Source organism: Actinomadura roseirufa, assembly GCF_900659635.1.
In the GTDB taxonomy this organism is placed as follows: domain Bacteria; phylum Actinomycetota; class Actinomycetes; order Streptosporangiales; family Streptosporangiaceae; genus Spirillospora; species Spirillospora roseirufa.
This window is the reverse complement of the sequence record NZ_CAACVB010000002.1, coordinates 1-102,566: the sequence shown is the minus strand read 5'-3', so window position 1 is coordinate 102,566 and position 102,566 is coordinate 1. Positions and strand designations below refer to the sequence as shown.

Genomic DNA, 102,566 nt, shown 5'->3' with positions numbered 1-102,566 from the left:
TCCTCCAGCGGCGTTCCGGGAGACGGGTCGGCAAGGCCGCCGAGGCGGCCGTGGCCGAGGCCGCCGGGCTGGCCCGCGACACCGGCCTCGCCCACCGCGAGGACCGCCTCGGCGCCGTGCTCGCGCGGATCGCCGCGATCGAGGGCGACGAGGCACGCCTGCGCGAGCCGACCGCGACGGCGCCCCAGGACGGCCCCGCCGACGGCGCGCTCGGCCTGCTCGACCTCGGCCTCGGCCGGTACGGCGACGCACTGCGCAGGCTGGAGAAGAGCGCGCAGGGTCCCCGCGCGTACGGCGCCGCAGCCATGCTGTCGGCCGCCGACCAGGTCGAGGCCGCGGCGCGCGCCGGTGAACCGGATCGAGCCCGTCCGGCCTACGAGCGGTTCCGCACCTGGGCGGAGGCAGGAGAGCAACCGTGGGCCCTCGCAGTGGCGGCACGCTGCGAAGCCCTACTGACCGACACCGAGGAACCCTACGTACGGGCCATTCGCCTACACGAGCGGGCGACGCGCCCCTTCGAACGGGCCCGCACCGAACTGCTCTATGGGGAGTGGCTGCGCAGAGCACGCCGACGGTCGGACGCACGAGCCCCGCTCCGCTCCGCTGTGGACATCTTCGAAAGCCTCCGCGCGGCCCCCTGGCTGGACCGCGCGCGCGCCGAACTCCGGGCCACGGGCGACTCCGCCCCCACGGCAGCCCCCACCGCACCCAACCTCGCCGACCGGCTCACTCCGCAAGAGCTCCAGGTGGTCAAGCTCGCCGCCGAGGGCACGAGCAGCCGGGACATCGCCGCCCAGCTCTTCCTCAGCCCCCGCACCGTCGAGTACCACCTCTACAAGGCGTATCCGAAGCTCGGCATCTCATCCCGACGCGAACTGTCCCGACTACCCCTCGAAGCAGCCACCACATGACGACACACGCCGCAGAACGCGCGCGCGCCTCTCTTCGCAGCCTCTCCGTCGGAGACGCACTGGGCTCCCAGTTCTTCGTCCCGGCGAACCGTCCCGCCTACGAAGCACAAACCCTTCCACCGGGCCCATGGCAGTGGACGGACGACACGGAGATGGCCGCGTCCATCTACGTAGTCCTGTCCACACACGGGACCATCGACCAAGACGCCCTTGCGTCGAGCTTCGCCGAGCACCACGACTTCGACCGCGGCTATGGGCCGTCCACAGGACGCCTGTTGCGCCTCGTAAGAGAAGGCGGAGACTGGCGTGTCCTCGCCAAGGAGCCGTTCGACGGCCTGGGCTCGTGGGGAAACGGCGCCGCCATGCGCGTCGCCCCTCTGGGCGCCTGGTTCGCCGGCGACCCCGCCGAAGCGGCCCGCCAGGCCGCGCTCTCCGCCGAGGTCACCCACCCCCACCCCGAGGGCATCGCCGGAGCGGTCGCCATCGCCGTCGCCGCGTCCCTCGCACCCGCCGCCCCGAGACCCGGCCCGTTCCTCGACGAGATCCTGCGGCACGTCCCGCCCGGCACGGTCCGCGAGGGCATCGCCGAGGCCCGCGGCCTGCTGCCCCTCGGCGACCCCGCGACCGCCGCCGCCGTCCTCGGCAACGGCCGCGACGTCGCCGCGCACGACACCGTCCCGCTCACCCTCTGGGCCGCCGCCCGGCACCTCGGCGCCCCCGAGGCCGCGTTCTGGACCACCGCAGCCGCGGGCGGGGACATCGACACGACCTGCGCCATCGTCGGCGGCGCCCCGGCCGCCTGGCTCGCCGAGACCGAGCCCCTTCCCCCCTGGGCTACGACACCGGCAGGTACCGGGCCAGGAACTCCTCGGTGAGACGCCAGGCCCGTTCCGCGGGCTCCGGCTGGTAGAACATGGGCGCCTTCCGGTTGTGGAAGGCGTGCCCGCCGTCCTCCTGGACGTGAATCTCCGTGCGATCCCGCCCCTTGACGGCCCGTTCGACGGCCGCCACGTCTTCCCTGGAGATGTACGGGTCCGACCCACCGAAGTGGAACTGTGCAGGAGCGCTGATGCCGTCAATCGCTCCTAGGGCACCGGGCACGCCCGCTCCGTAGAACGACACCATGGCGTCCACCTCGGCACGTGCCGCCAACAGAAACGCCAACGTCCCACCGAAGCAGAACCCGAGCACCCCCACGCGCCCCTCCACTTCCGGGAGGCCGCGCACATGGAGCAGAGCCGCTTCCAAGTCCGCTGGGCCCTTCTCCCAGTCGAACGCGGAGACCTTCGCCACGCCCTCGGGCAACGCCCGCTCGTCGTGCTTGACGGCCCAGTTCGGCTGGATCCGCCAGAACATGTCCGGAGCCGCGACCACGTACCCCAGACGAGTCAGGTCCCCGGCGACGGCCTCCATGTAGTCCCCGACCCCGAAGATTTCCTGGACCAGCAGGATCCCCGGCCCCGTCCCGCTCTCCGGCGTCCACACATGCAGGGCGAACTCACCGTCCGCCACGGTCACGTTCTCGATGCGCGTCATTTCACCCCATAATCGCGTACACGGCGCTGGCCTGGGCGACCACGGCCGAATCACCGTCCGCCACCAGCGTGACATCCGCGAACGCGAGCGTCCGGCCCAGTTTCGTGACCCGAACCGACACCAGCACGTCCCGTCCCACGACAGGCCGCTGGAAGGACGTGCTGAGCTGCACGGTCGTCATCGGCACGAACCCGCCCCGCGCGCCCGACACCGCGATGACCACCGCCGTGTCGGCGGCCGCCATCATCGCCTGGCCGGACAGCCCCCCGCCCTCGCGGGCCAGCCGGTCCGACCACGGCAACCGGAGCACCGCCGTGCCGTCCCCCACCTCCTCCACGGAGAGGCCCAGCTCCAGCACCCAGGGCGCGAAGTTCTCGCGCAGGATCTTCTCGCCGTCCGCAGGCTTCAGCGTCACACCGCCATGATGCACTCTGAAGACATGCACGAGGAGATCTTCCTGCCCGCCACGTATGCCTCGGGGATCCCCTACGACACCTTCAGGACACTGCGCGCCGAATCCCCCGTGACCTGGGTCCCGGAACCCGCCGTCGGGCCCTGGCCGGCCGGCCCCGGCTACTGGGCCGTCTTCCGCCACGCCGACGTCAAACACGTCCTGCGTTCCCCCGGCCTGTTCTCCTCCCACCTCGGCGCCACCCAGATCCGCGACCCCGACACCCCAGAGGACCTCGCGTCCGCCCGCGCGATGATGCTCAACCAGGACCCGCCCGGCCACTCCCGCCTGCGCCGGATCGTCGCCGCCGCCTTCACCCCACGCGCCGTCCGCGCCCTTGAGGACACCATCACGCGCCGCGCCCGCGCCCTCGTCGCCTCCGCCCTAGGCCGCGAGACCGACTTCGTGGAGGTCGCCGCCGACCTTCCCGTGTGGACCCTCGCCCACATCATGGGCGTCCCCGAATCCGACCGCCGCCTCCTGTACGACTGGGCGTCCCGCGTCATCGGCTACCAGGACGACGAGTACGCCGGCCTCTCCACCGCCGAGGCCGCCTCCCTGAGCCCCATGGCCCGGGACGCCCTGGAGCTCCGCCCCACCTCGTCCACCCACCCCGACGGCCGCCCCGTCAACCCTCGCTCCGCCCCGGCCCTCGCGGACATGTTCGCCTACGCCCACGCGCTCGCCACCGCCAAGCGGGCGTCCCCATCGGGCGACATCATGTCCCGCATGCTCGAAGGCGGCCTCACCACCGGCGAGTTCGAGCAGATGTTCTTCCTCTTCGCCGTCGCCGGCAACGAAACCCTCCGCAACGGCATCCCCGGCGGCCTCCTCACCCTCCTCGACCACCCCACCGAACTCGCCCGCCTCCGCGCCGCCCCGTCCCTCCTCCCGTCCGCCGTCGAGGAGATGCTCCGCTACTGGCCCCCCGTCATGGACTTCCGCCGCACCGCCACCACCGACCTCGTCCTCGCCGGACGGCCCGTCCGCGCCGGCCAGAAGGTCGTCGTCTACCACGCGTCCGCCAACCGGGACGAGACCGTCTTCCCCGACCCCGACCGCTTCGACATCACCCGCACCCCCAACGACCACGTCAGCTTCGGCTTCGGCCCCCACTTCTGCCTCGGCGCCCACCTCGCCCGCACCCAGATGCGCGCCCTCTTCCGCGAACTCCTCCCCCACCACCTCGAACGCACGGGCGCCCCCGTCCGGCTGGCCTCCAACTTCCAGAACGGCCTCAAACACCTCCCCCTCCGCATCGAACCGGTTGTGCGCAATGCACCCCATAACCCGCCAACCCGGGGCTAAGGTGTTCCCCGGTCGTTCAGCCTCTCGCTGGGGGCGGGTGACCACGGCGCCCCGGGGAGGCCTCCCCGGGGCGCCCCACGACACACCTCGCCACCCCACCCGGCCACCGGCGCCGGATCTGGGATGCATCAGCCCAGGACGGCCCTCTAGACTCGTGGCAGCCCCTGACGGGCGATTCCTCAGCTGTGGCACCCATGTACGATCAGGGTCAACCGGGACGGAGAGGAGAAACCGCAGGTCACAAGCAAGTTCCAAGGGTCGCTAGCTCAATTGGCAGAGCTCCGGACTTTTAATCCGTAGGTTGTGGGTTCGAGTCCCACGCGACCCACCCCGCTTGACCAGGGTAAACACAAAAAAGACCCGATATGCCCGCCGCCGGTTTCGCCCCGCTTCCTTCCCATGTCGGCTCGATGTTGGCTCGCGGACACAACCCGGGTCTGGTGGGCTGCTTTCCCGGTCCGCTTCGTCCGTCACCAGGGCGTCGTTACCGGCTGGCCGACGTCCAGGGCAGAACGTTTGGAAATCGCCGAGCACTGTGCTTGGCGCCCCTGGCGGCGTCACATGCGGTCCGTGAACAGTTGCTCACCTGCCTGACAAGCCGCCGAACTGACACCGCAGCGGTCAGCCGATGACGAATCAGGCGTGGCCGGTCTCCATGTCGTCGGGGTCGTCGGGGCGGTTCTTCAGGATCGGCAGGGTGGAGGGCGCGATGATGAGCGCGATCGTGCCCCTGTCCTGACCGATGGCGCCGATCCCGGCGCGGGATGGGGAGATGCAATGGCGCAAAAGGCCCGACGAGATTGGTGCCCGGAGAGCCGTAGGGCTTGGGGGATCGGGCAGCTCAAGTTCGTGACTTCACTGCCGCCGACCCGGGGCAGAAAATGGTGGGCGACATCACTTATATTCCGACGTGGGAGGGGTGGCTCTATCGGGCCCCGGTGATCGGCTGCCACACCAGGGCCGTGATCGGCTGGGCGATGGACGATGACTTCAAGACCCCGCTCGTCGAGAAGGCCATCGGCGTGGCCGCCCGGAACCACCGCCTCGCCGATCATGCGATCTTCCACTCCGACCGCGGCGGCAATGGCGGATTCAACTGGTCGTCGCAACACCTGAGAATTGGAGGTGTTGCTGGTGGGTGTGGGGAAGCGACAGCAGGCCGTCCGGTTGTACCGGGGGCAGATTCCGTCGCCGGGGCGGCCGAAGGACGGCCCGGCGACGGCCGGCCGCGGTGCCGAGGCCGTGAGAGACGCGATCACCACCCTGCCCGGGCGGCTACGCCGCTCACTCACCTGGGACCACGGCAAAGAGCCGGCCCAGCACGCCCACTCCGCATCGACACCGGCCTGCAGGTCTACTTCTCGCGATGGGACGCAGACGAACTCGCAGCCGTCACCCACGCACTCAACACCAGGCCCCGCAAAACACTCGGATAGAAGACACCCGCCAAAGCCCTGAACGAGCATCCACTATCGGTTCAGGAAACCGGTGTTGCGACGACCGGTTGAGCCCAAGACCGTCACGCCGGGATCTGTGGGGGCCGGAGGGGAAGCTCCTCCCGGCTACTCGACCGCCACGTTCCACGCCTAACACACCGCCCGCGATCACGACGTGACCAGCAGTTTCCTGACCGCAAGCGAAGGGGCTCAGCGCTTCATCCGTTCGGCGGCCAGATGGCGGGCCGGCACGGCGCAGCAGGAGCCGGCGCGCTCCACCGCCGACCGCGACGGCCGCCCAACTCCGCGCATCCACTCGAGGGGGCCGGCGTACCTGGCGGGTGGTGGCGGGGAACCGAGCTGCAGCGACCTCTTGACAGCAGGAGACGTGGCTCACATACTCCCCAGTGTGCAAAAACGCTTTTGCAACCTGTGAGCAGGAGGTTCTCATGAAGGTCCTAGCCATCAGTTCAAGTCCCCGCCGCGACGGCAACTCGTGGACGCTGGCCGAGGCCGCGGCCAAGGGGGCCCGTGAGGCCGGGCACGAGGTCGAGTCGGTCTATCTCGCCGACTTCGTCCGCGGGCTGCTGCGCGACTGCCGCACCTGCAGATTGAGCACCGGTGCCTGCGGCATCGATGATGGCTACGAGCGCCTGCTCATGGATCACGTGATGCCCGCGGACGGGCTCATCATCGCGACTCCCCTCTACTGGTACGGGATCAACGGAACCCTGAAGACCTTCTTCGACCGGCTGTTCTGCTACACCGCGGGCAGCTCTCCGGTCGGCGAGCAGGTCTCGGCGGCGCTGCCGGGCAAGCGGATCGCTGCGCTGATCGCGTGCGAGGAGAGCTACCGTGGCGCGACCCTCGGGGTCGAGGCCCAGCTCCAGGAAATGACGCGTTACCTGCGCCAGAGTCTCGTGGGCGTCGTCGTCGGCGTCGGCAATAGCCGGGGCGAGGTGGAGTCCGACCCCTCCCGTCCGCTGGACCGGGCCGCTGATCTCGGGCGCAGGATGTTCGAGATCTCAGTGACCGACTACCGGCTGGACACGGAGCGTTCCAACCGTGTGTGGGGATCGCCGGACTCGACGGGGTCGTGGAGCGATTCCTACTGACAGAGTCCGAGGACATTGGGCCTATTCGGGCGCACTGGCCGCTTCGCGTACGTGAAAAGGACCTTTTGCATCCCTGCCGGAGGCGATCAATGACGACGACCAACGACTATGGTTCCGGGACCGGCCAAAGGCCGGAGATTGACCGGAGCCGCGCCAACGAGCAAGCGCTGGAATTGCTCTTCACATCCGACCCCGTCCTCGTCGATGTGCTGCCGGCGCTCGAGGCGCTCCCCGGCATGACCAAAGAGACGATCTTGACCTCCGGCCCCCCGCTGGCCTGGGCCGAATATACCGGAGGTCAGCGCGCCGGGATCATTGGCGGCGTCCTTTATGAGGGTCTCGCCTCCGACCCTGCGGAGGCCGAGCGGCTCCTCGAACGGGGAGACGTACGGGTGGCCGGTTGTCATGATTTCGACTGCGTCGGCTCTCTCGCCGGGATCACTACCGCCTCAATGCCGGTCCTAGCCGTGAGGGACGCGACCTCGGGCAACCGGGGCCACTGCACCCTATTCGAGGGCGCCGCCCCGGACCGGCTCAATTACGGCGTGTACAACGACGGGGTCCGACAGAATCTGGAGTACCTCGCCGACGTGATCGGGCCTCTGCTCGGCGAGGTCGTTCGTTCGGTTCAGGGCGGCATCCGACTTCGTCCGATCATGGAGCGGGCGCTGCGTCAGGGCGACGAGCTGCACAGCCGGAACACGGCCGCGTCCGGGCTGTTCTTGAAGCGGATCCTGCCCGGACTCCTGGACCTGGACGGAGCTCGTGCCCGCACGCTGGTGTCCTATCTGACCAGTGACGACTACTTCTTCCTGCGTGCCTCGATGGCCGCGTCCAAGTCGATGGCAGACCGGATGTACGGCGCGGACGGTGCCTCGATCGTCACCGCCATGTCGTTCTCCTGCAAAGAGTTCGGCATCCGCGTCGCCGGGCTCGGAACGCGGTGGTTCCGCGGGCCGCTTCCTGAGATCGAGACGGCGCATTTCCTCCCTGGCCGGGGACGTGACGAGATCGAGCTCATGGGGGGCGAAAGCCTGATCACCGAGGTCTGCGGCCTTGGCGCCTTCGCTCAGGCGGCCGCGTTCCCGCTGCAGGCCTACCAGGGCGGGCCCGAGGTCATGATTCGCCGCAACCTGGACATGTACGAGATCACCGCTGGTGTGCACCCGTCGTTCTTGATCCCGTACTTCGGCTACCGCGGTACCCCCACGGGGATCGACATCGCGCGCGTCGTCGCCACGGGCATCGCGCCTGCCCTGGACGTCGGCATCGCCGGAAAGGGCGGCGGGCAGATCGGGGCGGGGTCGTTCCGTGCCCCTTTGCAGCCGTTCGCTGATGCTTGGGCCGCCTACCGGCGGCTCTTTTCCCACCCCTGACAGGAGGATCAGCATGGACACCGTTCATGACATCAATCCCGACCACGCCGAACTCGCCCGCGATCTGGCGGGACGCGGCGTCAAGTACGCGGTGGCGGCATGGATCGACGTGCTCGGCCGACCGAAGTCCAAGACCGTCCCGATCGACCACCTGCCCAACATGCTGGCGGGCTCCGAACGGTACACGCCACGCGGTATGGGCGGTATCGGGCACATGAATCCTATCGAGGAGGAAGTCGCTGGCATTCCCGACCCGGCGACCCTGCGGGTGTTGCCCTGGGACCGGCGGATCGCCTGGATGGTCGCTGACATGTCGCTCAGCGGCCGCGAGCCCTACGCGCTGTGCCCGCGCTCGATCTTGCGGAAGCAAGTGGACGCCGCCGCCGACATGGGTTACGTGGCCCAACTCGGCGTTGAGCCGGAATTCTACGTGTTCAAGCCGGAGTCGTTGGGGCCGGGCGCCGGGCGCCTGATCCCGATGACGCTCAGCGAGGAGATCAAGCCGTCGCCGGCCTACGACGTGGAGGCCTCTCTGGACTCGCTGCCATTTCTCGACCGCGTGTGCTCATACCTGGAGGAAATGGACTTCGGGCTCTTCAGTTTCGACGCGGAGGGCGGTGAGGGGCAGTACGAGTTCGACTTCGCCCACGGGCCGGTGATCGAGTCGGCGGATCGGATCACGCTCTTCCGCCTGGCGGTACGCCAAGCCGCCAAAGAATGCGGGCTGCTCGCAACCTTCATGCCGAAGCCGTACCCCGAAATGTGGGGATCCGGCGCCCACTTCAACATGAGCCTGGAGGACGAGTCCGGGCAGAACATGTTCCGCAGTGAAGAAGGAAACAACGGCTGGTCCAAGGAAGCTTACCAGTTCGTAGCCGGCGTCATGCACCATGCCCCCGCGCTCACCGCGCTCGCCAATCCGACCACCAACTCCTACCGCCGCCTCGTGGAGCGTCTGGCCGACGGCGAGATCTCCTGGGCCCCGACGAAGATCAGTTACGGCTACAACAACCGGTCCTGCATGATCCGCCTGCCCGCCAACCGGCCTGCGATCGAGAATCGGGCCGTCGACAGCTCCGCCAACACCTACCTGACCGCGGCGTACATGCTCGCCGCAGGCCTGGACGGTATCCGGCAGGGCATGGACCCCGGCCAGGCCAGGGACGACCTGTCCTACGCGGCCGAGGCGGACCGGCTGCCGCGCTCCCTGATCGACGCCGTCGAGGCATTCCAGCGGGATCCCCTGACGGCCGAGGTCTTCCACGAGCACTTCATCAGCGACTACGCCGAGATGAAGATCGGTGAATGGGAGCGCGCGAACCTGGAGGTAACCGACCGCGAACGTTCCACCTACCTGCTCAACCTATGACCAGTGTCGGAATTCTCGTCGCAAGAAGGCGGGAGTTCTACAAGGTCCACCGCTCCTACGTCGACTGTGTGCTCGCGGCCGGGGGAACACCCTTGCTCATCCCCACGTCCGTGATCGACGGCAGGCTGGCCGAGGCGGTCGAGCTCGTCGACGCCATGCTGGTCACCGGTGGCGGGGACATTCAGCCCGAACGCTATGGCGCCGCGGCGAGTACCACGCTCACCGAAGTCGACATGGAGCGGGACGAGGCCGAACTGCGTGCGTTCGCCCACGCCACAGCGCGTGGCCTGCGCGTTCTCGGCGTCTGCCGTGGCGCGCAACTCATGACCGTCGCGACCGGTGGCCGGCTTGTCCAGGATCTTCCCGCAGCCGGATTCGCCCCACATCTTGACACCCGTAACGACCAGGGTTATGCGGCCCTCCGTCATGGGATCAAAACCGAGTCCGGCAGTCTCATCGATCACCTTCTGCACGGTGTGGACACCGTCAATTCCCATCATCACCAGTCGATCGCCGACCCCGGGAATCTGCTGCGGGCGACCGCGTGGGCCCCCGACGGGGTGATCGAAGCGGTCGAGGGGCCGGGTCTCCTCGGTGTCCAGTGGCACCCGGAGACCGAACTCAGGACCGATCGCAGACACCTGCGCCTGTTCCGCTGGCTGGTGCAAGGAGAGCTTACGCAAGGAGAAAGGAATCCGGGTGATGGTCTCTGAAGTCGCCGAACCAGCTCGCCCAAACTCCTACGAGGACCGGCTCGGCAAAATCGAGCAGTGCGGGATCGAGTACATTCCCGAGAGCGCACGCAAGTCGGCGCCCCGGAACCTGTTCATGATCCTCTTCGGAGGCAGCCTCACCTTCAGCGTGATCATCATCGGCTGGTTCCCGATCAGCTTCGGGCTGGGGTTCTGGCAGGCGGCCACCGCCGTGGTCACCGGATCAGCCGTGGGCGCGGCGCTACTGGCGCCGATGGGGCTGATGGGGCCACGCACCGGGACCAACAACCCGGTCTCCAGTGGCGCGTTCTTCGGCGTCGCCGGACGGCTGATCGGCTCGCTGCTCGAAGCGACGGCCTCCCTCGCCTTCGCCGCGCTCAGCATCTGGACCGGCGGGGACGCCCTCGCCGGAGCCCTGACCGCCCTCTTCAAGTTCTCCGACACCACGGCACCGAGGTTGATCGCCTACGCCGTACTGAGCGTGATCGTCACGTTGGTGTCGGTACTCGGCCACGCCAACATGGTCGCCGCGCAGCGCTTCATGATCCCTACCGCCGGGCTGTGCCTGCTGATCGGGATACTCGTGTACGCGCCCGACTTCGATCCGTCCTACTCCGGCACCGGCACGTACGCGTTCGGTTCCGCAGTGGCCCCCTGGACGGCGTCAGCGCTGATCTGCGCGTCCACCGTGGCCTCCTACGGCGCCTACGCGGGCGACTGGACGCGGCATATCTCCCGCAAGCTGCACACCGACGGCTCGGTCATGCGGTCGCTGCTGTTCGGCGGGCTGTTCGGCATGGGCGGCCCGTTCATGTGGGGTACCTTCACGGCGGCCGCGGTCGTCGGGGGCGGCCACGTCGCTCCCGACACGCCTTACGTGCTCAGTCTGGTGGAACACACGCCGCTCTGGTTTGTGCCGGCGCTGATCTACCTGGGCTTGGCCGCGGGCACCTCCCAGGCCGTCATCAACACTTACGGGACCGGACTGGACACCTCCGCAATCATTCCGAAGCTCAACCGTGTCCAAGCCACCCTGATCGCGTGCATGCTGGCCACCGTGCTGGTCTACGCCGGGCACTTCATCTCAGCCGTGCCCGAGATCGTGAGTGTGTTCCTGCAACTCCTGGCCTGCTTCTCCATACCCTGGATCGTCATGGTGGTGATCGGACACCACCGCCGCCGCGGCTTCTACGACCCTGACGCGCTTCAGGTATTCAACCGAGGCGAGCGTGGAGGAATCTACTGGTTCTGGCACGGCTTCAACCCCTGCGGCATGACGGTCTGGATCACCGCGGCCGGCGGAGGACTGCTGTTCGCGAGCAACGCCTGGTACGTGGGGCCCGGCGCGGCGATATTCGGGAACACAGATCTCAGCTTCGTGGCCGCCGGGGTCGCCGCCGCCGTTCTCTACCCGTTGGCTGTCAAGATCCTCCCCGAGACGGACGAGGTCTACGGTCCCACTGACTGACGCCAACGCCGCCGTGTTCTCCCTCAAGTATTCTGGATGGGCGACTCAACCTCGGTCCAGCGTGGGGAGCATGGTGTCAGCCACAATTCATGACGTTGCGGCGACCGCCGGCGTCTCGATCACCACCGTCTCTCATGCCCTCAGCGGACGTGGACGCATCTCCGAGACCACCCGCCAGCGGGTGGTCTCGGTGGCGGCCGCCCTCGGCTACCAGGCCAGCACCCACGCGCAACAACTCGTAACACGCCGCAGCCGCATCCTGGCGATCCAGATCGCCAACTCGGTCGACTCGGTCGCCGGCGCCGCCCTGGTTCCCAACTCCGAGTACTTCCTCGAAGTGCTCAACGGCGCGGCGGAAGCGGCAGCGCAGGCCTCCTATGCGGTCCTCATGACACCGCCCAACGCCGATCCCGAAAGCCTCGACGCGTTCGCGATCGACGGCGCGATCCTGGTGGACCCCCGTGGCGACGAGCCATTTTTCCGCACGCACCGAGTCGGCGGCTTTCCATTGGTGACGACGGGACGGCCGATCGCAGTCCCCAAGAACGTCCCGGTCGTCGTTGACAACGACCTCGTCGCCGCGGCCGAACCGATGCTCACCCACCTGCACGACAACGGCTACCGCCGCCCTGCCATCATCACGACCGACACCTCACGGTCCTACACCTTCGACCTCGTCACCGGATACACACGCTGGACCGTCGCCCACGGACTGTCGCCCATGGTCGTCGAACTGGACGAACCTCCCACGCTCCAGGGGACGGCGCGCGCGCTCGGCGAGCTGCTGGATCGGCCCTTCCCTCCGGACGCGGTCCTCACGACCTCGGAGAATCTGGCCCTCGGTGTCCTGCACGAGGCTCAGAGCCGCGGCCTGGACGTCCCCGGCGACCTCGGCATTTGCAGCGCCGTCGACAGCGGGTCCCTGCAGCTCACATCCCCCCAGATCACTGGCCTGTTCGTCCACCCCCGCGAGGTGGGACGCAAGGCCGCGGAAGCGCTCATGGCCCTCATCGAGGATGCCGCAGAAACGCAGCACACGATCGAGATACCCGTCCGGCTCAACGCCCGCGCTTCCACTCAACGCGACCAGACCTTGTAACTCGAAGAGTTGAGCTTCCCCCACAGCACGGACATCTTTGATGTTGCCCCGGTTTCACGGACTTGGTGGTGAGGAGATCAGGTTCGGCGAGTGGGTGGTTTCGACCTCTATCGGGCTCATGTAGTCCAGAGCGGACTGGCGTCGGCGGCGGTTATAGAACCCTTCGATGTACTCGAAGATCGCGTTGGCGAGTTCGACGCGGGTGTGCCAGCGTCGCCGGTCGAGCAGCTCGGTCTGCATGCGCGCCCAGAACGACTCGGCCACGGCATTGTCGTACGGGTCGCCGATCGTGCCCAGGGAGGGCGGCAACCCTGCCCGCCGTGCGCGTTCGGTGAAGGCCCACGAGGTGAACTGGGTGCCGTGATCGGCGTGGATGATCCCATCGATGACGCGGCCGGCGGTGCCGCGGGAATCGATCGCCATTCCGAGCGCGGAGGTGGCCGGGTCGGCCCGTTGCCGCACATCGATGGCCCAGCCCACCACACGGCGGGAGCAGGTGTCCAGGACCACGCAGCAGTAGAGCTTGCCCTCGCGGGTGGGATGCTCGGTGATGCCGGTGACCCACAGCTGGTTCGGCTCGCCGCGGTGGAAGCCACGTTTCACCAGGTCGGTGACCGTCGCCGATGCGGGGACCCGCTTGGCTCTGCGCCGCAGCGGCAGCCCTGCCGGGCCGGCCCGCCGCATCAGCACCGCCACCGTCTCGCGGGACACGATCACGCCTTGCGCCTGGACCAGCTCGGCGCGCACTCGGGGTGATCCGTAGGGCTGCCCGTGATGCCCGGTGGACGGCCGTGATCTGGTCGGCCGGCCACGCCCGGCGGATCGCGCGGGCCGACGCAGGACGGATGCGGGCGTCGTAGAACCCCGACCGGGATACTCCCAGGGCCAGACAGGCTTGCTTGACCGGGATGCCCTCAACGGCTAGTTCTGCGACCAGAGCGAAGCGGGCTTTTGGGGGCACCACCTGCTCGATCGCCGCGGCGGCCTTGCGCCAGATCTTGACCTCGTTCTCCAGCTCGGCGATCCGCGCTCGAGCCCGAGCCAAAGCAGCGGACTCGGCCTCTGCGGGGCTGAGCGGCTTCACACCACGGTCGATCAGGTCCCGCCGTTTCCAGCGGTGCAGGCAGGACTCCGCGATGCCCAGCGACCCGGCCACGTCCCGCACCGATCGTCCCGACTCCAGCAGATCCAGGGCACGCCGACGAAACTCCGGCGGGTAAGGCTTGGCCACGAGAACGATCTCCTTCGCAAGATCGCCGGCCCCCTACCTCTCTCAACAACCGTGCCCGTCAAACGGGGGCAACATCACAGTGTCCGTGCCATGGGGGGAAGCTCAGTCGGTTACTCCTACTACGGCCCGGCCAACAACAACGGCAGCCTCGACTACCTGTGCGCCCAGGTCGGCGGAAGCGAAGGCGCCGTGCGTCAGACCGAATTCGTCACCTACGGCGACAACTGTTTCGGGACCTGAACACCGCCGCGACCTCAATGACGAAGGGCCCCTCACCGGGGTTGGGGCCAAATATCTGATCTGAATATTTGGCCCCAAAGTCCGGTATGGCTGATGCCAGTGGTCTCGACAATGCAGAACGTTCTTGCCAGTGACTGTCTGAAAGTAGACGTTGCCGTGGCGGGCGTTCTCGGCCGAGATCCGCAGGGGGCCGCCAGATCCGGTGGTGGAGGCGAAGGATCAGGCAGCGGTGCGTAGCGCCCGGTGCAGCAGATACGCGGCCGAGCCGATGGAGCCGGCGAGAACGACGAGCACGAGCGTGGCGGCCACGCCGGACGAGCTTCCGCTGCCCCCTTTCGCGAACAGGAGGTAGAAGATCGGGAACCCCAGCCCACCGGGGAACACCAGTGCGCCGATCAGCTTGTCGCGGAGCGTCCAGCGCGCGGACGCGCAGAGCAGCATCACCCCGACGAGCCAGCCAAGCCCGGGCAGCACGACGCCCCCGATCAGCAGCAGGCTGACCGTCACTATCGCGAAGCCGCCCGCACGGCGGGCCCCGGGCGGCGCCTGGCCAGGCGTTACCGGTTGCTCGCGCGCCGGCGACGCCTCTGACAGGCCGACGCAGGCCTCCTGGACGATCTCCTCCGGGGTGCCGAGACGGTCGAGAACGGTCCGTACGGCCGCCTCGTCTCGGTCGGGACTCTGCGCCAGCACGGTGGCGATGTGGTCCCTGATCTCCTCCACCAACTCCGTCCGGCGATCCGCGGGCAGGACTCGCGCCGCCGCCTCCAGACGGCCGACGTACTCCTCGATCAGCTCATCCGTTTCCGTCATCGCCCTCACGTCCCTTTCCGATGAAGTGCTCGACCGCGCCACTGAACCGCTCCCACTCGGCGGTGAAGCCCTCTAGCGCCTGGTGCCCCGCGGAGGTCAGCAGGTAGTAGCGTCGCGGCGGACCAGCGGTCGACTCCTGCCACACCGTCTCGACCAACCCCTGGCGCCGCAGCCGGGACAGTAGGGGATAGATGGTCCCTTCGCTGATGACCATGCCGTCCACATCGCCGAGCAGCCGCACGATCTCGACGCCGTAGCGCTGCTCGTGACGCAAAAGCGCCAGCACGCAGTACGGCAGCGCCCCCCTTCGCATCTGAGTCAAGAGGTTAGATGCGTCACTTGGTTCCATGCGTCACATAGTACCTGCCGAGGCATGGCCTGTCGATCGATCGGACGAAGCCAGCCCGAGACCGCCGGCCGACTTGAGTGCCCGCGGCTACCGCCCCAAGGCAGGACACCGGCCAAAGATCGCGCCCGCCCCTCCGTCGCCACGGGGCCGAGGGACGCGCCGCCCGAAAGCCAGCGGAAGACGATGACAAGCAGCGGTGGGCAGACCAACGCCGAGCTCGACAAACGGCTGAGGACGAGTGTTCGATCGGTGCAGCGCCGGTGACGAGCCCGGCAGGAGCACGGAGATCGGGCGTTGCGCTCGCAGGGCTCCCCGGGACGGCCCCAAGCTGGGCCCGCAGTTGCCGGCGGTGCTGGAACAGGAGCCGACTGAGGGCCCGCTCGCACACGGCCACAGCGATCGGACCCGGCCCTTTGCTGCTATGGAACCAGAACCGGAGTGTCGCCGGTCAGCAGGTAGTACGTGTGCAGGTCGCCGATCATGGCGTTATGAACGCGCTGCCCGACAGCTTGTAGACGAGCACCAGCAGGGTCTTCGGGTCGGTGGGCAGCGTCCGCAGGCTTGCGGGGTATCGGCCACGCCGACTCCGGCGCCGGACGCACCGTCGGATGCGACACGCCGTGCTTGCGCATCACCGGCCGGGGCGAGCCTGGATATGCGTCATCTACCGCTGCCGGCTCGACGACGTCCCCTACGACCCCGGCGGCCACGGGGTTACGGCACGCCAAGCAAGCGTTCACCCAAACTGCTGCACGAGGTTGACGCAGAGGGCATGCGGCAACGTAAGGGATCAAGATCGTCGTGACCAGGCACGATTCCTGTGTGTGATCGCCACTCCTTCCCCATGCCCCAAAAAATGGATATTTCCTGATCACGCGGACAACTCGCAAGCATGGAGCGGCGTCTTAGAGGGAAAGATTTCCTGTGATCGGGGAGTAACACCATGCGAACGACACGTGGCTTGCGCCGTGCGGCCGGAATCGGTGCTCTCGGGGCGTCCATGCTGCTCGCCGGGCAGACGGCAGCACTCGCGGACAACGTCAAGGCGAAGCCCGGCTGGTGCCAATACCAACTCTCGGACGTAACGCTCAAGCCGACCGACGCGGGGGCCGGGCACCGGTACGCCGACTTGAGGATCAAAAACAAGTCAAACGGCGTATGCGTCCTGAGCGCGGACGTGAAGCTGCAGCTGCGCGACGCCAAAGGCAAGGCGCTCCCCACCCGCGTCGTCCTGCCGCCGGGAAAGCCCAAGCGGGTGAAGCTGGAACCGGGCCAGACGGCCGTCATCAAGGTGGCCTGGGGCGTCGTACCCACCGGTGACGAGCCCGTCGATCGCCCATGTCAGCCCACGCCCGCGACACTGGACGTCGACCTCCCCGGCCAGGCCAAGCCCCAGCCCAAGTTCAACGTGGTCAAGTGGAAGGCCGGTCCGGTCTGCAACAAGGGCACCTTTAAGCTCTCGTCGATCACTGCATAGCCCGAAGCTCGGGGCGCGACGCGCCCCGAGCTTCCCGGCTACGGTTGACGGAGAAACCGGATACATGCCGCCCTACAGCCTGATACCGAACGCGCTGCACCGATATGAGAGCTTTGGGCCTTTAATCCGTAGTTGTGGCTTCGATTCCTACGCGACCCGCTTCCCCCTCCCACGTCTGCTCGATGTTGGCTCGCGGACACGACCCGGGTCCGATGGACCAATTCCCCGGTCCGCTTCGTCCGTCATCAGGTTTCGTGACCGGCTAGCCGACGCGGGAAGGCTTCTCCACTGCGCCGGGCGCCCTTGCGATGTCACTGCTTGCTAGCCGGTGGTGAGGTTGCCCAGCCGGAACAGGCCGGTGGGGTCGTCGGCGATGGTGAGGCCGAAGTGGATGCCCTGGCCTGGTTCGCGGATGGCGATCGCGTCGGGGACACCGTCGAAGAGAAGCAGCAGCGTGTCGGGGGCTGGGTGGGTGCTGCGGAGTTGGCTGAGGGGCCGGCCGTCGCGGGTTGCGGTGAGGTCGAGGTCGGGCCATGCCGGTAGGCGGGCGGAGTTGAGCAGGACGGCGGCTGCCGGGGGGCGGGTGCGGGTGGCACGGGTCGAGGCTTGCCGGAGGTAGGGGGCCAGGTCGGTGTCCGGGCTGGTGTGGACGTCGATGTCTGCGGCCCCGGCTTGCAGCGCAGTGATCCAGGCCGTGTCGATGCGGAACAGGCGCAGGGATTCCGCGGGCAGGAGTTCTCGGTCGGGGACTAGTGCGGGCAGGGGGAGGTCGCCCAGGAGAGCGAGTTCGTCGAGGCGGGCGGCGAGTGAGGGGCCGTACTGGTCGGCGAGGTCGGCGAGGTTCTTTTGGGCGCGGGCCGCTTCGGGGTCGGCCGGTGTCAGGTCGTGGCCTGCGGGTGGCACGGCGGAGGTGACCCCCAGGTCGGCTGCGCGGTTCGCGAGCCGCTCGCGGGCTTGGACGATCTGTGCGCAGTAGTCGGGGTCGGCGAGGGCGAGGGAGCGGCCCAGGGTCCACGCGGTGGCGTAGCTGACATCGAACAGGCCATGCTCGGCCTCGTAGATGAGGGCGTGATCGGCAGTGGTGTGATCGGCCTGCGGGGGGCCGGGGAGAGCGGGGGTGTCGGAAGGGGCCAGCGGGGTGAAGGGGCCGCGGTACCACGCATAGGTGGGCTCACCGGAGAGTGTGGAGAGCCGGACGGAAACATGGCCGCGCTCCCGCATCTCGCGCATGTCCTGGTCGGAGGGCTCCGCGGACGGGCCGGGGCTGGGGATCAGGGGATTGTCCAGCAGACGTGGCAGGTCGAAACCACCGTCGGGGTGGCAGATGAATGACCAGGACCGCAGGCTGGCCAGCCTGACCCGGGTAGTTCCGGCGGGCAGGTGGCCCAGGCTGAAGCCTTCCAGGGAGACCAGGTGCACCGCGTAGGAGCCGAGGGTGCGGGGGAAGCGGTTGGCGGTGACCACCGCGTACTCGCCGGAGGTGCGGATCTCTCCGTCGTGGCGCAGGACAGGAGCGGTGATGCCGCGCATGTGCGCGGCGTACCACCGCTCATCCTGGGCGGGGGCCACGGCTGTGAACACCGTGGCGGGCACGTCGATGGTCCGGCATCCGTCACCGGCGGGCACCTGCTTCAGGTCCGGCCCGATCGTGCCCGGCTCGGCCGGATGCAGAAGTTCGCCGACGGTGCGCGTCGCGGTCAGGCCCCTGGCAGCAGGATCATCGGGCAATTCGCCCTCCCCGAACACCAGCAGCGCCAGCCACGGCGCCCCGCCCGCTCCCGATCGGGACATGACGCGTTCCCACGGCAGGACGGTCCTGTCCAGCGTGATATGCGGAAGGACATGCGCATAGTTGCCCCCACCCGGGGGCGGATAGACGGACTGCACGGACGATTCATCGAGAACGAAGCCAACCGCGCGCGCCTGCTGACCAGCGTCATCACTCACCGGGGTCACGCTCCCTGGACGTCGGTATGACGACTGATCACCCACCAGCCGCCTCGATGTACCTCTCCACCGCGCAACCCCGCCATGCGTCCGAGAACGGAGAACGCACCAGCACCATCCGGCCACACTCCTATATCCGTCTGCCGCCCATAAACGGGCACAACTGGAGGAATCCGAGGACGCGCACCACGCTGCGTCCGATGCTCATCGGGCCCTTTTTGTGGCTTAGAAACGGTGAGGTGCATGTCTGAGGGGAAGCGAACCCCTTGCTCACGTGGGGAACCATGTCCGCCCTTCGCTCGCGCTGGAGCCACACCTACGAACGGTTCTTCCGGGCGGGAGAGTCCGGCGGTCGGGCCCACCTACGGGGGTTCGAGCATGATGATCTGCAGGAACGCACCTAATCCGGGTCGGCATGTCGTCGTACCGTCTGAGCGGCTATCTAGGCGATCATGCCTCCGCTCCCGTCGCTGCACTTGGTGGCCAGGTTCGGGCAGAACGAGTCCGCGCCCGTGGCAGGGATGCCTCTCACCTTGAGCCTGCCGTCGCCCTCTTGGCGATATCAACGTCTTCGGGGACGGATATCACCCTCATGGAACTGGCCCACTGGCGCAGGCGTATCCGGAATAGCGGCGTTGACCGACAGGCTCAACGGAAGCGTCAGATTGTTCGGATAAAACTTGGCGCGTTTCCTGTGAACCGAACAGGAATGCGAGGTTAACGGACGCGAAATGCACGGGCGATGCCAGCGGGAACACCGGGCGACGCGTAGCCGTGCCGGCTCGGGAGGCGGCCGCCGGGAACGTGGCCATGATCCACATGTGTTGGCAGAATTCAGGCGACCTCTGCGGCGGCCATCGCCCGCGAAGTGCGTGACATCCGCCACCGATCGGAGTGCCACGCCCGCAGCGCAGGTCCCAGGCATTACTCACGGAAAGTAACTCGATGTCGACCAGACGTTTCCGGAAGATCGCATGCGGGGTGAGCGCCGTGGCCTCGGCCGCCATGGTCTTAACGCTCACCACCGGCACCGCTCAGGCGGCCGCCGTTTCCCAGCACGACTATCAGTTCGGTCCCACCAGCGCTTATAAGCTGCGCGCCCTGTGGACGCCGCTCAGCAAGGGCACCCGGCCCGCCGTGCTCGTCGTCCACGGGGGAGGCTGGAGCAAGGGCCGTTACAACAGCCCCGACCCGGTCAAGGTCGCCACCTATCTCGCCGCCAAGGGCTTCCAGACCTTCACCGTCGACTACCGGCTCTCCCAGAACGCCAAATGGCCCGCCCAACGCGACGACGTCTCCCGCGCCGAAGCCTGGATCCGCGCCCGCGCCTCCTACTTCGACATCAACACCACCCGCATGTTCCTGGTCGGCGACTCCGCCGGCGGGCAGATCTCCACCAACCTGGGGACCTACCAGCGCGCCAACAAGCACTGGCGCGGCGTGGTCGCCTTCAGCCCCGTCGCCGACCCCCGCCTGGCCTACGACGACGGCAACACCCCCACCTCCGGCGCGGCTCAGCAGACTCTGCGGGATCAGGCACTCGCCGTCGCCGGTTGCACCACTCCCCACACCGGTACCTGCGCCACCAAGTTCACCGACATGGCCAGCAAGACCGCCGTCAACGCCTATGACGTCCCCATGAAGCTCTACATCGGCGCCACCGAATACGTCAGCCCCAAACACTCCACCGACCTGTGCGCCGCACTCAAGAACAGCAAGATCTCCTGTGCCGTCAAGACCGTCGCCGGCTCCGGACACGGCTTCGCCGGCAACTGGGACACCAATCGCTGGGACGTCGTCCTCTGGCTGCGCAGCCGCATTTAGAGCGACGCCCGCTGCGCCCGACGAGCACCTTTACAGGTCGAAGGACGGGATGCCGAGGGCTTGGGCGGCCGTGACGGCGATGTGGGAGAGGGTGGGGGCGTCCGGGAGCGTCGGCGATCTCGTGGGGAGTCCCGGCGCGTAATGGAGGACGGGGACGAACTCCCTGGTGTGGTAGGGGTGGCCGATCGTCGGGTCGTTGCCGTGGTCACCGGTGACGATCAGATGGTCGCCGGGGGCCATCAGCTCAAGGACGGATCCCAGCCCGGCGTCGACCTCCTCCAGAAGCGAGGCGTACCGTCGCGCGTCCTGCTGGTGTCCGGCCAGGTCGGTCTCCTGGACGTTCGCAACGACGAGCGCGTCGGACGCGCGTGTGAGGGCGGTGATGGTCTCCTTGAGCACCTCGGAGGTCTCGACGGCGGGGCGGTGCAGGGCTCCCGGCGAGACGAGGATGTCGGCGGCCTTGCCGACGAAGGTCACCGGGAAGCCCGCGGCGGCGGCGCGCGAGGGGAGCTGGCGGGTGTGGTCGATCTCGACGCCCAGGTGAGCGACGCGCAGGCCGTCGTGGACGTAGAAGCCAGAGGCGGGCGTGTCCAGGCCCGCCGTGCCGTCGGCGCCGGATCGGACGGAGCGCAGCAGCGGCTCGGGGCCGTGGCCGCCGACCGCGATCACCCGGACCGTCGGGGCGACGCCGCGCACCGTCCGGGCGATGCCGAGGATCGCCTCGAACGGCAGGTCGTCGAGACGGGCGCTGACGTTCCAGCTGAGCCCCGGGTCGGCTTCCAGGTTGTCGCCGACGACGGCGCACCCGTCCACGAGGAGGACGGGCCACTCGTCCAGGACGCGCGTCCGGTGACCGGCCGACCGCAGCGCGGACGCGACGGTGCCGATGTGGTCGGCGAACAGGGCCGGGGCCGTGCCGCTCATGTCGGTGCCCATCATCGTCTGGTGGCCGGCGAAGGTGTCCGCGCCGATATAGCCCAGGGCGGAACGCCCGGCGGACGCCCCGGGGAGGGTGGAGGAGCCGAGGCTCCGGTGCGCGTGCAGCAGTCCGAGGCCGAGGGCGGCGAGGACCGGAAGGCGCGGGGTGCCGCTCGCGGCGTCCAGGACGTGGCCGAGGGTGTGGGCGGCGGAGTCGCCGGGACGCGGGTTCGCGGCGTCGGGCATGGCGCCGATGCCGAGACCGTCGATGACCAGGATGGCGACGCGGCTCACCAGGGGCTCCCGTGGGCGTCGGTCAGGCCGAGGAGCCTGGGCCTGCCGGAGGCGACGCCCTGGAGTGCGCCGACCGCGCTGCGGGTCACGAAGATCTGCGTGCGGAAGGCGAGGACGACGGTGTCGCCGACCCGCGGCGGCCGCGCCGAGGACGGCGCGCCGAGCAGGCGGTAGTAGTCGATGTTCTCGGACGGCGCGGGTTCCACCGGCAGGGTGAACGGCTCACCGGTCGCGGGGAACACCAGTGCCCCGTCCGGACGGCCCCGGGGGTAGAAGCCGCCGCCGAAGATCGCGGGACGGCCGTCCGGAAGGATGTGCGCGATCTCGGAGACGTAGACCAGGGCGGGGATCTCGGGCTGGGTGAGGTCGGCGGCGTGCAGGGGCGTCGTCCCGGTGAGGGCGTGACCGGGCTCGCCGTGCGTGACGCCGTGGGCCGCGAGCAGTGGAATGCTCGCGGCGGCCGTCGCGCTGGGCGCGCTGATGGAGCGGACCGGTGACCCCGCCGCCGCGAGCCGGGACCGGGCGGTCTGCAGGGTCCGCAGGTTCGGGGTCGGGGTGATGGCGCCCTCCGGCCCGCTGTACAGCAGGCAGGGGAACGAGGTGAGGCCATCGAGGTGGACGGCGTCCAGGTCACCGACCTCGGCGGCGAACTTCTCGATGCCGGTCAGGGGGACGCCGCCTTCCTGCCCGGGGTAGATCTCGTCGGCCTCGGCCACGACGCGCGCCAGCAACGGCTGGGTGATGCCGAGGCGCGCCGCCGCGGCCGACACCGCGCGGGCCTGGTCGGCGCCGAAGACGGTGACGTGCTCGGGCCGCCACGCCAGCACCTCGTCCATGGCGTTGACCGGGATCTGGACCAGGTGGCCCACGTTGCCCAGCCGCACTCCGGCCCGCCGAAGGGCGCGGGCGCCGCGCAGGTCGATCGCGGCCGCGGTGGGGAGGTGCTCGGCGACCGTCCTGATCACGTGCGGGTTGCGGCCCACCTGCTTGAACACCGGCCACAGCCGGACGCCGTTGGCGTCGGCCACGGCGGCGAGCGCGGCGGCGTTGGCCGCGACGGCGTCCAGGTCGATGAGATAGGTGTCGGGCGGGACGCGCCCGGCGCGGTGGAGCCCGGCCGCGGCGTCCACGAGCCCGGGGTTGCGCGCCGTCGTCGCGGTCAGGAACACCGGACCTCCCCCAGCGCGCTGCTGAGGATCTTGATGACGAGGTCGGCCCCCGACCGCATCGGGTTGATCCGGATCGTCCAGTCGGCCAGTTCGGGGTCTCCGGCCAGGAAGGTCTCGGAGAGGCGGTAGAACAGCGGGGTGATCTCGTATCGGGAGTTGGCCCCGACCGGGTAGGAGGCCGCGCCGTACCGGGCGGCGGCCTCGATGACCCGGGGGGCGCACGGGGCGTCCAGCCGGACGAGCACGCACCGGTCCTGAGCGTTGGCGATGCGCACCTGCGCCACGCCGGGGACCTCACCGGCGGCGAGCCGTTCCGCGATCTCGGTGACGGTGGCGGACTGCACGGCCCACAGGACGGGGACGTGGGTGAGCGCGCGGAGGGCGTCGAGCGCCTGCGGTCCCTGCACCTGGCCGCCGCCCGAGTAGTTGTCGGCGTGGACGCGGTCGATGAGCTCCTCCGAGCCGACGACCAGTCCGACGCCTTCGGGACCGAGCAGCTTGAACAGCGACAGCGCCGCGGCCGCCGCCCCCATCTCGACGCCGGTGCGAGGCGTGCGGAACGCCGCGTAGTTGTCGTCGACCAACGCCTGCACGCCCAGTTCCGCGTACTGGGCGATCACTTCGGCCGGATCGTAGGAGTCCTCCGGTACCTGCCGCGAGTGCTGGATGTAGACGTGGGACGCCGCCGCCTTGGCGGGGGACGAGTTGAAGTCCGCCTCGATCAGTTCGAGGCCCATCGCCCGGAAGGCCGACGCGGTGGTCGCGTAGGCGGGCGCGGAGTGCACGATCAGGGCCTCGCCGTGGCCGAGGGCCGCGGTGAGCATCGCCCTGATCGCGCCGCTCCCGGCGCCCTGGACGAGGGCGGCGGCCGGGGCGCCGAAGAAGTCGGCGAGCGCGGCCTCCGCCCGGCGCGTGGCGTCCGGCCGTCCCCACCGCGGGGTGACGCCGACGTCGGGCGCGAACAACTGCCGTCCGTCGAAGTGGTCCGCCACGCATTCCAGCAGGCGGAACTGCCGGGCCATCGCCTCGTAGAGCGAGACGGTCGGCAACGGGTGGGTCGCGCGCAGCTCCGGCGCGGTCATCGAGCCTCCCCCGAGGTCAGGAACCGGATGGGATTGTCGTGCAGGATCATCCGCAGGGTGACGTCGTCGACCCCCGCCGCGGCCAGCCGCGGCACGAACGAATCGAAGACGACGCCGTAGCCGCCACCGCCGTTCGCCTTGAGGTAGCCGCCCCTGGAGACGTCGTTGCTGAGCAGCAGGCGCGCCGCGTGCCCGGCCTCGATCAGGTCCAGGGCCCGCCGTAGCCGCACCTCGTCGCTCTGGTAGGACGCCTTGCCGATCGTGTCGAAGGCGACGTACGCGCCGGCGGCGGCGAGCCGGCGGTGGGTCGCCGCGTCGTCCAGCAGGTCCTGGTGCCCGATGCTGATCCGGCCGGGCGCCAGACCTTCGGAGGTCAGGATGTCGAGCTGGACGAGCCCGCCCCGGCCCAGGTGCGCGTGGGTGGCCAGCGGCAGCCCCGTCCGGACGGCGGCCGCGGCCGCGGCGCGAAGGCAGCGCTCCTCGTCCGCCGACGGCTCCCCGCCCGTGCCGATCTCGCCGATCACGCCCGGCCGGACGCCGGTGCCGTCCAAGCCGTCCTCGATCTCGGTGAGCAGCCGCCGCGTCAGGTCGGCGGTGCTCGCCCCGGCGACATAGGACGGGTGGTGCGCCCCGTGGTAGAAGCCGGTCGCCGCCACCACCGCCACTCCGGACCGCTCGCTGATCCGGGCGAGCGCGGCGGCGTCCCGTCCCATGCCGAGGCCGGTCAGTTCCACCACGGCCGCCAGGCCGTGCGAGTGTCGCAGCGCGGCCAGCTCGGCGCCGACGGCCTTCTCGTCGTCGAGGACGGCGGCGGGATCCGGTGCCCGCCCGCGGGGCGTGCGCACGTCGACGCGCAGGTGCTCGTGGGCGAGCACCGGTCCCCGCGGTGCCGGGATCTCGCCGAGCACGGTCATCAGCTTCATGTCATCCCTTCAGCGGAGTGAACAGGTCGAGCCAGTGCAGGACGTTCAGGGCGATGCCCGCGACGACGACGGCCGCGGGGCCCGCGGCGAGCCGGACGACCGGCCGTCCGATCGACTCGTTCAGCAGGTAGAGCCCGCCGACGAGGGTGATCCCGAGACCGCCGCCCATCTTGGCGGCGGCCGCGATCGCGCCGAACAGGATGGCGATCTCCAGGGTCTTGCCGATCGCGTTGCGCAGGTGGTCGGAGGCGTCCCGGATCGACGGGAGCAGCGCCAGTCCCTTGCCGATGTAGGAGAGCGCCAGGATCTCCACCGTGAACAGCACGGCGCCGCCGGCCGCGGCCACCGGCACGTTGGGCGCCAGATAGGCCAGCGGGTAGACGAAGGAGAACCCGACGATCTGGAACGCGCCGCTGGCCAGCGCAGTCGTGGCGATGAGCGGCAGGAAGCCGAACGCGCGGTAGAAGTCGACCTGGGCCGCCTCCCCGTAGTCGCCCTTGGCCACCAGGAAGCTGGTCGCCTCGCCACCGCCGAAGACGTGCAGGTTGACCATCGCGGCGAGGGTGGCGCCGAGCAGCGCGAACCAGGGCAGATGCCGTCGTAGCCGCTCGGCGTTGGCGCCGAACAGCGACGCCACCGGGTCCGCGGCGGGCTTGCCGTCCGGCCTCTCCCGCACCGGGATCCGCGCGGCACCGGGCGCGTCCGCGGGCTTCGCCGGGGGCGAGACGGCGGCGGCGCGCCGGTCCCGGAGGTCCTTGTCCAGGGCGAAGCCGAGCAGCATCAGCACGCCCGCGGCCATGGCCAGCGCGCCGGGGAACTGCTCCGGCCAGACCTTCATGGAGAGCACGACGAAGGCGATCTCCACGACGAACGTGGCCGCCCCCCGCACCCGCCCGAACTGGCTCGCGATCGCGATCACCGGGAACAGCAGGAACAGGAACAGGATCGGCGTCGCCATCTCCTGCATCGCCGTGACGAAGTCCACCGGCAGGTCGTGCGCCGCGTTGTTGGCGCCCGACAGCCCGAAGACCACGACCGCGCCCCAGGCACCGCCCAGGATCGGCGCCAGCCACCGGCGCGGCGCGAAGATCCCGAGGATGTCGGTCGGCAGGAACAGCAGCCAGGGGTTCAGTACCCCGGTCGACAGCGCCATCGGGGCCCCGAGCCCGAAGACGAACCCCGCCGACAGGCCGAACGACACCGCGGTCATCTCGCCGCGCCTGGTGTTGCCCCGGACGAAGTCCAGCAGGAAGGGACGGACGCCGTCGTTGAAGACGGCGAGCGCCATGTTCGAGATCAGCGCGGTGAGCGCGCAGACGCCGATGACGGTGAGGCTCTGTGGCAGGGTGAAGTCGAGTTTGTCCACCGTCGCGACGGTGGTGAGGGCAAAGGGCATGGCTGCCTCCGGGGGAAACTGGTCAGGACGGGCCGATCACCCGTCGCGCCGGTCGTGGATGGCCGCGGCGAGGATCGGGACGACCTGGTCGATCTGGTCGATCGAGAAGCCGAAGGCGACCCTGCCCTCGGCGAGTGCGGCCGCCGCCTCGGCCGCGGTGGCCTGGCCTCGGCCGAAGGTGAAGCACCGGGCCGTACCGAGAAGCCCGACGAGCACACCCAGGGAGCCCCCGGCCCCGGTGTGGCACGTTCCGATGTAGTAGTCGGCCTGACCGGCCATCAGCCGCGTGGCCGCGTCCATGTCGTTGGTGACGACGACCTCGACGCCCCCGATCTCCTCCAGCCGCTCCGCCACGTCGGCCTTGCCGACGCCGCCCACCAGGATCTTCGTCATCGCCTCGCCTCTCGTTGTCCCAGCAGGGCCAGGTGCAGTGCCAGGAACCGGACCTCCTGGCCGGGCAGTCCGACGCCCAGCACCGACCGGGCCCGTTCCGCGAGCGCCGCCGCGCGCTCCAGCGCGTCCGGGTGACCGGCCAGTTCCGCCCGGACGGCGTCGTCCGCCTCGAACCCGGTCAGCGCTTCGCCGTCACGGGCGCGTTGCAGGGCCAGGAGCAGATGGCTCGTCAGCGTCCCGGCGCTCTCCTCGGTGACCTCGCCGCCCGCCGCGTCGAGCGCGTCCAGCTCGGTCCGTACGAAACGGCAGATCTCGGGTGCGACCTGGCCGGTCTTCTCGAAGGTCTCCAGCCGCTCGTCCAACAGCCGGTCCATGGGACGGCCTCCTCTCAGCGCGAATCAGTACGAAGGCAGCCGGTCGCCGGTCAGGACGGCCTGCTGCGTGCGGGTCACGAGCTCGGCCGAGAGGCGGTCGCGCACCACGTCCAGGGCGGACGAGGCGTCGGCGCGGGCGGCCAGGACCGCACTGGAGTTCCGGCCCGCGAGATCGGTCGACGTCACCTCGTCGAAGGGGATCGTCGTGACCTCCTCGTCGATGTGCTGGTGGATCTCATCGAGGTTCCACACCGTCGCGTCCACCTCGCCCCGCCGGAACAGCTCCCCGAGCTGCATGTACGACGTCTCGACGTACCGGACGGGCCGTTCGGCGAAGACGAGCCGGGTGAGCCGCTGCTGGTCGACGGAACTCGTGTCGACGGCCACCGCCAGCCCCGGATCGTCCAGCGACGCCCCCGCCCGCAGCAGCACCCCGTGCGCACCGACGAACGTGCGCGCTCCCAGGTCGGCGAGCTGGGCGATCGGGTAGTCCTCGCCGAACTCCTCGAACGCCAGCCGGGACACCACGATCAGGTCCGCCCGTCCGGCCAGCAGCGCGTCGAGCCGGACCTGCGCGCCCCGCATGAACGTCAGCGCGAACGGGATCTCGGCGTCCTCGAACGCCTCCCGCAGCCCGGTCGCCAGGCCCTCGTACCGGCGCGAGTACGGCAGCGGCATCGCCGCGAGCATCGTCCCGAGCCCGGCCAGCTGCCACAGTCCGGCCCGGTCGACGGCCCGCAGGTAGGTGCCGAGATGCCCGCGGGCCTCGGTCTGCACCGCGCCCGCGCTCTCCAGCAGCTGCAAGGCCGCCTGCACCGTGCCGTTGCCGACACCGAGCCGTTCGGCGTAGTCACGGATCCTCGGCAACCGCGAATCCGTGCGCTGATTGAGCAGTTCGGCCGCCAATTGCCGGGCGGTCATGCCGTTCCGCGTCAGGAACCGTGCGTCCAACATGGGCGGAACAATAACCAGGATCCTGTACAAGGGTCAATGGCCGGCACGAACCCGGCCGCGAGAAGGTCCGGAACCCCCGCGGCGCTCGGTGCCGGCGCACCCCGGGAACCCGAACCGCCCACAGCGCGCTCGTCCGTGCCGTGGGGGAAGCTCAGGCGCGTTCGCGGCGACGGTTTCGCATCGCCGCCACCGCGAAGCCGCCGGCAGCGCACGAGGTCACGCCGGTTTCCGTGATGACCGCCGCCGGTCATCACGTCGTGTCGCGGCGGGCCGCAGGGTCGGGTCGGTGCGGTGGTTCACCGTGATCGGTGGCATCCGGCGGCAGGATCCGGCGTCGGCCGGTACCCGCCTGCTCACCGGCATGCGCTCGGCCTCGTCCCCGCTGGTCACCCTCTCCAGGGCGAGATCAAACGGTCGAGGTCGTCCGCTGCTACGGGGCTAGCCGAAGCTCGCTACCGCGCAGCCGGTGTTCTGCCAGAACTCGTGGTCGTCGAGCAGTTCTTGGGGGACACCGGCCATTTCAAAGGAGTGTTCGGCGTTGCCGGGGGTGCGGACGACCGAGTACCCCAGTTCCACCATTCTTTGGGCGAGCTCCCCTTCGCCGAAGGCGTCACATTGAGCGAGGGTCTCTCCGTTGTACAGCGTGGCTTCGTCCGGCAGCGTCAAAGTTCCGGTTTCGTCCAGGACGGCGAACAGGAGGCTGTGGACGTGGAGCATCGGAGGAATCGCGCCGTTCGCCGCCGACAGCGTGCCGACGGCGTGCAGGACCAGTGACGCGACGAGCGATCGCGCCGGCCGAATGCCATTGATCACCGGATTGTCGGCGGTGAGCCGGGTGAGCATGCGGGCCGCGCAGTCCAGCACCGCCTCCTCGACGTCCGCGCGCGGGCCGGGCGCGAGCCGGCTCCAGAGGAGGGACAGGGAGTTCGGGGCCTTGAAAGTGAGGTCGAAGACCTCACCGGCGGGGATGATGGGCGCACCGGTGCGAACGTGGCGGCCGCTCAGCACCGCCGTCAGATCACGCGTGCGGACCGCCGTCCCCGCGCGCAGACCCGCTTTCCTCAGCGCTTCATCCGAGCCGTGCCACATCGAGTTGGCCCGAACGCCCGAGTCGGCGCCTTGCGGGGTGAAAGCCTGCGGCGAGAAAGACGGATCGAGCAGCCTGGCCGCGATGTCCGCGACCGTCGACATTTCCTCCGGCATGATTTCTCAAGATCCTCTCGACGAGGCGCCACGGCGACAGGTTTATCACATGCACACCTTCAATGGGATGCCTTCACAAACATCGCCATGAGCACCGGGATCGGCTATCGTCCAAGTGCTCACAAGGGGGGTCGAGTGGCTGGGAACGAAGACGGTGACGCGCACGACCTGGTCCTGGTTTGGCAGCGAGCCGACGGGCCCGGGGCGGTGGAGTTCGTCATCACGTCATCCAACGCGGAAGAACTGCTGTCACTGCTGGTCGACGAGGGTGTTTCCGCCGTCCCGCAGGCGCGGCGGGTCCGCGGCGCCGGTACCGATGTGCTCACGACCGTGGTCGCTACGGCCGGTAACGCCGCCGCCTGGGCCGCCACGGGGGTGGCGGTGCGGAAGTTCATCGACCGCCACAAGGGCAAGCGCATTCAGGTCGACGAGGACGGGCTGGCCGAAGCGGAGAACTATTCGGCTCGCGACATCGAACGGATCGTCCGGGCGTTGTCGGCCGTCGAGCGCGACGACAACGACGACAGCGGTGGGCAGAAGTAACGCGGGGTAGCGGGCTCGATGAACTCTTCTCAGATGGTCGCCGCCGTTCACGAGTCCGTCTTGATGGCCCTCCGGACGCGCCTGCACGAGAGTGCGGGCGTCCCGCGGCCCCAGCTGCACATGTTCACCGGGGATTCCGGCCTCTCCTACGCGGGCTGCGTGGTGGCCCGGGAATTCGATCGGGGCGATGACGCCGCGTGGGCCGTGCGCGGGCTCGGTCACCCGCCGTCCGCCCTTCCCGCCGACCGGGTCCTGATCGTATGGGAGCAGGCCGATCTCCTGATCTCGCTCGGCGCGCCGGACCTGGTGGAAGGGCGCGCGTTGATGTTCCTCGACGCCACAGTCGACGACTACAGCGTGACCCGATATCCGTTCGAGCCCAGGACCGGCCCGGGTTCGTCGTTCGACATTCGGTGGGGGGAACCGCACACCGCGGAGCGCCCGGCGCTACCGGGGCTGATCATCGAAGTGCTCGACATCTGGCGGGACTTCCTCCCGGACGACTTCGTGGCCACCGTGAAGGAACTGCAAGAGGGCGGCTACACCTATGTCCCGGCCGCCCGCAGCGACCCTCAGCCCAGTTCCGAGAACGTCCACCATATGGTCAGCGCGGCGCTGGCCTCGGGCGAGCCCGAAGCGGTCGAACGCGCGTTCCGGGCACTGCGCGAAGTATTGACCGCGATGCCGGAGCACGACCCGCGGCGCGGGTTGTACTTGGTCGACTTCAGCCTGGTCCTGCAATTGCGCTACGAGAACAGCGGCGACCTCGACGACGCACGGGAGGCGGTGCGCGCGGCCCGTGATGCCGCGCCGTTCCCTGACGGCGGGATGCCGGCCAAGCGACTCAACGTGCTGGGCACCGCCCTGCGGATCTGGTACGAGCAGACCGGCGAGCCCGCCGCGCTGAGCGAGGCGATCACCGTCGGCCGTCAGGCCGTGGACGTGATCCCGGACGGCGACCCGAACCACGGGACCTGCCTGGCCAACCTCGCCTGGGCGTTGCACGCGTCGTTCCTGGCCGACGGGTCCCCCGCAAGCCTGGCCGTGGCCCTGTCCGCGTCCCGCCGGGCGTTCGCCGCGCTCGACGCCCTCGACCCGCGTCGCGAGGTCGTCGCCATGTCCATGGGCGTCATGCTGTACAGCGAATACAGCCGGACCGGCGACCTCGCCGTGCTCAACGAGGCCGTCGAGCTGGGCCGGTCGGCGACCGCGGAAACGACCTCGTCCGGCTGGATGCTCGCCGCCAGGCTGACCAACCTTGGACGCACGCTGGAGGCCCGCTACTGGCGGACGGGCGAACTGGAATCGCTGCGCGAGGCCGGCCTCGCTCAGCGACGCGCCCTGGCGGTGGCGCCCCGCGACCACGCGGACCGCGCGCTCTACCAGCTGAACCTCTCCGGGATGTTGCGCGCCCTGTTCGACCGCACCGGCGACGAGGCCGCGCTCGACGAGGCGTACGCCGTGGCGCGGGACGCCGTCAAGGTCGTCCCGGCGGGGCACCCCTTCCGGATCAACCACCTGGCGAACCTCAGCCAGATTCACCACATGCGCTACGCGCTGACCTCGGACACGGCCGAGCTGGACGCGGCGGAGACCCTCCTGCGGGGGGCTCTCGCCGGAGTTTCCGCCGAGCACCCGGGTCGTCCCGCGGTGACGTCCGCCCTGGCTGAAGCCCTTCATCACAGAAGCTCCCACACGGCCGATCCCGGCCTTCTGGACGAGGCCGCCGGACTGGCCCGCGACGCGTTGAACTCCGTCGCCCGCGACCACCCGAATCGCGGTGCGTTCCTGCAGATCCTGGCGGAGATACACCGGACACGTCACGAAAGTCTCGGTGACCGAGCCGCACTGTCCGAGGCGATCGAGCTGTTCCGGGAGTCGGCGGCGGACCCGACATCATCGGTGCGGGGCCGCGTGGACGCCGCTCGCCGCTGGGGGGACATCGCGGCGGCCGACGGCCGGACCGAACTCGCCCTCGACGGCTACGCCACCGCCGTCGAGCTGCTGCCGCTGCTCGCCGCGCGGAGCCTCCACCGCCACGACTCCGAGCACTGGCTCGGCCAGTACGGGGGTCTGGCGAGCGACGCCGCCGCGCTGGCGGTGGAGATGAACGCTCCCGACCGGGCGCTGGAACTGCTCGAACTCGGCCGGACCGTGCTGATGGCGCAGGCGCTGGACATCCGAACCGACATGTCCGCGCTACGGGACCGGGATCCTCGGCTGGCGGACCGCTTCGAATGGCTCAGTACGTGGCTGGAGAAGGATGAGGGCGAACAGCCGAACGGCCGCCGGGAATTGGCCGACGAACTGGAGACGGTCATCGCCGCCGCCCGCGCGCTGCCGGGCATGGACCGTTTCCTGCTTCCGCCCAGGGCCGCGGAACTCTTCGTCCAAGCCGGCCAGGGCCCCATCGTCGTCGTCAACGTCAGCGCTTACCGCAGCGACGCGCTGATCCTCACCGGCAGCGGCCTCCGGCTGCGGTCATTGCCGCAGCTCACCCCCGCCACCGTCCGCGGACATGTGAACCGCTTCCTGACCGCGCTGGAGACCGACTGCAGATCCCCGTACCGCAGTGCGAAAGAACGCGGAGAGCGGGTCCTCTCGGAAACCCTGTCGTGGGTGTGGGAGAACATCTGCGTTCCCGTCCTCGACATCGTTGATCCCGCGCCCGACCAGCGAATGTGGTGGATTCCGACGGGCCTGCTCGGCTTTCTCCCACTGCACGCTGCCGGGGACGAGGCGACCGGCGAATCGATGCTCGTCCGAGCGGTCTGCTCCTATACGCCGTCCATTCGCGCGCTGGCCCATGCCCGGACGACGGCCAGCGGTGGGCCGTCCACTCGGACGCTCGTCGTCGGAATGCCGGAAACCCCCAATGCCTCCGCCCTTCCCGGGGCCTTCCGTGAATCCACTCTCGTCGCCGAACGGGCACCGGATCCGCACGTGCTCATCGGGCCGGAAGCCACCAGCGAAACCGTCACCGCCGCGCTCCAGCACAGTGCGTGGGCGCATTTCGCCTGCCATGCGGTCACCACCGCCAGCCCGTCCAACGGTCACCTCCGGCTCCACGACCATGAGCGGCGTCCGCTCACCGCGGCCGCCATCTCCCGCCTGCGCCTCGGCTCCGCAGCGCTGGCCTATCTCTCCGCCTGCGACAGCGCGGTTTCGACGACCGATCTGGCCGACGAGGTCGTCCACCTGGCGTCCGCCTTCCACCTGGCCGGATACCCCCAGGTCATCGGCACCCTCTGGGCCGTGGACGACGCCGCGGCCACCACGATCGCCGAGCTCGTCTACACCGGGCTCACCCACGGCCGCCCCGATCCCCGCCGCGCGCCCGCCGCACTCCGCGACGCCCTGAGCGGCATGCGCCGAAAGCACCCGCGGCAGCCCTCCCTCTGGGCGAGCCATATCCACATCGGCATCTGAATCAATCCGCGCTTCGGCTGACGCGCCGGCGGAAATGAAGGGAGAATTGATCTCGTGCCCGACATCACCTCAGAACTGCCACGTATCCTGATCGAGGCGAGCAAAGCTGAGCTTCACGCCACCGGAGCGATTCCCCGACCTCAGGTCCATATGCTCGCCGAGGACATGGAGCACTCCTACGTCGGGTTCGTGATCTGCCGAATGTTCTACCGCGGCCAGGACGCCGCCACCGCGATTGGCAACCTGGGCGCATTACCGTCGGTGATGAAGATGACCCGGCTCGTGATCCTGTGGGAGAACCTCGATCTCTTGACCGCGCTTGATCAGGTGACGGGCCTGGCCCCCAGGGCGCTGATGCTGCTCGACGCGCAATTCAACCGGCACACTCTGTACCGGCACCCCTTCGAAGCCGTCCCGACCGGACGGGTCGTGAACGGCGTGCCCACCATCAGCCTCCGCTGGGAGACTTCGCAGCGGACCCATGACGGGCCGCTTCCCGAACCGATCACCACTCTCCTCCGCACGTGGCGCGAGCTCCGCGAGGACGACATGCAAGAAACGGCGATAGCTCTCCAACGATCGGGCTACGAACTCAACTGGGCCACCCCCACCGGCTGAGCAACGATCGCCCGACCGTCTCAGCCCTGACCGAGTACGTCCATGAGAGGTCGTCTCAGACCTCCGAGCCCGGCGTTATGAGCCCTACTTCGTAGGCCAGGACGATCGCCTGGGCCCGGTCCCGTAGATTCAGCTTGCCCAGGATCCGGGTGACGTGCGTCTTCACGGTCGTCTCGCTGAGCTGCAGGGTCTGCGCGATCTCGGCGTTGTTCCGGCCCCGGGCCAGGACCGTCAAGACCTCCAGTTCCCGGGCCGTCAGCGCGGACAGATCCTCGGGGAGGGCAAAGGACCGGCGGTCCCGCCGGGCATAGCGCTGGATGAGCCGACGGGTGATCATCGGTGCGAGCAGGGCATCGCCGGTCCGCACCAGCCGCACCGCCGCGACCAGCTGTTCCGGCGACACGTCCTTGAGCAGGAACCCGCTCGCGCCCGCGGCCATCGCGGCGTACACGTACTGGTCGAGGTCGAAGGTCGTCAGGATGACGACGCGCGGGGCCGGGCCGTCGCGCCCGAGGATCCGGCGGGTCGCCTCCAGTCCGTCGAGCCGCGGCATCCGGATGTCCATCAGCACCACGTCCGGGCTCGTCCGGCGAACGAGTTCGAGCGCTTCCTCGCCGTCGCCGGCCTGACCGACGACCTCGATGCCGTCCGCGACCAGGATCATGGTGAAGCCGGTCCGCACCAGGGCCTGGTCGTCGGCGATGACGACCCGGAGGGCGTCGCTCATCCGGCGTCCGTCGGGATCTGGGCCTCCAGGCGGTAGCCGCCGCTCGGCAGGTGCTCGGTCTCCAAGGTTCCTCCGTAGATCCCGATGCGCTCTCGAAGCCCGACGAGGCCGTGCCCGCCTCCCATGCCGTCCACGCGGGTGCGCTGTATGTCCTCGGCGCCGTTCGCGTTGCCGGTGTTCGTGATGCGGAGCCGGACCGTCCCGGGAAGGTATTCGACCAGCACGGTGACCTGCGAGCCCGAGGCATGCTTCAGGGTGTTGGTGAGCGCCTCCTGAACCACCCGGTAGGCCGCGAGGTCGACACCCGGCGATAATGGCCTAACGGGCCCGTTGACCTGCAGTTCCACGGCCGCGCCGGTGTCGCGAACCCGGCCGACCATGTCCGCGACCTGATCGAGGCCGGGCCGAGGTGCGAGCACGGCCCCGCTCCCGCTCTCCTGACCCGCGCCGAGCGGCTCGGTCCGGGCTTCGTCGCCGTCCATCGTGAGCAGCCCCATGACGTGCCGCAGCTCGGTCATGGCGGCCCGGCCACCGCTCTCGACGGCGAGAAGTGCCTCCCGGGCCAGTTCCGGACGGCTGTCCATGACCTTGCGGGCGGCTCCGGCCTGGATCACGATCACGCTCACGTTGTGGGTGACGACGTCGTGAAGATCGCGGGCGATGCGTGCCCTCTCCTCCTCGGCGGCCCGCCGGGTGGCGAGTCGCTGCTGGAGTTCCAGGGCCCGGATCTGCTGTCTCCATGTGCGGATGGTGGCCGCCGCCAGCACCACCGGCACGAAGAATCCGACCATGAGAATGCCGGGACGAACCGACGTCAGACTGGACCGGTAGTCGGCCAGCAGCACCACGGTGCCGAGCAGGATGCTGCTGATCGCCGGCATCTGGTACGGACTGTGCATCGCTGCGCTGTAGGCGGCGATCACCGTGGCCACCACCAGGAATGTCGGATCCACCCCCGAGTCGTGACGGCCGAAGTGCACCACGAGCAGGACCAGCCAGAACGTGGTCAGTGGAACCCGCCGCCGGAACACGAGGGGTAGCGCGACCGCGAGACCGGTCACGATCCCCCAGGCCCGCCCCGAACTGGCGAGGGTGGCCGTGGAGTCGACCACTTCACCGTGGGCGCCCGCGCGAGCGGCGATCAGGGCGGCGACCAGGAAGGCCAGCCCGCCGTCCAGCAGGAGGGCGCGGCGGGTCACCGGCTTGGCGGGGCCGCCCGGGCGCCCCAAGGCGGCGACGTTCGCGCTCCATCGGCCAAGGACCTTGTGCACCTTGACAGTGTCGCAAGGGCGCCCGCCGGCACGCATCACCCGCCGTGACCACGTGGCCGGTCCGAGCGATGTACGCCTTGAGGATGACCCCGGACCGGCTTCCACATCGCGGACGACGCGGCGGCCGGTGCTCCGTTTCTAGCGTCGAGCCATGGAGAAGACGACCGGCTCCGAGGCCGGCCCCCTCATTTCGATCAGTCATCTGACAAAGCGGTACGAGGCCGGAGATCCAGCGCTGAGCGACCTCACCCTGGAAATTCGGCGCGGCGAGGCGCCGGCCGTGCTGGGGCCCTCCGGCAGCGGCAAGTCGACCCTGCTCAACATGATCGCGGGACTCGACAGGCCCGACGAGGGCACGGTGACCGTGGACGGCGTCCGTGTCGACCGGCTCGGTGAGGCCGGCTCCGCCAAGTACCGGCGGGCGACGATCGGCATGGTCTTCCAGTTCTTCAACCTGCTGGACGACCTGACCGTCCAGGACAACGTGCTGCTGCCCGCCCAACTGGCCGGCATGCCCCGGGCCAAGGCCCGCGAGCGCGCCCTCGAACTGCTGGCCGACCTCGGCATCGAGCAGTACCGGGGCACCTTCCCGGGACGCCTGTCCGGCGGCGAGCGCCAGCGCGTCGCTCTGGCTCGTGCGCTCATGAACCGGCCGCCCCTGATCCTGGCCGACGAGCCGACCGGTGCGCTGGATCGCGCATCCGCCGGCAGCGTCGTCCGGCTCATCCGTGAGCTCAACGAACGCGGGCAGACCATCCTGCTGGTCACTCACGACACCGGCCTCGCGGCGAGCTGCGCCACGCGCACGATCGAACTCGTGGACGGCCGGCTCGTCCGAGACGGCGCGGCGGTCACCCAATGACCGGGGGCCTCGGCACCATCGTGCGCGCGGGCGTCGGGCGCCGTCGCGTCCAGACCCTGGTCATGGGCCTCACGACCACGCTCGCGGTCACCGCGGCGGTACTGGCCGCCGGTCTCATCGTCGCTTCCGAAGGCCCGTTCGACCATGCGTTCAACCGGATGCGCGGCGCCCACCTGTCGGCGCGCTTCGACTCGTCGCAGATCACCCCGGCCCAAGTGTCCGCCACCGCGCGAGCCCGCCAGGTCACGACCGCCGCCGGTCCCTACCCGCTGGTGTCGGTCAAGCCGACCCCGGTGGACACCGATGGGGGTCTGCCACCCGGTATCCAGCTGGCGGACCTGACCGTTGTGGGTCGTCAACCCGGCGGCCCGGTCGACGACCTGACCCTCACCAAGGGGCGCTGGGCCACCAAGCCGGGCGAGATCGTCATGAGCGCCCACAACGAGCCCTTCGTCCTGGGCAACACCATGCGCTTTCCGGGTGTGCCGGGCGACCGGCTGTTCAAGGTCGTCGGCATCGCCCGTTCTGCCGGCGAGACAGCCGACGCCTGGGTCCCGCGGACGACGATCCCCTCGCTCACGGCCCCCGGCAGCCGGGCGGACTACCAGATGCTCTACCGGTTCGAGACGGCGTCGACCCACGCCCAGATGGACGCGGACCGGACCGCGATCGCCGCCCTGGCACCCGGGAGGTCACTGGTCGGAGTGCAGCCCTGGCTGAAAGTGCGGCTGGCCGCGACCCGTGTCTCGGCGACGTTCGCGCCCTTCATCGTGGCGTTCGGCATCCTCGGTCTCATCATGTCGATCCTTGTCATCGGGATCGTCGTGGGCGGCGCGGTGGCGGCCGGCACACGCCGCATCGGAATCCTCAAGTCGCTCGGATTCACGCCCGGTCAGGTGGTGCGGGCTCACCTGGGGCAGGCTCTCATCCCCGGTGGCGCGGGAACCCTGCTCGGTCTGGTCTTCGGAAACCTCGTGGCGATCCCTGTGCTGGGCGACACGGCAGAGGTGTACGGCGTCGGCCGAGCCGGCATCGCCCCATGGGTGGACGTCCTCGTCGCGGCCGTGGCCCTTCTCACCATCGCCGCCGGCGCCTGGGTTCCGGCTCGCCGAGCGGGGAACCTGCGCACCGTCGAGGCCATCACCATGGGCCGCACACCGAGTCGCGACCGGGGCCGCGTGGCCCGGCGGATGCTCGGGCGGCTCCCTCTCCCCCGCCCGCTGACGCTCGGCCTGGCCACCCCGTTCGCGCGTCCCGGTCGATCGGCGACGATGGCGGTCGCCGTGGCGGTCGGCACGATCGGCGCCACGTTCGGAATCGGTCTGGCGCTCTCCCTCAACGGCGTTCAGAGCGGCATCAACCTCCGATCTCCGGGTGACGTGGTGGTCGGCGACCCGACCTCGGCCGTGAACACCGAGAAGGTCGACGCCGCGATCACCCGGCAGCCGGGCACCGGGCAGTGGTTCAACAGCGCCGAGGCGAATCTCGGGGTGGCCGGCCTGGCCGGATCGACCACGGTGATCTCCTATCAGGGGGACTCCTCCTGGGCGTCGTGGCAGATGATCCGGGGACGCTGGTTCCACGGGACGGGCGAGGTCGTCACGGCGTCCGGTTTCCTGCGCGCGACCGGCACCCGCATCGGCGACAGCATCGCGCTCGTCAACGGATCCCGGTCATCGACCGTGAAGATCGTGGGGGAAGCCCTGGACGTCCGCCAGGAGGGCATGCTCATCGTGCTCGACCGGACGTCGATCGCCCCGCTACAGCCGCGGATAGACCCTCTCTCGTACCGGTTCAACGTCCGCCTGAAGCCGGGCGTCGACCGTGACGACTACATCGAGGCGGCGAACCGGGACCTGGAGCCGCTCGGCGTCTCGGCGACCCGCAACAGCAACAAGCTCAGCGACACCGTGGTCTCCATGGACGCTCTGGCCGGCGCCCTCACCGTTCTCCTGCTCTCCGTCGCCGGTCTCGGGGTGCTCAACACCGCCGTCCTCGACACTCGCGAACGAGTGCGCGATCTCGGAGTTCTCAAGGCGCTCGGCATGTCGCCGCGGCAGACGACGGCCATGGTCATCACGTCCGTGGCGGGTGTCGGTCTCATCGCCGGCGTGATCGGTGTTCCCATCGGCGTCGCCGTCCACGGTGTCGTCCTTCCGATCATGGGCCACGCCGCGGGAACCGACATTCCGGCCGTCGACGCGGCGGTCTACGACCTGCCGCTCGTGATCCCGCTGCTCCTGGGCGGACTGGTGATCGCGACCGCGGGCGCTCTGCTGCCCGCCGGGTGGGCGGCTCGCACCCGCACCGCCATCGCCCTCCGCACGGAGTGACCGCCTGAAGCCAGGGCGGCCGGGGTCGGCAATGCGGAATGTCGAGGGGAGGCTGAGCGCCGTGGAGCCGAACCTCTCTCCTCCGGCCGGAGCGCGGGAGGGGGATCGTCCTGCTCCGCCGCTTCGGCGTGGCGGCGGCTCGGGTGTCCGGAGCAGGTCATCGCCGGGACGGGCACATTACCTTCCCTTTACCTTCATCGAGTGACACCAACCTCACATTCCAGACTTCGGGTGCACCGTTCAGGCCGCACCACCCTGCGTCTCGGCGTTGCCGTGGTCACGGCCGCCGCGACTGTCGCCGCCCTGGTTCTCGTGCCGGGCACGGCCTCGGCGAGCCTGCCGGTGGAGCCCACTCTCACCATTAGCTCCCCCACCCGCGCCGCGAGCGCGGCCGCCGTCTGTGCGGGACTGGAGCGGTTGTCGGCGTGCCGGCCGCTGGCGCTGGTCGTGGAGCAGCGCACCACCAGCGGCCAGATCCTGGGCCACGCCGAGGTGAGCATTCAGCGGACCGAGACGCTGTCGGCGACCTCGCGGACCTGGCACCACAAGGTCGCGGTCAACGTCGTGGCCTCACGCGGGACGGTCCGGGGCCATGTCATCCAGGTGCGGCCCCTGTGCAAGGGCGGCTGCTCGCTGTCGCCGCGCTTGACCTCGTTCGGCCTGGTCGCGGGGACCAGGCGCACCTTCGACTTCACCGCCGGCCTGTCCGGATCGGCGACCAGGACCGCGGCGATCAAGGTGGAGTTCCGCGACCTGCAGGGCGGCTCCCGCACCGCCACCCCGCTGGGCGACGTCCGCTGCGACAGCGCGTCCTACCTGGGCGCCAAGGGCGGCTGCGTGCACCCCGCCGGGCTGGCGCTATGGACGCTCAAGCGCGCGGACCCCGCCGTGACCGCGGTCGCCTCGCACATCGCCACCGCCCAGGCGTCCCTGCCCGGCCATCCGGGCCAGTACGGGTACCGGCACCCTCTGCACCGCATCACCGACGCCGCGCAGATCGCCCGCAACCGCCGCACCGTCTGCCCGCCGAGCCTGCCCCGTCCGCCCGGCCAGACATGTGATGAGTATCCGTTCGCTTCCACGGCCGAGGGCGGCGACCCGCGCGGGTTCTCCCGCGCGATGGTCCCCGCCGCCCAGAACAGCGCCGCCGGCGGACGCTTGAGCGCCTTCCTCAAGGCCAATCGGATCATGGCCAAGGACGGCTACTACGTCGCCATCGGCTGACCCGCCGCACGGCACCGCGCCCGGCCGCGGCGACATGGGACGGCCGGGCGCGTCGCGGTGGTTACTTCAACGCGCCACGCGGTAGCGGAGGTAGACGACTCTTGAGCTGAAGGTGCGGGTCTCGACGAGTTCGAGATCCACCCGGCGCTCCTGCTGCGGGAAGAACGGGATGCCGCCGCCGACCAGCACCGGGTAGACCATGGTCCGGTACTCGTCGATCAGATCCGACGCGGCCGCCTCGGCGGCCAGAGTCGCACCGCCGATCGCGATGTCGCCCTCCCCCGGTTCGGCTCGCAACCGCTCGATCTCCTCGGCCAGGCCACCGGAGGCCAGGCGGGCATTGCCCTGAACCTCCGCCAGCGTGGTGGAGAACACCACTTTTGGCAGCGGGTTCCACAGCGCGGTCCATTCGAGCTCTGAGTCGTCGAGCGAACGATCCCGGTCGGCGGTCTCCCAGTACAACATCGTCTCGTACAGCCGTCGCCCCAGCAGGTGGACGCCGACCTCGCGTATCTCATCGATCCAGTAGCGGAAGACGTCCTCGCCGGGAACCTCCCAGTCAAAGCCGCCGTCCGGCCCGACGATGTAACCGTCAAGCGACATGCTCATCGAATAGGTGACACGGCGCATTAGACCTCCTCCTCGGCAATGGGTTCGACAGTACGACCGGTCAAACGCCGCCTGAAGCACCTTTGCCTCCTGTCGGCTTACTCCTTGGCGCGCGGAGATAAGCGCAGAGCCGCAGAGCCGTCAGACTGGGCGAGTTCGATTCGGTTCTTGTGCCTTTGGGGGTTTGATGCGTACAGGCGTCGTGGTCACCGCCCGCCCAGGTGTGGAGGACCTCGCCGTGCGGGCCGAGGAGTTGGGCTTGCACAGCTTCTGGGTCAACGACACCCCGATGGTCCACGGTGACCCCTTCATCGCCCTGGGATTGTGCGCGAAGGCCACCAGCCGCATCAGGCTCGGCATCGGCGTGACCTCACCGGCGCTGCGCTCGGCCCCGGCCGCGGCCGCCGGGTTCGCCGGCCTCAATGCCCTGGCCCCGGGCCGGATCATCTGCGGAGTCGGCACGGGAAACACCGCCCGGCGCACCCTGGGCATGCGGCCGGCCACGGCGGGCACGCTGGAGAGCTTCACCGCCGCACTGCAAGACCTGTGCGCCGGACGCTCGACCGAGTACCGCGAGGGCGACCGGGGCGGCGACATCCGGTTCCTGCACGCCGGGGCTCACGTGAACACCACCGACCCGATCGAGTTCGTCGTGGCCGCGCTGGGACCGAAGGCCGCCGCCGTCGCCGGCCGCCGTGGCGCCGGCCTCATCTCCTTCGGCCTGCTGGACCCCGCCGCGTGGCAGGCGTTGCACGACGTCCGCCGCACGCCCGGCGTCCCCGACTCCCCGGCGAACTCCTACGTGGTCACCGCACTGCACATACTCGACGACGGCGAGGACCCGCACCGCGACGCGGCCCGGGACGCGACGGGCCACCTCGTCCTGTCGCTGCTGGCCTTCGCCGCCGACACCGCCGCCGACACGCCCGCCTTCGTCGAGCAACTCGGCCCCGCCGAACGCGAGGCGGTGCAGCGGCTCCTCGACCGGCGTGGCACCACCGCCACCGCGCCGGACAGGCACACCAAGCTCTACCCCAACTACCTCGGACGCATCGCACCCCAGGACCGGGACCTGGTCCTGCCCTCGCTGATGAACACCCTGGCCCTCGTCGGCACCCGCGCCGAACTCCTCGCCCGCATCAGCACTCTGGAACAGGCCGGCGTTGACGAACTCCTCATCCAGCCGGTGATAGACCCACCCACCGAGATGGCCCGGCTCGCGGAACTCCTCACCTGACTGCCGAGGGTCACCGTGTCCGCGCGCTCACCCGCACTCCCGGCAAGGCCGCCCTGCCCGACGGCGTCGAGGTCGTTCAGGCCGACCTGACCGTCCCCCGGACGCTCCCCGCCGCGCTGGACGGGGTGACCGCCGTCTTCCTCGCCCTGCCCTACGGCATGGATACCACCGCCCTGATCTAGGCGGCCACCAAGGCCGGTGTGCAGCGGATCGTGTTCCTGTCCTCGGGCGCCGTCATCGACGGCGCCGACGAGCAGCCCGACGTCCTTGCGGGCCGCCCGCTACCGTCGAGGACCTCGACCCCGAACCGACCAAGAAGCAGATGGCCCAAGTTCATGGACGGCGAGTTCCTCGACGCACTGTTCGCCCTGATGGCCAAGGCCGACTTCTCCTGACCACGGCCCGTGGGGTGGCACGGGCTGAGCGCTGTCCGGCCGCTTCGGGGTGGACCGCCACGGCGGCGGGACGGTCCACCGGCGGGAGTTCGAAGCCGCGGTGCGGCGTGGCACCGGTCCCTTCGAGCCCTGAGCGGGTCAGAGAGAGGGTGCCGCGAGTTCGTAGGCGAGGAGTTGGCCCCGGATTCCGTCGACTTCGCGTCCGGTGACACGCTGAAGTGCCCGCTGTGCCTCGATGGCCCTTTTCAGCCCCTCGGTATCCGCTCCTGGCTGGGTGGCTCTCAGAGCATTCCAGGCGATCGTCCAGTCGGCGAAGTCGGCCATGTGCGAGCTGATGTCGATGCCGCCGATGAAGCGGAATCCCGCGGCGTCGGCGGCCTGATGATATTCCTCGACGGACCCCACATCGGTGTGATGGGTCGCGTCGAAGGTATTCTTCCACCCCGGTTCGGCACCGAGGAATACGTCCTCGATCAGAACGTGGCCGCCGGGCCGGAGCATCGAGCTCAGCATGGAGAACCAGCGGTGGCGGTCGAAGAAGCACGACGCCTCCAGCGCCACGACGGCGTCGTACCGGCCGGGGTCCGCCGCGAATGTGTGGATGTCGCTGCAGTGGGGGTGCACCAGCTCGGCCACCTCGGCTTGGGCGGCGAAGGTGTTGATCAGCGGGATGTGCTCGGCGACGTTGGTCACCGAAGTGACGTCGGCGCCGAAGTTCTGGGCCAGCCAGATGCTCGTGCCGCCCAGCCCGCACCCCGCGTCGAGGACGCGTCCCGACAGGTCGGCGAAGGAACGCCAGTGATCCGTCGCGAATTTCAGCATTTTCTCCTGAAAGGCGTTCATACTGTCGCGGAGCTCGTCCAAAGTGGCCTCGGGCGGCACGCCGGGCTTCTCGATGTAACCGTTGTGGAAGTGAACCCGGGGCCCCGGCCCGAATCTTTCGATGATCGCATCGGTTCTACTGCGGTAGTACTCCTTGGCCAGGTCAGCCATCACGTCTCCCGAGAATGGCGTGCGCTAATCGAAGATGGCCATTGTCGTCCCAGATCGCCACCCTTTCACCACAGTGATCAAATCAGCGCCGACAAGGCGAATCAACACATGGAGGCGGGGAGAGGCAAACGCTGGCCTCACGTGGCCACCGATCCGGCCGCCGCCGATCTCCGAGATCTTCGCCCGGCGGCGAGGAGACATCGGGAATGACGACAAGAAGATTGACGACCTGCGGTCGTACGATTTGGATCGATGCGGAGCCGCCCATCTGCCATCGTCGCGGGCCGACCTCTGTGGGCAGGCTTCAGGTGTTCAGGAGGAGTGCGCAGCGGATGACGCCCAGGTGACTGTAGGCCTGGGGGTGGTTGCCGAGACCCCGTTCGGTCAGTGGGTCGTACTGCTCCGGGAGCAGGCCGGTGGGACCGGCGGTGTTGAGCATCTGGGTGAACAGTTCTTCGGCGTCGTCGCGGCGGCCGGTGCGGAGGTATGCCTCGATCAGCCAGGCCGTGCACAGGTGGAAGCCGCCCTCTCGGCCCGGCAGTCCGTCGTCCCAGCGGTAGCGGTAGACGACCGGACCGCTGCGCAGCTCGGCTTCGACTCTTTCGACGGTGGCCAGGAACCTGGGGTCGTCGGGGTCGAGCAGGCCGGACAGCCCGACCCACAGGGACGAGGCGTCCAGGTCGGAGTGGCCGTAGGCGACGGTGTAGGCGTTCACCTCGGGATGCCAGCCGTATTCGATGACGTCGGAGGCGATCTGGTCGCGGAGCCGTCGCCACTCGGGACGGTCATGGCCGCGATGCCGTGCCGCGATGTGGAGTGCGCGGTCCACCGCCAGCCAGCACATCACCTTGGAGTAGACGTGGTGGCGCCGGGGCAGCCGGGCCTCCCACAGCCCGTGGTCGGGCTCGCGCCAGCGTCGCCGGACGGCCTGGACCGCGGCCTCGACGATGGCGAACTCCTCGTCCCCGATGCCGCCGCGGGCGTCGGCCACGGCGGCGATCAGGTCGGTCACGGGGCCGAAGATGTCGAGTTGCAGCTGGCGATCGGCGAGGTTCCCGACGCGGACGGGCCGGGAGCCGGCATAGCCGGGCAGGGTCTCGATGACCGCTTCGGGGCCCAGGTGCCGGCCGTCCAGGGTGTAGAGGGGGTGCAGGCGTTCGGGGTGGCCGCCGGTGGCCGCGATCAGGTCGCCGGTCCAGCGCAGCAGGTCCTCGGCCTCGTGGAGGCTGCCGAGGTCGGCCAGGGTGCGGGCCGTCATCGCGGCGTCGCGCAGCCAGCAGTACCGGTAGTCCCAGTTCCGGACGCCTCCGATCTCCTCGGGAAGGGACGTCGTGGCGGCGGCCAGGATCGCTCCGGTCGGCGCGTGGCACAGACCGCGCAGGGTCAGGGCGCTGCGCAGGACGTCGGCGCGCGCGAAGGTCGGCAGGCGCAGCCCGGCGGCCCAGTCCCGCCATGGCCGTTCGGCCCGCGTCCGGCGGCTCTCGATGTCGACCGGCGGATGATGGAGATCATGTTCGCCCAGGCGCAGTTCGAGGGTGACGGCGCCGCCGCACGCCGCGAGGTCGACGACGGCGCGCGCGGTGTCGTGGCCGTCCTCATCGGGCCGGACGATCCAGTCGACCTGCGGTGAGTAGAGGGCGGCGCGTTCACCGGCACCGGCCACCAGCAGCCCGTTGGGGTGGGGCACGAGCTGGACGTCGATCTGGCCGAATTCCGGGCGCGGGGCGAATTCCACCTGGGCCGTGCCCGTACCGGACAGCACCCGCACAAGGGTGGTGGTGCCCGTCACGTCCGTGTGACCGGCCGGATCGTCCGGGACGTCCGACTCCAGCCAGTCGGTGACGGTCAGTCCGGGCCACCGGGTCTCAAGGGTCATCGTGGCGGTCCGGTAGCGCTGGCCCAGGGGCAGGCCACCGCGGTGGGGGCCGGTGGTCAGGCGTCCGGCGGCGGCGCCCCCGATCAGGTGCCCGAACAAGCTGGGCGAGTCGGGCCGGGGATGGCACAGCCAGGTGACGGTGGCGTCGGGGGCGAGGAGCGCGACCGTGCGCCGGTCGGACAGCAGGGAGTGACGTTCGATGGGGACGGCCGGCTCTCCGTGCAGCCACCGGCGGCGGGTTCGCTCCAGCAGCCCCAGCGCGACGACCGCCGTGGCGTCGGGCTCGCCGGTGGCGCCGGTGGTGTCGATGCCGAGGTCCGGGCCGTTCAGCCGCGCGAACACCTCCGCGTCGGCGTGGCCGTCGCCGATGAACAGCACCGCCCCGGCGGAGGTCTGGGCGCGCAGGGCGTCGAGGGCGCCGCCGGTGTCCGTGTAGATCAGCGCGGGTCCGAGGGTGTGCTCGACGCCGTGGCCGGCGATGAGGTGCACCTCGGCGGGCAGCCGCGACAGCGTGGCCAGTTCGCCCAGCGGACGGCCGGACATCACGGCGACCGAGGTGTCCGGCAGCGCCGCGAGGAGCCGCAGGGTCGCGACGGCCTCGGGGGACGCGACGGCCTGGCCCCGATCGGTGCCGGGCGGGCTGAGGACGCCGTCATAGGCGCAGGCCACCAGCAGCCGGGGGACGCGGGCTATGCGACGCACGGCAGCCGCCAGTTCGGGGTCGCGCGGGCCGTCCTCGACCGCGATCGGCTCCCGCGGGGACGGGTGGTGGGGACCCCTCGGGTCCAAGGTTGCGCTCATGCGGCGCTGCCTCCGGATGGTGTCATGCGAGATGGGTGCGGGGCGAAGGGGGGACGAGGCGCCTCTCGGGGCCTCCACGGGCCGGGCCCGTTACTTGACGGCCCCTTGCAGCAGTGCCTTGACGAAGTTGCGCTGGAACACCAGGAAGATCACCAGCGAGGGCAGAATGATCAGCAGTGATCCGGCGCAGAGCAGGACGATGTCGGTGCCGTACTGGCCCTGGAAGGCGCCGAGTCCCCCGGCGACCGTGCGCTTCGCCGGGTCGTCGACGAGGACGAGCGGCAGCAGGTACTGGTTCCAGGTGGCGAGGAAGAACAGGACCGACAGCGCGGACAGGGCGGGGGTGGCCAGCGGCAGGTGGACGCGGCGGAAGATCTGCCAGGTGCCGGCGCCGTCGATCTTCGCCGCCTCGGTGAGCGCCGTCTCGGCGCCGAGGAAGTGGGCCCGCATCCAGAAGACGCCGAACGGCATCAGCAGCCCGATGAGCGGCAGGACGATCGCCGGCCGCGTCCCCAGCAGGCCCATGCTCCGGAGGTCGTAGTAGAGCGGGGTGATGAGCGCCTCGACCGGCAGGGTCAGGCCGACGATCAATACGGTGTAGATCGCCTTTCCGCCGGGCACTTTCAGCTGGGCGAGCGCATAGCCCGCGGCGGTGGCCATCGCGACCGTGGCCGGGACGACGCCCAGCACGATCAGCGCGCTGGAACGGAACAGGGCGAGGAGGTTCGCCGAGTTCCACGCGTCGAGGAAGTTGCGCCAGTGCGGGTGGGCCGGCCAGCTGAGTCCCTGCGGGGGGCTGCCCGGTTCCGCGAGGGCGGTGGTGAACATGCTGAGCAGCGGCACGATCGCGAACAGCATCAGCGCGAGCAGGATGCCGGTGCGGGTGACGCGCTGCGCGGTGGACGTCCTCACTTCTCCCTCCCCAGGCGCTGGATCGGCCAGATGACGACGAGGACCAGGACGGCCAGGAACACCGCCAGCGCGGACGCCTGGCCGACGTGCTGCTGGAGGAAGGTGAGCCGGTAGATCTCCACGCCGGGGACCATCGTCTGGTAGCCGGGTCCTCCCTGGGTCGAGATCTGGATCACGTCGAAGCTGGCCAGGGCGGCGATCATGGTGAAGGTGGTGCAGACGACGAGTTCCCGACGCAGTCCGGGCAGCGTCACGGCGAGGAACTCGCGGAGCCGTCCCGCGCCGTCCAGCCGGGCGGCCTCGTACAGGGACGGGTCGATCTTGCCGATGCCGGCGAGCATCAGCACCGTGCAGAAGCCGAGCATCACCCAGACGCCGATCACGCCGACGGCGGGGAGGGCGAACGTGAAGTCGCCGAGCCAGTCCCGCGTGTGCGCGCCGAGGCCGAACGCCCGCAGGATCTGGTTGACGAGCCCGTCCGAGGAGTACATCCACGTCCAGGCGATGCCGGCCGCGACGAGCGGCAGCACCTGGGGGACGAAGAGGACCACCCGGGCGACGGTGTTGAACGGGCCCGGCCTGAGCTCCCGGATGAGCGTCGCCGCGACCAGGCCGAGTCCGACCGGCAGCACCGTATAGAACACGATCAGGACGAAGGCGTGCTCGACGGACCGCAGAAGCTCCGCCTGGGTGACGAGCGCCTTCCAGTTGTCCAGCCCCGCGGGCGTGGCGGTGCCGACGCCGTCCCAGTCGTAGAAGGAGTACTGCACCGACTGGAACAGCGGGTACAGCACGAACACCGCGTACATTCCGAACGCCGGTGCCACCCAGAGCAGCGCGCTCCATCGCCGGGCCCCGGCTCGCCGGGGACGCCGGCCCGGTTCGCCGGGCACGGGGCGTTCGCCGGGGGTCGTCGTGCTCGGCGGGACCGACGTGGTCGAGGTCCGGCGCGTCCCGGGCGGATTGGAGATCGTCGGCATTGCGCCTCCTGATAGGACCGAACCGAATCGCCGGGTGCCTCAGCGCCCGAGATCGCGCTCATAGTCGCCCTGGACCTTGGCCGCGAACGCCGTCGGCGACGTCTTGCCGCTGAGCAGCAGCTGCGTCTGCGGCAGCAGGGTGTTCACGTTGATCGACGCGGTGGCGTCGGCCATGAACCCCACCAGCCCGTCGCTCTTGAGCAGGGACTGGAACGCCGTGACGGTCGCGGCGACGGCCGATCCGGCCGGTGCGGCCGGGACGGCGGCGTTCACCGGCCCCGCCGGGACGAGACCGCCCAGGGTCACCGTGTCCTGCCGGGCTCGCGGGTCGGTCTGGACGAAGTCGAGGAATGCGGCGGCGACGTCGGCGTGGGACGACTTCGCCGGGATCCCGAGGTTGGCGGCGGCGGTCATCGCCCAGGAGGAACCACCGGCCTCGCCGGGCGGGAACAAGAAGAAGCCGACCTTGCCCTGACCGGCCTTGTCCAGCCCGGGAGCCTGCCAGTTCCCGCTGGGGAAGAAGACGGACTTGCCCTTGAGGAACTCGGCGGGCGCCCGGGTCTGGTCGATGGTGTTCACGTCGGCCGGCAGGTAACCGTCCTGTGCCCAGCGGCGCAGCGTGGTGGCGGCCGACACCATGGCCGGAGTGTTGATGTTCGCGCCGGGCTTGGCGAAGTTCCAGTCCTGGACGGCCCGCGCCTTGGCCGCATCGTCCATCAGCAGGTTCTGCAACGGGTACACGGTTCCCCCGTCCTTGCCGTTGATCATGATCGGCTGCAGCCCGGCGTCCTTGGCCTTGGCGAGGAGCCCCTCGAACTCGGCGACGGTCGCCGGTGGCCGCGACATCCCGATCCGTTGCGCGAGCGTCTTGTCGTAGTAGACGCCGGTGAGGCCGAAGCCCGGACCGGCGCCGTACAGCGACCCCGTTCCGCGCTGTTTGCCGTCGGCCGCGACACGGGTCGAGGCGAACTGCGATTGGGGCCAGCCGTCCCAGCCGTAGACCTTCGCGTAGGGGTCGAGATTCGTCAGGAGGCGATTGTTGACCAGGTTGCCGAACTGCGGGACCCGGACCAGGTCGGGCACGTTGCCGCCGGTGAGGACATGCGCGATGTTGGTGGTCAGCGCACCGTAGTCCTGGCTGGTCACCTTGACGGTGACGTTGTCGTGCTCGGCGTGGAACAGCTTGCCGAGCGCCGTGAAGAACGGCACGTCCGTGCCGCTGGTGACGAGCAGCGTCAGCGTGACGGGCTTGGCACCGATGTCGGTGTTGACCGGCTTCGCCGGCCTGTCCGCCTCGGACGTCGCGCTCGGCGCGCACGCGGACACGAGCAGCGCTCCGGCCGCCGTGACGGCGGCGATCCGGCCTGCTCTGCGGGGGTGGGTCAGTGATCTCACGGGAGTTCCCTTCGCGGGCTAGACGGGGTCCACCAGGTGTCGGAAGGCGCGGCGCAGGGCGTCCCCGGCGACGCCGACGGCGTGCCGCGCGTCGGACATCACGCTGAGCATCTCGAAGAAGCCGTGGATCTGGCCGGCGTACTCGCGCAGCTCGGCGGGCACGCCCTCGGCCCGCAGCCGGCCGGCGTAGTCCTCGGCCTCGCCGCGGAGAAAGTCGTGTTCGGCGGTGATGATCGTCGCGGGGGCGACGCCGGCCAAGGACGACGCGTGCAGCGGCGACGCGTACGGGGAGGCGCGCAGCGCCGGATCGGGGACGTAGGTCTCCCAGATGTGCTCCAGACGCCGGTAGGTGTCGGGGCCGAAGCCGGGCCGACCGGCGAAGCGGGCGTACCGCCGCCTGAACGCGATCTTGTAATCGGTGTCCGGCGTGCTGTCGAGCACGGGGTACACGAGCAGCTGAGCCGCGATCTCGACCCCGCCGTCGCGCGCTTTGAGCGCCGCCGCGGCCGCGAGGTTGCCCCCCGAGCTGTCCCCGCCGACGGCGACGCCGTCGAAGGCGCGCCGCGCCCACTCGACGGCGGTCCAGACGTCGTCGAGCCCGGCGGGAAACGGGTGCTCGGGCGCGAGCCGGTAGTCGACGGAGAGCACGGCGCACCCGCCCTTGTTCGCCAGGGCGCGGGCGACGCCGTCGGCGGTGTCCAGGTCACCGTGGATCCAGCCGCCCCCGTGGGCCCAGACGAGCACCGCCCGCTCCGTACCGGTGGGCCGGTACAGCCGGGCCGCGACGCCGTCCGCGTCGATCGCCTCGACGGACACCACGGGTTGCGGCACGCCCGTCACCGCCAGGACCCGTTCCCGGGTGTCGGCGCGCACGGCGGCGATGTCGGCGGTCCAGGGGTCGGGCGACGGCGTGGATCGCTCCAAGAAGGCGCGCACCTGCTCGTGGGGCCGCGGCGGCACATCGGCATCGTGGACGTCCGAACGCTTCTGCCCGACCTCTGCACTCACGCGATCAACCTCATCCGCCTCGGCCCAGTACCGACTGATTGTTCAGTCTGTTCGCGGAAGGTTACTGAGTACTCAGTCGGTTGTCTATACTCGAGGCGACCTTTCGTCAGCGCGAGGGAGAACGAACCGTGCCCACCCCCAGGTCCAAGACGTCGTCGGCCAAGGGCATCGAGACCCGGGAGCGCATCGTCGAGGTCGCCGTGCGGTTCATCGCGCGCAACGGAGCGCGGGGCACGAGTCTCAGCGACATCGCGACCGAGGCCGGGGTGTCGCAGACCGGGCTGCTGTATCACTTCGGCAGCAAGGAGGCGCTGCTCAACGCGGTGCTCGATCGCTACGTGGCGTTCACCGAGCAGTGGCTGTGGGGCGACGATCCCGACCCCGGCCTCAAGATCGTGTGGATCATCGCGCGGCACATGGCCGACTGGCCGAGCCGTCCGCGCGACGACAGCGTGTACAGCCTGATCGGCCTGAACACGGTGGTGCTCGCGGAGAACGTCGGCAAGGACACCGACCTCCACCCCCGCCTGGCCGAGGGCTATCGGACGACGATCGACCGCGTCGCGGCCACGCTGCGGTCCGCCCAGGAGCGGGGCGAGATGCGCGACGACGTGGACCCGCGGCTGAAGGCCATGGAGATCATCGCGTTCTGCTACGGCCTGGAGGCGGCGTGGCTGGTCAACCCGACGATCCCGGTCGCCGGCGCCGCCGTCCAATGGGCGGAGCAGCAGACCGCGCTCCTGACCCCCGAGTCCGCCGACCCCGCTCCACGCTAAGCGCGTTCTAGCCGGACCGGGTCCTCACTGTGCGCTCACTCGCGTCGATGCGGCTGGAACTTTACAGACCTGTCTGTTAAGTTCCAGCCATGATCGAATCGGCTCGTGCGGCCAGGAGCCGTGAGCGGCTCATCGATACCGCGGCCAAGCTCTTCTACGCGGAGGGCATCACCGCCACGGGCGTCGACACCCTCGTCGCCCGCTCCGGGGTGTCCAAGCCGACGCTCTACGCGAGGTTCGGGTCCAAGGGCGCGCTCGTCACGGCGGTCCTGGAAGAGATCCATGTCCGTCGGCGGGCGGAGCTGGAGCGGCACCTGGACGACCAGGACGGGCCCCGTGCGCGGATCCTGGCGGTGTTCGACTGGTTGCAGCGCTTCCACCGGCGGGACGGCGATCGAGGCTGCCCGTTCCTCAACGCCGCCGCGGAACTGTGCGACGCCGAGGACCCGGCCAGGGAGGTCGTCGTGCGCCACAAGCGCTGGCTGCGCGAGGTGCTGACGGCGCAGGCGCGGGACGCGGGCGCCGACGATCCCGGCGAACTCGGGCACGCGCTGCTGTTGCTGCTGGACGGGGCGAACGCGCGGATGGCCGTGGAGGGAGACCGGGACGCCGCCGCGCTCGCCCGCCGGACGGCCGAGCGGCTCCTCGACGCGGCGGGGGCATGACCCGCGAGCGGCGATCCGTACCGGGCACGGTCAAAGGCTGATCCAGTGAAAGGGACGTTGTGGTGTTCTCATGGTCGGCGATGGAACTGGCGCAGGCGATCCGGGCACGGGAGGTGTCCAGCCGCGAGGCGGTCGAGAGCGCGCTAGGCCGGATCGAGGCGGTCAACCGCGACCTGAACGCGATCCGGGTGGTGCTGGCGGAGGAGGCCCTGGCCGCCGCTGACGACGCGGACCGCCGGCTGGCCGCCGGCGAGGAGGTCGGGCCGCTGCACGGCGTGCCGTTCACGGTCAAGGAGAACCTCGACCTGGCCGGCAGCGCCACCACCCGTGGTCTCGCGGGGCTCGGCCAGGCCATCGCGTCGGCCGACGCGCCGATCGTGGCCGGTGTGCGAGCGGCGGGCGCGATCCCCATCGGCCGCACGAACATGTCCGAGGCCGGGTTCCGGTACCACACGTCCAGCTGGATCGGCGGCGACACCGTCAACCCCTGGGACCGCGGCCGTACTCCCGGCGGGTCCAGCGGCGGCGACGCGGTGGCGCTCATCAGCGGAATGACCCCGCTCGGGATCGCCAACGACCTCGGCGGCTCGCTGCGGTTCCCCGCGCAGTGCTGTGGCGTCGCCTCGCTCAAACCCACCTTCGGGCGGATCGCGGCGCACACGGAGGGAGCGCCGGAACTGCCGATGAGCATGCAGCTGCTGCAGGCGAACGGGCCGATGGCGCGCAGGGTGGCGGATCTGCGTCCGGCGTTCGCCGCGGCCTGCCTGCCGGACCTGCGCGACCCGTGGCAGGTGCCGGTCCCGCTGACCGGGCCCCCGCTCACGGGCCCCATCGGTGTCGCGGTCACTCTGTGGGACGGCGTCGACCCGCAGGTGGCCTCGGGTGTACGACGCGCCGCGCAGGTCCTCGCCGGGGCCGGGTACGCCGTCCAGGAGAACGAGCCGCCGGAGGTGGACCGCGCCGCGGAGCTGTGGAACACCCTGGCCGTCACAGAGTTCAGGTGGGCGTGGCCACGACTGGGCCCACTGGCCTCGGAGGAACTGCGGACCGTCGTCGAGGACGGCTATTTCCACCTGTTCCCCGCACCTGACCCCGTCGCGCACGGCATGGCATACGGCGCCCGCAAGACCATCGCGGCGCAATGGGCCCATTTCCAGGACGAGAGCCCCCTGATCCTGGCACCGGTCTCCGCGCAGCCGCCGTTCCCCGTCGGCTGGGACCTCAAGGCACCCGGCACCACCGAGGAAATGGTCGCCGCCATGCGCATGACCCTGCCGGTCAACGTGCTCGGACTGCCCGCGGTGACGGTTCCGGTCGGCGTCCAGGACGGCCTGCCCCAGGCCGTCCAGATCATCGGGCCGCGGTTCCGGGAGGACCTGTGCCTCGACGCCGCCGAGACCATCGAGGCCGCCATCGGCATCCATGAGAACCCGCTCTACCGTCAGCTGCTGGGCGCGTAGGACCCCCTCCCTCCGGTTCGTGCGACCGCCATCGAAGTGCTTCGGGTTCGATGGCGGTCGCCGAGACCGATCCGGACGGAGTGGCCAGGAGCCTGCTCGCGGGCACGGGCCGGGCCTGGTCGGGGCGCGCCCCCGTCCGAGGGCCGGGTCGTCAGCCGGCCGCGTTCTCCAGGGCCACGACGATGCCGAGCAGGCCGTCGTCGAAGCCGAGCCGTCCGACGACCTGGACTCCCGATGCCGCGGTGGCGGCTCCCGGGGCCGGGAGCGCGACGACCGGGTGCCCGGTGTGGTTGAACAGCGAGGTGAACGAGATGAGCGCGGAGGTGACATCGACGAGTTGCGAGTCGACCGTCAGCTCACGGGCGGTGGTCGAGGGCACCGGCACGGGCAGGGTCGGCATGACGAGCGCGTCGACGCCCGCCAGTGCCGCGTCGACTCGCGCCGCGAGATCGCCTCGCGCCTGACGGGCACGGAAGTAGTCGACGCCGCTGATGTTCTCCGCCAGCCCGACGACCATCTGCAGCACCTCTCCGCATCGGTCCAGGTGCGGGTTGAACTCGTGGTGGTAGGCGGCCAGCTCCACCGGCACGATGGTGTGGTGGATCGCGCGAACGGTGTCGACCGAGGGGAGCTCGACCGGCACCGTCTGAACGTCGAGGTCATGCAGCCTGCTCAGGAACGCGGCGAACGACGCCTGCACCTCGGCGTCGGCGATGCCGACGAGCTTGTGGGGGACGCCCAGGGTCAGTCCGCCGAGGTTCTGCGGGCGGTGCTCGGATCCGCCCGCGAGGACGCGGTGGACGATCGCCGCGTCCTCGGCGGTGCGCGCGGTCACCCCCACATGGTCGAGTGACGCCGCCATCGGGATGACGCCCTCGGTGTCGAGGACTCCCCTGGAGGGCTTGTGGCCCACGACGCCGCAGCAGGCCGCGGGGATCCGGATGCTGCCGCCGGTGTCGGTGCCGATCGAGACCGGGCACAGGCCCGCCGCCACCGCCACGGCCGACCCGCCGCTCGAGCCGCCCGCGATCCGTCCGGGATCGATCGGGTTGACCGCCGGTGCGCCCACCGTGCTGAGGGCGTACTCGTCACAGGAGTTGATCCCCACGATCACCGCGCCGGCCCGCCGAAGCTGGTCCACCACGGCGGAGTCCGCCGACGCGACCTGCCCTTTCAGCGTCGGCGAGCCGGCTCCGAGGGGCATGCCGCGCACGGCCAGGACGTCCTTCACGCCGACCGGGACGCCGTCGAGGGGGCCGCGGGCCGCGCCCCGGGCGAACCGCTCCGCCGAGGCGCGCGCCTCGGCACGAGCCGACTCGGGCGCGACGTGCTCGAAGGCGCGCAGCCGGCCGTTGTCGCGATCGATGCGCGCCAGCACTTCCTCGAGGAAGCCGACGGGCGACACGGTGCCCGCCGCGAAGGCGGAGGCGAGGTCGGTCAGGGACGGGGCCGTGGGTAGCGCAGAGATCGTCATCATCGTTTCTTTCTTTGTGTACGCGCCGCGAGACGCACGCCGCGGCGGAGGAATCAGGCTCGCTTCAGGACGGGAGACGTCTCGTGCAGCAGGAGCAGCGCCGGGACGATCAGGCAGAACGGCAGGGACATCGCGGTGGGCATGCCGAAGAGCGCCGCGAGCGGCCCGAGCGCGACGAGCACCAGCGGCGAGAGCGCCGCGCCCGCGACGCCGAGGGCCACCGACCTGGCCGACGGCTGCAGGCAGACGCCGCCCACCGCCAGGCACACCAGAAGCCCGTTCAGCCCGACCAGGCCGAAGTGCGTGAGGAACCCGTCGACCCCCATGACCTGAGCGCTCGCCACGGCGGTCACCGACCCCAGGACCGCGAGCGCCGCCAGCAGCCTGGAGCACAGCGCCAGGCCCAGCAGGACCAGCAGGCCGCTGACGGTGCCGGGCAGGAAGAACAGCTGACCGGCGCCGTGGACGACGGACTCGGCGATGCCCCTCACCAGGTCGACCTCACCGCCGCCCGGTGCCAGCCGCAGGGTGCTGTCGGCGGCCGTCGCGGCTCGCCCGGTGTTGGCGTGACCGACGAGGGGACCGGCATGCCCGCGCTCGACCGAGACGAGCGCGGCGACGAGCCCGATCACGACCAGGTTGAACGGCAGCGTGAGGGGCCTGACGCCCCAGACCTCCGTCATCACCCGGAGGAGCACCGCCATGAGCGGGGCGGTGAGCGCGGCGGCGACCGCGACCAGCGCCAGGGCGGCGAGGTTCCACTCCGGGGCCAGGAACGTTCCGAGCCCGGCGCCGGCGATCGCCCCGTTGTAGCCGAAGACCCCCACCCGGCAGGCGTCGCAGTCCAGGCGGAGGAACTTGGCCGCGGCCGTCGCGGCGAGCACGCCCACCGTGACCGTCACGCCCAGCCAGGCCGACGCGACGGCCACCGTGGCGAGCAGGACCGCCCCGGTCAGCGGGTTGCTGGTGAAGACCACCATGCTCACACCGCGCAGCGCGGAGTCGGCGAAGGCGGCGACGGGACTGGCGTCCAGCCGGGCGCGGAACCGGGGCATGTCGCCGGTGACCGCCTCCTTGACGTAGGAGAGGACGTTGTCGTGATCGGTTGTCGGCAGGGCGGCGGGAGCGGGCTGCGCCTGGGTCGCCGAGGCGGCCGCGGGGGCGGCCACCGGCGGAGCGGTCGTGTCGCTGGACTCTGTCTTCTTCATGAGGGCCTTCCTGACGACGGGTTGCCTGTGGACGCCAGAGGAGGGTGGCCCGACGCTGGACCTACCGAGATGAGGCGAGGAATCACGACTGTGATGTAGAATGTTCTTGCAAGCAAGACTAGTCTTTTTTTGTGACGTCTGCTACAACGCGGCGTCCCTACTCCGGGCCGGTGCCCGCGACGGGCGGCGCGTGCAGAAGCTGTGCCTCTCCGGAACCGTAGGAGTAGTCGACCGGGGCGTTCTCGACGAGCGCGATCGACACGTCCTCCGCGCGGACGCCCGGGATGGCCGCGAGGTTCTCGCCGATCGCTCGGTACAGCGCCACCTTGAGTTCATCGCTGCGCCCCTTGATCAGTGTGATGTGGATGAAGATCACGTCTTGGCGGGCGATTCCGAGGTACTCCGGGTCTGCGATCAAGTGCTCGACCGGGTGCTGGGAGAGAATGTGGAACCGGTCGCCCTCCGGGACGCCGATCGCGTCCACGAACGCCCGGTGCACCCCGTCGGAGATCGCCCTGAGGTCCTCGGGCGACCGGTTCACGCTGACGTCGATCCTGACCACCGGCATGGTGGTTCCTCCTTCTGTCGCTCCCCCCGCTCAGCGCGAGGGCGGCCGCCGCGACGGCGTGTCGATGGTGGGTGGACGAAGTCCACGGCGCCGACTCTGCGGCCGTGACGGTGGCGTTCACAACCGGCCGGGCATCGGCTTTGACCCACGACAGACCGGTATTGCCACAGGACAAACGGCCTGCGACCAGGCGGTTCGGCGTCGCTACCTTGCTCTTCATGACAACTCTGATCGGGCACTTCATCGACGGCCGGCCCGCGCCCGGCGGCTCCGGCCGGGTCGCGGCGGTGTACAACCCCGCCACCGGTGAGCGGACTGGCTCGGTGAGCCTGGCGTCGGAGAGCGAGACGAGGGACGCGATCGCCGTGGCGGCGAGGGCCGCCGAGAGCTGGCGGCGTTCCACGCTCTCCCGCCGGGCCGCGGTCCTTTTCGCCTTCCGGGAGCTTCTGCACGACAACATCGACGAGCTGGCGGCCATCGTCACCGCCGAGCACGGCAAGGTGCTCGCGGACGCGGTCGGCGAGATCCAGCGCGGTCTTGAGAACGTGGAGTTCGCCAGCGGCGTCCCGCACCTTTTGAAGGGGTCGTTCTCGGAGCAGGCCGGCACCGGCGTCGACGTCTACAGCATCCGCCAGCCGCTGGGCGTCGTCGCGGGGATCACGCCCTTCAACTTCCCGGTGATGGTGCCGCTGTGGATGTGCGCGAACGCCATCGCGTGCGGCAACGCCTTCATCCTCAAGCCGAGCGAGAAGGACCCGTCCGCCTCGCTGTTCCTCGCCGACCTCTGGACGAGGGCGGGCCTGCCCGCCGGTGTCTTCACCGTCCTCCAGGGCGACAAGGAAGCGGTCGACGTCCTCCTCACCCACCCGGAGGTGGCCGCGGTCAGCTTCGTCGGCTCGACCCCGATCGCCAAGCGGGTCTATGAGACCGGAACGGCGCACGGCAAGCGGGTGCAGGCGCTCGGCGGCGCCAAGAACCACGCCGTCGTCCTGCCGGACGCCGATGTCGGCATGGCCGCCGACGCGATCATCTCCGCCGCCTACGGCGCGGCCGGAGAGCGCTGCATGGCGCTGTCGGTCGCCGTCGCCGTCGGGGACGTCGGCGACCGCCTGGTCGAGGCCATCGCCGACCGGCTCCCCAAGCTCACGATCGGCGACGGAACCGACCCGAACGTCGACATGGGGCCCCTGATCACCGCTGAGCACCGCGACCGCGTCGCCGCCTACGTCGGGGAGGGGGCGAGCTCCGGCGCGCACGTCGTCGTCGACGGCCGTGAGGCCGACCTTCCCGGCAACGGGTTCTTCCTGGGCACGACGCTGCTGGACCACGTGCGCCCGGACATGAGCGTCTACCGCGACGAGATCTTCGGGCCGGTGCTCGGTGTCGTCCGCGTGGACGACTACCAGGCCGCCATCGAACTGGTGAACTCCAACCCGTTCGCCAACGGGACGACCATCTTCACCAGGGACGGCGGGGCCGCGCGCCAGTACCAGTTCGACGTCCAGGTCGGCATGGTCGGCATCAACGTCCCCATCCCCGTGCCAGTGTCCTACTACTCCTTCGGCGGGTGGAAGGCCTCGCTGTTCGGAGACACGCACATGTACGGTCCCGAGGGCATCAACTTCTACACCAGGGGCAAGGTCGTGACGTCCCGGTGGCCCGACCCCGGCACGTCGACGATCGATCTCGGGTTCCCGAGGACGCGCTGAGGACGTGGCAGCCGATCCGGTCGGGCCACGTGGGCGGCTCCCCCCTTCCAGCCCGGGTGGCCCGACCGTGGCGACCCGTCCGGTACCGTGCGCGATTCACCCGAGACCTTGGGTGACCCGTGCGATGCGACGGTCGGGCGCGGGCTAGCCGCGGCCGAGGTCGTAGCGCGAGGCGGCGGCGATCTGGCGGGCGAGCGCGGCGTGCCCGTTCGCGACGAGTCCCGCGGTCACCCGGATGTACGCCTGAGGCTCCGCGAGCGTCATGAACGCCGAACCCGCGCTGACGCCGATACCGGCGCCGTCGAGCCAGGCCACGGCCGCGCTTTCGTCGGCGACCGGCACCCAGACGTTGAGCCCGTCCCGCCCGGCGACCGGTACGCCCAGCGCCGACAGTTCCCTCGTCAGCGTCGCTCGGCGCCGGTCGTACTCCGCTCCGGCCCGGCGCAGCGCCGCGCCGGTGGCCTCGTCCCGGAGCATCGCGTCGAGCAGGCGCTGCAGGAGGCGGCTGGTCCACCCCTGCCCGAGCCGCCGTCGCGCGCCCAGTGCCGACACGACGTCCTCGCTGCCGCCGACCGCCGCGATGCGCAGCTCCGGGCCGTAGCCCTTGGCGAAGCCGCGGATGTGGACGGTCCGGTGCGGCAGCCACGACCCCAAGGTGACCGGCGGTTCCGGATAGAGCCCGTACATCGGGTCCTCCTCGACGACCAGCGCGCGGCTCTCGGCCAGGAGGCGGGCCAGCTCCGCGGCCCGGCCCGGGGTGGTGCTGACACCGGTCGGGCAGTGCGCGCGCGCTTGGAGGACGACCATCGAGACGGGCTGCCGCAACGCCTCCTTCAGGGCGGCCGGGTCCGGGCCGTCCTCGTCCAGCGGAACTCCGACGGTGCTCACCCCGAGCGTGTCGAGCATGTCGATGACCGGCGGAGAGGTCGGATGCTCCACGACGACCCTGTCGCCCGGGGCGAGGAAGCAGCGAAAGACCGAGTCCAGGGCGTCCAGGCTGCCGTGGGTCAAGGTCAGCGCCGCCACGTCGTACGGCCAGTCGGCGCGGATGCGCTCGGCCAGGCCCGGGAGCACCGGGTCGTCGAGGCAGCTCGACGGCGCGCCGAGGTCCCACAGGCCCGTCCCGGCCGGGAGCGACGGCAGCAGGGCGCCGTCGGGCAGGCCGGTGGACAGGTCGAGACGCACGTGCGCCCCGGCCGACAGGGCCTGCCGGTATCGAGGCTGGTCGGCCCGCGAGTCCCGGACGGTGGTGCCGCGCCGGCCATCGGTGCGAAGCAGCCCCCATCGGCAGAGAAGCGCCCACGCCGAGGAGACGGTCGTGGGTGACAGCACCAGCTCACGTGCCACCACGCGTATCGGCGGCAGCCGGGAGCCGGGCCGCAGGGCCCCGTCGGCGACGGCGTCGGCCACCGCCGAGGCCAGGGCCCGCGCGGTCGAGCCGTCGAGCCGCTGTTCAAGCGCGGACAGGACGGCGATGACCTCGCCGTCGCGTCGCGGCGGCCCGCCCCGACCCGCGTCGCGGGACGGGGCGGCCGCCTTCGTACACGTCGGCGGGGCCGCCCTGCGGACGACGGCGCCCGGGGTGAACGACCGCTCTGATCTCATGACCGTGTCCCCGTCGTCTCTCGGTGGCGTCGGCGCATCCGGTCGAGCCCGAGGATGCCCACGGCTCCAGTCAACGCCAGACCGGCGGCCAATGCGACACCACCGTCGACATTGAGAGATGAGTCCTGCGCCTCACCGGGGTCGACCACGCCCACCAGGAGGGCGAACCCGATCGCGGACCCCACATAGCGGGCGGTGTTGTTGATGCCCGAGCCCATCGCGGCGTACGCCGCGGGAACACTGTCGATGGCGAGGCGGGGAAGGGCGGCGTTGACCAGCCCGCTGCCCACACCGGTGACGGCCAGGCCGGGAACGGTCCACTCCCAGGCGCCGGAGCCCAGCGTCCCGATCAGTGCGGCCAGCCCCGCCGCGCAGGCGGCCAAGCCGAGGATCAGCTGCCGGGCGGCGCCCACGGCGCGGAGCCTGCTCATGCACAGAGCCGCCACGGCCGACGTCGCCGACCAGGCCAGCAGCACCAGAGCCGCCGACAGCGGGGTCATCGCCAGTTCCGACTGCAGGAGTGCCGGCAGATAGCTCGTCAGCGCGATGACCGACATGCCCGTGACGAGCGCGCCGGACGTCGCGACCAGAAGAGTCCGGTTGCGCAGAAGATGCAAGGCCAGCAGCGGCTTCGTCGTCCGGCGCTGCCGGACGACGAAGCCGACGAGGCACACGGCGCTGACACCGGCGGGAACGAGCACGAGCGGCCCGGTCCCGCCGTTGCGAGTCTCGGTCAGCGCCGTCATCGCCGCGAGCAGGGCCACCGTCCACACCGCCGCGCCCAGGACGTCGGCGCCGGGCCTGGCGTCCGCGCGCGACTCGCGCAGGCCGCGCGCACCGGCCACCGCGAGACCGGCGGAGAAGAGGGCGATGAGCCAGTAGCACGCGTTCCACCGCCACGCGGAGACCGCGCCCGCGACCACGGGGCCCGCGGCGATCCCGGCGCCCACCATCACGCCCCACAGCCCGGTCGCCCGCACGCGACCCTGACCCGCCGGGTAGGCCTGCGCGATGAGACCGAGCGTCGTCGCGATGACCGCCGCCCCGGCCGCCCCCTGGACGATGCGGGAGACGACGAAGGTCACGAGGTCCCCCGCCAGAGCGCTGACCACGGTCGCCGGGACGAGCGTGGCCATCCCGGCGACGAAGAGCCGCCTGCGCCCGTGGTCGTCGGCGAGACGCCCCGCCACCAGCAGGAACGCGGCCAACCCCAGCGGCATGCCGTTCAACGCCCACACCTGGCCGGTGCTGTCCCCGTCCAGGGCGACCATGGTGGCCGGCAAGGTGGTCATCGGCGCCGTGTAGTCGACCAGGATCAGGAAGGTCGCGGCGCACACGATCGGAAGGGTCGCGTGCCCGGCGTCGGTGACACGAAGACCTGGCGGGCCGGCGAGGCCGGCGCGCCGTGATGGGCGTGACATGGGCGGTCCAATCTTTCAGCGCCGGGGACGGCTCGGGGGCGGCTCCGGTGACCGGTTCGCTCGGACGGCTGCTCGTCGCGCCGGCTACCCGGCCCAGACCTGCTGGCCGCCGACCCAGGTGGAGAGCACCCGGGTCTCCCCGATCCGCTCGGGGGCCGCCGTGATGTCGGTGTCGAGGACGACGAAGTCGGCGAGCTGGCCCGGGACGAGCCGGCCCTTGCGGCCCGACTCGCCGGTGGCGTGGGCGGATCCGCGGGTGTAGATCGCCAGTGCGTCCCGCACGTCGATGCGCTGGTCGCCGCCCAGAAGGTTGCCGTTCACGGTGGTCCGCGTCGTCATCGACTGCATCGCGACCAAGGGCGACGGCGGGGTCACCGGGTAGTCGGACGACCCGGCCACGGGGATGCCCTCCTCAAGGAAGGAGCGGTGCGGGAGAGTCCTCTCCGCTTGTTCGAGACCGTAGAAGCGGGTCACCTGGTCGCCGTACTGCCGCATCAAGCCGCCGAACGGCACGGGCGTCACCCCGGCCGCGCGGATGCGTCCCATCAGCTCCCGGTCGGCCATGCTGGCGTGCTCGATGCGGTGGTTGATGCGCCTCTGATGCGGGTGCTTGCGCTGGGCCGCCTCGACGGCGTCCAGAACCTTCTGGATGGCCAGGTCGCCGTTGGCGTGCACGCAGATCCGGTCTCCCGCCGCGTGCACGCGTTCCACCAGGTCGTCGAACTCGCCGTCGTCGACGAGCTGGATGCCGTTGTCCTTGCCCGTCGCGCTCGCGTAGGGCTGCCTGCACAGGCACGTGCCGCCGCTGATCGCCCCGTCGTGCATGGTCTTGATGCCGACGTAGCGGAGCCGGTCGTCGCCGAAGCCCGCGGTGATGCCCAGCTCACGAGCGGTCTCGAAGTAGGTGTACCAGAGCAGCATGCCCACGCGGGGAGTGAGCCGCCCCTCGGCCCTGGCCTGGGCGTAGACCCCCCAGACGTTGGGCGTGACGATCGCGTCGCAGTAGGACGTGATGCCCAGCGAGTGCAGGTACTCGTTCTCCTCGACGAGGGCGTCCACGAGGGCGGGAAGGTCGGGCTCGCGCACCCAGGGCGCCCGGCCGGTGCCGGCCCAGAACGGAAGCAGGAACGCCTGCTCGTACAGCCAGCCGTCGAGCTCGCCGTCCACGGCGCGCCCGAGCTCGCCCCCGACCGGGTCGCGGGTGTCCCGGTCGTAGCCGATCGCCTCCAGGGCGGCACTGTTGACGACCGCGATGTGCCAGTTGAAGACGATGACGGCCACGGGCTGGGTGCGCGAGATCTCGTCGAGCGACCAGCGGTCGAGGCGCTGCCCCGGCTCGGTTCGCGCCGGGTCGTAGCCGGCGGCGATCACCCACTCGCCCGGTGCCGTGGTCGCCGCGAGCCCGGACAGCCGCGCCTTGATGTCGGCGAGCGAGTCCACGACGCCCGCGCTCACGTCGAGCCGAAGCCGGTTCTCGGCCGTGACCGACGGATGACAATGAGCGTCGTTGAACCCGGGCGTCACGAGCGCGCCGCCGAGGTCGACGTGGTCGCCGTCGGGGAACCGCGAGCGGAGCTCAGCGCTGTCTCCGACCGCCACCACCACGTCGTGGGCCACCGCGAACGCCGTCGGCCTCGCGCCGCCGTCCGCCAGCACGTGGGCGGCGTGGAAGACGCGGGTGCGGTCGTCGCCCGAGTCCGCGCCACCCGGCCCGGCGGGCTCCGGGAACAGTGTCGCGTCGAGGTTGCCGGTTCCGTCCATGGTGACCACTCTCTTATCGGCGAGCGAGCATGGTGAGGCCGCACCCCACCATGTAGAATTGTCTTTCATGGTAGAGGATTCTTGCCGGACGTTGCGTTGTCAAGGGTCGAACCCGACCCCGCATCCGCAGGTCACGTCCATGGGCAAGAGGCGGCCCTACGCCGGCACCCTTCTGCTCGGCGGCCCGAGTACCGGGTCCCTGGGAGCCGCCGGAGTACGGCCGCACCGCGAGCCGGCCGGCCGGCGCCACGAGGGGGCGCTCACCGTGCGGGCGGCCCACCGTGGAGGAAACGACTCGGCCGGGGCCGCCTCTCCCCCTGATATAGAGAAGGCGTGAGTAAGCAAAGCCTGGGCGGCCAGATCCGGTTCCGGCGTCAAGCGGCCGGTATGAGTCTCGACGACCTCGCCGGCCGCGTCGGCGTCTCCCGCGCGACCCTCTCGAAGATCGAGCGCGGCGAGCGGACGCCGACCCTGACCGCCGCCGTCGCCATCGCCGACACGCTCGGAATCCCCCTCCCCGTGCTGCTCGAGGGCGACGCCGCCGCCAGGCCCGAGGTCATGACCGACACCGATCCGCGGTCCTTCGTCGACCAGGCCACCGGCGTCGCCCGCGAGACGCTGTTCCAGCCCGCGGACGGCGTTGAGGTCGTCAGGTATCTCCTCCCGGCGGGCGCCTCGGCGGGCCCCTTCCACCCGCACAGCCCCGGGACCCGCGAACTGTTCGTCGTGGTCAGCGGCCAACTCCAGATCCGCGCGGGCCGGCACACACTCGACCTCACGACCGGCCAGGTAGCGGCGACGCCCGGCGACGTGGCACACCGCCTGCTCAACCCGGGAACATCCCCCACCCACATAGTCCTGACCATCATCCAACCGACGACGGACTGAGTCTCAGCACGGACGGAACACGACCAGCCGAAGGCGCTGATATGGGTGAAGGGCCCCGGGTTGCCGGGGCCCTTCGTGGGGTGCTAGTTCGTGATCAGGTTTTGGGCGTGGTCTGTGAGGGTGGGGTCGGGTCGGGTAGGCGGGAGACGTGGACGGTGGGCTTGGCGGGCAGTTTGTCCTGGAGCCAGTAGGCGTCGAAGTAGGAGTCGACGCCGCCCGCGCGGCGGTCGCCGCGGTGCACGATGCAGTGCGTGCGGTCGCCGTCCTGGACGACGAGGTGCGCCTTCAGGATCTTCTGCAGCTCCAGCGCGCCGGCGTAGGGAGTGGCCGCGTCGTTGGTGGCCTGGAACAGCAGGATGTTCTTGGGCAGGTCCCGCGTGTGGCCGACCTTGACCGGCGTGCCGGGCTTGGCCCCCCAGTAGAGGCAGGGCGCGTTGTACCAGGTGTTGTACCAGGCGTAGAACGGTGCTCTGCGGTCCATGCGGGACGCGTCGGCCTGCCATTTCCGCCAGTTCGACGGCCACTTCACGTCGCTGCACTGGATGGCGTGGTAGGCGGCGAACTCGTTGTCGTCGCTGCCGCCGGTGGTGCCGGCGCCGAAGGTGTCGAGGAAGGTGTCCAGGTCGCCGGACTTGTAGGCGGACAGGCCGGCGCCGTAGGTGTGCCAGACGGCCTGGCTGCGCTTGTAGGCGGCGTTCTGGATGTTGTCCACGAGCTCGGCCGGGCCTGCCGCGACGCCGTTCTTCACGACGGGCTTCTTGGTGAGCTTGGCCTCTAGGCCGTAGTAGAACTTGCGGACGGCCGCCTGGGTCTTGCCCAGGTGATAGTGGTCGTCGTATCGGGCCAGCCAGCCGAAGTAGTACTCCATGTTCTCGTTGAACGCGACGTTCTGGCCGGCCTGGGCGCCGTACCAGACGCTGCTTGGGCCGACATTGCCGTCCAGGGCCATTTTGCCGACGCGCTTGGGGAAGACCGTGGCGTAGACCTGGCCGAGGTAGGTGCCGTAGGAGCCGCCGTAGTAGTCGAGCTTCTTGTGACCCAGGGCGGCTCGGATGGTGTCCAGGTCGCGAACCGAGTCGATGGTCTTGCTGTGGTCGAGCAGGTTCACCGGGGAACCCTTGCCGTATTTGCGGGCGCAGGCGTCGGCGTACGACTTCGACCGCTTCAGCCAGGTCGCCATGAGCTTGTCGCCCCCGTGACCGTAGGGCGGCCGGGGGGCGTTGGTGTTGTTGGTGTCGCAGCTGAGTGCGGGCTTGCTGAAGCCGATGCCGCGCGGGTCGAACCCGATGACGTTGTAGGCGGCCTGCATCGGCGCGGAGTTGCCCGCATAGACGGCGGGCCCGAACAGGGAGCCCTTGGCGCCTGGGCCGCCCGGGTTGACCACGATGTCGCCCTTGGCCTTGCCGGTGCCCTGGTGCGGGGTCCGGGTCAGCTGGAGCGTGATCTTCTGGCCGTCCGGGTGGGCGTAGTCCAGCGGGACGTTCAGCTCGGTGCACTGAATGATTTTGGAGACCGCCACCGGCCCGAGGCGGTCATAGGGCTTGGCGCCGTTGACGATGTCGGTACTGCACCCATGCCACTTCAGGGACGCGGGACGAAACGCCCTGGGCTCGTCCGTGCGCGCGAGCACGCTGGTGGCCCCGAGGACACCGACTCCGGTGATACTCAAACCGGCCGCCGCGGCCGCGACGACAATCTTCTTCACAAATCCCCCGCTCGGTTCGCACAACCATGTGGCGAGCCAAACGCTATGGCGCGGCGGCGAGACACCCCATGAGGCTGACAGGCGATATCGGGGTGGGGATAACCCCACCGGCGGGTGCCTCTGCGGCCGAACCGGAAGGGGCCCTCAATTCGGCGGACGGTGGCCGTCTCAGCTTCGGTGCGCCGGAGTCTCCGCCTGCTGGGACATGCCGACGATCGCGAATGGGGTGAGCTGCCTGGCCTGGCCGAGGGGGTTGTCGGCGAAGGCGGCGGCGAGGACGTCGGGTTCGAGGGACGTGTCGTGTCCGAGGATGTTGGTGCCCAGGTCGTTGGCGTCGACGATGGCCGTTCCGGCGTGCCAGGTGGCGACGTGCGGCGGAACCACCGCGCGGACCGCCGCGGTGACCTTCCGCGCGACGTCGTCGGGGTCGGCCGGCGCCAGCTTCGCCGAGACGTTCGCCGGGTAGGCGGAGTACTGCGTCGGCCCGTCGATGGCGCGCACCGAGGGGCCCGCGACGCGGTAGAACAGGCCCGCGCGGCCGACGAGCTTGCCCGCGACGCTGACCGCGGCGGCCGTCAGCACGCGCGGCAGCCCGGCCTCCCCGATCGCCAGCTGCATCGTCGCCGGATGGGCCAGGCCGATTCCGTGGTCGGAGCGGTGCACGCACCGGCAGATGGTCCGGGCCCACCATCCCGGGTGGACGTCCCAGACGAACGATGAGCGGCCCTGGCCGATCGCGACGACCTTCTCGGAGATGAACAGCAGCCAGGGCTTGCCGCGCATGCCGGACGCCAGGTCCGGGGCCTCCAGAGGGAGGCCCGCGAAGAAGGCGGCGACGCGTTTGGCGGCGAGGGCGCCGATGTCGTCACCGGCTTCGATATGGCCGGTTTGCAGAGGGAGCCGGGTCCATGTCCAGCCACCGCCCGGCAGGACGAGCCGCTTGCCGTCGTTGGGCTCGTAGTCGCTCTTGACGGTGTCCTGGTCCTGTTGCGTTTCGTCGAGGGAGGGATAGGAGGACGGGTCGGCCGGGTCGCAGTCGATGAACTCCCGCAGCCAGAGCTCGGTGTTGAACAGCCGCCAGAACGTCATGGTGTCGGCGCCGGCCTCGCCGCGCAGGAAGGCGTGGAAGGCGGTGAGCACCGCCTCCTGGTCGAAGTAGGGCCGCGCCGCGAACGTCTCGGAGGCGAAGACGTTGCTGACGTGCCCGGACATCGCGCGGAGCCAGGCGTCCTCCGGCGCGGTGAACCCGATCTTGTCGCGGCGGGTGCGGATCTGGCGGGGCAGCAGGTTCCTCGTCGCGTCCCGCAGCGCTCGCTTGTTCCAGCCGCCGGACAGGATCGCCGTGTCGTCGAGGCTCCACAGCAGCCGCATCAGGTCGGTGTCCAGGAACGGGACGCGGCCTTCGATCGAGAACCGCATCGTGTTGCGGTCCTCGGCGCGCAGCAGGGCGGGCAGGCTGTGGCGGAAGGTGTCGTCCAGCAGGCGCGCCTTGAGGTCGTCGCGGTTGACGGTGAAGGTCTCCCCCGCGTGGGCCTCGCGGAACCCGGCCGCCAGCAGGTCGGTGACGGGCGCGCGGCGGCGGCGCCGCAGACGCTCGCCCACCCGGGTGCGTCCCAGCCGCCACAGCACGTCACGTGCGCTGATGAGCTCGACGATCGCGCGGCCGCGTCGTCCCCGCCGCCACAGCTGCCTGATGTGCACCCAGTAGAAGGGCACGTATCCGGCCATGAGCTCGTCTGCTCCCTGCCCGTCCAGCATGACCGTGACGTGTTCGCCGGCGGCGCGCATGACCCGGTACTGGGCGTAGGGGCCGGTGGAGACCACCGGTTCTTCCTGGGTCCGCACGAAGTCGGTGAGGTCGGAGACGAACTCCGCCGCCTTGGGGTGGACCTTGTGCACGCGGAGGTCCACGCAATTGTCGGCGACCACGTCGACGTAGCGTTCCTCGTCGTTGCATTCGCCGGGGAAGACCGCGGAGAAGGTCTGCTGCGCCACGCCCACGGCGCCGGCCGCCTCGTCGGACGAGGCGAGCAGGTCATTGATCGTCGTCACGATCGTCGAGGAGTCCAGACCGCCCGACAAGGCCGTGCCCACGGGGACGTCGCTGACCAGACGATCCCGGATCGCGCGGCGCACGACCTGCTCGAAGGCCCGGCGCGCCCGCCGATCGTAGGGCCGGTGTCCCGCGCCCTTGCGCAGATCCTCGTACAGCGTGGTGTAGGTGTGCGGCCTCACGTCCCCATCAGGGGAGATCACCGCGCACTGCCCGGGCATCAGCCGCGTGATCCCGGCGAAGAAGGTGTTCGGGGTGTCGTCATGCACACGGAAACGCAGGTATCGGTACAGCGTCGTCTCGTCGGGGACGCGTTCCACCAGCCCGGTGGCCAGCAGAGGCTTGATCTCGCTGGCGAACAGCACCTTGCCGTCGCCGTACCGGGCCAGATACAGCGGCTTGATACCGAAGTGGTCCCGGGCAAGGGTCACCTGCTCGGTCTCGGTGTCGACGATGGCCAGGGCGAACATGCCATTGAAGCGGTCGAAGGCGCCGGTGCCCCACTGCGTCCACGCGGCCAGGACTACTTCGGTGTCGGAGTTGGTGTCGAAGGAGTGACCGAGCTGGACGAGTTCGGTGCGCAGTTCGCGGTAGTTGTAGACCTCACCGTTGTAGACGAGCACGTATCGCCCGTCGCGGGAGTACATGGGCTGGGTCCCGCCGAGCCTGTCGATGATGACGAGCCGCCGGTGCGCGAGTCCGGTGCGCGCCGTTGTGAAGAAACCGGAGCCGTCCGGTCCGCGGTGTTCCTGGGCGGCGGCCATTCTCCGCAGCACGTCTTCGCCCGATTCGCCGGTGATTCCTACGTAACCCGCCACACCGCACATGTCGCGATACCCCCAGGTTGCCGGTTTCCTTCGGAAAGACGCACCAGCGCCACACCCGCCAATCTCCCCCAACATCAGCCAAAGCACACCAAGCACATATTTTGAGTCGGTGATTGTGCGGCATTCACGGTCACTCACCCACCCGCATTCCGCAAAATGCAAGTAATAAATACCGCACGGCGGCGCGGGTCCCCTGATATCTCAGTGCGTCCCGGGGGGGGGTGAGGTCGCAGGTCGCGGCGCCCTGGCCATGGCCCGGCGCCAGGACGGGCTCGGCCCGCGTCCGGCCGCCTCCGCAGCCAGACCCAAGGTAAAGACATCACAATCGACTTGCTGATATCTCAGGCTGTTCGTAGTGTGATGTTAGTAATCAGCTCAGCAACGAAGAGTTAAGACATGATCCTCGACCGGCCGGCCGGCGAGCCGGCACCGACATCGGCGACACCCTCATCGGCGTCATCGCACCAGGCCAGGCCTGGGACGGCGGTCCACACGGGCCCGGCGGGTGAGGGCAGGTCCACGGCCCCGCATGGTGATCACATGATTTCGAAGAAGACGACGCCGGAAGACACGCCCGGGGGGATCATCGATCTCTGGGAGCCGACGGCGGTCCATGAGCTCACCGACCAGCACGCGATCAGCGTGCTGGGCGCGGAGCTGCGAGTGCGGGACTGCCGGCCGGCCGAGCGCGGCGGCGATTTCTTCATCCTCGAGGCGACCAAGACCGAGGATCCCCCGCACGGCGGCACGGCGACGGGCCTCGTGGTCGTCGAGGTGGACCGCAACCGCACGGTCCCCGCCCGCATCATCGGCGACGGCACACCAGCCCACGCCCCCGATCACGACGGCTCACACCCCCACCACTGCGCCCCCACCTCCACATGGACCCTCTGACCAACGGCCGAGACCGAAGCCAGAGCGCGGCCCCACAGACTGCCTGAACTGAACCTCAGCCGAAACGCGAGCACGCCACCCGACCGGCGAAGCAAAGCCGAAGGCGAGCCCCGCCGAGAAGACCGCGATTCACGCCCGCACAAGCCCAGTCACGACCCGAACCGCCAGACGAGAACGCGAACCAGGAACGCGATCAACAAGCGCCGACAACCCCACGAAACGCCTGAACTGGGCCTCAGCCGTCACGCGAGCGCGCGACCTGACCGGTGGGGGCGACGCCGGAGGCGAGCCCCCACCGGGAAGATCGCGAAGCGATTCGCGCTCGCACAAGAACGGTCACGAAGCGAGCGCCAGCGAGCGAAGTGGGCCGGGCTTGAAGTGAACACGGCCGGGCTTGCAATCAACTCGGCATCTCGATGTGCGCTCGGCTGATGGAGACGCTCTTGGCCAGGACCTTGAGGATGTCGTGACGCACACGCTCACACCGCTTGTGCATGGCCGCGCGGGCGCCTTCCGGGTCCCTCGCGCGCAACTGCTCGTAGATGCTCTCCAGCTCGCCGGGCGGACTCGCGATCTCGGGTTCGATCAGCGCGGCCATCCGCAGGACCCGCTCCAGCTCGTCGAGCACGTCGACGATCGCCTTGCTGAAGCGGCCGTTGCCGCTGAAGTTGGCGATGATGGCCTCGAACTCGATCCCGGCCCGCAGCGAGTCTTCGAGTTCCACCTCGCCCGCGGCGAGGGCGAAGGGCACCCTGGACAGCTCGTGGAGCCGTTCGAGCGCCGGGGCGTCGACGCCCTGGCGGGCGGCGGCGGCCGCGGCCTCGCCGGACAGCAGCGCCCGCAGGCCGCAGAGGTCGTCGGTGTCCTGGAGCGTGACCGGGCTGACGACGTAGCCCGCGCGCGGAAGCGCCTGCACGAGCCCGTCGCGCCGCAGCCGCGCGAGCGCCTCGCGCACCGGCGTCTTGCTGACCTGCCATTTCTGCGCGAGCGACGTCTCGGTGAAGCTGCTGCCGGGCGGCAGGGTCAGGTCGATGATCTGGCGCCTGATCGCCCGGTACGCCTGGCTGGTGCGGTCGAGACCGTTCTCCTCTTGACCGAGCAGCAGCAGCGCCGGGATGTGCGGCGTTCCCGTGATCAAAGAATGGATGTCTTGCACACCTTCAGCGTACCACCGAGGGCCTGTTGATACAGCAGTATCACCGTGTGAGCGACCATACAAAGATATTTGATCAGGTGGTTGATATCTCAAGGTGATATAGTGCATATATGCTGCGATCTACCACAGGCCCCTGGGTCCTTCCCGCCGCGACCGAACTCCCCGTCATGGGCGCGATGAGCATGCGCGAACGCGCGGCTCGGAGCGAACGCGACGGGGTGCGGATTCTCCCGATCGCCGGAGCGCCGGTCCTTCCGATGCCCGAGCACGTGCGCCGGGCCGTGGCGGAGGCGATGACGCGGCCCGACCCGCGCGACACCCGTGGCGTCCCCGAGCTGCGGGCGGCGATCGCCGCCGATCTGGAGCGCGAGCACGGCCTTCGCATCGATCCCGAGCGCCGCCTCCTGATCACGCATGGGGCCATGCAGGGGCTCGCCATCGTGCTGCGCACGGTGCTCGCCCCGGGCGACGAGGTGATCGTGCCGACCCCCACCTTCTTCTTCGACGGGACGATCCGCGAGGCCGGCGCGACGCCCGCCTTCGTCCCGTCCCGCGAGTCCGAGGGGTGGGCCATCGACCTCGCCGGACTGGAGGCCGCCGTCACCTCCCGGAGCCGCGCCATTCTCCTGTGCAACCCGAACAATCCGACGGGTTACCTCCCCGACGCGGAGACGATCGCGGCGGTGGTCGACATCGCGGCGCGCCACGGGCTGCTCGTCATTTCCGACGATTCCTGGCAGCACTTCACGTTCGACGGTCATCGCTACCACCCGGTGGAGGTCCTCGCCGATCGCTGGCCGCACATGGTCACCGTCACGAGTCTCAGCAAGGGCTATGCGTTCGGGAGCTGGCGAGTCGGTTACGTCCTGGCGCCGCCGCACATCATCGACGCGCTCGAATGCCGCTTCCAGTGGGAGTCGGCGTGGTGCGGAGTGGTCCCGCAGCGGGCCGCGGTCGCCGCGCTGACCGGGCCCCGCGACTGGCTCGACCCGACGCTCGCCGCGTACCAGGCCAGGCGCGACCTCGTCTGGGACGGCGTCGTCGCGAGCGGCCTCGGCGAGCCCGTGCGTCCCACGGGCGGCGCGTTCATGCTCGTCGACTGCTCCCGCCTCGGCGACACGCCCGAGGAGATCGATCGCGTGCTCCTGCGGAACGGAATCGCGGCGGTCCGCGGTGGCGACATGCACGCCCCCGGCACGCATGTCCGGATCAACTTCGGCTCGGACGAGCAGTTGCTCAAGGAACTGGTCGGCGGCCTCGCTCAGGCCGTTCGCGAGTCCGCGGGAACCCAGCTGTAAGACGGCCCCCGGTTCCTCACCGGGGACGGTCCGAAAGGCAACGGTCCTGACTCCCACCCGGCGGGCGGGGGTCAGGACCGTGGCACCGCTGTGACCGGCGAACCGCAGTGGTGGTCAGACCGCCGTCGGGAAGTGGAGGTCGCCGCGGTCGTGCGAGCCGTCCGCCGTCTCCTCGGGCCAGCGAGTGGTGACGACCTTCGCGCGCGTGTAGAACGCGATGCCCTCGGGGCCGTGGATGTGATGCCCCCCGAACAGCGAGTCCTTCCAGCCGCCGAAGGAGTAGAACGCCATGGGCACCGGGATCGGGACGTTGACGCCGATCATCCCGACCTGCACCGACCGCTGGAAGGTGCGCGCCGCCTGGCCGCTGGAGGTGAAGATCGCCGTGCCGTTGGCGTACTCGTTGCCGTTGATGAGGTCGATCGCCTCGGTGAGCGAGCCGACGCGCAGGACGACGAGCACCGGGCCGAAGATCTCGTCGCGGTACACGTCCATCTTCGGCGTGACGTGGTCGAACAGGGTGGGGCCGACGAAGAAGCCGTCGCCCCGGACGTCGATCTCGCGCCCGTCGACCACGAGGTCGGCGCCCGCATCGACGCCGGAGCCGATGTAGCCCCTGACCCGCTCGAGCGCCTCGGGCGTCACGACCGGGCCCATCTCCGACCCGGCCTCCAGCCCCGGCCCGACCTTGATCGCCCGCGCCTTCTCGCGCAGCCGCCCGATGAGCGGCTCGGCCGCGTCGCCGACCGCGACGGCGACCGAGATCGCCATGCAGCGCTGGCCCGCCGAGCCGTACGCGGCCGCGATCAGGTGCTCGGCGGCGCGGTCGAGGTCGGCGTCGGGCAGGACGACGGCGTGGTTCTTGGCGCCGCCGAGCGCCTGCACGCGCTTGCCGTTCGCGGTCCCGCGCTCGTGCACGTACCGCGCGATCGGCGTCGAGCCGACGAACGACACCGCCGCGACGTCCGGGTGGTCGAGGAGCGCGTCGACCGCGACCTTGTCGCCGTGGACGAGGTTGAAGACGCCGCCCGGCAGGCCGGCCTCGGCGTACAGCTCGGCGACGAGGTTGCACACCGACGGGTCGCGCTCGGAGGGCTTGAGGACGAACGTGTTGCCGGTCGCGATCGCGATCGGGTGCATCCACAGCGGGACCATCGCGGGGAAGTTGAACGGCGTGATCCCGGCGCAGACGCCGAGCGGCTGGCGGAAGGAGAAGAGGTCGACCTCGGTCGAGACCTGGTCGGAGTACTCGCCCTTGAGCAGCTGCGGGATCCCGCAGGCGAAGTCGATCACCTCCAGGCCGCGGACGACCTCGGCCCTGGCGTCGTCGAGGACCTTGCCGTGCTCGGCGGAGACGAGCCGCGCGAGGTCGTCGGTGTGCTTCTCGACGAGGTTGCGGAAGGCGAACATCAGCCGCGAGCGGCGCATGACGGAGGTGTCGGCCCAGCCCGGCAGGGCGGCCTTCGCCGCCTGGACCGCGGCGTCGACGTCGGCGACCTCGGCCAGGAGCACGTCGGCCTGGTGCTCGCCGGTCGCGGGGTTCCAGACCCGGGCGGTGCGGGTCGACACGCCGGCGGTCTCGACGCCGCCGATACGGTGCTGGATCGTCCTGACTGCCTCTGTGCTCACGGGCTGCTCGCTTTCTCGTTGGATCAAGGTGGGTCTGGGGGCTGTGCTCGGCGTCCTCGTGTCCGTCCCGCTCGCCGCCGCGTCAGACGATCAGGTCGCCGCCGTTGATGTCGACGGCGGCGCCGGTGATGTAGGCCGCCCGGTCGGAGGCCAGGAAGGCGACGAGTTCGGCGACCTCCCACGGCTCCCCGACGCGGGGCACCGGGAACGTCCCGGCGGCGTGTTCGAGCGCCCCTCCGGGCAGCACGGAGCGCGCCATCGGCGTGTCGATGAGCCCCGGGCAGACGGCGTTCACCGTGATCCCGTCGGGTCCGTACGCCTTCGCCAGGTGGCGGGTGAGCCCGAGGACTCCGTGCTTGGACGTCGTGTAGTGCGCGCCCCCGGCGGTGCTGATGGTCTTGCCCGCCGTGGACGAGAAGTTGACGATCCGTCCCCAGCCGCCGCCGCGCATGGCGGGCAGCGCCGACCGGCAGCACAGGAACGTCCCGTCCACGTTGACCGCGAGCACGCGGTTCCACTCGGCCGGGGTGATGTCCTCGAACGCCGTCGGCGGTGCGATGCCCGCGGCGTTGACCAGGATGTCGAGCCGTGATCGCTCGGCCAGCAGCGAGGCGAACGCGCGCTCGATCTGGTCGCCGTCGGTGACGTCCACGGTGGCCGTCAGGACGCGGTCCGCCGGCAGGTCCAGCGCCGACGCGAGCTCGGTGGGGCCGGGCACGGCGAGGTCGAGGACCATGACGGTCGCCCCGCGGCGGGCCAGGGCGTGCGTGGTCGCCAGGCCCATGCCGCTCGCGCCGCCGGTCACGACCGCGACCCGGCCGGCGAGCTCGTGGTCGTCGGCGGTGGTGGGCGCACGGAACCCTTCGGCGGCGCTCATGCGCGGGCCAGGACGCCGCGGGCGCGGTCGAAGGCTCCGGCCGCGAGGTCGAGTTGCTCGGGGGTGTGCGACGCCGAGACCTGGAGCCGGATCCGCTCCTCGCCGGCCGGGACGACCGGGTGCGTGAGCGCGAAGGCGAGGACGCCCTCGTGGCGGAGCGCCGCCGCGACGTCACGGGCCACCGAGCCGCCGCGCAGCATCACGGGGATGATCGGGTGCTCGCCCGGCAGGACCTCGTAGCCGAAATCCAGCAACGCCCCGCGGAGCCGGGCGGTGTTGGCGGCCAGGCGTTCCCGCAGTTCGGGACGGCCTCGCGCGATGCGGATCGCGGTCAGCGCCGCGACGGCCAGCGGCGGGGCCATCGCGTTGGTGAAGATGTACGGACGCGAGACCTGGCGCAGCGTCTCCACCATCTCGCGGGGACCGGCGGCGAAGCCGCCCGCCGCGCCGCCCAGCGCCTTGCCGAGCGTGCCCGTCAGCACGTCGACGCGGCCGGTCAGCCCGAAGTGCTCGGCGGTGCCCGCGCCGGTCGCGCCGAGCACGCCCGTGGCGTGCGAGTCGTCGACCAGCAGCGCCGCGTCGTAACGCCACGCCAGCTCGCAGAGCCGGGGCAGTGCGGCGATGTCGCCGTCCATGCTGAAGACGCCGTCGGTGACGATGAGCCGGTGGCGTGCGTCCGCGGACTCGGCGAGGCGGCGTTCGAGGTCGTCGAGGTCGGCGTGCGCGAAGACGAACCGGCGGGCCCGCGCCAGCCGGATCCCGTCGATCAGGCTGGCGTGGTTGAGCGCGTCGCTCACGACCACGTCGTCCGGGCCGAGCAGGGCGTTGAAGACGCCGAGGTTGGCGTCGAAGCACGAGCCGTAGAGGACGGCGTCCTCGGTTCCGGCCAGCTCGGCGATGCTCGCCTCAAGCCGGCGGTGGACGTCCCGCGTGCCGCTGAGCACGCGTCCCGCGGCGACCCCGAGCCCCATGTCGCGCAGAGCGCGCTGGGCCGACTCCAGGACCTCGGGGTCGGCGGCGAGCCCGAGGTAGTCGTTGGAGGCGAGGTTCACGAGCGTCTCGCCGTCCACGCCCAGGGTCGGTCCCTGGGCGCCCGAGACCACGAGGTCGCGACGCAGCCCCGTGGTCACCCGGCGTTCGTCGAGCTCCGTCCGGAGCCGGTCCAGCAACGTGGTGTTCACGCTTGCCCGTCTCCTTCGTCGTTAGGGCGATCGCATACACCGGAGGTTATCATATCAATTCTCCGCATTGATATATCAGCCAGGCGCGTACGTATGGCAATGTTCGAAATAGCCCGTGCATTTCGTGGCGTCTCGCAGCCGCACCCGATTGGGGCTTCCGGGAGACAGGTCCGTGCCCACGGCCGCGTGCTCGCGGACGCGGCCGTGGGCGGCCTTGGCCTGGACCCGAACGCGCTACCGGAGACCGGTCATCAGGATTCCGCGCGCCACTCGGCGCACGACACGACCTCGATGCCGCGGCCGGGGAAGACCGCGTCCATGAAGAAGTCGTGCACCGCCGCGTCGCCGTCGGCGCAGCCGTCGCGCAGCACGGTCACCTGATAGCCGCGGTCCGACGCGTCGTAGCACGTCGCGGCCACCATCGCGCTGGTCGCGACCCCGGCGATCACCAGGTGGTCGACGCCGCGGGCGCGCAGGACGAGGTCGAGGTCCGTCCCGGCGAACGCGCTGGCGCGGCGCTTCAGCACGACGACGTCCTCGTCCGCGACCGGCAGGTCGAGCTCGGTTCCGGGCGTGCCCTCGTGGAAGGCGTCTCCGGCCTCGTAGAAGGACTTGAGCAGGGCGCTGCCCGGCGGGACGTCGGCTCCGTTGCCCCGGAAGGCGAAGTGCACGAAGACGACGAGGTCGCCGGCCGCGCGGGCGCGCGGGAGCAGACCGGTCAGCGGCGGCACGACGCCCCGGGCGAACTCGAAGCCCCCCGTGATGCCCTTCTGGATGTCGCCGATGATCAATGCGGTGGTCACGACCGTCCTCCGTACAGCTTCTCTATGCGGCGCCCCACGGTGAGCAGGACGCCGATTCCAATGATCATGATGATGGCGATGGTCAGCAGCGCGTAGGTGAAGCTGCCGGTCGTGTCCTCGATGTATCCGGTGAAGTACGGACCGGCGAATCCGCTGAGGTTGCTGACCGAGTTGATGAGCGCGATCCCCGAGGCCGCCGCCGCGCCGGTCAGGCCGATCGCCGGGATCCGCCAGAACTGCGGCATCGCGGTCATGAGCCCCGCGACGCTCAGGCAGACCGCCGGGACGAACAGGGCGCCGTTGTCGGCGAAGGTCGCCAGCAGCAGCCCCGTCGCGCCGAAGACCATCGGGACGACCGTGGCCGAGACCGCCGACCTGCGGGCGGCGAAGCGGGCCCACGAGAGCAGGGCGATGATGGCCACCGAGTACGGGATCGCCGACAGCAGCACGCTGTCGACGTCCCCGGCGCCCTCGATGCCCTTGGTGATGGAGTCGATCATCTGGGGCAGGAAGAACGCCAGCGGGTAGAGGCCGAACGCGATCGCGGACCACGCGACGGCCATCGCCCACACCCGGCCGCTGGTCAGCGCCTGGGTCAGCCCGGTGGGGGCGCCCTGGGCGCGCTGCTCGGCGGCCTCGGCGGCCAGGACCGCCTCGATGGCGTCCTTCTCCCGCTCGTCGAGCCAGCGCGCCTGCCGGGGGCCGTCCGGCAGCAGGACGAAGATCAGCACGCTGACCACGACGGTCAGCGCGCCCTCGACGAGGAACAGCGACCGCCAGCCCGCGATGCCGAACAGGTCCCGGCCCCACGAGATCAGCGCGGCGGCCAGCGGAGCGCCGATGATCGAGGAGATCGGGGTCATCAGGAAGAACCCCGACAGCGCCCAGGAGCGCTGCTTGCGCGGGAACCAGAACGTCAGGTAGAGCAGGATTCCGGCGGCCAGGCCGGCCTCGGCGAACCCGAGCAGGAGCCGCGCGACGTACAGGGCGCCCGCCGAGTTCACGGCCGCGGTCGCGGCCGTGATCGCGCCCCATGTGATCATGATGCGGGCGATCCACTTTCGCGCGCCGAACCGTTTCAGCATCATGTTGCTCGGCACTTCGACGAGCACATAGCCGATGAAGAACAGCCCGGCGGCGAGACCGATCTGGCGGCCGTTGAGTCCCAGGTCGTGCGACATGGGCTTGGCGATGTAGCCGACGTTGGCACGGTCGATGTAGCTGGCCACGTAGGCCACACCGATCAGGGGGATGATGCGCAGGCCGACCTTACGCCAAGTGCGGGGCGAAATGGCGTCGGGGGTGGTGTCGGCGGTCGAGGTCATGCGAGCTCCTACTCCGCGAGCAGAGACGGGCCGTCTGCGGCGCTCGATCGCGCCTCAGCGCGCGACGCGGCGGTCGCGCTCTCATCGATGACGTCGTCCCTGATGACGACGCCGTAGTCACGTTCGGCACCCTCCTGGGTGACCTTGCCGTCGAGGACGTCCTCCAAGACGCGCTCCGGCTCGCGCTCGAAGGGGCTGCCGTGCCCACCGCCGCCGGCGGTCACGTGCCGGTGCCGGTCGCCCGCGGTCATCGCGAGGTGCGGCTTGGACTCCAGCAGGCGTTCGCCGGGCCCGCCGAGGTTCAGCACGTTGAGCGAGGGCGACCCCTGCGCGCCGCCGGCCAGCCCGTAGGGCAGGAACTTCCGCCGGTCCGACCTGATCTGCACGGTGACCTCGGGCGCCAGGATCGTCATGTCCCGGAAGGTCGCCAGGCCACCGCGCCAGCGCCCCGCTCCGCCGGAGTCGGGGAGGTAGCCGTAGCCGTCGATGCGGATGTGACCTGAGCGCTCCAGCTCCTCGATCGGGGTGTTGGTCAGGTTCGCGCCCAGGCAGCTGATCCCGTCCACGCCGTCACGGTCCGGACGGGCGCCCCACGCGCCGGACAGCGGGTCCCACAGCACGGTGGACTCGCCGTCCTCTCCGACGAGGCCGATCGCGATTCCGTCGGGTCCGCCGTCTCCGGCGGACGGCACCCGGCCGGGGAACACCGGGGCGAGCGCGCCCAGCACCGCGTCGATGATGCGGAAGCCCACGAGGCCGCGCGCGCCGCGCGCCGAGGGCCGCCGCCCGTTGAGGATGGAGGCGTCCGGGATGACGAAGCTGAACGGCCGGTAGAAGCCGCTGTTGGCCGGGATGTCCGAGGCGAGGACGCCCTGGAGGGCGGCGTAGGCGGCCGATCGGGTGAAGGAGTCCGTCGCGTTGAGCGCGGAGTCGACCTGCGGGGACGAGCCGGTGAAGTCGAGCTCGATCCCGGACTCCGACAGCGTGGCCTTCACGGCGATCGGGATCGGCCCCGAGCCGAGGCCGTCGTCGTCGATGTGGTCGGTGAACTCGTAGGTGCCCGGGACCGCCTCGGCGAGCGCGGCGCGCAGCAGGGTCTCGGAATAGTCGAGCAGCTCGTCGATGAGCTCGTTGAGCCGTTCGACGCCGTGCCGCGCCGCGAGCTCGCGCAGCCCCTCGGCCCCGGTGTGACCGGCCGCCAGCTGGGATTCGAGGTCGCCGCGCAGCAGCTCGGGTTCGCGGACGTTGCGCAGGATCAGCCGCAGCAGCGACTCGTTCGTGACGCCGGCCTCGACCAGGCGCAGGGGCGGGATCTGGATCCCCTCGGCGAAGATGCTCTTGGACTGGACGGCCATGGAACCGGCCGCCCAGCCGCCCACGTCGGTGTGGTTGACGACCGTGACCGAGAAGCCCAGGAGCGTCTCTTCCTGGAACACCGGGGAGAACACGAAGATGTCCGGCAGGTGCATGCCGCCCAGGGACGGGTCGTTGAGCAGGTAGACGTCGCCGGGCCGGATCTCGTCGCCGAACTCGTCGAAGACCGCCTCCATCGCGGCCGGAATGGAGCCCAGGTGCACCGGGAGGGTGTTGGCCTGGGCGATGATCCTGCCCTGGGAGTCGCAGAGGGCGGCGGAGAAGTCCATGCTGGACGCGACGAGCTGGGAGTGCGCCGTCCGCAGGATCGTGATCGCCATCTCGTCGGCGAGCCCGGTGACGGCATTGCGGAAGACCTCGAAGGTCACGGCGTCGCGGATCATGCGGCACTCCAGGTGATGACGATGTTGCTGAACTGGTCGCGGTGGACCCGGGCGCCGGGCGGGACGAGGGTGGTGGCGTCCATGTCCTCGATGATCATCGGCCCGTCGACCGGCTCGGTGCCGAGGTCGGCCCGTCCCACGACGGGCGTGGTCACGGTCTCGGCGAACCGGCATTCGCGGGTGGTGGGCTCGTTGCCCTCGGCGATGGGGAGGCTCAGCACGTCCGCGATGGAGACGGGGGTGGCCAGCCGGCCGCGGACCCGGAGATTGACCAGCTCGACGAGCTCGTCCGTCCCGGCCCGGCCGTAGGTGCGCTCGTGCTCGGCGTGGAACCGCGCCCGCACCTCGGCGAGCAGGCCGTCGGTGAACTCGCCGTCGGGCACCCGGATGCGCAGCTCGAACCGCTGACCGCGGTAGCGGACGTCCAGCAGCCGGTCGACGACCGCGTCCGCCCCCAGCTCCTCGCTCACCTTCGCCGCGAGCCGCTCGAACTCCTCGGCGAGCGCGCTCACCTCGGCGAACTCGGGCCGGTACGGGGTGAGCTCGTGAAGCTCGGTGTCGGCGACGAGCAGGCCCAGGCTGCTGAACAGGCCCGGGTGCACGGGCACGATCACGGTCGAGATGCCCAGCTCGCGGGCCAGCGCGGCGGCGTAGAGCGGGCCGGCGCCGCCGAAGGCGACCATGGTGGCCTCGCGGGGGTCGCGACCGCGCTCGCTGGTCACCGCCTTGACCGCGGTGGTCATGCTCGACACCGCCACCTGGTACGCGCCGCGCGCGGTGGCGGGCACGTCGCCGCCGAGCCGCTCGGCGGCCGACGACAGCGCCTTCGCGGCCAGGTCGGGGTGAATCGTCACGCGGCCGCCGGCGAGGGCCTCCGCGCTGAGGTATCCGAGCGTCACGTTGGCGTCGGTCAGGGTCGGCAGCTCACCGCCCTTGCCGTAGCAGGCGGGGCCGGGGAGCGCGCCGGCGCTGGCGGGGCCGACATGGAGCGCGCCCGCCGCGTCGACGGAGATGATGCTGCCGCCGCCGGAGCCGACCTCGGCGATGTCGATCGATGGTGCCCGCACCGGATATCCGGCACCGGAGCTGATGCCGCGGGCGACGTTCATGCCGCCGCCGACCTCGTAGTCGGCCGAGACGAACGGCTCACCGTTCTCGATCAGCGACGCCTTCGCCGTGGTCCCGCCCATGTCGAACGCGACCACCGTGGACAGGCCGACCAGCCGGGCGAGCTTCTGCACCGCCGTGACACCGGCCGCGGGGCCGGACTCGATGATCTGTACCGGCCGGCGCCCGACCGAGCCCGCGTCGAGCAGTCCCCCGCTGGACTGCATGACCAGCAGCGGGGCGCTCACCCGCTCGTCCCGCAGCGCCGCCTCCAACCGGGTGAGGTAACCGTGCACGGCCGGGCCGATGTAGGCGTTGACCGTCGCGGTGCTCGTGCGCTCGTACTCCTGGAGCTGCGGGGAGACATCGACCGACGCCGTGACGTACACGCCGGGAAGCTCGGCTCGCAGCAGCTCGGCGACCCGCCGCTCCTCGTCGGGGCGGGCGTAGGAGTTGATCAGGCAGACGGCCACCGCCTGGATCTCGTCCTCGCGCAGCCGGGCCGCCAGCGCGCGCACCTCGTCCTCGGCGGCCGGCGGCTCCAGCCGTCCGTCGGTCATGATCCGCTGGTCGAGCTCGTACCGATGCCGGCGCCGCGCCAGGGGCTCGGGCTTGGACCAGGCGAGGTCGTAGAGCACCGGCCGCCGCAGCCGCCCGATCTCCAGCACGTCGCGGAAACCGCGGGTGGTGACCACCGCGGTGCGGACGCCGTTCTTCTCCAGGATCGCGTTGGTGGCCACGGTCGTGCCGTGCAGCATCGCGATCACGGCCTCCGGCCGGACCCCGGCCGAGGAGAGCACGGCGGTGGTCGCCGACACCACGCCCGCGCCGTAGTCCGGCGGGGTGGACGGCACCTTCATCGGGACGACCTCGCCGGCCGGGCCGAGGGCGATCACGTCGGTGAAGGTCCCGCCGATGTCGGCGCCGACTCGCCAGCCGGCTGGTCGAAGATCGCGACTGAGGGGCACTGAGATCTCCTTCGTTCAACGAGCGACTGGGATCACAGTACGAGTGAGTTAAGATATCAGCAATGCTCCGTTGCTGTTTTTTACCGACTCCGGTGATATAGCTACACTGGGTAAGGGAGAGCTACGGTGTGTATGACCCGCCCTTGGCGGCGGCCCTGGCGGCACCGGACCCACCGCTGATCTCCGGCCGCGCGGAAACGCGCTGGCTCCGCCACGCCCCAGCAGCGATCATGAGTCGGTGGACGTCATGGTGCAGTGGGTACGCGTCTATTGGACGAAGCGGTCCCGCGGAGGATCGGGAGCCGTCCGGCGGAGCGCGCTCCCCGAGGCGTTCCTCCTCCCCGAGGTCACGCCGCCCTTCGTCCACGAAGTGCTCCTGCTGGAGCGGGACGGCTTCGTGCCCCGCATGACCGTGACCGACGGTGTCCCGCCCAACGCGGAGGTCGAGCTGACCGAGACCGGCGGCCGTCTCCAGGTCCGTCTCGCCGGCCGGGAGCCGCCCGAGTGGGCGAACAACGGACTCGACCTCGCCTGGCGGCCGCGGGCCGTCACCCTGCGGCCCCGGCAGACCGTGCGCTGGCAGATCAACCACCGCTTCGTCACCAAGCGCGGGTGGTACTACCGGCTCGATACCCTCAACGTCTGCTACGGCCGGCGCACGGCCGAGCTCTTCCTCCGGCCGCCGACCCACCGGGTCGACGAGCGCTCACAACTCTGATCCGGCCACCGCGCGGACGCGGCTGTTACGTGTCGAGGGTCGGGAGAGCCGATCAGGTGCTCGTCCGTGACAGGTGATCGGGGAGGTCGGTGAGCCGCTCGATGCGGAGTACCGTCCCGTCCGCCGCCGATGACGGCCCACCGGTGACGAAGTCGATGCCGCGATCCAGCCAGATGCCCCCGAGCCCGGCGAGGACGGCCGCGTTCACGTCGCTCTGCAGCATGTCGCCCACGTTGACCGCGTGCGCGGGGTCCGTCCGCATCCACCGGCAGGCGGTGACGAAGGCGAGAGGGTCGGGCTTGGCCGCACCGAGTTCGGTGGGGGTCAGGACAGCTTCGAAGTAGTCGAGGAGGCCGAAGCGCGCGAGCTTGGCGCGCTGCTGCTCGGGGTCCCCGTTGGTGAGGACGGCCAGACGCAGCCGTTGGGGAAGCCGCTTCAGGCTCTCCAGACACGGCCGGACATCGGGATAGCACCGCCAGGACGCCTCGAACACGGTGAGGTAGCGCTCGGCGAACCAGGCGTCCAGAAGGGCCGGGCTGTCCGGAACCGGCTCGCCCAGCATCGGCAGGAAGGAACGGAGCCTGCGCCGGTGGTGCTCGGCGAAGGAGCACTCGCCGGCCAGGTACTGCCGCATGTGCCGCGCCTCCAGCGTCCACCACGACGTCACCAGTTCCTCCGGTGGAGCAGTCGCGGCCGGCGCGGCCCGGACGATCTGGCCGATCGCCTCCAGGACCGCGCCCCGATGATCGACCAGCGTGCCGTCCAGATCGAAGAACACCACATCCGCCATAGGAGGATCATCTCCCGGCACCCGAGGTGCGGTCTCCCTCTCGAATTCGCGGAGCTACGGGACCGTCTCCGCGTCCGGGGCTCCTCGATCACCTTTCCGAGCCGGGGGATGAGGCAGATTCGCCTGGCTCGCGGTCAACAGGTTTCTTACTGTCCTGGATTCGCGGCGGATCCTGTCGGCCCCGCGTGTTTCGATCCTGACCACAGGCCCGTCACGGGCGGGTTGACAGGAGGAGCGCATGGGTCGCGACGTGTCCAAGGAGGAGTACGGCGGCCTGCGGCCTTGGTGGCTGCCAGGCTGGTTGCCCTCGCCCAAGAAACCGCACAGCGGTAAGGAATGGGGCACCTGGGCGTTCTTCCTCCTGATCTTCATCTGGGCGCTCGACGTTCTGTGGCGCCTGTCGATCACCTACTGGTATCTGGCGCTGCCGGCTCTCGCGGTCATCGGTTTCGGCGCCGAGCGCTACTGGCGGTCGCTGTGGGCGGCCGAGCAGGAACGCCGCGAAAGGGTCACCTCCTACAGCCTGACGTTCGAGCAGATGCGCGATATGCATTGGCGGGACTTCGAGATCGCGGTCATGCGGCTGATGCGCCGCGATGGGATCGCCGCGGAGCACACCGGCAAGGCCGGTGACTTCTCCGTGGACGTCACCGGCTACGACCCCGTCCTCGGCGAACGCTGGATAGTGCAGGTCAAGCACTATGGCCCGAAGAACAAGGTCAAGTCCGATGACGTCCAGAAGGTCGCGGGAGCCGCCTGGCCCATCTACCAGGCCCGGAAAATGCTCGTCGTCACCACCAGCGGATACACCCGCGACGCCTGCACCTTCTCCGCCAAAGCCGGGATCCACCTCATCGGCAAGGCCGACCTCACTCGTTGGGCCACCGACGGGGTCCACCTGCATGACGTCCTCGGCATCACGCCGGACGCCCGTTACGGAACCGCCGGCTAGAACGCGCGACCTCCGCATTGCGGGCCACGGTGTTCTCAGGCACGGGCGGAGGGTCCGATCCGGGTGGACAGCGATCGGCGCTCACGACCGCCGGTCAGGGACGGGGGATGGCGACGGCGTTGTACGAGACCTGAGGGGTCGGCTCCGTGGTGAACGCCTGGATGTTGGGGAGGTACAGCCGCGACCCGAAGGCGGCGACGGTCGTCGGCAGGGCGAGCCGGGGGTCCGTCACGCGCCGTACGACGCGTCCGTCGGTCCCCTCGGCGTTCAGCCGCAGCACGGCCACGGTGTTGAGCCGGTTCTGCACCGCGTACAGCGTCCGGCCGCGCAGCAGCAGACCGTCCCCTTCCGGCAGCGACTCGCCGTGCAGGTTCACCCGGCGGGTCGTGCCGCTCGCCGGGTCGACGCGGAAGAGCCCGCCGGTGTTCGACTGGACGACGATCAGGCCGCGGCCGTCCGGCGTCGGGGTGATCCCGTTGGCGTTGAAACCGGCGCTGTCGGGGCCGTCGTGGTACACGAGGTCACCGGTGAGCGGGATCCGGATCGCGGCGGAGGGGAGATTCCCACCGCGCAGGGGGAGCTTGTAGAGCACCGGGTTGGTGGAGTCGGTGAACCAGGCCGCGCCCTGGGTGAGTATGACGTCGTTGACGAACGCCGGGCCGGTCGCCAGCCGGTAGGAGGCCAGGACGCGTCCGGTGCGGGTGTCGAGGACGCGGGCGTCACCGCCCATGCCACCGGCCACGAACAGGCGTCCGCGCGCATCGGTCTTCACTCCGAGGGCCTGCGTGCCGGGCCCCCGGCTGAGGATCGCGCCGCGCCCGGTGCGCAGGTCGGCGCGGTAGATGGAGCCGTCGGCCATGGAGCCGACGTAGGCGAACGGACCGGGTCCGGTCGCGATGCCCTCGGGCTTGAACCCGTTCGGAAGGCGGATCTCGGCCGGGAACGCCGCCGGATCCGGACGGTGGGACACGGCCGCCTGCGCCGGGACGCTCACCGTGGCGGCCAGCCCGAACACGAGCAAGGCGGAGACTTTCGCGCGCAGCATTGCACAACCTCTCAACGTTGAAGTGTTCAACGCCGGAGACGCTATTCCAGCGACACCTTGATGTCAAACAGTTCAGCGTTGAGAGATTCTGTGCGCTTGGCCGCGCACTCGGCCGGTGTCCTACGGACATCCGTGGCGTAGCGTGGAGGTGCCCTGGAGCAGAAGGGCGAGAGGTACGGTCGCGGCCATCGGGGGGTGGCGGTGCGGTTGGACGCAAAGGCGTCAGCAGGCCCACGTCGACGGAGGTCCGGCTCCCGGCGGGGGCGTTCATGGTCCGTCACATGCCACCTGATCCGCACCGCGGGGCCGCGGACCTCCACCCTTGGGAGCCGGTCCCCTCCAGCCGGACGCGGGCGGCGGCGCCCGCGATGGACACGTCCAAGGTCAAGTGCGCCAAACACCGCGTTCGGTCACGATTCACCAGCGGTATAGCGACACTTATCAATGCAGGCAATTTACTGGCCCAGAGGTTAAGTCGTGGCTTGTTTGCCGACCGACCTGTGCGTTTTCTGGCCGAGCCACATTTGTCAGGTCGCGCGGTTGACATTCGGCGGGCGACTAGAGAAGATCCAGAGGTACAGTGGAGAGGCCACAGCTCATGGAGTTGATGTGCCCACCTTTTCTTATCGGTCCGTACCGGCACCCCCCGGCATACCCGCCGGGATCCTGTCGTTAGAGGTTCACCACTACTTGACCTCGCGCGAAACTTCGAGGTCGAAGCCGCGAACCCGCCCCGCGATGAGGGCGCACTCCAAAACCCCGGGACATGACGGAGAGGCCGGCCCCCACCGGCTCCCATCACCCCGGCGGAGCACGACCGATCGTGGCATTCCGGCACCCCTTCCCCGGCGGTCCGAGCCGTCTCGCGTGCCATGGCCCTCGCCCCCTCGACCCGCACCGCCGTGTCCCGGCGACCGTCCGGCCGCCCCGGGACGGGCACCGCGCGCCGCGTCCGCTCGACATGGCGCCGATCCAGGTCCGCACGCGCCCGCGAGTATCCGCCCCCTGGCGGGGAACATGCGAAACTTCACGTTTACCGAACGGCTCTCCGGCCGATGAAGCCCATCTATCGCGCGGCCCTTTGAGGAGGAGCCGATATCCGGCCGGTGAAACATCTGAAACATCGTGGCGCACTGTCCGAGTCGAAAGGGCCTGGAGATGGCCGAAATTCGCCTGGCCGGGCGATGTCGCACCTGCTGAGAATCGATCCCAGGGAGGCGACCGCCCCCTCGACTCGCCACTGACGCCGATCACGCCGGCTCCTCCGCCGTCCCGAGCGGCCAGTGCGACGCACCCCGAACAAAGCCCGAGGAGAACATATGGAATTCATCCCAGACCTGGCCCCTGATCCGTCCTCCGCCCCGTCGTCCGCCGTCACCGGCATGACCCGTGAGGACGGACGGCGCATCAGGGATGCGATCGACCAGCTGGCCTCGCAGACCCTTGAGGAGGCCCTCACCGACGTGCTGCCCCAGGGCATCGAGCCCGAACTGGTCAAGCTGCTCACCCGCCGCTGCACGATCGATCACGGCAGTTGCCTCGTCTTCGCGTCCGACCTGGACGGCGTCACGGCCTATCTGCGGCGGCGGGGATGCCTGCCGGGGGAACCGATCGCGAGCACCGTGGTCCGGGACCGGCTGGCCGCCCGGTACCGCGTCCCGCCACCGCGGGTGACCATCGTTCACGCCGCCCTCGCCGCCGTCCCCGACCGCGGGCTGGAGGTCTTCTGCGCCGCCCCCGAGGATCTGCCCGCGTCGGCTCCGCGCGACGAGCGGCTGAGGGAGCATGAGTACCACCTCGCGGTACGGCTCACCCGCGCCGACGGCGCGAACCTGGAACACCTGCGCCGGGAGCTGGCCGGCCGGCTGCCGGGGCTCCGGCCCGACGGCGGCGGCTACAACCCCGACCACGGCGAGTCCGGGTGCACCGTGCTGTACTACCGCGCCGAGGGACGGACCACCCGGGGCCGGCCGCGCCGGCTGGAGATCATCACCGCGGGTCACCACCCCCTTCCCTTGGAGCGGCATCTGGCCGGCGGCGTCGAGCTCGTGGGCTTGCCGCCATCGCGCGTGACGCTCCTGGCCGAGCGCGCCGACGCCACCGGAGGCTCCCCGAACGGCGTCAGCGCGGGTACCCCGGACCGCGCCGATGACGACGCGATCGTCCCCAACGACCACGACGATCTCGACGACCCGGACGACCAGGAGGGGCGCGCGCTGCTGCGCCGGCTGACCGGCGCCTGGGTCGCCCAGGCGCTGCGCGTCATGGTCGAGCTCGACCTCCCCGACCACCTCGCCGCCGGGCCCCTGACAGCGGACGAACTCGCCGGGCGCACCCGCACCGACCCGGCCCTGCTGCGCCGGCTCCTGCGAGCCTTAAACCACCCGTGGATCGGCGCGGTCCGCGTCTCGGGCGCCACCGTCGAGCTCACCCCGCTGGGCCGCCGGCTCGGACGCCGCCACCCCAGGGGCATGCGCAACCTGGCCCTGCTCTACGGCGACCTCTTCTACACCAGTTTCGGGGCGCTCATCGACGGCGTCCGCGGGCACAACCCGTTCACGACCGTCTTCGGGCAGCCGCCCTTCGAGTACCTGGCCGACCACCCGCACCAGGGCGGCATCTTCACCCGCGCGATGGCCGAGGGATCGGTCTTCTTCGGCGACATCGCCTCGGCCGTCGACCTCACCGCCGCGCGGACGATCTGCGACATCGGCGGCGGCAACGCCGAACTGCTCGCCCGGCTGCTGACCGCCTACCCCGGCCTGCACGGCACGCTGCTCGAGCGGCCGGACGTCATCGGCGCCGCCCGCGCCAACCTCGACTCGCACCGGCTGACGTCCCGGTGCACCCTCGTGCCGGGCTCGTTCGACGACGGCGACGTCCCGCCCGGCCGCGACGTCTACGTCCTGTCCAGGATCCTGCACGACTGGGACGACCGGACCTGCACCGCGCTCCTGCGGTCGATCCGCACGGTCGCGCGCGCCGACTCGTCCCTTCTGATCGTCGAGCGGCCCCTCCCCGACGACCCCGGCGACTCCTCCGTGGCCTCGCTCTGGGACCTGAACATGCTGTGCAACAACGTCGGCGGCCGTGAGCGCACCCGCGGCGAATACCAGCGCCTCCTGCGGAACGCGGGCTGGCTCCTCACCGGAGAACGACACCTCTCCCTCGACTTCTCGGTGTTGATGGCCTGCCCGGACGCCCCCGACCCCACCGCGGAGAGCTCGCTTCCGGCGGGCCTGTTCAAGTACGCCCGGTGATCAACGCCCCTCGTCCGGACGCGATCGGTGGGTACGCGCGAACATGGACCGTGCCACATCCGGGGACATGAGTACGGCCGATCCCGGTCGAGGGGCGCCGGTGCGCAACGAGCGCCCCACCGGGCCGAGTCCGGCGGACCGGCTCGCAGCTCGTCGTGGCCCATCGCGAGCGCGCGACCCTGCGCGTCGGCGACGTGTTCCTGAAGATCGACGCTGATCGGACGCGCGCCGACGCCGAGGTCGAGGCGATGGCCGGGCACCGATCCCGACCCCGGAGATCCTGTGGCGCAAGCCGCCCGTGCTCGCGCTCGCCGCCCTTCCCGGGGACGGCGCTCGGCCGCCTCGGCGAGCCGTCGGCCGCGTCTCCGGCGGCATGGCGCGCGGCGGGCGCCGCCGCGCGGATGCTGCACGGCGCGCCCCCGCCGCCATGGCCCGGCCGGAGCCTCGACGAGGTGGCGTCGCACCTCGACGGCGAATGCGAGTGGCTCGTCGCCAACGGCGTCCTGCCCATCGACGCGGTCACGCGCAACCGCCGCGTCGCCGAGGCCGCGCTCCGGCCGTGGACACCTGTGTTCACGCACGGCGACCTGCGGGTCACCCACGTGTTCGTCGACGGTGACGAGGTCACCGGCGTGCTCGACTGGTCCGAGGCGGGTCCGGTCGACGCCCTGTTCGACCTCGCCACCTTGACGCTCGGGCACCCCGAACACCTCGGCGACGTCGTCGCCGGTTACGGCACCGCGTCGATCTCGACGTGATCCGCGCATGGTGGTCGTCACGGAGCCTACGAACCGTCCGCCGGCTGATCGAGCACGGCTTCGACCCGTCACCCGAGATCGCCGTACTGAAATCATAGATACCGGACGAAAAATCCCACCGCCCAATGAACCGCGGCACGCTGTACGCGCTTGTTGAAGCCCGGGCGCGCGGGCGGGAGCGTCGCGGCGAAAGTGGCTCTGGAGTGGAACTTCAGCGAACCGAGCTGGCTGCGGGAAGCGCCCGCTCAAGGAGCGGGTGACCTACCTGGACTGCCCACACACGGTGTTCCGGAAGGTTCCGGCTTCCTGCGTCGAGGGGTCGCCTGCCATCCCGGTGCCACGGACGCGCTGCTGGACCGGCTGCTCTTCGACTCTGACCCCGGCGTGGCCGGGGATGCCGCCGCCAACCCTCTGCTGCGGCCGGCGGAGATGTATCGCGTTCTCGCCGCTGCCGGTTTGTGACTCCTGGGGAGTGCCGGAGCCGGCGACCGCGCGGGCGCCTGGAAAACCATTTGTCGCCTGTACGGAGCATCTAGGACGATCGCGGTTTTATGAGCCTTCCTCCCGCTCCTGAGATTCCGACCGGCCCCGTGGACGTTCCCAGCGTCGTCGCAGCGCTCGCCGGTGGCGACACCATCACTCCGGTGTGGTGCAACGAGCTCGGGGGCCTGACGTTCCGGCTTGAGGGCGAGGCGGTCAGATACGTCAAGTGGGTCGCCGCGGGCACGCCGGAGATCGATCTGCACGCGGAGGCCGAGCGGCTGGCCTGGGCGCGCCAGTGGGTGACGGTTCCGCGGGTCATTGAGCACGGCGCCGATGACGAGTGCGCGTGGCTGGTCACGGCGGGGATTCCCGCCCGCTCCGCCGTGGACCCCCGATGGGTCGCCGAGCCGGTGACGGCGGCGGCCGCGATCGGGCGGGGGCTGCGCCTGCTGCACGACACTCTGCCGGTCGAGCGATGCCCGTTCGAGTGGAGCGTCGAGGGGCGGCTGCCCCGCGCCGATGAGCGCATCGCCGACGGGGAGGGACCGGCCGACTGGTCGCCCGAGCACCGGCACCTTGATCTCGCGAAGGCCCGGGAGCGCCTCGGTGATCCACCGGCGATCGACAAGCTCGTCGTCTGCCACGGGGACGCCTGCGCTCCCAACACCCTGGTGCGCGACGACGGCGCGTTCGCCGCGCACGTGGACCTCGGCTCGCTCGGAGTGGCCGACCGGTGGGCCGACCTCGCCGTCGCCGCGTGGAGCCTGGAGTGGAACTTCGGTACGGGGTACGACGGCGGCCTGTACGAGGCGTACGGAATTGCCCCGGACCCCGTGCGCATCGCCTATTACCGCCTGCTCTGGGACATGGCCTGAGCCGTCCGGAACACCCGGCTCGCCGCGGGCCGCTCCTTCATGTCCGCGGCCGGCCGGTGACGAGGCTTCGCCCGGCCGTGGCGAAGCCCCATCAGTGGATCTTCGAGGGTCCGGCCCGTCAGGGGACGACGCGGTACTGGGACGCGGCGGCGGTCTTCACGGTGGCGGTGATGGACAGGGCGGTCTCCTCGTTGATACGCCGTTTCGTCTTGTCGTCCTCCTGGAAGATCTTGGAGATCTCGCGGGTGCCCAGCAGCCGGTAGTCGTTGCGGTCCAGGATCAGCGTGAACTGGCCGTCCGGGCGGCTGATCGCGCCGAGCCCGATCCCGACGCCGTGGCGTCCGGACGCGTCGACGGCGTCACGGTCGAGGGTCACCCCGGGCAGCTTGGCCAGGGCCCGGTAGGCGGCGCTACGGACCTTGGAAGGCAGGGTGGGCATCTGCAACCAGGCTGCGAGGAAGGCCCGGACCTCCTCGGGGGTGGCCTCGGTCGTATGGCCGTCGGCGCCGAGGCCGGGGTGACGGGCCTTGTCCAGAAGCCGGTCGGGGTCGGTCGGCAGCGCGTCGAGCGTCTTCTGAGGCTGGTAGGGGGTCCCCGCGGAGAAGCCGGGACCGCCGTGCAGCTTGAATCCCGGCGGCTCCTGCCCCTGCTTGAAGATGTGAGGCGCCTTACGGGTCTGCTGCATCTTCGCCATCGCTTCCGGTCCCCCCCACGACTGGACCCGATCGGTCCTGAAAGGACCGTCCGGGGACCCGACCTTGATGAGCTGCTCGACGTAGAGGTACTTGCCTCGCGGCACTCTCAGGGCGGGGCTCTTGTCGGCGGCAAGGGCGGCCCGGTTCAGGACGTCCGCGGCGGCTTCGGAGCGCGGCAGGACGGGGTTGGCCCCGTCGTCGCCGGTCTGCAGGACCATCAGGCCGGCGGCCATCGCCACCGCCAGGCCCCCGGCCAGCGCCGTCCGCCGCACGATCACCGGCCGGGCGAACCGGCGGCGCGCCGGGGCGGGCTCGGCGAGGCCCTCCAGGAGCCGCGCCCTGCCCCGCGCCAATCGGTCGGGGGACGGTTCGCCGATCTCCGAGCGGACGGTGCCGACGATGTCAAGCTCGTTCATTCAGGGTCTCCTCGCTGAACACGGTGAGCGGGTTGACGTTCTTCAGGGCGGCGCGCACGTTGCGGCGCGCTCGGTTGAGCCGGGAGCGCACGGTCCCGACGGGGACGCCGAGCGCCTCCGCCGCCTGCTCGTAGGACAGATCGGCCCACGTCACCAGAAGAAGGACCTCACGGTCCTTCCGCGAGAGACGGGCCAGCACGGCGGCCGCGGTCACCCGCACGTCGACCTGGTCGGCCTGGTCGGCATGCGAACCCGTGGACGGATCGCCGCCCGCCCGTGCCATCGCCCGGTACGCGCGCACCTCGGCCCGGCGGTGCCGCGCGATGAGGTTGCCCGCGATCCCGTAGAGCCAGGGCAGCGCCTCCGACCGCGAGGTGTCGAACTTCCGCCGCCGATTGAACGCGGTGAGGAACGTCTCCGCCACCAGGTCGTCGGCGTATCCGTCCCCCAGCCGCCGGGCGATGTACCGGTGCAGCCGAGACGCGTACCGGTCGTACAGCAGCGCGAACGCCTCGGGATCGCGCATCGACCGCCCGATCACCTCCCCGTCGCCGTCGACGGATGTCAGAACCGGTGATGTCACGGGCAGCTCCGATCTTCGTTGTCTGAGCACAACCCCCTTTTCACCGGGCCCCCGAGAAGGTTCGCCCGGTCCGCGAAAGAATTTCCGGGTCCGGGACGGCGTGTACGGCGACCGCGAGAGCGTGGCGTCCGATGCGCCGTGGCCTCCGTGTTGGCGCACGGCGTGTCGTCGTGGCGTCCGCCCGCCGAGTCCCGAGATCCCCATGCCGCTCACCACCCCGTTGAAGGCACCGTCACCTGGCCTTCTACACCAACGACTTGCATCGACGATGCGGTGCCCAGGGGTGCCGTCCCGAGATGGAGACGACCGACGGCAAGAAGCCCGTGAGCCGTCGTGGACGTTCACGGGCCGACGCGCAGGTCGCAGATGCGGGACGGGGCCGGCCGCTGCCGTCCGGGGGGAAGGGGGGCAGCGGCCGGAAATGGTGGCGCGGACGGCCCGTGTGGGCCGCCCGCATACCGTCAGTGGATGTCCTCCCCGTACACATGGTCGACCGTCATCGTCATGAGGACCCTGCGGTCGGACACCATGACCGACCTGTACTCGTCCCAGTCCGGGTGCTCTCCGGCGGCGGTGCGGTAGTAGTGCACCAGTGCCTCGACCTCGGGACCGTGGGGGTCGGTTCCCGGGCCGGTGAGCGTCGCGATGCCTTCGGCGGTCGCCCAGGACCGGCCGTCGGGGCTGGTGACCTCCAGGGTGGCGCGCGGGTCCCGGCGCAGGTTCACCGTCTTGGCCCGGCCTTCGGTCATGGACACGTAGATGACACCGGCCTCCCGGTCGTAGAAGGGCATGACCGGGGAGAGCTGCGGGCGGCCGTCCGACTTGATCGTCGCGAGGATGCCGAGCCGGCTCTCCGCGAGCAGCGCGCGCGGGTCGAAGGACGCGGCGGTCATGCCAGAATCCCGGACGCGATGTGCCTGTTCCCGGCGAGGCGAGGGCGGTGGCGGTTCATGGTCACTTCCCTGCGGGCTTGCGGAAGAGGTCGATCAGGGCCGCGTAGCCGTCGCCGCCGTGCCCGTCGGCCACGGCCCGGTCGGTCAACGCCTTGATGAACTTGGGGAGGTCGGCGTTGACGCCGAAGGCTTCGCTCTCGTGGATGACGTGCTCCATGGCACCCAGATGAGTGTCGATGGTGGAGTCGTGAGCCGGGTAGGAGCCGTCGTCGATCTGCTGCGCGTATCCAGGGATCCAGCCGTTCACGGTCTCGATCGCCTTCCCGAGGATCGGAGCGGCCGTCGTGGCGTCGACGCCGGCCGCGCCCAGCAGGGCCGCGCCGTGCAGGAAGCCATTGAGGATGTTCCACATCAGGCTCAGTACGGCCACGTCGTACAGCGACGACAGACCGTGGTCGGCGCCGAGGTACGTCGTTCCCTCACCGAGGCCCCGCAGAGCCGATTCGTGCTGGTCGAAGGCCGACTGCGGCCCACTGAGGAGGACGACCGCGTCCGCCCCGACGGCCGGCGGGGTCGCCATGATCGCGCCGTCGAGGTAGGCGGCGCCCCGCTTGGCCGCCCACTCGGCGGTCTCCCGGGCTCCCTGCGACGTGCCCGAGGTGAGGTTCACCAGGACGCGGCCGTCGAGGTCCTCGCCGAGCGGGTCGAGAAGCCCGTGCACGGCCTCATAGTCCGAGACGCAGACGACCACGAGCGGGCTGGCGGCGACGGCCTCGCCCACCGAGCCCGCGAGCGTCGCGCCCTGGGCGACGAGCTCCTCGGCCTTCGCCGCCGTGCGGTTCCACACGGTCGTGGGGTACCCGTCGCGCACGAACACCCCGGCCAGCGCCCGGCCCATCAGCCCCAGCCCGATGACCGTCACGGGTGTGCTGTTTGCGTCATGGTTCTGCGGCATGTGCTCTTCTCCAGGTGCGTTGACAGCCGTGGCTGAATCCTCAACGTTCACACCGGTATGAATGTCAAGGAGACGGCGCAGGGCCCGCTTGGACCATGCCGGGGTCGGCCAACGCCGGTGCACCGACCGCCGACCGCTGGGCCGGACCTGTCCCGACCCGGGTCGCGGTGATATTCGGCCGGTTTTGACCACTTCTGAGTGTGACGGGATTGGACGAGCGTACGTCGAGCGGCCGTCGAGCCCGCGGCCCGGGAGCCGACCGGGTGGTTCGACGACCTCTTCGGCCGGTACTTCCCCCGCGTGTACGCCTACGCGGTGACGCGGGTCGGGAGCGCGCAGGCCGAGGAGGTCGCCAGTGAGACGTTCGCCATCGCGTGGCGGCGCCGCGAGATCGTGCCGGACGTCCCGCTGGCCTGGCTGATCGGCGTCGCCCGCAACGTGATCCGCGAGCAGTACCGGGACGCGCTGCGGCAGGACCTGATCGCCGCCGAGCTGACCGCCTGGGCGGCGTCCGCACCGGCCGGCGGCGACGTCGCCGAACTGATCGCCGATCGGGACGCCCTGCTGCGCGGGCTGGCCGCGTTGCCCGAGCGGGACCGCGAGGTCCTGATGCTGCTCGGCTGGCACGGACTGTCCCCACGAGAGGCCGCCGACGTCCTGGGGTGCTCAAGGCCGACGCTCACCATGCGCCTGCACCGCGCCCGCCGCCGCCTCGTCCGCCACCTCGGCGGCGTGTCGTCCGACTCCGGCCCGGAGAGTGGAGGAACCGATGAGTAGGAAGACCGATCTCCTGGCGGCGATGGCGGCCGTCCGGCCGGACCGGCTCGAACCGCCGGACGATCCCGGACGGCTGGCACGATTCCGCGCCATCGCGGCCTCCGGGGAGTCGCCGCGCCGTCGAGCGCGGACGCTGCGACCGGGCGTCGGGTTCCTGCGGCCGAACCGGTACACCGTGGTGGTCACCGGTGCGGCGGCCCTGGTCGCGGGCGCGCTGGTCGTGGCACGGCCAACTGACCACGAGCCGGAGCCGCCGTCGGCGCGGCGGACCCTGCTCGCCGCCGCCACGGCGCTCAGGGACGGCAGCACCCGGACCGGGAGGTACTGGACCGCCGATCTCAGCACCTCCACCACCGTCGACTACGTCGGCGAGACCGCGAATGGGCTGCCCGGGACGACACCGCTGTACCGCTACTCCTCGACCTGTGACGCCCGGCTGTGGGCCGCCCGGTCCGGTCGCGACGCCAGCTGGCTCATCATCGACTCGGTCACCGACCGGAGGCTGAGCAGCGCCGACGAGCGGGCCTGGAAGCGGGCCGGGGCGCCGGGAATCAGCGGCTGCCAGATCTATGACACCAGCATCGGCCTGCACGCCGCCCCGCCCGCGGCGTTCGGCCTGCGACGCACCGTCCGAGCGGGGAAACGGGACGCGCCGACCTATCCGAACATCGGCGGCACCCCGCTCACCCTCGACCAGATCGCCGCGCTGCCCGCCGATCCCACGGCGCTCAAGGCGGCACTGGACAAGCTGTGGGTCCGGCTCACCACATCGACGGGAAGCAGGCCGGGCCAGAAGGCACCGACGTATGCCACCGTGCGGCAGGTCGCCGACCTCCTGGTGAGCGCCCCCACCCCGCCCGCAATGCAGGCCGCGTTGTACCGGGTCCTGGCCGACCTGCCGATTCACCGTAGCCGCGGCACCGTCACCGATCGGCTCGGCCGCCGCGGAGTGGCCTTCTGGTCCGACAACGGCGCCGTCGACCAAAAGCTGATCGTCGATCCGCGGACGGGACACCCGCTCGCCACCGAAAGCTACCTCGCCGGAAGACTCGACACCTTCACCGTCGTCCGCCGCCAGGGCTGGACCAACGCCCTCCCCGTCCTCCCAACCCACCGCCTCTGACAACGAACCAGGAAATACGACCGGCGGAGCGGGGCGGCGCATGCACTACCCGGCAGAACGGCGTCGCGGCCGGGTCAGGTCTCCAGTTCCAGAGGGGAACCCGGCCGCTCGGTCCACGACAACTCCCGCTGCCGATCGAGCTTCTGCTTGAAATCGAGCTGCCGACGCGCCCGGCGGTTGCGCTCCTGGTCGATCCACTCGCGCCCTTCCACCGAGATGGCGTCCAGGTAGTAGAGCACGCCGCTGATCCCCGAATGGTCGATGGCCAGTTCGAAGAGCTTCTCCTTGTCCTCCCTCACTCGGTCGAGGAAGCCCTCGTCGAGGTTCTCGACCACGATCTGGAACTTCTCTCCGCCGACCAGGGAGATCACGATGGCCCGGCCCAGGACCAGAGGGTCACGGCCCCGCTCCTCGGCGGTCTCCGAGCCGTCCGCGAGGGTCACGACCCGGCGGCCGGAGTCGAACTCGATGCTCGCCAGATGCATGCTGGCCGAGGAGATCTGGTCGTACCGGTGCTGCCTGCGGATCTCGCTGCCCAGCGTGCCGTCCAGGAAGTCCAGATCAAAAGTGATCATGCGGAGACCGGTCACGGTGAGCAAGAAGACGATCACTCGGTACCGGGAGTACCGGGGCGGCCCGAACAGCACCCTGGCCCGCAGGCACGGCGCCTTGGCCTCGGTGAGCACCGCGTGGGCCACGATGTCGCGGTTGACGAGCTTGGCGGCCTTCATCGCCCGGTTCTTGATGTGGATCTTGTCGTAGTCCAGCCAGCGGGCCATCTCGGCGTCGGTGGGCGTGTCCTTCAGGTCGTCCAGCGCTCTCTGGTGGGCCGCCAGCTCCTCTTGGTGATCATGCTCGGCCAGCGCCGCCTCGGCCCTGTACACCTCCAGGCGAACCACGCGAACCGCGTAGTCATAGCCGGCCGCCAGACCCGCCGCGGTGAGCACGAGAAGAATTAAGGCAGGCAGGACGAAACCGCCCCAGAGCATCCCGGCCAGGCCACAGACGATCCCCGTGCCCAGAGCAAAAGCCGCTACGAGGGACAGGCTGTCGCTGGGCTCGGCCGGTGACGGGTACAGGTCGATCGGCTCGCCCTTCTCCCACAGCTCCCTTGCCTGCTTCACCCGCCAGGTGATGAGCCAATCGAGCTCACCCACGTAGGCGTCGGAGCCCGCGTAGCGTTGCAGGATGTCGGTTTCGAGCCTGCTTCGCAGTTCCTCGGTGTCCTCCTCCCACCGTCGGCGGTGGTTCGAGCCGGCGAACGTCTCCAGGTCGAAGCACAGCTTCACGAAGGGCCGGACGGACTTGCGGAACTTCTCCTTCCGGGTCAGCTCGGCGCGATGCTTCCGGTCGGCCTCGTAGTCATCGCCCCACAAGAAACGGTCCTCAGGCTCCCCCGGCTCCGGCCGCGACGACGACTCGATGGTGAGGCGGGACGCCGGCCTCGGCCGGCCGTGCCGGCGGTCGGCGGCTGCCGCCCTCCCGCGAGCCACCAGGTACGCGCGGCCGCTGGTCGCCAGCAGGTAGCCGCCGCCCGCCACGCCCACCGCGCAGAGCAGGGCGAGCATCGGGTGGGCGACCATGACGGTGAAGACCACCGTGAGCTGCGCCGCCGCCGCCACGCCTCCCCCGACCTGCGCCACCCGCATGGAGGTGACACTGTCCGGTGGTTCCTCCAGGGTGCGGGCGACCGGTTTGCGCGGCGTGGGAAGGAAGAACTTGTACGCGCGGTCGCCACGGTCACCGTCCAGGCGCAGCCGCCTGACCTCGTCGATGTTCTTCGTGTCCAACCGGTCTTGGATCGCCCCCGCTTTGAGCTGATCCAAGTGCCGGTCGAACTCCTCCCGCCGCTCCTTGGGAAGGCTCTGGTAGTCGTGGATGGTGGCGTCGAGCTCCTCGTCCTCGATGCTGCCGAGTTGCTGCTGGCGGATGAGGCAGTTGATGAGCCGGGTGATGACGTTGAGCCCGCTCAGCCACTCGTCCTGGATCTCCGGGTCGACGATCTCGGAGAGCTGCCTGAGCGCGGAGAACTCGTCCTGGTCGAGGTGGTCGAACGTGCGGTCGCTCAGCACCGCGAGCGCCCAGTAGTAGGCCACCTTGTTGGAGAAGTAACCCTGCTCGACCGCCCTGACGATCAGTTCCTCGGCCCGGCGCGGCATATGCCCGGCCAGCAGGTTGAGCGCGGTCGTGAACCGCTGCTCGCCGGTCGCGCCCTCCGCCACGTCGTAGATGTGGACGTCGCCGTTGAGGACTCCGAACATGCCGCCGACCCGAGCCTGATCGTGCGCCCCGATCGTCACGCCCTCGTTCGCGTCGCCGTCCTTGGCGCCGCCGCTCCTCGCGTCCCCGCTCACCCGTCCGCCTCCGGCACTCTCTCGTCGCGGGCGTCCTTGCCGCCGAGCTCGTCCTTCTCTCCGGGGTCGTTCGCCATGGCGATCGTGATCGGGGCGTGCGCGCTGCCGACCACGGCCCCGACCTCCGCATGGTCGGAAATATTGAAGGTGAACTTCTCCTCGCTCATGGAACTCCCGTCGTCGGTGGGGGTCGTCGTGCGGCGAACAGGGACGAGGACCGGCCGGTCCCCACCCTCGCCGAGCTCTGTGCTGTCGGCCTCGATCAGTTCGGCGGTCCGGCGGAGCCGGCCACCGGCGGGTGCCCCATGGCAGGACCGCGCCGCCTCATTCGCCCGCCGGTAGATCTGGATCGCCCGCTCACGGTGGCCGGTGTGGTGAGAGGCGAGCATCCACAACTCGACGAAGGGCTCGTCGAGAAGGGCCTCCGGCGCCTCGGAGAGCAGTTCGCACGCGTCAAGCGCCTGGGTGTAGCGATGCCGTTCCATGTCGGACCTCAGGCAGTCGACCCAGGCGTCCCTATGCTCCTCGCGCAACTTGTGACGGACGCCGTCCGCCCAGGTACCGGGCAGCCCGCGCAGGGGCTCGCCGCCGCACAACCCGGACACGTTCGCGCCCCATTCGCCGAGTGCCCGGCGGATCAGCTCGGTTCCCTCTCCTTCGCCGATCCGCCGTCCCTCCGACACTCCGGCCCGGAAACGGTGCACGTCCACCTGCTCTGCGACGATCACCAGGCGGTAGGCGTCGTTCGCGCCGGGCACCGGGTCATCGCGCGGGGAAGCCGGTCGCAGCTGGGCACGGAGTTCGGACGCGACGCGCCGCAGGCCGCCGCCGGGAGCACCGTGACTCCACAGGTAATCCTCCAACCGGCTGCGGGGCACCGGACGGCCGCCCGCGAGGGCCAGCACCGCGAGCAGGTGCTGCTGCTGCCGGGTGAGGTCGGCGACCCAGAGGCCGTTCCAGGCCGTCACCCGGCCGAGAAGCTCGACATTGACGGAACTCACGAGGGGACTCCCAACGCACCGGACGCGAACCGATCCCGATCAGCACGCGAACCACGGGCTGTTCTTCTGTGGTCATCCCGCAGGTGGCGGGGGAAAAGATCGAAGGGAACGGGATCATGACCGAGTCGAACGACTGGCCGGAGACGACCTACCAGTGCAACGGCGGCGGCTGCGTGATGGTGGAGAGGATCGCCGGCTGCGTGGTGATCTGGGACAGCAAGAACCCCTACGGGCAGCGCCACGTTTTCAGCGAGCGGGAGTACGCCGAGTTCCGCCGCCGGGTCCAGGACGACGGCTCGGGGCCCGAGTCGCCGACCCGGCTGTCGCGGTTCACCGCGCGGGTCGCGCAGTTCGTCCGGCTGCTGCTCGGCTGAGCGGCGCCGCGGGCCCGGCCGGTCGGCGTGCGGCCGTCCCCCGACCGGCCGGACGCCCCTCACGGTCATGAGACCGGCTCCGTGGGGAGGTCCCGAAGGGCCGTGGCGATCTCGGCGAGCAGGTCACGGGCGGCGTCCCCGTACGTGGCCTGCTTCCGGAGACGCGCCCACTGCCGCCGGTAGACCGCCACGTCGGCGGGATCGGTGATCGTGAGATTGGCGTGGACCGTCTCGACCATGATCAGCGTGGCCGGGTCCGAGGGCTCGGTGAGCTCGTCGAAGATGACGAAGCCATGCGGAACATAGGTCGTGACCGGGGTCGACAGCGGTATGAGGCCGAGAGAGACGTTGCCGAGAGAGGCCACCGAGCCGATCCTGTCGAGCTGGGCGAGAAGGACGTGGACCGGGGCGAGCCTGAGCCGCAGGGCCGCCTCGGTCACCACGAACTCGAAGCGCTGGGCGGGGTCGTACAGCGCCGCCTGCCGCTCCACCCGGCTCGCCACGGCCTGCGCGACGTCCTGCGGCGCGTAGCCGTGCTCGAACACCTCGAACAGCCTGCGGGCGTACCCCGCGACCTGGAGCAGGCCGGGCACGATCGATGGCTCGTACACGAGCTTGACCCTCGCCCGCTGTTCGAGCCGCTGGATGTCGTTCTGCAGGTCGCCGTGGCCGAGCAGCACCGTGCTCCAGGGCCGCACGTCCGTATAGACACTGTCCGCCAGGACGTGCAGCATGGCCGCCGTCTCGTCGGGCGCATCGGTCGCCTCGGCCCATGCCGTCAACTCGGGTCTGGTCGGCAACGCGGTGCTCGCCTCGATGCGGGAGACCTTCGACTGGCTGATCCCCACGTACTCGGCGAGCCGCCGCCCTGACAACCCGGCTCGCTCCCGCAGCCGCCGCAGCTCCGCCGCGAGGCGCAGCCGGTTTCCGAACCCGCCTTCCCGGCTCACCACGACCACGACGCTGACTCGATGTGAATCATCATGGGTCATGACTGTACGCCCGCAAGGTCGGGCACTCGCCGGGGGACGCGGCCCCCGAGCCGCCCCACAGTGCCTCATGCGCAGCACTATATGTCGAGCCCGACGATTTCGAACCGCACCGTCCCAATGTGGACTGATTCAGCATGATTCACAATCAATCATGGAACGGAGCCGTGAGGCCGCGACCGGGGTCACGCGGTGCCGTCAACGCTTCGGCGGGCGAAGGACGACCGGCCGCACCGGCCTCGGTCACGCTGCTCGGCGACCCCAGGCCGGGGCGTCGCCGATCGCCCCGGCCGAGTCCGCCTTTCGGCGAGGTTGGTCAGGATGGGCACCGCCGCCGCGTCGGCGAGGATCACGGCGTGCAGCTCGACGGGGACACCGGCGTCGCGCGCGTCGATGAGGAGGTTGCGACAGCGGCGGACGATGAGGGTCGTGGGACCAGCTCCACGCGAGCGTGCACGATGATGCGGCTGAGCCCGGCGTCATCGGCGTCGATGACCACCGTGTCCCGGCTGGCGCGGAAAACCCCAAAGAACCGCGTCATCGCTGCTTTCGTGGAATAGCGGAAGTTTCCGTCAATTCACATCAGGTCTGGTTCGCGAACAAAACAGCACGTTCCATAACAGCCCCCGTGAGCTGCGCTTATGCCACCACAAGACGTTAATTCTGGGGCGGGACGACCGATAAGCATCCCGGCCCAGTGGCGAGCGCGCTAATGTCCGGCTCAGGCCCGTGTACGACCCATCGCGACACCGGTGCGTGGTGGGTTCACCGCGCGCGGGCCGACCCGGCCGCCCTCAAGGCCGGGCGAAGGAGGGCACGTCAATGGACGAGCCCGGAGCCGTCAACAACGCCGTGACCATGCAGATGGTGTGCGTGGTCTTGGAGCTGCTGCGCTTCGTGGCATGGATCATCATGCTGCTGGCGCGGTGACGGTGGCGGCCTGACGGCCGCGGGGCCTGGTACCGCAGCAAAGCCTGAGGGGGCGAGCGGGTACCAGGCCCCACCTCCGAGAACCTCATCGGAAATTCTCAGAAGCCCTCATCGTAAAGGGCAATTCGTCGCGCCCGCAGTCCCCTTACCAAGACTCTTCCCATTGTTCTGCGTCCCGTGACGCACAAGCCGAGGGGTAGAGGAATACCTCCCGGTACACCTGGCGAGCGGCGTCGGATGGAGGCATCCATTGCGCGGGGTCCAACTGGTTGACCTTGCCGGATACCCGCGCGCAGGAGAAGGGCCGGCGCCTGGCGGTGGGGCCGAGCGTCAGCACCGGAACGCCACGGCCGGGCAGCCGTGACCATGTAGTCGGACGCCCCGCGACCCGACGTCCCGTGCCCCGGGCCACTCGGCCTCAGCGCCACGGGCGATGAGGCGGATGGGGGCGGTGACGGCGCGAGGGCGTGGCGGCGCATGCGCGGGGCCTTTCGGTGGCGGGGTTTTCGCCCCCGAGGGTGCCGCGCCGTCCGGCTCCCCGAAGGGAAATCCCGTCAAGACAGCGCCGCGGACATCTCCCTCTTACCCTCCCGCCAGCATCGCGGACCCTGCGCGCGGTCGCTCCCGTCCCGCTGCTCGACCTCGGGCCGGGATAGTGGACAACCCGGCCGCACCCCCTGCCTCGACATCACCCGACACCGGTTTCCCTCCGACCTTCACAGCGGTCGCCGGCTAAACGGGCACACGGCGAGGGCGGCCACTACGCCGCCGAGTTCTGCCAACGCCGCAATTCGGGACTGGCAAGGAGAATCGGCGGCCGCGCCTTCCTGGCGGTATCTTCCTGGCGGTGTCTCCCAGTTTCGCTGGACGGACCGGCACGGCGATTCCTCCTTCCTGA

The 102,566-nt window shown here is 70.3% G+C and carries 85 protein-coding genes, 1 tRNA gene and 3 pseudogenes; 39 read left to right on the top strand and 50 right to left on the bottom strand.

What is annotated here, in order from left to right:
* Together E1291_RS00950 and E1291_RS00945 are read left to right on the top strand one after the other, a co-directional pair.
* Nucleotides 1–911: helix-turn-helix transcriptional regulator (locus E1291_RS00950; protein WP_131735584.1), on the top strand; the 911-nt coding region annotated here is incomplete at its 5' end.
* Entirely contained in the window at nt 908–1,786 is an 879-nt protein-coding gene (locus tag E1291_RS00945; protein WP_131735583.1) for an ADP-ribosylglycohydrolase family protein, read from the top strand. The genes E1291_RS00950 and E1291_RS00945, both read left to right, overlap by 4 nt.
* Here E1291_RS00945 and E1291_RS00940 read toward each other — a convergent pair.
* Together E1291_RS00940 and E1291_RS00935 are read right to left on the bottom strand one after the other, a co-directional pair.
* The gene (locus tag E1291_RS00940) at nt 1,746–2,447 is read right to left on the bottom strand and encodes a dienelactone hydrolase family protein (RefSeq protein ID WP_131735582.1); all 702 of its coding nucleotides are present in this window, start codon (nt 2,445–2,447) and stop codon (nt 1,746–1,748) included. The two genes, E1291_RS00945 and E1291_RS00940, sit on opposite strands and share 41 nt — an antisense overlap.
* Before the next feature lies 1 nt (nt 2,448).
* A complete protein-coding gene (locus E1291_RS00935) occupies nt 2,449–2,862 on the bottom strand; it encodes a PaaI family thioesterase (protein WP_131735581.1) in 414 nt (137 codons plus the stop codon).
* Nucleotides 2,863–2,886: 24 nt separating this feature from the next.
* Between E1291_RS00935 and E1291_RS00930 the strand changes: the two genes are divergently transcribed.
* Nucleotides 2,887–4,206 (top strand): cytochrome P450, encoded by a 1,320-nt coding sequence (locus E1291_RS00930; protein ID WP_131735580.1) that lies wholly within the window; start codon nt 2,887–2,889, stop codon nt 4,204–4,206.
* A gap of 255 nt (nt 4,207–4,461) precedes the next feature.
* A tRNA-Lys gene (locus E1291_RS00925) sits at nt 4,462–4,534 on the top strand.
* A gap of 308 nt (nt 4,535–4,842) precedes the next feature.
* On the opposite strand, the gene E1291_RS41700 is transcribed toward E1291_RS00925, so the two are convergent.
* A complete protein-coding gene (locus E1291_RS41700; protein WP_165494904.1) occupies nt 4,843–4,992 on the bottom strand; it encodes a hypothetical protein in 150 nt (49 codons plus the stop codon).
* Between the two features lie 38 nt (nt 4,993–5,030).
* On the opposite strand from E1291_RS41700, the pseudogene E1291_RS44465 reads away from it, so the two are divergent.
* From E1291_RS44465 to E1291_RS00885, 8 genes and pseudogenes are all read left to right on the top strand, one after another.
* Nucleotides 5,031–5,276 (top strand): annotated as a pseudogene (locus E1291_RS44465) (DDE-type integrase/transposase/recombinase); the annotation flags it as partial.
* A gap of 127 nt (nt 5,277–5,403) precedes the next feature.
* Nucleotides 5,404–5,714: pseudogene (locus E1291_RS45360) on the top strand (IS30 family transposase); the annotation flags it as partial.
* A 377-nt stretch (nt 5,715–6,091) separates the two neighbouring features.
* Nucleotides 6,092–6,757, top strand: coding sequence for a flavodoxin family protein (locus tag E1291_RS00910; RefSeq protein ID WP_131735579.1), 666 nt, complete (start codon nt 6,092–6,094; stop codon nt 6,755–6,757).
* Between the two features lie 89 nt (nt 6,758–6,846).
* Complete coding sequence (locus E1291_RS00905; RefSeq protein WP_131735578.1) at nt 6,847–8,133, top strand: YlbE family protein; 1,287 nt, start codon at nt 6,847–6,849, stop codon at nt 8,131–8,133.
* A gap of 13 nt (nt 8,134–8,146) precedes the next feature.
* Complete coding sequence (locus tag E1291_RS00900; RefSeq protein ID WP_131735577.1) at nt 8,147–9,502, top strand: glutamine synthetase family protein; 1,356 nt, start codon at nt 8,147–8,149, stop codon at nt 9,500–9,502.
* A complete protein-coding gene (locus E1291_RS00895; protein WP_165494903.1) occupies nt 9,499–10,215 on the top strand; it encodes a gamma-glutamyl-gamma-aminobutyrate hydrolase family protein in 717 nt (238 codons plus the stop codon). The genes E1291_RS00900 and E1291_RS00895 overlap by 4 nt, the downstream gene beginning before the upstream one ends.
* Entirely contained in the window at nt 10,205–11,683 is a 1,479-nt protein-coding gene (locus E1291_RS00890; protein WP_131735575.1) for a purine-cytosine permease family protein, read from the top strand. The genes E1291_RS00895 and E1291_RS00890 overlap by 11 nt, the downstream gene beginning before the upstream one ends.
* Before the next feature lie 70 nt (nt 11,684–11,753).
* Nucleotides 11,754–12,782, top strand: coding sequence for a LacI family DNA-binding transcriptional regulator (locus tag E1291_RS00885; protein WP_242613862.1), 1,029 nt, complete (start codon nt 11,754–11,756; stop codon nt 12,780–12,782).
* 54 nt (nt 12,783–12,836) lie between these two features.
* Here the strand turns inward: E1291_RS00885 and E1291_RS00880 are convergent.
* A protein-coding gene (locus E1291_RS00880; RefSeq protein ID WP_131735574.1) for an IS3 family transposase occupies nt 12,837–14,013 on the bottom strand; the annotation gives its coding sequence in 2 pieces (ribosomal slippage) (nt 12,837–13,544 and nt 13,546–14,013; 1,176 coding nt in all).
* Between the two features lie 90 nt (nt 14,014–14,103).
* Between E1291_RS00880 and E1291_RS41695 the strand changes: the two genes are divergently transcribed.
* Nucleotides 14,104–14,253 (top strand): hypothetical protein, encoded by a 150-nt coding sequence (locus E1291_RS41695; RefSeq protein WP_165494902.1) that lies wholly within the window; start codon nt 14,104–14,106, stop codon nt 14,251–14,253.
* 219 nt (nt 14,254–14,472) lie between these two features.
* Here the strand turns inward: E1291_RS41695 and E1291_RS00875 are convergent, their stop codons facing one another.
* The gene (locus tag E1291_RS00875) at nt 14,473–15,066 is read right to left on the bottom strand and encodes an HAAS signaling domain-containing protein (RefSeq protein WP_131735573.1); all 594 of its coding nucleotides are present in this window, start codon (nt 15,064–15,066) and stop codon (nt 14,473–14,475) included.
* The gene (locus E1291_RS00870) at nt 15,050–15,379 is read right to left on the bottom strand and encodes a PadR family transcriptional regulator (RefSeq protein ID WP_131735572.1); all 330 of its coding nucleotides are present in this window, start codon (nt 15,377–15,379) and stop codon (nt 15,050–15,052) included. The genes E1291_RS00875 and E1291_RS00870 overlap by 17 nt, the downstream gene beginning before the upstream one ends.
* A gap of 1,036 nt (nt 15,380–16,415) precedes the next feature.
* Between E1291_RS00870 and E1291_RS00865 the strand changes: the two genes are divergently transcribed.
* Nucleotides 16,416–16,892, top strand: a complete 477-nt coding sequence (locus tag E1291_RS00865; protein ID WP_165494901.1) for a DUF4232 domain-containing protein — start codon at nt 16,416–16,418, stop codon at nt 16,890–16,892.
* 321 nt (nt 16,893–17,213) lie between these two features.
* Here E1291_RS00865 and E1291_RS00860 read toward each other — a convergent pair whose 3' ends face one another.
* Nucleotides 17,214–18,683 carry a hypothetical protein gene (locus E1291_RS00860; RefSeq protein ID WP_131735570.1) on the bottom strand — a complete coding sequence of 490 codons (1,470 nt, stop codon included), beginning with the start codon at nt 18,681–18,683 and terminating at the stop codon, nt 17,214–17,216.
* Between the two features lie 1,101 nt (nt 18,684–19,784).
* Between E1291_RS00860 and E1291_RS00855 the strand changes: the two genes are divergently transcribed.
* Nucleotides 19,785–20,663, top strand: a complete 879-nt coding sequence (locus E1291_RS00855) for an alpha/beta hydrolase (protein WP_131735569.1) — start codon at nt 19,785–19,787, stop codon at nt 20,661–20,663.
* Nucleotides 20,664–20,693: 30 nt separating this feature from the next.
* On the opposite strand, the gene E1291_RS00850 is transcribed toward E1291_RS00855, so the two are convergent.
* The 9 genes from E1291_RS00850 to E1291_RS00810 form a co-directional block, all read right to left on the bottom strand.
* A complete protein-coding gene (locus E1291_RS00850; protein WP_131735568.1) occupies nt 20,694–21,875 on the bottom strand; it encodes a phosphopentomutase in 1,182 nt (393 codons plus the stop codon).
* A complete protein-coding gene (locus E1291_RS00845; RefSeq protein WP_131735567.1) occupies nt 21,872–23,044 on the bottom strand; it encodes an alanine racemase in 1,173 nt (390 codons plus the stop codon). The genes E1291_RS00850 and E1291_RS00845 overlap by 4 nt, the downstream gene beginning before the upstream one ends.
* Nucleotides 23,035–24,126, bottom strand: coding sequence for an aminotransferase class I/II-fold pyridoxal phosphate-dependent enzyme (locus tag E1291_RS00840; protein WP_131735566.1), 1,092 nt, complete (start codon nt 24,124–24,126; stop codon nt 23,035–23,037). The genes E1291_RS00845 and E1291_RS00840 overlap by 10 nt, the downstream gene beginning before the upstream one ends.
* Nucleotides 24,123–25,049: a phosphotriesterase family protein gene (locus E1291_RS00835; RefSeq protein WP_131735565.1), complete on the bottom strand. Its 927-nt coding sequence runs from the start codon at nt 25,047–25,049 to the stop codon at nt 24,123–24,125. Before E1291_RS00835 ends, E1291_RS00840 begins: the two co-directional genes overlap by 4 nt.
* Before the next feature lies 1 nt (nt 25,050).
* Complete coding sequence (locus tag E1291_RS00830) at nt 25,051–26,445, bottom strand: YhfT family protein (RefSeq protein ID WP_131735564.1); 1,395 nt, start codon at nt 26,443–26,445, stop codon at nt 25,051–25,053.
* A 36-nt stretch (nt 26,446–26,481) separates the two neighbouring features.
* Nucleotides 26,482–26,838, bottom strand: a complete 357-nt coding sequence (locus E1291_RS00825) for a DUF2620 family protein (protein ID WP_131735563.1) — start codon at nt 26,836–26,838, stop codon at nt 26,482–26,484.
* The gene (locus E1291_RS00820; protein ID WP_131735562.1) at nt 26,835–27,212 is read right to left on the bottom strand and encodes a transcriptional antiterminator; all 378 of its coding nucleotides are present in this window, start codon (nt 27,210–27,212) and stop codon (nt 26,835–26,837) included. The genes E1291_RS00825 and E1291_RS00820 overlap by 4 nt, the downstream gene beginning before the upstream one ends.
* A 24-nt stretch (nt 27,213–27,236) precedes the next feature.
* Nucleotides 27,237–28,166, bottom strand: coding sequence for a GntR family transcriptional regulator YhfZ (gene yhfZ, locus E1291_RS00815; protein ID WP_131735561.1), 930 nt, complete (start codon nt 28,164–28,166; stop codon nt 27,237–27,239).
* Between the two features lie 438 nt (nt 28,167–28,604).
* Nucleotides 28,605–29,369, bottom strand: a complete 765-nt coding sequence (locus E1291_RS00810; protein ID WP_131735560.1) for a relaxase domain-containing protein — start codon at nt 29,367–29,369, stop codon at nt 28,605–28,607.
* Nucleotides 29,370–29,504: 135 nt separating this feature from the next.
* Between E1291_RS00810 and E1291_RS00805 the strand changes: the two genes are divergently transcribed.
* The 3 genes from E1291_RS00805 to E1291_RS00795 are packed head-to-tail and all read left to right on the top strand — an operon-like array spanning nt 29,505 to nt 33,959.
* Nucleotides 29,505–29,912 (top strand): hypothetical protein, encoded by a 408-nt coding sequence (locus E1291_RS00805; RefSeq protein WP_131735559.1) that lies wholly within the window; start codon nt 29,505–29,507, stop codon nt 29,910–29,912.
* A gap of 18 nt (nt 29,913–29,930) precedes the next feature.
* Complete coding sequence (locus E1291_RS00800; RefSeq protein ID WP_165494900.1) at nt 29,931–33,341, top strand: CHAT domain-containing protein; 3,411 nt, start codon at nt 29,931–29,933, stop codon at nt 33,339–33,341.
* Nucleotides 33,342–33,395: 54 nt separating this feature from the next.
* Complete coding sequence (locus E1291_RS00795; RefSeq protein WP_131735557.1) at nt 33,396–33,959, top strand: hypothetical protein; 564 nt, start codon at nt 33,396–33,398, stop codon at nt 33,957–33,959.
* Nucleotides 33,960–34,014: 55 nt separating this feature from the next.
* Here the strand turns inward: E1291_RS00795 and E1291_RS00790 are convergent, their stop codons facing one another.
* Entirely contained in the window at nt 34,015–34,686 is a 672-nt protein-coding gene (locus E1291_RS00790; RefSeq protein ID WP_131735556.1) for a response regulator transcription factor, read from the bottom strand.
* Nucleotides 34,683–35,957, bottom strand: coding sequence for a sensor histidine kinase (locus tag E1291_RS00785; RefSeq protein WP_165494899.1), 1,275 nt, complete (start codon nt 35,955–35,957; stop codon nt 34,683–34,685). Before E1291_RS00785 ends, E1291_RS00790 begins: the two co-directional genes overlap by 4 nt.
* Before the next feature lie 151 nt (nt 35,958–36,108).
* Here E1291_RS00785 and E1291_RS00780 point away from each other — a divergent pair, with 151 nt between their 5' ends.
* From E1291_RS00780 to E1291_RS00770, 3 genes are all read left to right on the top strand, one after another.
* Entirely contained in the window at nt 36,109–36,819 is a 711-nt protein-coding gene (locus E1291_RS00780) for an ABC transporter ATP-binding protein (protein ID WP_131735554.1), read from the top strand.
* On the top strand, nt 36,816–39,152 hold the full coding sequence (locus E1291_RS00775; RefSeq protein ID WP_131735553.1) for an ABC transporter permease: 2,337 nt from the start codon (nt 36,816–36,818) through the stop codon (nt 39,150–39,152). Before E1291_RS00780 ends, E1291_RS00775 begins: the two co-directional genes overlap by 4 nt.
* A gap of 231 nt (nt 39,153–39,383) precedes the next feature.
* On the top strand, nt 39,384–40,376 hold the full coding sequence (locus E1291_RS00770; protein WP_165494898.1) for a NucA/NucB deoxyribonuclease domain-containing protein: 993 nt from the start codon (nt 39,384–39,386) through the stop codon (nt 40,374–40,376).
* 66 nt (nt 40,377–40,442) lie between these two features.
* Here the strand turns inward: E1291_RS00770 and E1291_RS00765 are convergent, their stop codons facing one another.
* Nucleotides 40,443–41,006 carry a dihydrofolate reductase family protein gene (locus E1291_RS00765; RefSeq protein WP_131735551.1) on the bottom strand — a complete coding sequence of 188 codons (564 nt, stop codon included), beginning with the start codon at nt 41,004–41,006 and terminating at the stop codon, nt 40,443–40,445.
* A 166-nt stretch (nt 41,007–41,172) separates the two neighbouring features.
* Here E1291_RS00765 and E1291_RS00760 point away from each other — a divergent pair, with 166 nt between their 5' ends.
* Genes E1291_RS00760 through E1291_RS43635 form a run of 3 tightly spaced genes read left to right on the top strand, consistent with a single transcriptional unit; the run spans nt 41,173 to nt 42,617 of the window.
* Nucleotides 41,173–42,222: an LLM class flavin-dependent oxidoreductase gene (locus tag E1291_RS00760; RefSeq protein ID WP_131735550.1), complete on the top strand. Its 1,050-nt coding sequence runs from the start codon at nt 41,173–41,175 to the stop codon at nt 42,220–42,222.
* Entirely contained in the window at nt 42,219–42,404 is a 186-nt protein-coding gene (locus E1291_RS43640; RefSeq protein WP_165494905.1) for an NAD(P)H-binding protein, read from the top strand. The genes E1291_RS00760 and E1291_RS43640 overlap by 4 nt, the downstream gene beginning before the upstream one ends.
* A gap of 18 nt (nt 42,405–42,422) precedes the next feature.
* The gene (locus E1291_RS43635) at nt 42,423–42,617 is read left to right on the top strand and encodes a hypothetical protein (RefSeq protein WP_165494897.1); all 195 of its coding nucleotides are present in this window, start codon (nt 42,423–42,425) and stop codon (nt 42,615–42,617) included.
* Nucleotides 42,618–42,755: 138 nt separating this feature from the next.
* Here the strand turns inward: E1291_RS43635 and E1291_RS00750 are convergent, their stop codons facing one another.
* The 6 genes from E1291_RS00750 to E1291_RS00725 form a co-directional block, all read right to left on the bottom strand.
* Entirely contained in the window at nt 42,756–43,610 is an 855-nt protein-coding gene (locus E1291_RS00750; RefSeq protein ID WP_131735549.1) for an SAM-dependent methyltransferase, read from the bottom strand.
* A gap of 304 nt (nt 43,611–43,914) precedes the next feature.
* Complete coding sequence (locus E1291_RS00745) at nt 43,915–46,287, bottom strand: trehalase-like domain-containing protein (RefSeq protein WP_131735548.1); 2,373 nt, start codon at nt 46,285–46,287, stop codon at nt 43,915–43,917.
* 90 nt (nt 46,288–46,377) lie between these two features.
* Nucleotides 46,378–47,199, bottom strand: a complete 822-nt coding sequence (locus tag E1291_RS00740) for a carbohydrate ABC transporter permease (protein WP_242613861.1) — start codon at nt 47,197–47,199, stop codon at nt 46,378–46,380.
* Nucleotides 47,196–48,179 carry a carbohydrate ABC transporter permease gene (locus E1291_RS00735; RefSeq protein WP_131735547.1) on the bottom strand — a complete coding sequence of 328 codons (984 nt, stop codon included), beginning with the start codon at nt 48,177–48,179 and terminating at the stop codon, nt 47,196–47,198. The genes E1291_RS00740 and E1291_RS00735 overlap by 4 nt, the downstream gene beginning before the upstream one ends.
* Nucleotides 48,180–48,218: 39 nt before the next feature.
* Nucleotides 48,219–49,574 (bottom strand): ABC transporter substrate-binding protein, encoded by a 1,356-nt coding sequence (locus E1291_RS00730; RefSeq protein ID WP_131735546.1) that lies wholly within the window; start codon nt 49,572–49,574, stop codon nt 48,219–48,221.
* Nucleotides 49,575–49,592: 18 nt separating this feature from the next.
* Nucleotides 49,593–50,582, bottom strand: a complete 990-nt coding sequence (locus E1291_RS00725) for an alpha/beta hydrolase (protein ID WP_207400481.1) — start codon at nt 50,580–50,582, stop codon at nt 49,593–49,595.
* A 128-nt stretch (nt 50,583–50,710) separates the two neighbouring features.
* Here E1291_RS00725 and E1291_RS00720 point away from each other — a divergent pair, with 128 nt between their 5' ends.
* The 3 genes from E1291_RS00720 (at nt 50,711) to E1291_RS00710 (ending at nt 53,483) form a co-directional block, all read left to right on the top strand.
* Entirely contained in the window at nt 50,711–51,358 is a 648-nt protein-coding gene (locus E1291_RS00720) for a TetR/AcrR family transcriptional regulator (RefSeq protein WP_165494896.1), read from the top strand.
* 89 nt (nt 51,359–51,447) lie between these two features.
* Nucleotides 51,448–52,023 carry a TetR/AcrR family transcriptional regulator gene (locus tag E1291_RS00715; protein ID WP_131735544.1) on the top strand — a complete coding sequence of 192 codons (576 nt, stop codon included), beginning with the start codon at nt 51,448–51,450 and terminating at the stop codon, nt 52,021–52,023.
* A 59-nt stretch (nt 52,024–52,082) separates the two neighbouring features.
* A complete protein-coding gene (locus E1291_RS00710) occupies nt 52,083–53,483 on the top strand; it encodes an amidase (RefSeq protein WP_306434427.1) in 1,401 nt (466 codons plus the stop codon).
* A 151-nt stretch (nt 53,484–53,634) separates the two neighbouring features.
* On the opposite strand, the gene E1291_RS00705 is transcribed toward E1291_RS00710, so the two are convergent.
* The 3 genes from E1291_RS00705 to E1291_RS00695 form a co-directional block, all read right to left on the bottom strand.
* Entirely contained in the window at nt 53,635–54,960 is a 1,326-nt protein-coding gene (locus tag E1291_RS00705) for an amidase (protein ID WP_131735542.1), read from the bottom strand.
* A 50-nt stretch (nt 54,961–55,010) separates the two neighbouring features.
* Nucleotides 55,011–56,165 (bottom strand): urea transporter, encoded by a 1,155-nt coding sequence (locus tag E1291_RS00700; RefSeq protein WP_131735541.1) that lies wholly within the window; start codon nt 56,163–56,165, stop codon nt 55,011–55,013.
* Nucleotides 56,166–56,322: 157 nt separating this feature from the next.
* Entirely contained in the window at nt 56,323–56,733 is a 411-nt protein-coding gene (locus tag E1291_RS00695) for a tautomerase family protein (RefSeq protein ID WP_131735540.1), read from the bottom strand.
* A gap of 218 nt (nt 56,734–56,951) precedes the next feature.
* Here E1291_RS00695 and E1291_RS00690 point away from each other — a divergent pair, with 218 nt between their 5' ends.
* The gene (locus E1291_RS00690) at nt 56,952–58,442 is read left to right on the top strand and encodes a CoA-acylating methylmalonate-semialdehyde dehydrogenase (RefSeq protein WP_131735539.1); all 1,491 of its coding nucleotides are present in this window, start codon (nt 56,952–56,954) and stop codon (nt 58,440–58,442) included.
* Between the two features lie 144 nt (nt 58,443–58,586).
* Here the strand turns inward: E1291_RS00690 and E1291_RS00685 are convergent, their stop codons facing one another.
* From E1291_RS00685 to E1291_RS00675, 3 genes are all read right to left on the bottom strand, one after another.
* Nucleotides 58,587–60,047, bottom strand: a complete 1,461-nt coding sequence (locus tag E1291_RS00685; RefSeq protein WP_131735538.1) for an aminotransferase-like domain-containing protein — start codon at nt 60,045–60,047, stop codon at nt 58,587–58,589.
* A complete protein-coding gene (locus tag E1291_RS00680; protein WP_165494895.1) occupies nt 60,044–61,384 on the bottom strand; it encodes an MFS transporter in 1,341 nt (446 codons plus the stop codon). Before E1291_RS00680 ends, E1291_RS00685 begins: the two co-directional genes overlap by 4 nt.
* A 168-nt stretch (nt 61,385–61,552) precedes the next feature.
* On the bottom strand, nt 61,553–63,229 hold the full coding sequence (locus E1291_RS00675) for an amidohydrolase (protein ID WP_165494894.1): 1,677 nt from the start codon (nt 63,227–63,229) through the stop codon (nt 61,553–61,555).
* Between the two features lie 333 nt (nt 63,230–63,562).
* Here E1291_RS00675 and E1291_RS00670 point away from each other — a divergent pair, with 333 nt between their 5' ends.
* Nucleotides 63,563–64,117, top strand: a complete 555-nt coding sequence (locus E1291_RS00670) for a helix-turn-helix domain-containing protein (protein ID WP_165494893.1) — start codon at nt 63,563–63,565, stop codon at nt 64,115–64,117.
* A gap of 94 nt (nt 64,118–64,211) precedes the next feature.
* Here E1291_RS00670 and E1291_RS00665 read toward each other — a convergent pair whose 3' ends face one another.
* Nucleotides 64,212–65,822, bottom strand: a complete 1,611-nt coding sequence (locus E1291_RS00665; protein WP_165494892.1) for an alpha/beta fold hydrolase — start codon at nt 65,820–65,822, stop codon at nt 64,212–64,214.
* A gap of 168 nt (nt 65,823–65,990) precedes the next feature.
* A complete protein-coding gene (gene asnB / locus E1291_RS00660; protein ID WP_131735533.1) occupies nt 65,991–68,702 on the bottom strand; it encodes an asparagine synthase (glutamine-hydrolyzing) in 2,712 nt (903 codons plus the stop codon).
* A 540-nt stretch (nt 68,703–69,242) separates the two neighbouring features.
* Between asnB and E1291_RS00655 the strand changes: the two genes are divergently transcribed.
* Nucleotides 69,243–69,596 carry a hypothetical protein gene (locus E1291_RS00655; RefSeq protein WP_131735532.1) on the top strand — a complete coding sequence of 118 codons (354 nt, stop codon included), beginning with the start codon at nt 69,243–69,245 and terminating at the stop codon, nt 69,594–69,596.
* Between the two features lie 400 nt (nt 69,597–69,996).
* Here the strand turns inward: E1291_RS00655 and E1291_RS00650 are convergent, their stop codons facing one another.
* A complete protein-coding gene (locus E1291_RS00650; protein WP_131735531.1) occupies nt 69,997–70,752 on the bottom strand; it encodes a GntR family transcriptional regulator in 756 nt (251 codons plus the stop codon).
* A gap of 110 nt (nt 70,753–70,862) precedes the next feature.
* Here E1291_RS00650 and E1291_RS00645 point away from each other — a divergent pair, with 110 nt between their 5' ends.
* Entirely contained in the window at nt 70,863–72,050 is a 1,188-nt protein-coding gene (locus tag E1291_RS00645; protein ID WP_131735530.1) for a pyridoxal phosphate-dependent aminotransferase, read from the top strand.
* Nucleotides 72,051–72,164: 114 nt separating this feature from the next.
* Here the strand turns inward: E1291_RS00645 and E1291_RS00640 are convergent, their stop codons facing one another.
* The 7 genes from E1291_RS00640 to E1291_RS00610 all read right to left on the bottom strand — a co-directional run bounded on the left by E1291_RS00640 (nt 72,165) and on the right by E1291_RS00610 (nt 81,697).
* Nucleotides 72,165–73,679, bottom strand: a complete 1,515-nt coding sequence (locus tag E1291_RS00640) for a CoA-acylating methylmalonate-semialdehyde dehydrogenase (RefSeq protein ID WP_131735529.1) — start codon at nt 73,677–73,679, stop codon at nt 72,165–72,167.
* Nucleotides 73,680–73,761: 82 nt separating this feature from the next.
* Nucleotides 73,762–74,556: an SDR family NAD(P)-dependent oxidoreductase gene (locus tag E1291_RS00635; protein ID WP_131735528.1), complete on the bottom strand. Its 795-nt coding sequence runs from the start codon at nt 74,554–74,556 to the stop codon at nt 73,762–73,764.
* On the bottom strand, nt 74,553–75,737 hold the full coding sequence (locus E1291_RS00630) for a glycine C-acetyltransferase (protein ID WP_131735527.1): 1,185 nt from the start codon (nt 75,735–75,737) through the stop codon (nt 74,553–74,555). Before E1291_RS00630 ends, E1291_RS00635 begins: the two co-directional genes overlap by 4 nt.
* Before the next feature lie 251 nt (nt 75,738–75,988).
* Nucleotides 75,989–76,540, bottom strand: a complete 552-nt coding sequence (locus E1291_RS00625; RefSeq protein WP_131735526.1) for a cysteine hydrolase family protein — start codon at nt 76,538–76,540, stop codon at nt 75,989–75,991.
* Nucleotides 76,537–77,865 (bottom strand): MFS transporter, encoded by a 1,329-nt coding sequence (locus E1291_RS00620; protein WP_131735525.1) that lies wholly within the window; start codon nt 77,863–77,865, stop codon nt 76,537–76,539. Before E1291_RS00620 ends, E1291_RS00625 begins: the two co-directional genes overlap by 4 nt.
* Nucleotides 77,866–77,873: 8 nt before the next feature.
* Nucleotides 77,874–79,622 carry a hydantoinase B/oxoprolinase family protein gene (locus tag E1291_RS00615; protein WP_131735524.1) on the bottom strand — a complete coding sequence of 583 codons (1,749 nt, stop codon included), beginning with the start codon at nt 79,620–79,622 and terminating at the stop codon, nt 77,874–77,876.
* A complete protein-coding gene (locus tag E1291_RS00610) occupies nt 79,619–81,697 on the bottom strand; it encodes a hydantoinase/oxoprolinase family protein (RefSeq protein ID WP_131735523.1) in 2,079 nt (692 codons plus the stop codon). Before E1291_RS00610 ends, E1291_RS00615 begins: the two co-directional genes overlap by 4 nt.
* A gap of 238 nt (nt 81,698–81,935) precedes the next feature.
* Between E1291_RS00610 and E1291_RS00605 the strand changes: the two genes are divergently transcribed.
* Entirely contained in the window at nt 81,936–82,415 is a 480-nt protein-coding gene (locus E1291_RS00605) for a hypothetical protein (RefSeq protein ID WP_131735522.1), read from the top strand.
* A 52-nt stretch (nt 82,416–82,467) separates the two neighbouring features.
* Here E1291_RS00605 and E1291_RS00600 read toward each other — a convergent pair whose 3' ends face one another.
* A complete protein-coding gene (locus E1291_RS00600; protein WP_131735521.1) occupies nt 82,468–83,205 on the bottom strand; it encodes an HAD family hydrolase in 738 nt (245 codons plus the stop codon).
* Nucleotides 83,206–83,443: 238 nt separating this feature from the next.
* On the opposite strand from E1291_RS00600, the gene E1291_RS00595 reads away from it, so the two are divergent.
* Complete coding sequence (locus E1291_RS00595) at nt 83,444–84,157, top strand: restriction endonuclease (protein ID WP_131735520.1); 714 nt, start codon at nt 83,444–83,446, stop codon at nt 84,155–84,157.
* Between the two features lie 94 nt (nt 84,158–84,251).
* On the opposite strand, the gene E1291_RS00590 is transcribed toward E1291_RS00595, so the two are convergent.
* Complete coding sequence (locus E1291_RS00590) at nt 84,252–85,202, bottom strand: NHL repeat-containing protein (protein ID WP_131735519.1); 951 nt, start codon at nt 85,200–85,202, stop codon at nt 84,252–84,254.
* Between the two features lie 1,319 nt (nt 85,203–86,521).
* Here E1291_RS00590 and E1291_RS00585 point away from each other — a divergent pair.
* The 3 genes from E1291_RS00585 (at nt 86,522) to E1291_RS00575 (ending at nt 90,578) form a co-directional block, all read left to right on the top strand.
* Nucleotides 86,522–88,462, top strand: coding sequence for a methyltransferase (locus tag E1291_RS00585; RefSeq protein ID WP_131735518.1), 1,941 nt, complete (start codon nt 86,522–86,524; stop codon nt 88,460–88,462).
* Between the two features lie 155 nt (nt 88,463–88,617).
* Complete coding sequence (locus E1291_RS00580; RefSeq protein WP_242613859.1) at nt 88,618–89,220, top strand: phosphotransferase; 603 nt, start codon at nt 88,618–88,620, stop codon at nt 89,218–89,220.
* A gap of 590 nt (nt 89,221–89,810) precedes the next feature.
* Nucleotides 89,811–90,578: an aminoglycoside 3'-phosphotransferase gene (locus E1291_RS00575; RefSeq protein WP_242613858.1), complete on the top strand. Its 768-nt coding sequence runs from the start codon at nt 89,811–89,813 to the stop codon at nt 90,576–90,578.
* 118 nt (nt 90,579–90,696) lie between these two features.
* Here E1291_RS00575 and E1291_RS00570 read toward each other — a convergent pair whose 3' ends face one another.
* From E1291_RS00570 to E1291_RS00555, 4 genes are all read right to left on the bottom strand, one after another.
* Entirely contained in the window at nt 90,697–91,689 is a 993-nt protein-coding gene (locus tag E1291_RS00570; RefSeq protein WP_131735516.1) for a CU044_5270 family protein, read from the bottom strand.
* Nucleotides 91,676–92,272 (bottom strand): RNA polymerase sigma factor, encoded by a 597-nt coding sequence (locus E1291_RS00565; protein WP_242613857.1) that lies wholly within the window; start codon nt 92,270–92,272, stop codon nt 91,676–91,678. The genes E1291_RS00570 and E1291_RS00565 overlap by 14 nt, the downstream gene beginning before the upstream one ends.
* A gap of 461 nt (nt 92,273–92,733) precedes the next feature.
* Nucleotides 92,734–93,165, bottom strand: coding sequence for a PPOX class F420-dependent oxidoreductase (locus tag E1291_RS00560; RefSeq protein ID WP_131735515.1), 432 nt, complete (start codon nt 93,163–93,165; stop codon nt 92,734–92,736).
* A gap of 61 nt (nt 93,166–93,226) precedes the next feature.
* Nucleotides 93,227–94,120 (bottom strand): NAD(P)-dependent oxidoreductase, encoded by an 894-nt coding sequence (locus tag E1291_RS00555; protein ID WP_131735514.1) that lies wholly within the window; start codon nt 94,118–94,120, stop codon nt 93,227–93,229.
* 279 nt (nt 94,121–94,399) lie between these two features.
* Between E1291_RS00555 and E1291_RS43045 the strand changes: the two are divergent.
* Nucleotides 94,400–94,897 (top strand): annotated as a pseudogene (locus E1291_RS43045) (RNA polymerase sigma factor); the annotation flags it as partial.
* Entirely contained in the window at nt 94,890–96,020 is a 1,131-nt protein-coding gene (locus tag E1291_RS00550; RefSeq protein WP_207400478.1) for a hypothetical protein, read from the top strand. The pseudogene E1291_RS43045 and the gene E1291_RS00550, both read left to right, overlap by 8 nt.
* A 74-nt stretch (nt 96,021–96,094) precedes the next feature.
* Here the strand turns inward: E1291_RS00550 and E1291_RS00545 are convergent, their stop codons facing one another.
* Both E1291_RS00545 and E1291_RS00540 read right to left on the bottom strand, forming a co-directional pair.
* Nucleotides 96,095–98,374, bottom strand: coding sequence for a hypothetical protein (locus tag E1291_RS00545; protein WP_131735513.1), 2,280 nt, complete (start codon nt 98,372–98,374; stop codon nt 96,095–96,097).
* Nucleotides 98,371–99,375, bottom strand: a complete 1,005-nt coding sequence (locus tag E1291_RS00540; protein ID WP_131735512.1) for an AfsR/SARP family transcriptional regulator — start codon at nt 99,373–99,375, stop codon at nt 98,371–98,373. The genes E1291_RS00545 and E1291_RS00540 overlap by 4 nt, the downstream gene beginning before the upstream one ends.
* Nucleotides 99,376–99,491: 116 nt before the next feature.
* Between E1291_RS00540 and E1291_RS00535 the strand changes: the two genes are divergently transcribed.
* Nucleotides 99,492–99,749 (top strand): DUF397 domain-containing protein, encoded by a 258-nt coding sequence (locus E1291_RS00535; RefSeq protein WP_131735511.1) that lies wholly within the window; start codon nt 99,492–99,494, stop codon nt 99,747–99,749.
* Nucleotides 99,750–99,814: 65 nt separating this feature from the next.
* Here the strand turns inward: E1291_RS00535 and E1291_RS00530 are convergent, their stop codons facing one another.
* Entirely contained in the window at nt 99,815–100,741 is a 927-nt protein-coding gene (locus tag E1291_RS00530; protein ID WP_165494891.1) for a helix-turn-helix domain-containing protein, read from the bottom strand.
* Between the last annotated feature and the right edge of the window lie 1,825 nt (nt 100,742–102,566).

Excerpts from the sequence above, each read along its gene's own strand:
- E1291_RS00870 (WP_131735572.1), bottom strand. The coding sequence starts at position 15,379 with ATGCGAAGGGGGGCGCTGCCGTACTGCGTGCTGGCGCTTTTGCGTCAC.
- E1291_RS00945 (WP_131735583.1), top strand. The coding sequence starts at position 908 with ATGACGACACACGCCGCAGAACGCGCGCGCGCCTCTCTTCGCAGCCTC.
- E1291_RS00910 (WP_131735579.1), top strand. The coding sequence starts at position 6,092 with ATGAAGGTCCTAGCCATCAGTTCAAGTCCCCGCCGCGACGGCAACTCG.
- E1291_RS00570 (WP_131735516.1), bottom strand. The coding sequence starts at position 91,689 with ATGAACGAGCTTGACATCGTCGGCACCGTCCGCTCGGAGATCGGCGAA.
- E1291_RS00715 (WP_131735544.1), top strand. The coding sequence starts at position 51,448 with ATGATCGAATCGGCTCGTGCGGCCAGGAGCCGTGAGCGGCTCATCGAT.
- E1291_RS00620 (WP_131735525.1), bottom strand. The coding sequence starts at position 77,865 with ATGACCTCGACCGCCGACACCACCCCCGACGCCATTTCGCCCCGCACT.
- E1291_RS00885 (WP_242613862.1), top strand. The coding sequence starts at position 11,754 with ATGGTGTCAGCCACAATTCATGACGTTGCGGCGACCGCCGGCGTCTCG.
- E1291_RS00820 (WP_131735562.1), bottom strand. The coding sequence starts at position 27,212 with ATGGACCGGCTGTTGGACGAGCGGCTGGAGACCTTCGAGAAGACCGGC.
- E1291_RS00675 (WP_165494894.1), bottom strand. The coding sequence starts at position 63,229 with ATGGACGGAACCGGCAACCTCGACGCGACACTGTTCCCGGAGCCCGCC.
- E1291_RS00555 (WP_131735514.1), bottom strand. The coding sequence starts at position 94,120 with ATGCCGCAGAACCATGACGCAAACAGCACACCCGTGACGGTCATCGGG.
- asnB (WP_131735533.1), bottom strand. The coding sequence starts at position 68,702 with ATGTGCGGTGTGGCGGGTTACGTAGGAATCACCGGCGAATCGGGCGAA.
- E1291_RS00875 (WP_131735573.1), bottom strand. The coding sequence starts at position 15,066 with ATGACGGAAACGGATGAGCTGATCGAGGAGTACGTCGGCCGTCTGGAG.
- E1291_RS00790 (WP_131735556.1), bottom strand. The coding sequence starts at position 34,686 with ATGAGCGACGCCCTCCGGGTCGTCATCGCCGACGACCAGGCCCTGGTG.
- E1291_RS00635 (WP_131735528.1), bottom strand. The coding sequence starts at position 74,556 with ATGAGCGCCGCCGAAGGGTTCCGTGCGCCCACCACCGCCGACGACCAC.
- E1291_RS00695 (WP_131735540.1), bottom strand. The coding sequence starts at position 56,733 with ATGCCGGTGGTCAGGATCGACGTCAGCGTGAACCGGTCGCCCGAGGAC.
- E1291_RS00705 (WP_131735542.1), bottom strand. The coding sequence starts at position 54,960 with ATGATGACGATCTCTGCGCTACCCACGGCCCCGTCCCTGACCGACCTC.
- E1291_RS00615 (WP_131735524.1), bottom strand. The coding sequence starts at position 79,622 with ATGATCCGCGACGCCGTGACCTTCGAGGTCTTCCGCAATGCCGTCACC.
- E1291_RS00940 (WP_131735582.1), bottom strand. The coding sequence starts at position 2,447 with ATGACGCGCATCGAGAACGTGACCGTGGCGGACGGTGAGTTCGCCCTG.
- E1291_RS00905 (WP_131735578.1), top strand. The coding sequence starts at position 6,847 with ATGACGACGACCAACGACTATGGTTCCGGGACCGGCCAAAGGCCGGAG.
- E1291_RS00765 (WP_131735551.1), bottom strand. The coding sequence starts at position 41,006 with ATGCGCCGTGTCACCTATTCGATGAGCATGTCGCTTGACGGTTACATC.
- E1291_RS00685 (WP_131735538.1), bottom strand. The coding sequence starts at position 60,047 with ATGAGATCAGAGCGGTCGTTCACCCCGGGCGCCGTCGTCCGCAGGGCG.
- E1291_RS00860 (WP_131735570.1), bottom strand. The coding sequence starts at position 18,683 with ATGTCCCGATCGGGAGCGGGCGGGGCGCCGTGGCTGGCGCTGCTGGTG.
- E1291_RS41695 (WP_165494902.1), top strand. The coding sequence starts at position 14,104 with ATGGGGGGAAGCTCAGTCGGTTACTCCTACTACGGCCCGGCCAACAAC.
- yhfZ (WP_131735561.1), bottom strand. The coding sequence starts at position 28,166 with ATGTTGGACGCACGGTTCCTGACGCGGAACGGCATGACCGCCCGGCAA.
- E1291_RS00900 (WP_131735577.1), top strand. The coding sequence starts at position 8,147 with ATGGACACCGTTCATGACATCAATCCCGACCACGCCGAACTCGCCCGC.
- E1291_RS00865 (WP_165494901.1), top strand. The coding sequence starts at position 16,416 with ATGCTGCTCGCCGGGCAGACGGCAGCACTCGCGGACAACGTCAAGGCG.
- E1291_RS00750 (WP_131735549.1), bottom strand. The coding sequence starts at position 43,610 with ATGGCTGACCTGGCCAAGGAGTACTACCGCAGTAGAACCGATGCGATC.
- E1291_RS00735 (WP_131735547.1), bottom strand. The coding sequence starts at position 48,179 with ATGCCGACGATCTCCAATCCGCCCGGGACGCGCCGGACCTCGACCACG.
- E1291_RS00830 (WP_131735564.1), bottom strand. The coding sequence starts at position 26,445 with ATGCCCTTTGCCCTCACCACCGTCGCGACGGTGGACAAACTCGACTTC.
- E1291_RS00855 (WP_131735569.1), top strand. The coding sequence starts at position 19,785 with ATGTCGACCAGACGTTTCCGGAAGATCGCATGCGGGGTGAGCGCCGTG.
- E1291_RS00590 (WP_131735519.1), bottom strand. The coding sequence starts at position 85,202 with ATGCTGCGCGCGAAAGTCTCCGCCTTGCTCGTGTTCGGGCTGGCCGCC.
- E1291_RS00760 (WP_131735550.1), top strand. The coding sequence starts at position 41,173 with ATGCGTACAGGCGTCGTGGTCACCGCCCGCCCAGGTGTGGAGGACCTC.
- E1291_RS00835 (WP_131735565.1), bottom strand. The coding sequence starts at position 25,049 with ATGAAGCTGATGACCGTGCTCGGCGAGATCCCGGCACCGCGGGGACCG.
- E1291_RS00825 (WP_131735563.1), bottom strand. The coding sequence starts at position 26,838 with ATGACGAAGATCCTGGTGGGCGGCGTCGGCAAGGCCGACGTGGCGGAG.
- E1291_RS00745 (WP_131735548.1), bottom strand. The coding sequence starts at position 46,287 with ATGAGCGCAACCTTGGACCCGAGGGGTCCCCACCACCCGTCCCCGCGG.
- E1291_RS00775 (WP_131735553.1), top strand. The coding sequence starts at position 36,816 with ATGACCGGGGGCCTCGGCACCATCGTGCGCGCGGGCGTCGGGCGCCGT.
- E1291_RS00655 (WP_131735532.1), top strand. The coding sequence starts at position 69,243 with ATGATTTCGAAGAAGACGACGCCGGAAGACACGCCCGGGGGGATCATC.
- E1291_RS00930 (WP_131735580.1), top strand. The coding sequence starts at position 2,887 with ATGCACGAGGAGATCTTCCTGCCCGCCACGTATGCCTCGGGGATCCCC.
- E1291_RS00600 (WP_131735521.1), bottom strand. The coding sequence starts at position 83,205 with ATGGCGGATGTGGTGTTCTTCGATCTGGACGGCACGCTGGTCGATCAT.
- E1291_RS00535 (WP_131735511.1), top strand. The coding sequence starts at position 99,492 with ATGACCGAGTCGAACGACTGGCCGGAGACGACCTACCAGTGCAACGGC.
- E1291_RS00800 (WP_165494900.1), top strand. The coding sequence starts at position 29,931 with ATGAACTCTTCTCAGATGGTCGCCGCCGTTCACGAGTCCGTCTTGATG.
- E1291_RS00700 (WP_131735541.1), bottom strand. The coding sequence starts at position 56,165 with ATGAAGAAGACAGAGTCCAGCGACACGACCGCTCCGCCGGTGGCCGCC.
- E1291_RS00895 (WP_165494903.1), top strand. The coding sequence starts at position 9,499 with ATGACCAGTGTCGGAATTCTCGTCGCAAGAAGGCGGGAGTTCTACAAG.
- E1291_RS00840 (WP_131735566.1), bottom strand. The coding sequence starts at position 24,126 with ATGACCGCGCCGGAGCTGCGCGCGACCCACCCGTTGCCGACCGTCTCG.
- E1291_RS00645 (WP_131735530.1), top strand. The coding sequence starts at position 70,863 with ATGCTGCGATCTACCACAGGCCCCTGGGTCCTTCCCGCCGCGACCGAA.
- E1291_RS00810 (WP_131735560.1), bottom strand. The coding sequence starts at position 29,369 with ATGCCGGAGGAAATGTCGACGGTCGCGGACATCGCGGCCAGGCTGCTC.
- E1291_RS00690 (WP_131735539.1), top strand. The coding sequence starts at position 56,952 with ATGACAACTCTGATCGGGCACTTCATCGACGGCCGGCCCGCGCCCGGC.
- E1291_RS00780 (WP_131735554.1), top strand. The coding sequence starts at position 36,109 with ATGGAGAAGACGACCGGCTCCGAGGCCGGCCCCCTCATTTCGATCAGT.
- E1291_RS00550 (WP_207400478.1), top strand. The coding sequence starts at position 94,890 with ATGAGTAGGAAGACCGATCTCCTGGCGGCGATGGCGGCCGTCCGGCCG.
- E1291_RS00890 (WP_131735575.1), top strand. The coding sequence starts at position 10,205 with ATGGTCTCTGAAGTCGCCGAACCAGCTCGCCCAAACTCCTACGAGGAC.
- E1291_RS00595 (WP_131735520.1), top strand. The coding sequence starts at position 83,444 with ATGGGTCGCGACGTGTCCAAGGAGGAGTACGGCGGCCTGCGGCCTTGG.
- E1291_RS00560 (WP_131735515.1), bottom strand. The coding sequence starts at position 93,165 with ATGACCGCCGCGTCCTTCGACCCGCGCGCGCTGCTCGCGGAGAGCCGG.
- E1291_RS00530 (WP_165494891.1), bottom strand. The coding sequence starts at position 100,741 with ATGACCCATGATGATTCACATCGAGTCAGCGTCGTGGTCGTGGTGAGC.
- E1291_RS00585 (WP_131735518.1), top strand. The coding sequence starts at position 86,522 with ATGGAATTCATCCCAGACCTGGCCCCTGATCCGTCCTCCGCCCCGTCG.